This is a genomic window from Escherichia sp. E13S3, from assembly GCF_004212325.1.
Taxonomy (GTDB): domain Bacteria; phylum Pseudomonadota; class Gammaproteobacteria; order Enterobacterales; family Enterobacteriaceae; genus Escherichia.
The window spans coordinates 1-115,343 of sequence record NZ_RHJR01000004.1; the positions used below are offsets into that span (position 1 = coordinate 1).

The following is a 115,343-nucleotide window of genomic DNA, read 5'->3' on the forward strand; positions in this document are numbered from 1 at the left end:
TCTGTCTTGATCTGTCCGATGACCAGACTGTGCATTGTTGAGAACGCACTAATGACATGAATCGCTCCCTTGCGGCGACTCTTATCATAAGAATGCCGGAGCGTTTTTCCATCAATTGCAATGACGTCTTTATCATTTGATGAATGGCAGTCACGCATCCAGTTAATAAAGCACTCGTGAAATTTTGCAGGACTGATACAGGATACAACTCTGGCAATGGTATCGTGAACAGGAATACCATTTTCAAAATCACCATATTGCTTCAAAAAATCGAGGTGAGTCTCACCGAAATCCGCCATATCTTCCCATCCTTCAGCCACGGAAATGACGGCGAAAATAGTCAGCACCAGGATACCTGATAATTCATGTTCTACTTTACAGACTTGTCTATAATCAAGAATAATAGAAATATGTTCCATTTTATTCTCCTTATTTATATAAGGAGTACTTGATCATATATAAGCTGTGAAAAATAGTTTTTGCTACTGAGCAATATCACAACTACTGAACATAAAATGCTAATTGCCTAGTGCAAAAAAATTTACTTCTGATTATCTTCCCTGTATATAAATGCAGTTGGGATATGTATTTTGAAATGCATTTAAAAATTTAGATATTGCCTCCTGCTCATTATAACAAGGAATAATTACAATAATATTAAAAGAGTGATAAAAAATCCCCTTATATAAACTATTTAGCTCCAGAAGGGAGGTTGTTACTAATTTTGACATTTTCTATAGAAAATATCCATAAAACTACAACTCCTATAATAAAAATCCCCATGGGTGTAAAAAGAAATGGATTAGTTATAGAAACGGTAATACTGAAAAAAAGTATTAACGACATCATTAAGGATGTTTTTGTTGTATTTAAAAAATAACCTTTCACAAAGATAAGCAACATAGGAATTATTGATGTAAATACACCAATAACACCTGTTTTCTGAAGAATCTCAAGAGGTACTATTTCTATCCTTAATCGATCTAATATAAATGAACCGAATCCTCCTCCAAACAAGAACGTCGCTAAATCAACATTTTTATAATAAAAATATAAATCATTAAATCTAACAGAGTCAGAATCTTCACTGCGTGATCCGACCATGTAAAGCATTATTATAAATAGAACACAGCCCAATATTATTATAATCGTATTTAAATATAGTTTATGTAATTTAAAACTGGCCAATAGCAGTGATAATGTCGTAAAAAGTAATACACCTCTTGATTCCGTCAATAATATCGCCAGCACTATTATGAAACATTTTAAATATTTTTTGTCGACAAAACTGATAATCGCACCGACACCAAAAAAGTAGAAGGATTTGGAAAAAAAAGCCCCATCTGGACGAAAAAAGAACTCGCTAGTCAATGATAAGTGTTTATAAATTAAATTGAAATTTAACAAGCCCAAATTCAGCAAAATTATGTATGAAATGTATAACAGTGATCCATATAATGCAAATACATTAACTGTTTTAATGAAAGTTTTACATAAAAACACTTTTAAAGTATATCTTAGTGTAAATAAATATATAAGTGACAACATAAAAAGGTATGGTTGCACGTCAAACAGTATATCATTTACTTTATTACCAGTTAATAAGCCAACAAAGAAGCCATATAGTGGGAATAAAAGCAACCATATAAAAAGACTAACACATTTTTGGGAAATTGAAAAATTCAATGTAACTAAATTTAAAGTTAAGAGTATAAAACTACATACAAATAATAAATATCGCAAAGGGAATATCCCCAATGGATCCAGTAATCTTCCACCACCACCAACAATTAGTTCAATACATAAAAATGTTATAAAAATTTTATTTATATTATTCATATTCGCAAGGTGATATTATTTAAAAAATATTTAAAATCAACATTAATAAAATATAAATTTTATCAGCCTTTTTCCGCCTTAACTTCCAAAAACTTAAAGCCAAGATCAAATTGCCTATATAACCTTTATCCAATTGATTTTTCACAAAGCTATTATCAGCTAATATATTAGCTATTTTAGTTACTTCTTTTCGATACCACTTGTTTCTTACCAAACCAAGCCGCTTGTATTTTGCTTTAAAATTAGTATTTGCTCCAACTTGGTTGTTTTCATGCTGTCTGTATAACATTGTTGGTTTTCTATCAATATGCCACGAATAATTTCTCGTCCGCGCAAATGAATATAAAAACCAATCATGCAGACAGATATCTTGTGCAGCATTTTTATTATTTATGATGAACTTCTTAAATTCAATAAGCGTTTCTTTTTTTATAACATATGTACACCCTGGACCTGCTGCTTCAAAAAAATAATCGAATTGAGTTTGCGACTGAGCTTTATCAACTAAATTTTTTTTCCCTGATGGATAGTATGCAATTACATTGCTAGAATAACAATCCGCATTATTTAATGCCAAGCAGTCAATTGCATTTTTTATTTTGTCTTTATACCAAATATCATCCTGATCACTAAAACAGATATAATCATAATTTTCAAAATCGACATCTTTAATTAATCTATAAAAATTCTTACCTGCCCCCCCAAACTTATCGGCGCTAGGAAGTATATTTATAATTGACGGATATGATGCTTTAAATTCTTCACAAATGTTTAATGTATTATCAGTTGATAAATCATCTGATATAAATATTGAGAGGTCTACACCCTTTTGTCCTATAATACTTTTTAATTGTTCCTCAATCCAGCATTCGCCATTATACGTAGCCATGAGTACAGCAACTCTTTTTTGATCATAACTATGCATTGTAACGACCGCCCCCAGTAATTCCTTTTATTCCATCCAGCGTAGCCAGAATATGTTTTTTGAAATATTCAATTTTATTTTTTTGAGTTGCAATAATTAAAGTCGTATGAATTAAAGAAAAAACAACTTCCCTAATAGAGAGTAAAAGAGGCACATGATTTTTTCTAAGCAAAAGAAATGCATTTCTTACTCGATAATAACGACGTACTGGCGAGTGAATTGGTATGTTAATCCCACCGATTTTTACTGACTTATCCCCAATAGCATGAACCATTTCTATATCAGGAATGATATGAACTAATATGCCATAGTTTAAGCATCTAAGACACCATTCTGTATCGACATAATCAATAAAAAGTTCCTCATCCATCATTCCAACAATCTCAAAAACTTCTTTTGAAACCATGGTTCCGGATGAGATTGTTACTGAACTTTTAAACGGTGTCTGTCCTTCAGTGACATGAATTTTCTCTCGAAGACCATTTTTTTTGATATTACAAATAGGATAATAATGTGACTTATCTCTATCAATAAAAACTGGGCCAGCTATTTTTGCATTTTCATTATCCATATAGCAGGAAAGTTTTTTGATAAACTCATTGCGAATACGGCTATCTTGATCAAAAAAAATTATCTTCTCTGCCCCTTTTTCAAGAGAATGTCGAATCCCAATATTTTGTGCTTTTGCTATACCTTCATTCCTACCAAGACAAATTAAATGAACTTTTTCGATGTCTGCTAATTTATCTTTCAAGGTGAAATTAGTACTATTATCGACTACTACAACGTAACAATTTTGCTCCTTTAGCTCAGTGATCAATGCATTCAGATTTTTAAGTTCGGGATTATATGTCACAATGACAGCGTAAATATTACTATTCATTATCCAAGTGACTCAGTAATTGGTTAATTTTAGTCTTCATATACAGAACACATCCTAGTATAAAGCCATTGTAATAACAGAGCATCTAAAATTACACGTATGCTCCAAGATATTGCGGCACCCAGTAACCCATATTTTTCGACCATAAAATACAAAAGGACTAAATAAGGAACCAATTCAGCACAATGAATCAAAGCAGTAATTTTAGATTTTCCTAATGCCTGGATTGCAGAGAATGGTATCATTGCCAACGCATTGAAGAAAAAACCGATCAATAACACATTTAATATATTAAAGGAATTAATTTGGTAATTCTCACCAAACCATATTTTCAATATAAGCCCTGAATACAACAAGCCGATGATTATCACCGGCAAACAGATTAGAAACATTAACAGCAATGATTTATTTACATTACGTTTAAATTCTTTAAAGTCTTTGATGTTACTTAACCTTGGAAACACTGCTCTTCCGATTGCTGCAGGTATTATTCCTAATTTCAGAATAACCTCCGCTGGTGCAGAATAAAATGCAACTTTATCTGCCCCCATAATATTTGACACTATAAATCGGTCAAAATACACCATGACCGGACTTATGATATTACTTACTGTCATCCAACCGCCAAAGAAAAAAAGTCGTTTAAAGGTTTTATAACAAAAATGAACCCCCGAAATTTTAATGTCATTCCTGACATAATAGGCAGAGACTAAAATCGAAATAACTCTTGCAAATATTAAACCAGTAACCGCAGCTGACAATGTAGCACTATAAAAAACAAATATGGCCGGAATTCCCGCGATGCAGGAGCTTGATATAGATTTTTGAATATTTACAATGCCAAATTTTTCATCCCCCTCAAGAATGGCTGACCATAATTGATTTAGAATAAATAATGGAATGCAAATAGCCAACAGTTTAAATGCTAGTTGTATATCATTATGTTCAACACCAGAAATTTTTAGATAATTAACTATTCCATCAGAGAAAATCAATAATAAAAAAGCACCAAAGCACGAAAATAGCACCAAAAAAGATGTACTTGTTGAAATTACCTTGGTTCTTTCATGATGATTATCACGATGAATTGCAATTTCTCTAATAACAGAGCGGGTCAGGCCTACATCAAAAATTCCAGCATACCCAACAAGTGCAATTGCAATTGTATAAACACCGAAACCTTCAGGCCCCAAACCTCGAGCGAGAAACCCTAGCGAGGGGATAGCAATTAAAGTTGGTATTGCATAGCCAAAAAGGTTCCAGACACTATTTTTTATTATACTCATTATTACATTTCTTTATCATATAAAATAATCAGCATCTACAAATTTTTGACCATTAATATCTTTATCAGAAAGCAATGGATTTTGTACCGGCCATTCTATATTTATAGTTTTGTCGTTCCATATAATCCCACGTTCTTGCATTTTTGAATAGAAATTATTTGTTTTGTACACAAATTCTGCTTCATCACTAAGAACGCAAAACCCATGAGCAAATCCTTCCGGTATCCATAACTGGCGCTTATTCTCCGCCGACAAATTTACACCAACCCACTTGCCAAATGTTGGTGATGATTTCCGAATATCAACCGCAACATCAAAAACTTCACCGACAACACAGCGTACCAATTTTCCTTGTGCATAGGGTTCTAACTGGTAATGAAGCCCACGTAATACGCCTTTGCTGGATTTAGAATGGTTATCCTGAACAAACTCAACCTTACGTCCTACTGCTTCTTCAAATACTTTCTGGTTAAAGCTCTCAAAAAAGAAGCCACGTTCATCCCCAAAAACTTTTGGTTCAAAAATCAGCACATCAGGAATTTCAGTTTTAATTACGTTCATTTTATTAATAACCCTTAATCATTTTCAGCAGATACTGACCATAAGCATTTTTCTTCAGCGGTTCGGCTAATACTTTCACCTGCTCAGCATCAATAAATCCTTTACGATAAGCAATCTCTTCCGGGCAAGATACTTTTAATCCCTGACGCTCTTCAATTGTTGCAATGAAGTTACTTGCTTCAATAAGGCTTTGATGCGTCCCTGTATCCAGCCATGCATAGCCACGCCCCATCATAGCGACAGACAAACGTCCTTGTTCCATATAAATACGGTTAATATCGGTAATTTCCAGTTCGCCACGGGCAGAAGGCTTAAGGTTTTTCGCCATTTCCACGACGTCATTGTCATAGAAATAAAGCCCAGTAACCGCATAGTTACTTTTTGGTTCCAGCGGTTTTTCTTCCAGGCTAATTGCCGTACCGTTATTATCAAACTCCACGACACCATAGCGTTCAGGATCATTAACGTGATAAGCAAATACCGTTGCACCGCTTTCTTTGTTAACCGCAGCGTCCATTAATTTTGGTAAGTCGTGTCCATAGAAGATATTATCGCCAAGCACGAGTGCACAATCATCGCCACCAATAAAGTCTTCACCAATGATAAACGCTTGCGCCAGGCCATCCGGACTCGGTTGTACTTTATACTGTAGATTTAGCCCCCACTGGCTCCCGTCCCCCAACAATTGTTGGAAACGCGGTGTATCCTGTGGCGTACTGATAATAAGAATATCGCGAATACCCGCTAACATAAGCGTTGAAAGCGGATAATAAATCATCGGTTTATCATAAATCGGCAGCAGTTGTTTACTTACTGCCATCGTCACAGGATAAAGACGAGTGCCGGAACCACCAGCCAGAATAATACCTTTACGCGTTTTCATTTCACCATTCCTTTTAATTCATCCCGCTCTGGCATCATGAGCGAGATGCAAAAATTTGTTAAATTGCCGTAGTCGTAAATAATTCGTTGAGCATTCGTTTCACGCCCACCTGCCAGTCAGGCAAGACAAGCGCAAAGTTCTGCTGAAACTTTTCTGTATTGAGGCGAGAGTTATGGGGTCGACGGGCTGGTGTGGGATAGGCCGTTGTTGGCACGGCGTTAAGTTTGTTAAGAGCAAGGTTAATCCCTGCTTTGCGCGCTTCTTCAAATACCAGAGCGGCATAATCGTGCCAGGTTGTTGTGCCGCCAGCAACCAGATGGTACAAACCAGCAACTTCTGGTTTGTCTACTGCTACGCGAATGGCATGAGCGGTGCAATCAGCCAGCAATTCGGCACCTGTTGGTGCGCCAAACTGATCGTTTATCACAGCCAGTTCTTCGCGCTCTTTTGCCAGACGCAACATTGTTTTGGCGAAGTTATTTCCTTTACCTGCATATACCCAGCTGGTACGGAAAATAATATGCTTCGCGCAATATTTCTGTAACGCTTTTTCTCCGGCTAGTTTAGTTTCACCATAAACATTCAATGGTGCTGTTGCATCTGTCTCCTGCCACGGTATTTCACCGGTCCCCGGAAATACGTAGTCAGTAGAGTAGTGAATAACCCAGGCGCCGACTTCATTGGCTGCTTTTGCAATCGCTTCGACGCTTGTCGCGTTAAGTAATTGTGCAAATTCCGGTTCTGATTCCGCTTTGTCTACTGCGGTGTGAGCGGCTGCGTTGACTATAACATCAGGCCGAATGCTTCTTACGGTTTCAGCTACACCTTCGGGATTACTAAAATCACCACAATAATCAGTGGAGTGAACATCAAGAGCAATCAGATTACCCAGCGGTGCCAGAGCACGCTGTAGTTCCCAACCTACCTGCCCTGTTTTGCCAAATAGGAGGATATTCATTACTGGCGGCCCTCATAGTTCTGTTCAATCCACGATTGATAGGCGCCACTTTTCACATTATCAACCCATTTTGTATTGGACAGGTACCATTCCACTGTCTTCCGAATCCCGCTCTCAAACGTTTCTTGCGGTTTCCAGCCCAATTCACGGCTAATTTTATCGGCATCGATTGCATAACGGCGATCATGCCCTGGGCGATCAGCAACATAAGTAATTTGCTCACGATAAGATTTCTCTTTCGGGACTATCTCATCCAACAAATCACAAATAGTCAGCACAACATCGATGTTTTTCTTTTCGTTGTGTCCGCCAATGTTATAGGTTTCACCCGCTTGACCTTCAGTAACTACGGTATACAACGCTCGAGCATGATCCTCTACATACAACCAGTCGCGAATTTGATCCCCTTTGCCATAAATAGGTAATGCCTTACCTTCCAGTGCATTAAGAATAACCAATGGAATAAGCTTTTCCGGGAAATGATAAGGACCATAGTTGTTCGAGCAATTAGTCACAATTGTCGGTAAACCATAAGTACGTTTCCATGCGCGAACCAAATGATCGCTTGACGCTTTAGAAGCAGAATATGGGCTACTTGGCGCATATGCTGTCGTTTCCGTAAATAACGGCAACGTTTCATTGCTATTTACTTCATCCGGATGGGGTAAGTCACCATACACTTCATCAGTAGAAATATGATGAAAGCGGAATTTTTTTTTCTTTTCATCATCCAGGCCAGACCAATAATTGCGCGCTGCTTCTAAAAGTACGTAAGTACCGACAATATTAGTTTCAATGAATGCCGCCGGGCCAGTTATTGAGCGGTCAACGTGGCTCTCAGCCGCCAGGTGCATCACCGCATCTGGCTGGTGTTGTGAAAAAATACGAGCCATCGCTGCGGCATCACAGATATCTGCATGCTCAAATGAATAACGTTCAGAATCAGAAATTTCAGCGAGCGATTCCAGATTTCCGGCGTAGGTTAATTTATCGACATTAACAACACTATCTTGCGTATTATTTATTATGTGACGAACAACAGCAGAACCAATAAATCCTGCGCCACCAGTAACAAGTATCTTCACTTTTTTATTCCATATAGCCAGAGAGCATGCTGTGAAATAGACTGCTCCAGATTTGATTAATAGATGCATTAATGCACGCTACCGCCCCTGGCTTAACAGCTACCAGAGCACTGCGTACATTTCCACGATGTGACGAGCGTAACCCACTCGTGCCAAATCCGAAAAATTCAAACGCTAATTGTCTTACCAAACAGCTGTAGAAACAAGGAAAATCCTGGAAAAATTTGAACTATAATTGCAAGCTAACATGCTGTTTTTATTGTATTTATAAAAACGACAACGGCAGTGAGATTCAATGAGCAAAACTTATGCTACGAATCTTCACTGCCGTTTTTAATTTCTTACTGACCGACACTTCCAGCCAAGAATTTGTTACTCGCTTAACAACTTCTCAATGCCTTTGCGGAACTTAGCGCCTTCCTTCAGGTTACGCAGTCCATACTTCACAAACGCTTGCATATAACCCATTTTCTTACCACAGTCGTAACTGTCCCCAGTCATCAGCATTGCGTCAACTGCTTGTTTTTTTGCCAACTCAGCAATGGCATCAGTCAACTGAATACGTCCCCATGCTCCAGGTTGAGTACGCTCCAGTTCAGGCCAAATATCGGCAGAAAGCACATAACGCCCTACAGCCATGATGTCTGAGTCCAGGGTCTGCGGCTGATCCGGTTTTTCGATAAATTCAACAATGCGGCTGACTTTGCCTTCGCGATCAAGCGGATCTTTGGTCTGGATGACGGAGTATTCAGAGAGATCGCCCGGCATGCGTTTTGCCAGAACCTGGCTGCGGCCAGTTTCATTGAAGCGCGCAATCATTGCGGCCAGATTGTAACGCAGCGGATCGGCACTGGCGTCGTCGATAACAACATCCGGCAGCACCACGACAAACGGGTTATCGCCAATGGCTGGTCTGGCGCACAAAATGGAGTGGCCCAGACCTAAAGGTTCCCCCTGACGCACGTTCATAATGGTCACACCTGGCGGGCAGATAGATTGTACTTCCGCCAGAAGCTGGCGCTTCACGCGCAGTTCAAGGAGAGATTCTAATTCATAAGATGTATCGAAGTGATTTTCGACTGCGTTCTTGGACGCATGAGTTACCAGGAGGATTTCTTTGATCCCTGCAGCCACAATCTCGTCAACAATGTACTGAATCATTGGCTTGTCGACGATCGGTAGCATCTCTTTAGGAATCGCCTTAGTTGCAGGCAACATATGCATCCCAAGACCCGCTACAGGAATAACTGCTTTTAAATTCGTCATTATTTCATCCACCTGTAAAATGGTTGCTGAATTATAGCTTGTTCGATTTTTTTCGCCAGCATCAATTCCCCTGAATTGATTACTGATTTACTTCCGATGTTACGCCGCTTCGCTCAAGATTGCAGTAGCGTTATTCCTAAGTATGGCTCTATTTTTCCAGGAATGGTCGCAAATCTACCTGCCCCGTTCCGGCAGCTTAAAGTTAATATTTTCCACATTAACGACATGGTGATTAATCCTGTCGATATCGACTGAACTTTGTCCTTTTTCATTCACCGCATGAACATTTACCAGCGACAGTAGCGTCTCGTTCTTTGCCATAAAGACACCACGAACGTCCTTTCGCAGGTCGAAATTCATGGTCAATGCCGGCCCCTCAGTGGATTCTTGCATTACGTTGATATTACGCATAAAAATGTGTTGCGGCTTGTTGTGAAGCTCCAGCGAAGCACGCTTCATTTCAATGTTGGTCAACGCCACGAATGAGACGGCATTCCCTGCGGAAATTTGGATTCCGCGCAATTTCCAGGCAAGGTTAGTGTTATCAAGATGAATATTATTCAATCTGAAGTTTTGTGGTATTGAGAGATACTTACCTTTAATGACTCCGTAACCGATTAACATTCCGGCACTATTGGTCATTTTTATATTGTCAATAACAAAGTTATCACATCCATATATCGCTACCGTGGCGTTATCAATACCCGCTTTCTTGCTGAAAGCGGGCGTAATATTATGAGCCTTGATATTACGAATGATGAAGTGTTTGCCGTTCTCAACATGAATCAACTGCCGACAATCCGATCCCGTGATATTCGCCACGACAAAGTTTTTAACCGACTGGTCTTCCGGGTAGTTATTATCGTAAGTACTTCCTGCCAGTCCTATGCCAATACCCCAGTTGATTTTGCCATTAGTACAGTTGATGCGCTCGATGACATGGTCGGATATCAAAATATCACTGTCGTTAATCGCCACGTTCCATTCGATGGCGTCGCCCTGTAAGTCGCTGAACTTACAATTGGTGATGTTGGCACCGATAATCTGGTTATGAAATCCCTGGCGTAAGATGGCGTAATTAGCGTGGCTAACAGTCAGGTTATCGATAGTCAGGTTGCGCATGACACGTTTATTTTTGCCGCCGATATAAATCTGCGTTACCGGGCCATAGCCGCTCATCGCCAACCCTTTGATGATGCAGTCAGAACCGCGCACATCCAGGGTGATGTTATGCATACTGCCGCCCTTCTCCCCTGTCACCTGGCTGCCGTCCTGTAAGACAAATCGCCCTCTGCCGTTGCCGCGCAGGCTACCGAGGATGTGTAACGTTTTGCCGGGAGGGATGAAGATGCCGGTGTTGATATTTTCACACACCAATCCGGCAGTGACGACGACCGTTTGCCCTTCACTAAAAGCTTGTTTAAATGAGGCGATCCAGTCGTGCGGATTGTAATCGTTGATATTAACGCTTGGTCGGGCAGGAAGTGCGCGGGCGAAGGGGGTATGGAGGAAGGCAAGCGCCGAGCTTGCCGTCAGGAAGGTGCGTCGGGAGAGTTTTTTAAATGACATGCGTTCTCCTCTATAAAGCTTGCAACAAGCTGGCGAGTTCTCGGTTAATCACCTGCTGGTTAAAATCGTGTTCAACTTTTTCGCGCGCGCGTTTGACGACCGGAGCCAGTTCGTCGGTGTCCAGTTGGCTAAACGCCGCCAGACGTTGCGCCAGTGCACAGGCATCGTTCTCAGGCACCAGCCAGCCGGATTTATCGGCCTCTACCAGTTCCGGAATTCCGCTATGCAGAGTAGAAACCACCGGAATGCCGACCGCCATCGCCTCCATCAGCGCCACCGGAATGCCTTCCATATCGCCATCCGCACCCGTTACCGATGGCAACAGGAAGACATCCGCGTCGTCGAGCATCGCCTTCACTTCATGGCTCGGTTTAAAGCCCGGCATCTCTACCACATCTTCCAGTTGATATTGTTCGATGAGCGTGCGCAGGCGTCGTTCCCACGGGCCAATGCCGAGGATGCGATAGCGAAATGCCACACCCTGCTCTTTCAACTGACGGCAGGCTTCGATCGCCACATGCAGGCCTTTTTTCTCGGTTAAGCGTGCGACGGAAATGATTTCCAGCGGCGTTGCGGGCGCTTTCACCGGACGCGGGCTAAAACGCGTCATGTCCACGCCCATACGCGATACGGCAATTTTTTCCCTCGGGCAGCCCATTTTTTGCAGCCTTCCGGCCCACAGATTACTTATCGGTAACATCAGGTCGCCACGGCGAAACAGTTGCTGATATTCGGGAGTGTAATGGTTGAGCACTTCCCGACTGGAAATATCAATGCCGTGGAAAATAGTGGCAATTTTGCCGCGAATGACACCCAGTTCGCGTAGTTTTGCTGCGGTAACCCCCGCTGGGCCAAAATGAGCGATAAAGACATCGGCATGAAGCGGTGTTGCGACCTGGCCGCAAATGGCAGACAAAATCAGGTTCCGCGACTCGGCACCATAGCGTTTGAGGTTGAGCGCCTGCCAGGTATTTTTACGATGAATGCCGCGCAAGGTCTGACTGGCGCGGTGGCGCAGTTTCGCCACTTTGCCCGTAGGTTCGTCCTGTAACCAGCGGGTTCTGGCGGCAAGGTTATATTTCGTCCATGCCGAGTGGGTGTTCTGGGTGTCGCCTTTTTGCAGCGCGACAATCTCCACCTCAAATCCCATATCAATAAATGCAGTGATTTGGTTGAGAACGAAGGTTTCCGACGACAGCGGAAATTTCAGTAAAAAGAAGCCGACCTTCATTTCGCCTCCCCGATGCGCTCAAGCACAGATTGCACCATCTGCATTCCCGTCTGACGTTCGCGACTGACGGCTTCGTTAAGTCGCGCGTTCAGCGCCGGAAGCTGGCCTAAGGTATCCGCAACCATCGCTTGCAGGCTGTCGTCTAATAAATGACGGATATCAATTGCCATCTCTGGCAGCCCCAGCTGCTGCATAATCCCGGCGGATTTATGTTCGTAGTTGATGGCAATCGCCGGAGTGGCAAAGTTCATTGAGATAATGGCAGAGTGCAGGCGCGTACCGACGGTGAGTTCACAGGCACCAAGAATTTTGCCCATTTCCAGGTCGTTGAGTTCATCCATCACTACGTGATAACGGGCAGGATCGCTGATGTGCTGGCGCAGATTGAGCGCCACCATGCGGTCGTCTTTGTTATAGCTGTCGATACCCGTACAGGTGGAGAGCGCAATGACCTGATACCCTTCGTCGAGAATGCGATTGACCACCCCGGCAAAAGCTTTTTCATACGCTTGTTGAGTGGTGCCGAGACGTTTGTCGAACGGTGCCAGTTCGCGCAGGGTAATTGCCACTGTTTTCTGTTGTGCGGCAACGTCCAGCCAGTGTTGAACGGCATAGCTGGCGGTGAAATCTTCTGTGTGGTGATCAACCAGCCACGCAGTATCGACGCCATGTTCCACTTTTGCGGTAGTGATATTGCTGCGCTTCATTAAATCGAGGCTGACCGATTCGCGCAGGATCAGCGCGTCGCAGTGACCAAAAACGTAGTTCGCCAGTTGGTTAAATTGCTCATCCTGGAAGGGGCCGACGCTGTGACCAATCATAAACAGCGGCTTTTTCGCCATAAACGTGCAAAGCGCATGTTCAAACTGCGGCACGCCATAGAGATCGACAAAAAACGATCCGCCGACCTGAATAATGGCGTCGTAACCTGACAGCAAGCGCACGAAGTCGGTGAATCCCTGGGCGATGGCGATATTACGCAGCTTGCCAGTGTCGGTGACGCGTGAGAGCAGTACCTGGTGTTGGTAGCGGCGACGGAGGACTTTTTTAACGCGTCCAACAACGCCCGCCGCGCTGTTGTGTTGTTTCATTTGCAGGAACAGCGGATCGCCCATTACCGGGCGGTTGAGCAGCCAGGAAGAACTGACCGGATAGCGGCTCATCACGTCCACTTCGGCGTGTGGATTGAGGATGTTGATGGCATCAAGTAAGCCGCGCAAGATGGCGCTGTCGCCGCGATTGCCGCAAGTGTGGTTGCCCAGAATAAGTAATTTCATTTTTTCCTCATAAATTTGATGCCAGGTGAAGCTGTGTTTGTTGTGTCCGTTGCCGCTTTTTGCCTGATGCGACGCTGACGCGTCTTATCAGGCCTACAGGTCCCGAGTACAGAACCGTAGGACGGATAAGGCGTTCACGCCGCATCCGGCAACCGTTGTCGGAACCGAAAACAACAACTCACCCCGCCCGTAAAAGCATTTTCATTTTTTCGCTGCGACAAAACTGACGCTTCACTTCCACCACCAGCGGATGGCGCGACAGCACAATCATCACTACAAACGCCAGCACGCCCGCGGCTATTTGCACCGCCAGCAGCATTCCCAGCGCCAGTTGCCCTTTCAGCACAATGCCCAGCGCATAACTGACCACCAGCGTCGGCAGCGAGAGATAAAACGGCAGCCATAAACTCAGGATGTACTGGCGATAACTGGAACCGAGCACCGGTTTAATCATCACGAAGTAACTCAGAATGGTGTTGATAATCTGCACCAGCAGGAAGCCAAGCGTGACGCCAATCGCGCCCGCCATCTGCCCACCAATAACAATCGACGGAATAAACAGAAAGGTTTTGAATACGTTGAATTTAAAGCTGATATCGACCCGCGCTTTCGCCATCAGCAGCGAACCAATCGGGTTACCCACGGAGCGCAGAAGCCCCACGACACACAGCAATTGCAGCACCGGAATAATGCTGTTCCACTTTTCACCAAAGACCAGCGGTACAAAGTTATTCGACACCACCATCAGCCCGAGCAGCGCCGGAAAGTTGATAATTCCCACCACCGACAGCAGCTTATAGAAGTTAATGCGCAGCTTTTCGGTGTCATCCTGAATTTTGGCAAACGCCGGAAACAACACGCGGGTGATGATTGGGTTCAACTTCATCGGTGGCACAACGGCCACGTTGTACGCCAGGTTGTATCCCCCTGCCACGCCCGCACCGAGAATACGCGCCAGCACCAGCGTTGAAAGGTTGGTGTTGAGATAGTTGATGATGCTATCCGCCGTCAGCCAGGCACCAAAACGTAAGTTCGGTACCACCGACGCCAGCGAGAAATGCAGACCGGGGCGATAAATTTTGCGACCAAAGTAGCCAAACAGCAGCGTTCTCACCGCACTATTGACCAGATAACCAAGGATCGCGGTCATCGCCAGCGGCCAGAAATGGGCGCTAACCACCGTAAAAGTAAAGCCCGCCAGCACCGCGCTGGTTTCGATCATGCCGATTTTGTTGAACTCCAGTTCCTTTTGCATCAACGCGCGGAACTGTTGCCCGTGGGGGATCACCACAAACGCCAGCGACAATGTTTTAATCAACGGCGCCAGATCCGGGTTATTCAGCACATCGCCGATGACATCGCTCAACAGAAACACCGCCACGCACACCACGATCCCCAGCCCGACGTTCAGCCAGTACAGCGTGGTGAGTTCCAGGTGGCTGATTTCTTTTCGCTGAATAATGGAGTTAGCGATGCCGAAGTCAGAAAGCGTATCTGCCAGCGCGATAATCACCAGCGACACGGTAAGCAAACCGAACTGGTGGTTGTCGATAATCCGCGCCAGCACGGTCATCTGCACCAGCCCGAGGCCGATGATGATTACCGTGGCAATCGCCGACCACTTCGCGCCGCTGATGGTTTTTTCACGTAAGCTCATATCAATATGCCGCTTTGTTAACGAAGCCTTTGAACACCGTCAGGAAAACGATTTTGATATCGAACCAGACGCTCCATTCGCGGATGTACTCAAGGTCGAACTCGACGCGTTTTTCCATTTTCTCCAGCGTGTCGGTTTCGCCGCGCCAGCCGTTAATCTGCGCCCAGCCGGTAATGCCCGGTTTCACTTTATGGCGCAGCATGTAGCCTTCAATGAGCTGGCGATACTGTTCGTTATGCGCCACCGCGTGCGGACGTGGCCCCACAATCGACATCCCCCCGGTCAGTACATTGATAAATTGCGGCAATTCGTCCAGCGAGGTGCGGCGCAGAAAGTTCCCCACTTTAGTAACGCGCGGATCGTTCTGCGTCGCCTGAGTCACCACTTTGTCGTTCTCCATCACTTTCATGGAACGGAACTTCCACACTTTGATCGGTTTGCCATCCATGCCGTAGCGAGTCTGGCGGAAAATAACCGGCCCTGGTGAACTGAGTTTTACCGCCAGCGCAATGCAGCACAGCACCGGGGAGATCAGCAGCAAGATCAGCGTCGCCAGCACAATGTCTTCCGCACGTTTTAGCAGGCGGTTAACCCCGGAAAGCGGCGTATCGTACAGCGGCACCACCGGTACGCCGTTCATCTCTTCGATACGGGAATGAAGAATGTTGAAGGTAAAAACATCGGGGATGAGCAACACCGAACAGGTGGTATCCGCCAGTTGATGGACCAGTTTTTTCACTCGTGCGCCGTCGCACATTTGCATCGCGATATAAATGTTATGAATCTTGCCCGCTTTCGCATCCTCGACCAGCTGTTGCAGATTGCCCGCCCAGTCGTTAGAAACGCCACCCGGTTTTGGGTCGTGGTAAACGCCCACCACTTCAAACCCTAACCACGGCTGATTACGGAAGCTCTCCATCAGCATTTGTCCGGCGGCTAAATCCCCCGCCACCGCGACCATACGCTTGTTATAGCCATGATTACGCAGCCAGCCCGCTCCAATGCGAATACACGAACGGCAAACCACCAGCCCGATACTGGTCAGCGCATACCACGCCAGCCAGATTTTCAGTTGCGTGTCGAAATCATTATTGAACGCCACCAGTCCGGCGCTGAAAAACACGCTTAACGTCCAGTTTTGTAGCAACAAGGCAAATTCTGTCGCTGCCCGAACACCGCGCCATGAGCGATAAAAATCGGTGATGCCGCCCAGCATCTGGAACACCACCAGCGTAATCAGCGCCACCAACAGGTGCATGTAGAGGAATGACAGTCCGCTCACTTCGCAAACCAGCCATAGTCCGGCAAACATGATGGTGATATCTGAAAAGCGTTGCACCATAGAGATTAACGATGCATTGGTTTTCGCTCGCTCGCGCTTTTTTAGATTTGTCATCGTTGTTCCTGTTATTAGCCCCTTACCCGCAATGGGGTAAGGGAAGATCCGACATTACTCGTTCAGCAACGTCAGCAGAGTTCGCGTTCGCGCTTCCATCAGCGGCACATCACCGCGCGATTCCACATTCAGGCGCACCACCGGTTCGGTGTTGGAGGAGCGCAGGTTAAAGCGCCAGTCGGCAAAGGTCATGCTGATGCCATCGGTGCGATCCACCGCCAGCGCCTCGCGGCTAAAATGCTGTTCGACGCGGTTAATCGCCTCAACGGGTTGCGCCAGTTTGCTGTTGATCTCACCGCTTGCCGGAAACGCTGCCATGCGGTCGCGCACCAGTTCGCCCAGCGTTTTTCTTTTCTGGCACACCAGTTCGGCGACCAGCAGCCACGGGATCATGCCGCTGTCGCAGTAGGCGAAATCACGGAAATAGTGGTGGGCGCTCATTTCGCCACCGTAGATGGCGTCTTCCTTGCGCATACGTTCTTTAATAAAGGCGTGTCCGGTTTTCGACATCACCGGCGTGCCGCCTGCGGCAGTCACCACATCAACGGTGTTCCAGGAGAGACGCGGATCGTGGATGATCTTCGCGCCGGGATTTTTTTCGAGGAATGCTTCTGCCAGCAGGCCGACAATGTAGTAGCCCTCGATAAACTGCCCTTTTTCGTCAAACAGGAAGCAGCGGTCAAAATCGCCATCAAAAGCAATGCCCATATCTGCGCCGTGTTTAATGACCGCATTGCGGGTGTCATCGCGGCATTCCGGCAGCAGCGGGTTAGGAATACCGTTGGGGAAATTGCCGTCCGGCGTGTTGTGCACTTTGATTAATTCCACAGGCGCGCCGAGGGCTTTAAAGCGGGCTTCAATGGCGTCCACCACCGGACCCGCTGCGCCGTTACCGGAGTTAATCACCAGCTTGAGCGGCGTGAGGTTTTTGACGTTGATATAACCGAACAGGTGATCAACGTAAGTGTCACGCAGGTTGATTCGCTGATAGCGACCACGTTTGGTTTCATCGACGGGAGGAAAGGCGTTGGCTTCTGCCAGACGCTGGACATCGCGCAGTCCGGTATCGCCGCTGATCGGGCGAGCCCCTTCGCGCACCAGTTTCATGCCGTTGTAATCCATCGGATTATGGCTGGCGGTAACTTCGATGCCGCCATCAACGCCGAGATGGAAAGTGGCAAAATAGATCTCTTCGGTGCCGGACATACCGATATCCAGCACATCGACGCCCGCATCCTGTAAACCTTTTGCCAGCGCCAGTTTTAAGGTTTCGCTGGTGAGGCGGACATCACCGCCTAAAACAATGGTTTTCGGTTTAAGAAATTCGCCATAGGCGCGACCAATGCGCCAGGCAATATCTTCATTCAGTTCTTCGCCTAATTTTCCGCGAATATCATAGGCTTTAAAGCAGGTTAATTTTTTCATGTCGTTACCCTTTTTCAGGCAATAGTTGGCCCTGACCGAAACGGCCAATTTTGTTTTTGTCGTTATTTACATCGCGGCTTCGCATTCATTGCCTGATGCGACGCTGCCGCGTCTTATCAGGCCTACAAACCCGAACCGTAGGTCGGATAAGGCGTTCACGCCGCATCCGACAAACAGCGCCTGATGCGACGTTTACACCCGTCCGTAGCGATCCGCGAAGCGCACCACATCATCCTCTTCGAGATAAGAGCCGGAGCGCACTTCAATTAAATCGAGCGGAATTTTCCCCGGGTTTTCCAGGCAGTGCGTCGCCCCCAGCGGAATATAAATGGACTCGTTTTCACCAAGCAGTTTGATATCACCGTCAATGGTGACTTTTGCCGTTCCCGCGACAACCACCCAGTGTTCCGCGCGGTGATGGTGCATCTGTACTGACAAGCCTTCGCCCGGTTTCACGGTGATGCGTTTCACCTGATAGCGGTCGCCCGCGTCGATAGAGTCATATTTGCCCCACGGGCGATACACTTCGCGATGCACCCGATGCTCATGGCGACCATCGGCCTTGATCTGCTCGACTACTTTTTTCACATCCTGCACCGCGTTACGGTCGGCAATCAGCACCGCATCTTTGGTCTGCACCACCACCAGATCTTTCACCCCGACGGTGGTGACCAGGCCAGATTCGGCGTACACATAGCTGTTTTCAGTTTTGTGATTAATCACATCGCCATGGCAAACGTTGCCCTCGGCGGTGTGGGCGCTGATCTCCCATAATGAAGACCAGGAACCGACATCGCTCCAGCCCGCATCCATCGGCACCACAACAGCATCTGCCGTACGTTCCATGACCGCGTAATCCACCGATTCTTCCGGGCAGGCGAGAAACGCTTCTTCATCCACACGAATAAAATCGAGATCCGGATCGACGGCGCTCATCGCTTTTTCGCAGGCATCGAGAATATCCGGACGATATTTTTTCAGTTCTTCGAGATAGCGTCCGGCGCGGAACAGGAACATGCCGCTGTTCCAGTAATATTCGCCGCTTGCCACATAGGCCTGCGCGGTTTCCAGATTTGGTTTTTCGACAAACTGCGCCACTTCAAAGGCCACTGTATCCTGCTCGCCCGCAGATACTTCACCGCGACGAATATAGCCATAACCGGTTTCAGGTAGATCCGGCACAATGCCGAAGGTCACCAGCTTGCCCGCTTCGGCATACGGCATGGCATTACGCACGGCGGCGCGGAACGCGTCTTCATCGGCAATCACATGATCCGCCGCCAGCACCAGCATTAACGGGTCGCTCTCCGGGCTATGACGTGTTGCCGCCAGCGCCGCCAGCGCAATGGCCGGTGCCGTGTTTCGCCCTGCCGGTTCGAGAATAATGTTCTCGGTGAGTTTGTTCAGTTGGCGCAACTGTTCCGCGACAATAAAGCGGTGCTGCTCATTGCAAATCACCACCGGGCTTTCGCACTCCACGCCTTTCAGGCGGCAGATGGTGGTTTGCAGCATGGTGAGATCGCCTTTCAGGCATAAAAACTGCTTGGGGTAAAGTACGCGGGAAAGCGGCCATAAGCGGCTACCGGAGCCACCTGCCATCACAACTGGATAGAGTTTCGACTGCGCCATAATTATCCCCGAATATCATTTATAAATTGACGTAACACGTTCTCTTTATCGAGCGTGCGTTCGGCATATTCACGTGCCACCGTGTTGTGTTTGGGTAGCAGAAGCGCCTGACGGATCCCCGCCACCAGCGCCTCGACCGATTCCGGTTCTACGCAAACCGCAATGCCCGGAAAGGTTTCGCAAAGCTGCCCCAGTTCTGTGTGGGCTTCTGCGGTAATCACCGCGTTACCGCCTACCGCCAGAATATTGGTCAGTTTCGACGGCAATACGGCATCTGCCGCGCCACGTTTTTGCACCACCAGATGGCAATCGCCCATCTTCAGCAGTGCAGGTAAAGCGTCATACGATTGCAGCGGGAAAAATTGCATGTTGCGCAGTCCACGCTGCTGCGCCATTTTTTCCAGCCGCGCTTTGCCGCCGCCCTGCCCAACAATGGCAAAAATCAGCGGTTCATCACGCAGGCGATCGGCTGCTTCAATAACGTTTTCCAGCCCCTGCTTTTCACCAATATTGCCGGAGTAAAGAATGATTTTTTTGTTATCCGGCAGGCCAAGCTTGTTACGAAGGGTGTCAACATCGGCGTCTGCAACATGTTGAAAACGGGCAATTTCCGACCAGTTGGGGAAGAAAATGACATTTTCCGCCGCCACGCCTTTTTCGATGGCTTTATTCATCATCGAACGCGAAATCGTGGAGACGTTATCGACGTTATGCAGTCCGCTACGTTCGAACGCCGTTGCCAGCTGTGCCACTTTGCCGCCTTTGCATTTTCCGGCAAGGCCCAGCCCCAGCATGGCGTCCACTTCGTAATCCTGAATATGCAGCACGGTACGCGCACCAGAGAGCTTCGCCAGAAGGCGCATTCCCGGCGTGCAAAACAGCGTTGGCACTACGCCGATAATGCGATCCGGCTTCCAACGACGTTGCGCCATCAGCGGAAAGAAACTGCTGACGGCAAAACTGCCGAGATGCAACAGGCGTTTCAGGGTGCTCGGCTGTTTTGGCACGTACAGCGGGCAGCGCCACACCGTAGCAGCTCCCTCTTCTCGTTTGTACCGCCAGGCGGAATAGTTCTCGCCCACCTGCCACTGCGGGTAGTAAGGCGGTGCGGTAATGACCCGCACCTCATGACCTTGTGCTGCCAGCCATTCCACCATCTCGCCGGTGTATTTGCCGATGCCGGTTAACTCCGGCGAGTAGTTAATGCCGTAGACCAGTATTTTCATAATCCGGGTACTCCGGCACGCTTCTCAGCGAGAAAATAGGCGCGGCTGTTAGCGTGAACATTGTCACTGGCGAGCAACGCGTCCGGCGTCAGCCAGCGGTAATCGTCATGCTGCTCATCCGGCAGTAACAGCTCTTCTTCCGCTACTCTGATGCGAAAACCGAGCACCACATAGTGAGTGGTAAAATCCGAGCCGGAGAAGTTATCGTCATAAAAGTGCTGCCAGACACCGTAAAACTGGCCTACTGTTATCGGTAGACGCAGCCCCAGTTCCGCAAGCGTCAGCCGCTCAAATGCGGCTTCCAGCGTTTCGTCTTTCTGCACGCGCCCTCCCGGCACAAACCAGTAACCCTGCGCCGGGCGGTTGGTTCTTTTGCCAAGCAGAAACTCGCCGCGACTGTTCTCGACAATAAAGTCGAGAGAGACAAGCGGTGTGGAGCGCACTACCGTGGCAAAGTCTTCCTGACGTAAAAACATCGTTACCCCCGAAAGCGGTCTTGATTCTCAAGGAACCACTGGTAAGTGCTGGCAAGCCCCGCTTCCAGTGAGATTTCGTGATACCAGCCAAGCTGATGCAGGCGCGTCACATCCAGCAGTTTGCGCGGCGTGCCATCCGGTTTGCTGACATCAAAAACCACCCGACCTTTGTAATCCACCACTTTGGCGATGGTTTGCGCCAGCTCGCGGATAGTGCAGTCAACGCCCGTGCCGACGTTAATGTGCGACAGCATCGGCTGGGTGTTTTCCAGCCAGACTTCGTGCGCCAGCTCCATGACATGAATGCTCGCCGCCGCCATATCATCGACATGCAGAAATTCGCGCATCGGTGTACCGCTGCCCCATACCACCACGTCCGGCGCATTCTGTTGCGTCGCCTCGTGGAAGCGACGCAACAATGCAGGGATCACATGCGAGTTACTCGGATGGAAGTTGTCGTGTGGCCCGTACAGGTTGGTCGGCATAACTGAGCGGTAATCGCGTCCATACTGGCGGTTGTAAGATTCGCACAGTTTGATCCCGGCGATTTTGGCAATGGCGTAAGGCTCGTTGGTCGGCTCCAGCGTACCCTGCAATAACTCGCTTTCTGCCATCGGCTGTTTTGCCAGTTTCGGGTAGATGCAGGACGATCCAAGAAACAGCAGTTTGTTCACGTCGTTCTGATGCGCGGCGTGAATGATGTTGCTCTCAATCATCATGTTCTGGTAGATGAAATCCGCCGGATACGTGTTGTTGGCAACAATGCCGCCCACTTTCGCCGCCGCCAGATAGACCTGGTCAATGCTTTCGCTGGCAAAGAAATCATGCACCGCGCGGCTGTCCAGCAGATCCAGCTCGTCGCGGGTGCGTAATACCAGCTCCACATCACCGCGCTGTTCGAGCTGTCGCTTGATGGCGGAACCGACCATCCCGCGATGGCCAGCGATAAAAATGCGTTGTTTACTCATGCTTATGACTCCAGCGCGATCGCCACGTCGTAGCCGTGAGATTTCAGCAGAGAGTGTTTTTTCGCCGCTTCGAGGTCATTAGCCACCATTTCAGACACCATCTCTCTGAGGGTGATTTCCGGTTTCCAGCCCAGTTTTTCGTGCGCTTTGGTCGGGTCGCCGAGCAGCGTTTCAACTTCAGCCGGACGGAAGTAACGCGGGTCAACGGCGATAATCACATCGCCCGGTTTAACGCCCGGCGCGTCATGCCCGGTGACGGAAACCACAATGCCCTTCTCTTCAACGCCCGTGCCTTCAAAGCGCAGTTTGATGCCCAGCTGTACTGCCGCCATTTCCACGAACTGACGCACGGAGTACTGAACGCCGGTGGCAATAACGAAATCTTCCGGTTGTTCCTGTTGCAGCATCATCCACTGCATTTTTACGTAGTCTTTGGCATGGCCCCAGTCACGCAGGGAATCCATATTGCCGAGGTACAGGCACGACTCCAGCCCCTGGGCGATGTTGGCGATTGCGCGGGTGATTTTGCGGGTAACGAAGGTTTCGCCGCGGCGCGGGGATTCATGGTTGAAGAGAATACCGTTACAGGCGTACATGCCGTAGGATTCGCGGTAGTTAACGGTGATCCAGTAGGCATACAGTTTGGCGACCGCATACGGAGATCGCGGGTAGAACGGCGTGGTTTCTTTCTGCGGAATTTCCTGCACCAGACCGTACAGTTCAGAGGTGGAAGCCTGATAGAAACGGGTTTTCTTTTCCAGACCGAGGAAGCGGATCGCCTCGAGCAGGCGCAGCGTACCCATCGCATCAACGTCTGCGGTATATTCCGGTGACTCAAAAGAAACCGCAACGTGGCTCATTGCGCCCAGGTTGTACACTTCATCCGGCTGCACTTCACGCAAAATACGCGTCAGGTTGGAGGTATCACTCAGGTCGCCATAATGCAGATGGAATTTCGGGTTGCAGGTGTGCGGATCCTGATAAATGTGATCCACGCGCTCGGTGTTGAATGACGATGCACGACGCTTAATACCATGCACCTCGTAACCTTTGTCCAGCAGCAGTTCTGCCAGGTAAGAACCGTCTTGTCCGGTTACACCGGTGATGAGAGCGACTTTTGACATGTCTTATTCCTCTGTATTTTTTGAATTTATTCAGTTTCAACGCGTTCGCGTATCACCACTGCGGGATTCCCCCGGCAAACCACATTTGCCGGAAGCGATTTAAAAACACTGCTTCGCGCACCCACGACGGTGCCGTCGCCAATCGTGACGCCAGGGGCAACAAAAATATCTGTCGCCAGCCAGCATTTCTCGCCAATCACAATAGGCGTGGCGTTAATGGTGAAATGTTGACTTGCATGGTCGTGGCTCCCGGTGCATAAATAACTTTTTTGCGATATCACCGAATGTGCGCCAATAGTTATTTCACCGAGGGTATATAAATTGACCTCATCGCCGACCCACGCGTAATCACCTAAGGTTAATTTCCACGGATAGGTAATTTTTACTGACGGACGAATAACTACTTTTTTTCCTATTTTTGCCCCGAATAAACGTAATAAAAATGCCCGCCAGCGATACAATACTTGTGGCGACCAGGCAAATAATGTTGCCTGTACTGCCCACCACAATTGCACTTTAATAGCGTTGCCGCCCCGGAACCCTTTCGGCACCGAGAAACCACTTAAATCTTGCATCGTTTTCCCTTATATTCAGCTTTTGTTATATAAGGCTTTCGTCTTTGAGGTAGTACGTTGGCGTAAATGCCAGGATAATTCTGCCCAGAAGCCAGGCACATGTAATATCTGCCGTTGGACTTTTTTCGCGTCTGCACACAATTCCATATTATTGGTGGTTGATACTCCACCCATAGAAAATTCAGACACCAGGCCATTGAGTTTTTTAAATGCATAACCGGCTTTATACATTTTGGCCGCCAGCGCGTAATCGGAAGAAACTTTATATTCCAGATCATAACGCCATTTCTTCAAGCCGGACACCGGGAAAAATATCGCCTGATGACTGGCGGGCAGACTGTGGTAAATATACCAACCCGGTTTGGCGCTACGTTTAATTTTATGCCCGTCGCCAAAATCCAGCAGCGCATCGCCGGTGATCATCACGTTATCTTTTTGCATTTTTAACTTACGGACAAAATTTGCGGCATCCTGATGAAAAATATCGCCCGAATTGAGAAACAACGCGAACTTGCCTTGTGCCATCGCAATGCCTTTGTTCATGGCGTCGTAGATGCCGTTATCTGGCTCGCTGACAAAGCGTAGGTTATAGATACCATTGAGATTTTCCAGATACTCACGGGTGCCGTCGTTGGAACCGCCATCGACAACAATCCATTCGAAGCTGATATCTTCCGCCTGCGCCAGATGCGCCAGCGAGGCATGTGTTTTGACTATCCCTTCGAGGTTACGAAACGCGACAGTGATTATGCTAAGCAACATGTTCTTATTCTTACCTCGTAATATTTAACGCTTTTCGCAAAATAAACGGACAGACGATTAAAAATGCATATTCCGGGCTAAATATCGAACCGGTAAAAAACAGCGACACCGGAGTAAAAAGATATAATTGCACGCGAAAATTGCGGTTATCACCAAAAGCGTTGATCATCATTTTTATCACTTTCCCCATGTACCACAGCGATAAAAACACTGCGAACCAGGAAAAATAAATAATCAGCAGATACAAACCATTGTCTATGGTTTTTCCGACATCCGCACCGTTAAATATTCCGAATGATGCGACATATTCATAAAGTGAGCCAAATCTGACTACACCGTCAATATGGGTCAAAGAATAACCGACCATCACCAGCGGACCGACAATACGATAATATGATGACGATCCTTCTGTACCTAAATCGCCCAGACGGGTGGAAATATAAGGAAACGCGATTACCACACCAACCAGGAATACAGCCAGAGAAATCAATGCTAACGGTAACTTTTTCTTAATCGCCTCTTTATTCAGATATTGAAATGCCCACTCCAGCAAATAAAACAGGATAAAGGTCATAACCCCTGAAAACGATCCGGATAATATTATTCCTGCGAGAATCATAGCATCTGTTTTAGGCGTTTTGATACCAAACTGTTTGATGCTGAGCCAAATTGAGATTAATGCCAGAGCGAAAAATGCCGGTTCGAAATAAAGTGCTGTCGTGCGCTTGCCGCCGAATTTAATGAAATTCAGTACATAACTGTTGCTGTAAATCAGATACTTCGAAATCGACTCCATAATACTGCTGCCGCCGGTGAGGATAATTTGCGCCATCTCCACCGCCGCCAGCGCCACCACCAGCCCAACCACCAGATAAAAGAAACGTAATATCTTGCGATGGTTGTGTGGCGAAATTGTTTTAAAACGAATACTCCACACCATGCCAATAATGATCACGATATAGACAAACAGCATGGTTGAAGTGACGTATTTACTGGCATCCAACGACTGACCAAACAGGTAGTTAAACGCCGTGAGCCCCGCGCCAATCCCCAAGGCAATCATCAATTTTTTAACGCTGATGCGCTCTAAAAACAGCAGTAACAAGACAGGTAAAAAAGTGACGATGGTGATGGGGAAACTTTCGCCAAGCTGGGCGATTTTGACGTTAACCAGCAGGTAAATCAGCGGCAGCAGCAAGTAGCTACAGATTCTGATAGAAGTTGACATACTCCTCCAGCATCTGTTGTCCACTGTAGGCGGCGCGGCTGCGTTGGCTGAACTCAGCCAGCGTGGTACCAAATATCGCCTGCGCGATTTCCGGTTTGCTTAACTGCACCAGTTGCAGCACCTCTTCTTCACTGACGGTTTTACCGCCGGATTTTTGCAGCACTTCCCGCGCCGCATCGCTATGGGTTGCAATCACCGGCACGCCAATCGATAGCGCCTCACACAAAATCAGCGGGTAGTTATCGACGCGAGAACTGAACACCAGCGAATCCATCTGATTGAGCGCGCTCATTAACTTACGTTTGTCGGTTTCAAAGCCGTGATTAACCACGTTGCCAGCGGTGAACGGCGAGAACTTACCGAAGGTATGCAGTTCGATTTTGTCGCCCAGCGCCATCATCTCGCGCACCAGTTGCTGGTTAGTTTTGCCGTCGTAACGCAGGTCATGCGCCACCACCGCGATTTTCGGCTTGCCCTGAGTTTCGCGCACCGGAGGCAGCTCCGCCAGAATCGCTTCGGTTGCCATATCAATGCCATTATTGATAATCCGGCAACGCCCTGGACCGTACAGACTATTGAAAGCGTCAGCCACATGCTGGCTGGGGGAAATAAACTGACAGCCCAGCGCCAGCATCTCGCGGAATAACTGGCGTTTGCCCGCCACCAGTTGGTGTGCGCGATCAATCTTCACCGGCGGATAATTATTTAAGGTCGGGCATTTCTGGCAGCCCGTTTTCCAGCCTTCGCAACCGTCGGTAAAGGCGCAGCGTCCGGTAACGCTCCAGTGGTCGTGTAGCGTCCAGACCAGCGTGACGTCCGGTTTGTGGTTTTTCACCTTTTCGCAAAAGCGCACCACGCTGTTAAGATTCAACCAGTAGCTGTGCAGCACATGAAAATGCAACACCACCGGACCCGCTGTGCGAGTAATGGTGCGATATAACTCATTGAAATTGCCAAACAGATCGCGATTAAACAGACGAAACAGGGCAATGTTCGCCATAGCGGTCATCCGCGGCGTATGTTTGATGACCTGCGGATAGTTTTGATGGCTGACGCTCTCTTTGCCGCCTTTGCCGTAGCCGTAGACAAAATGTGACGCCAGCCCCTGTTGCAGCGCACGCTGGTGGAGATCTAACGCCACACCTGCCGCCCCGCCTTCCGCCAGTCGCACATTAAATTGCAGAATATTCATTTAATTACCTTCACTCGCGCTTTTTCTCCCACCACCAGCGCGTTATCCGGGACAGAGTCGAGCACCACGCTGCCCGCGCCCACGGTGACGTTGTTACCAAGCGTGATATCACCAAGAATTATGACGTTGGCACCGAGTTCGACGCCGTTGCCAATGTGTGGACATGCCATGTTATCGGCACCACGATTGCCGATAGTGACGCCGTGGCGAATGGTGAAATCATCCCCCGCTACCACGTTTTTATTGATCACTACGGCGTAACCGTGATGGATAGTGAAACGGCGACCAATGGTTGCGGCGGCCTGGATTTCATAACCGAAAAAGCATTCGGTGATAATGCGATACAGCACCAGCAGCGGGGCCGCCCACAGATTGTTGAGGACGTTCTTTTTGCGCCACACTGAACAAAAATGAGCGCCGCGATAGGCAAGAACCATGCAGCACGGGCGTAAACTCCAGCTGTTGGCGCGCAGATCTTCCAGCATCTTTAGCGCCCCCGAATACCATCAGCCAGACGTTTGCCGTTACGCACCGACAGCAGCGTCAACAAGGTGCGCCAGGTCATACGTTTATTGCGGATCTGGTAGAGGGTAAACAGCTGATATTTTTTGCTGGCACGGTCGAATTTGTCTTTGTGCTTGCGATAAAAGTGGAAGTATCCGGAGAATTTTTTCGGTGACGAGGTGATCTGCATTTCGCCGTGATTGATATGCAGGATCTGCGTCGCCTCTTCCACTTTCCACGGTTCGCCGTACTCCACTACCATTCGCAGGAAGATGTCGTAATCCTGTGCTGCTTTCAGTTCGGTATCGAACAAGCACTCTTTGAAACGCCATGCCCAGGTAAAGACCTGGTTGCCAATGATATTGCGTTTGTAGAACAGGCGGCGTGAATACGGCGATTTGGGATACAGCGGCAAACTTGCCGGTTGGGAATAGACTTCGCCCTGGCAAACGTAGTCGTTAGCGTACAAAAAGGCGTGAGTGACCAGTTGCTGTTTATGGGCGAGGAAGACGCTCAGACGGTTGGGTGTCCATTCATCATCATCATCGATCCCGGTGATGTATTCCCCTTGCGCCAGCATAATCGCCTGGTTACGTACCGCGCACGCCCCGCTGTTAATGTCGTTGTGAATGTAAGTGATACGCGGATCGTTGAGGGCGGTGACGTAATGTTGCAGTTGTTCCCAGGAGGTGGAGCAATCATCGACGATGATCATCTCCCAGTTGTTGAAGTCCTGGCGCAGGACCGATTTTATCGCCCGAATCGCCAGTTGTTGGCGGTTCCAGGTTGGCATATAGATTGAGATCAGCGGATTATCTTTCATAGGTTGTTCTCCCGGCTTATGAGCTGGTTTGCTTGCCGGATGCGGCGTGAACGCCTTATCCGGCCTACGGGGCGGTGCGAATACAAGCGTCGTTATTTCGCATCCGACTTATATTCGTATTCGTAATAGCCATAATCCTGATACGCGCTGGCGCGGCGGAAGATGGAGTTCAGAATCACCCCTTTCACCGGAATACCGTTTTGCTCAAAGCGGCTCAGACTGGTTTCCACTTCTTTCAATGTGTTGACCGCATAACGCGCCACCATTAACGTGGTTCCAGCGTGACGCCCGACAATTGCTGCATCGGTCACTGCCAGAATCGGCGGCGTATCAATCAACACCAGGTCGTAGTTTTTACTCGCCCAGCTCACCAGTTCAGCAAAGCGTTCGCTCATCAACAGTTCAGAAGGATTTGGCGGCACCTGACCGCGCGGGATCAGGTCAAATTTGGCAATCGAAGTGGGTTTAGCAGCGGTAGTAATATCGCCCTGACCAATCAGAATTTCCGACAGACCATTGACGTTATTGGTGCCCAACAGCTCGTGGGTGTAGCCTTTGCGCATATCACAGTCGATCAACAACACCCGTTTATTGGTCTGGCTGATCACCGCCGCCAGGTTGGCGCAGACAAAGGTTTTACCGATTGACGGGCTAACCCCGGTCATCATCAACACATTGTTCTGCGCCTGCATCATCGCGAAGTGCAGACTGGTACGCAGACTACGGATGGCTTCAATTGCCAGATCGGTTGGATTCCCCACCGCCAGTAGCTGACTCTGTTTATAGCGTTTAACCCCTTTGATGGTTTTGACACTATCGCGCGCTTTTTGCCATTCCGACAGCGGGATGCTGGCATAGACGCTAATACCGTGTTCTTCCAGCACCTGCGGGCTTTCGATGCCGCGATTAAACAACGAGCGCAGCAGTACACCCACGATAGAGAGCATCAGGCCCAGGATAATCGCGCCGAGGATAATCAGCCCTTTCTTCGGTTTAAGTACACCTGGCTGGGTGATTGCCGGGTCAACAATGCGCACATCGCCGACGGTGCTGGCCTCGGTGATTTTCAGCTCCTGCTCTTTATTCAGCAGTTGCATATAGACCTGCTGACCAGACTCGACATCGCGGGTCAGGCGCACAATCTCCTGCTGAGTTTTCGGCATCGCCGTTACGCGACCATTAAGTTTGGCTTTTTCGTCTTCCAGCGCCTGACGTTTCTCCAGCAGCGTGCGGTACGCCGGATGAACTTTGGTGAACAGCTTGGAGATTTCCGCCTCTTTAAACGTCAGTTCGTTCAGCTGCGCATCGATGTTCACCATCGAATCGAGTACCGCTTTTGCTTCCAGCGGCAGATCAACAGAATCTTTATCCTGACGGAAGGCATTCAGTTTGTTTTCGGCAACATCAAGGCGGCTACGTACTTCCGGTAACTGTTGCGCGAGGAAAGCGAGGCTTTTCGACGCTTCCGCCGATTTGCGCTCAATATTTTGTTCCTGATAGTTACGGGCGATGCTGTTAAGAATGTCGCGAATCTGTTCGCGATCTTCACCGGTATAAGTCAGGCTCAGTACGCCTGCGTCTTTGCCGTTCTCCGTTACCGTCAGGCTGTTTTGCAGTTGATTGATCATCCCCAGCGTGGAGTATTTGGTGACGGTAAACTCACTGCCCGGGCGGGCGTGAATGGCTTCAACCATCAGCGTGACGCCTTCTTTTTTCAGCATCTGGCCCGCTTGCCCACGGGCGCTAAAGCCGCCATCACTGCTCAGGGTGTAGTTTTTATCGTCCAGCACATTAAGCGTAAACACCTGATCCGCCATCTCTTTCGGGCGGTTAAAGGTGGTCACTTTCACCGTCTCGTTCTGACGCCCCATCAGGCGATCCCAGCCCGCACCGAAAATCGGGAACGTGTTTTTGCTCACTGCAATATCGAGGTCGAGATCGTCCACCGTTTTACCAAGCACCAGACGTGAACGAATCAACTGGATCTCGGCGTCCGATGCTGGCGGTTTATTGGCTAATGCCGAGCCGATATCCTGCACCAGCGAATTGCCGCTGCTTTGTTCGATTTGTACCAGTGCGTCGGCGCTGTATATCGGCGTAGCGAAGAAGGTGTAAACCACGGCACAGAGGGCAAATACGGCGGTGATGCCAATCACCCACCAGCGCGCTTCAATGACGGTGCCGACCAGGCGACCAATATCGATTTCATCACTGCCCGTTACCGGAGCGGCATGTTGTTTTACTTTTTCTGTCATTCTTATACCTGCTCTGCGTTCAATGCCTGCGCCCACTGGCGGGCAGACCGTTCAAGTAATGTGTACACCGCTGCAAACGTTTCCCGACTTTTGCGATACGGATCGGGGATTTCACATTCGTTATCCCAGTGACCAAACAGCATCACTTTGCCGCGCATCTCAGGTGCCATCTCGCATAAGCGTTCGATATGGCGCTTTTCCATGGTCAAAATCAGGTCATAGTTGCGACACAGGCGGCGGCTGATTTGCCGTGCACAGTGACCTTCCAGAGACAGTTGATGTTCTGCGGCGACGCTGATAGCGGTAGGATCTGCGCCCTTACCGACCAGCGCGCCGAGTCCAGCGGACTCCACTTTCAGCTCCGGGTGATAACGTTGCAGTAAGCGTTCCGCCGTCGGGGAACGGCAAATATTGCCGACACAGACAACTAAGATGTTGTTAAACATGACGATTACCAGTTATGAATGTCGCTGGCTGTATCCGTCATGTAACGGACACCGCTAATAGTTGGCAGCAACTGATTGATCAGACGGTTCCAGCGGGAAACCGGGGCGGTGGTAACATACACCACGTCATAAGGTTGCAGGCGGAATTCTGTCGCCATCACCAGCGACGTGGCATCGGACATATCCAGCTGGTAGATATTGGCAATCTTGCCGTTACGCCCGCCCTCGCCTTTCAGCGGACGAATGACAAAGATGCCGCTGGCGTTGGAGGTGGTCATGTCGATGCCTTCAGCATTGCCCAGGGCTTCAGTCAGGGTCATGCCGCTAAAGTCCATTTTCAGGGTGCTCTGTTTCTTCACTTCACCCATCACAAACACTTTCAGATCATCATTACGCGGCACGTAGAGAATATCGCCGGGGTAAAGCAGGCGATTCTGGTTGAGGTCGCCGTTTTGCATCAGCGCCTGTAAAGAAATGCGTTCTTCACGACCATTGTGTGTTAGCACCACGTTGCGCCAGTCAGCGGTGTCGGTCAGGCCACCTGCGGCGTTGATGGCGTCGAGAATGGTCAGAGGCACGTTGGTAATGGCCTGTTGACCGGATTTATTCACCTGACCGGAGATATAGGCTTTTTGCGAGCGGAAGGCGGCGATATTAACGTCCACCTGCGGGTCAGCGATGTACGTCGCTAAGCGCCCGGTAATATCACTGCGGATTTCAGCGAGCGTTTTTCCCACCACGTGAACCTTGCCGATATACGGGTAGAACATGGTGCCGTCAGGCTGTACCCAGTTGCCGGTGTCGCTGGAGCTGCGATACTGACCGGCTGGCGTAGTGAGTTCCGGGTGATCCCAGACAGTGACATTAAGAACGTCCCCCGGCCCGACGCGATACTGGTAATTCGCGATCTCACTTTCCAGCGTCATATTGGGGCGCGCTACATTCGGGCGTGGGCGTAATTGATCAATCAGACGCGGGGTCAGCGGATAAACATTCACCATTTTGTCGAGATCGAAATCAGCGTCCTGCTGTTTGATGACGTCTTTCCCCATCGTCGACATATTGCTGCCCGGAAGTACTGTGCAACCGCTTATCAAGGTTACTGACACCAATAATGGCATCAATTTCATTTTGGATTTCATCATTGTTTATTTATCACTTTGGCAGAGTAATTATCCTGTGCACTATTAATAGCAATGTCGCCATGCACATTTACCTTGCAGTTAATTGAATAAAAATTTAACTGGCATCAGTCCTAAAAAAATTGATTTCATCCGCAGGCTATTGACAGAATAATTCAGACTGGTCTTTCAGGCATCCAGACACGCTACCGCCCCTGGCTTTTTAGCTACCAATACACTGATTTAGTTTAGATTTTCTAACTCTTTCATCATGCAGCCGTTTATGAAAAAGCGTTATTACGTGAATTAATTTTCCAGATATAAGGCGGCATTATGGTATTTGAATATTGGCGTTCCAATAATGCAGGAGGAAGTGTTACAGCTAACGGAATAGCAGGCAAGGTAACAATTCGGCAATTAGCTATTTTTAAGAATTATATTAAGTGTCATTCAATATGGTTTTTAGGAGTTTCTTTATGTTGACAATAATTAATATGGCGTCTTCACATGCGATATTTCTTAAATAATATTTTATTATTACCACTTTTAATTCAGGGATAATGCGATGTTATAATCCTCAAATAATGTGAGATAAATAGTGCCGCAACATTGCATTTTTGCCCTGATTTATCCATGATCGAATTGTGACATTTGTCATACAACGAATAGGTTTTGTACTTACTATGGAATGGATTGCCGATCCGTCTATCTGGGCCGGGTTAATCACGCTGATTGTGATCGAACTGGTCCTCGGCATTGATAACCTGGTCTTTATTGCCATCCTCGCCGAAAAACTACCGCCGAAGCAGCGTGACCGCGCACGGGTTACCGGGCTGCTGCTGGCAATGTTAATGCGCCTGTTACTGCTGGCGTCTATCTCCTGGCTGGTCACCCTGACTCAACCGCTGTTCAGCTTCCGCTCGTTTACCTTTAGCGCCCGCGACTTAATCATGCTGTTTGGTGGTTTCTTCCTGTTGTTCAAAGCCACGATGGAGCTGAACGAACGGCTGGAAGGGAAAGACAGCAATAATCCCACACAACGCAAAGGTGCGAAGTTCTGGGGCGTAGTGACGCAAATTGTGGTGCTGGACGCCATCTTCTCACTCGACTCGGTGATTACCGCCGTCGGGATGGTCGACCATTTACTGGTCATGATGGCCGCCGTCGTTATCGCTATCAGCCTGATGCTGATGGCCAGCAAACCGTTAACCCAGTTCGTTAATAGCCATCCGACCATCGTCATACTCTGCTTAAGTTTCCTGTTGATGATTGGCTTTAGCCTGGTGGCGGAAGGTTTCGGATTCGCCATTCCGAAGGGCTATCTGTACGCTGCCATTGGTTTCTCGGTGATGATCGAGGCGCTCAATCAGTTGGCTATCTTTAACCGGCGACGTTTTCTCTCCGCTAACCAGACGCTGCGCCAGCGGACTACCGAAGCGGTAATGCGCCTGTTAAGCGGACAAAAAGAAGATGCGGAACTGGACGCCGAAACCGCGTCCATGCTGGTGGATCATGGTAACCAGCAGATCTTTAATCCGCAGGAACGGCGGATGATTGAGCGGGTACTTAATCTTAACCAGCGTACCGTCAGCAGCATTATGACGTCACGCCACGATATTGAGCATATCGATCTCAACGCGCCGGAAGACGAGATCCGCCAGTTGCTGGAGCGAAATCAGCATACGCGGCTGGTCGTTACCGACGGTGATGACGCAGAAGATTTGCTCGGTGTTGTTCACGTTATCGACCTGCTACAACAGTCACTGCGCGGCGAACCGCTCAACCTGCGGGTGTTGATTCGCCAGCCGCTGGTGTTCCCGGAAACCTTGCCGTTGTTACCTGCCCTGGAGCAGTTCCGTAATGCCCGCACACACTTTGCTTTTGTGGTGGATGAGTTTGGCTCGGTGGAAGGGATTGTGACATTAAGTGACGTCACTGAAACCATTGCCGGTAACTTACCGAACGAAGTGGAAGAGATCGACGCCCGCCATGATATTCAGAAAAATACGGACGGTTCCTGGACGGCGAATGGTCATATGCCGCTGGAAGATCTGGTGCAATATGTGCCGCTGCCGCTGGATGAAAAACGTGAATATCACACCATTGCCGGGCTATTGATGGAATATTTGCAGCGTATTCCAAAACCTGGCGAAGAAGTTCAGGTGGGGGATTATTTGCTTAAAACGTTGCAGGTGGAAAGCCATCGTGTGCAGAAGGTGCAGATTATTCCGCTGCGTAAGGATGGCGAGATGGAGTACGAGGTGTGATGGCATGTAGGCCTGATAAGACGCGTAAAGCGTCGCATCAGGCGTTTCGTTCAACCGGGAGAGTATGTGACATTGAAGGCTGTTCCGTTCACTTTATGTTCCTCGCTACTATGGAACGCTCAAGTCGGTGAACGTGCCAGGGTGGCTCAATCGCCACCACCCTGGCAACCCGGGCTCCCGGCGGTAAATCGCCGCTGGCGCGGTCCCCTCATCTTATTCCTTTCGGCTATCGGGTACGGGCGCGAGGTAACATCCCTGTAAAACGCGCCCTCAGCCCACATCCATGTGGGCTGCCCCGGCCTACAGGAAACGATTCGGCGATTTACAGCCGGACCAACCCCCTCGCGGAAATATCTTGCTTTTACTGATGATTCATCTTTGCTGAAAGTAATCTACGTGATTGCCTGATGCGACGCTTTACGCGTCTTATCAGGCCTACAGGACAGGTCACCTGGTAACTTACATCTTCTCCAGCAACTTCTTCACATCTTTGCCATTGCGGGAATCTTTATTCCGCTCGGCCCAGTCGTTAAGACGGCGTTTGGCTTCGTCCTGTAAGTGTTTACGCAGTAACTGATCCACTTGCAGGCTGTAATTGAGTTGCTGCCAGTTGCCATAAACCCGCAGAGGAACCGGCGTTTCTTTGAGGAAATCAATCAGTTTGCTTTCCCCGTTCCAACCGCCAATCACACGAATGTCAAACTGGGTGTCGCAGGTTTGATCTGCCAGATTCAACGTGCCAGCCCCTGAAAGCGCCAGCACTGGCGATTGACCTTGCATGTCGTTTAACGTCACGACACCATCCTTCAACGTCAGATCGGTGGTAAAGCTATCAAGCCGCGTCACGTTATCGAAGTTTTCAGCGGCCTTCACATCACCGCCATTACGTTCTACCGCTTGTTGGATCATCTGCTGGAAGTTCATGCCTTCCATGCGCGTATCGGCCATTTCGACATGCGCCGTCCCCAGCCAGGTGTGGCGGAATGCGTTGGCATCAATATCAGCACCAGAGAAATCCCCCGCCAGCGACATTTTCCCCGTTAGTGAGATGGGGTAGTTGAAGGCATTCAGGATGGTGCCAATCTCGACATTTTCCAGCCGGGGATGGAAAACTATACGCGGATGTGAGGCTGTTGCATCCAGCGTACCCGGTAACGACACGACACCGTCGTTAAGTTTGCCCTGCAACTGGATAATCTCCAGCAGCCCCGCCTTGTTGGTCATTTGCGCAGTAACATCGGCAAAATCCATTCCACGCCAACGCACGTTATTGGCCTGCAACAAAATATCTGCCGCAAAGCCTTTCAGCCCCTGATACGCAGGTTCATCAATGCGTGAGGAAATTACCGGACGTGGCAGCGTCGGTTGGCTTTGCCCCTGTTGAGCAACGCCATTTTGCTTAGTCATCACCTCATTCATCGGCAGCAAATTATCCAGATTTAACTGGGCAAATTGCAGTCTGAGCAGCCATTCTGGCTTCTCAAGCAGCGCTACCTGCGCCTGACCGGTCAGATTACTGTCGTTAGCGGTTAAATTGATTTGTTCAAAGGAGAGACGTTTTTGCGCTTCCTGCCACTGAGTCCTGAACTGACCATGGCCCTGAATCCCCTGCTTCGGAAGATCAGCGCCCTGCAGTTGCCAGTCAATCTGTTGAATATCTGCCGTTAAATCATGCGGGTAATCAGAAGCATCAACAGTCCCCTTGAGCGCTAACGTGAGATCGCGTTGGTCGCGATTTACCCGACCAGAGAATTCAAACGAACCGCGATGTTGTGGGTCCTGCTCCATTTGCAGGCGGATATCACGTACCGTAACCTGTTCGTCATTTTCATGCTGGAACACCAACACGCTGTCACTGACCCGCAGACTGGCGATATCGAACGACCAGCCACGATCTTCCGCATCATCAGGTAACGTATTGTCTTTCGGGGCTATTGGGGCGTCTTCACTGCGCACTGCTTCTGTTTCCGGCGTCAGTTGAATGACTGCCCCTTTGAGCATGACTTGCTTAACGCTGAGTTGATGACTCAATAAAGGCCACAAGGCCACATCAAGGCGCATATTATCGGCACGTACCAGCGGTTGGCTGGCCCCGTTGGCCGTTAATATCATGCGACCAGAGAGGATACTAAGCTGCGGCCAGACGTGCCAACGCAGTGGCCCGTCGAGCTGCAATTGATAACCGCTACGTGCAGCAACCTGCTTGACCATATAGTCACGGAAATCATTCGGATTCACCAGCAACACTAACGCAGATAACCCAGCCACCAGCACGACCAGGAGTATCATCAGCGTCGTCAGAAATCGTCTCATGGTATCCTCAATGGGCCTGAATTAGTCTTTATCGATACGGCTAGCGACTGCGCCCTGCTGGTTGCGATATTTCGCATCTTCACGGCGGTTATACGGACGCGCTGCCGGACCTGAAAGCGGCTCAAAGCTCAGCGCGCCAATCAGCATACCCGGACGCAGGGCCAGCGGCAGCTTACCGGAATTGTAGAACTCCAGCACAATACAGCCAGACCAGCCCGGATCGATACGGTGCGCAGTGACGTGCACCATCAGTCCCAGACGCGCCAGTGAGGAGCGCCCATCCAGCCAGCCCACCAGATCGGCTGGCAGCGTCACTGACTCCAGCGTTACCGCCAGTGCCAATTCTCCCGGATGAAGAAAGAAAGCTTCGCTTTCATCAAGCACAATTTCATCGCTCATCACCCGGTCAAGCGCGGCGCTCACTTCGTCTTTAGGACCGCTCAGATCGATAAACGCTGCCGTGTGGCCACGGAAGGTACGAAATTTATTGCCCAGGCGTACATCCACCGTCGCACCATTAATACGCTCCACGGGTGGACGTGGGTTGATCGACAAACGGCCTTCATCAAGCCAGGCTTCAATATCTCGGTCACACAGACGCATGGCATTTTCTCCTTTCGCGCATCACTCCCTTAACGCCAGTTACGTCAAGGGCATACCAGGTTATCACTGAACGGTACACAATTTACCAAGCTTATTCAAAGAACTGACTTATTTTCGCTTTCAATATATCGATCGCGATGCGGTTTTTACCGCCGCGCGGCACAATGATATCTGCATACTGTTTAGACGGTTCAATGAATTGCAGGAACATCGGGCGCACGGTTTTTTGATATTGCGCCATTACAGAATCCATCGAGCGACCACGCTCATTAACATCGCGCTTAATACGACGCATCAGGCAGATATCCAGTGGGGTATCCACAAAAATCGAGAAGTTCAGCTCGTCGCGCAGACGCGCATCCGTCAGCAGCAAAATGCCTTCGAGAATAATGACTTTCTTCGGTTCAACCTTCACCGTTTCTTTCATACGCGTATGTTCAACGTAGCTGTAAACCGGCAGGTCGATAGCCGAGCCGCGTTTCAGCGCCTGCAAATGTTGCAGCAGCAGGCTGTGATCCATCGCGCTGGGATGGTCATAATTAGTTTTAACCCGTTCTTCCATCGACAGATGGCTTTGATCTTTGTAGTAACAGTCTTCCGGAATAACGCCGATGTGTTCATCACCGACTTGTTCACGTAATTCACGATAAAGGGTACTGGCAATGAGACTCTTGCCGGAAGCCGATGCGCCTGCGATACCGATAATGACGCACTGATGAGACTGATCAGTCATAAATTTAGCGACCTGAATAACCTGGATGTTAGGAAGGGGGCGCCGAAGCGCCAAACGCGGCAATTATAGGGATTTCATCCGCGTGATACCAGTCGAATAGCGTTGCCTTGCTCTCAGAGTTAATTGTTGACGATCAATTCCCTGATGCAAATTTAATTGCTCAGTTATGACGCAAAGTGAAAAATGTTATGCATAGTTGCGCAAATTATCCGCCATTACGTCACTTTATGAGCAATTTGCATATAAAATGTAAAACTTTTGTACTAGCATAAACACAGATACCAATACTGACGGCCTGGCCATGCGGATAGAGCGGTAATGAGTAAACCATCACAGCGTGTTTTAATTACCTTACCTCATCCTCTGCTTCACCTCGTCAGTTTAGGTTTAGTCTCGTTTATCTTTACCCTTTTCTCGCTTGAGCTTTCGCAATTTGGCACTCAGCTTGCGCCGCTATGGTTCCCCACTTCCATTATGATGGTGGCGTTTTACCGCCATGCCGGACGCATGTGGCCTGGTATTGCGTTAGCCTGCTCACTGGGAAACATAGCCGCATCCGTGCTGCTCTTTTCCACCAGTTCGCTCAATATGACCTGGACGGCTATCAACATTATTGAAGCCGTCGTGGGAGCAATGCTGCTGCGAAAATTATTACCGTGGTATAACCCGCTACAAAATCTGGCTGACTGGCTTCGTCTTGCATTTGGCAGCGCCATCGTTCCACCTCTGTTGGGAGGGGGGCTGGTTGTCCTGCTGACGCCCGGAGACGATCCTCTCAGGGCTTTTTTGATATGGGTACTTTCAGAATCCATCGGCGCCCTGGCGCTGGTACCGCTGGGCCTGTTGTTTAAACCGCATTATCTATTACGCCATCGTAACCCACGACTGTTGTTTGAAACGCTGCTGACGTTAGCGATCACATTGACATTAAGCTGGCTTTCGATGCTGTACCTGCCGTGGCCTTTTACTTTCATTATTGTGCTGCTGATGTGGAGCGCCGTGCGCCTGCCACGAATGGAAGCCTTTTTGATCTTCCTCACGACAGTGATGATGGTTTCGTTAATGATGGCTGCCGACCCCACTCTGCTTGCCACGCCGCGAGCGTACCTGATGAGCCATATGCCGTGGCTGCCATTTTTGCTGATTCTGCTTCCCGCCAACATCATGACCATGGTGATGTACGCCTTCCGCGCGGAACGTAAGCATATTTCCGAAAGCGAAACACGCTTTCGGAACGCCATGGAATATTCTGCTATCGGCATGGCGTTGGTGGGTACTGAGGGACAATGGCTGCAAAGCAACAAAGCCCTGTGCCAGTTTCTCGGCTACAGCCAGGAAGAACTGCGTGCTCTCACCTTTCAACAGCTGACCTGGCCGGAAGACCTCAATAAAGATCTGCAACACGTTGAGAAGTTGATTAGCGGTGAAATCAATACCTATTCAATGGAAAAACGTTACTACAACCGCAATGGCGATGTTGTCTGGGCGCTGCTTGCCGTCTCACTGGTGCGCCACACCGATGGCACGCCACTCTACTTCATTGCGCAGATAGAAGACATTAACGAGTTAAAACGCACCGAGCAGGTGAATAAGCAACTGATGGAACGCATCACGCTGGCTAACGAAGCGGGCGGGATTGGTATCTGGGAATGGGAGTTGAAGCCGGATATTTTCAGTTGGGATAAGCGGATGTTTGAACTTTACGAAATTTCCCCGCATATCAAACCAAACTGGCAGGTTTGGTATGACTGCGTGCTGCCGGAAGATCGAGAACACACCGAGAAAGTCATCCGCGATTCGCTGCAGGCTCGTTTGCCTTTTAAACTGGAATTTCGCATTACGGTAAAAGACGGTATTCGTCATATCCGCGCACTCGCCAATCGGGTTCTGAATAAAGAAGGTGAAGTCGAACGCCTACTTGGTATCAATATGGATATGACAGAAGTAAAACAACTCAACGAGGCGTTGTTCCAGGAAAAAGAACGTCTGCATATCACCCTGGACTCTATCGGTGAAGCGGTGGTCTGTATTGATATGGCAATGAAAATCACCTTTATGAATCCAGTCGCTGAGAAAATGAGCGGCTGGAAGCAAGAAGAGGCGTTGGGCGTTCCGCTGCTGACGGTACTGCATCTTACAACTGGTGATACCGGGCCGTTAATTGAGAACATTTACAGTGCCGACACCTCACGTTCTGCTATTGAACAGGACGTGGTTCTCCACTGCCGTAGCGGTGGCAGCTATGACGTTCATTACAGTATTACGCCGTTAAGCACCCTGGATGGTAGTAGCATTGGTTCGGTGCTGGTGATTCAGGACGTCACCGAAGCACGCAAAATGCTACGTCAGCTTAGCTATAGCGCCTCCCACGATGCCCTGACGCATCTGGCGAACCGTGCAAGTTTTGAGAAACAACTGCGAATACTGCTGCAAACCGTTCACAGTACGCATCAGCAACATGCACTGGTATTTATCGATCTTGATCGCTTTAAAGCAGTAAATGACAGCGCCGGGCATGCGGCCGGCGATGCTTTGCTGCGCGAACTGTCTTCGTTGATGCTGAGTATGCTGCGCTCCAGCGATCTACTGGCACGACTCGGTGGTGATGAATTTGGTCTGTTACTGCCAGACTGTAATGTCGAAAGTGCCCGTTTTATCGCGACGCGCATTATCAATGCGATTAATGATTATCACTTTATGTGGGAAGGTCGGTTACATCGGGTAGGAGCAAGCGCCGGGATGACGTTAATAAACGACAGTAATCACCAGGCAGCAGAAGTTATGTCCCAGGCCGATATCGCCTGTTATGCTTCGAAAAATGGTGGTCGTGGTCAGGTCACAGTTTATGAACCACAGCAGGCAACTGCACATAATGAACGGACAGTGATGTCGCTCGATGAACAGTGGCGGATGACTAAAGAGAATCCGCTTATGATGATTGCCCACGGCATCGCTTCGCCGCGAATAACGGAAACGCGGAATTTGTGGTTGATTTCGCTTAAGCTCTGGAGCAGCAAAGGCGAGTTGATTGATGAACAGGCATTCCGCCGTAGCTTCAGTGATCCGGCACTCAGCCACGCGCTTGACCGCCGGGTATTACGTGAATTTTTCCAACAAACAGCAAAAGCGGTTGCCAATAAAGGTTTAAGCATCGCCCTCCCCCTTTCCGTTGCAGGGCTAGGCAGCGTCACTCTGGTAGACGAATTGCTTGAGCAACTGGAACAAAGTTCATTACCACCACGGTTGTTCCATTTGGTAATTCCGGCAGAAGCGATTTTCGACCACGGGCTGGCTGTACAAAAACTGCGGCTGGCCGGCTGCCGGATCGTACTCAGCCAGGTAGGACGCGACCTACAAATATTCAATATGCTCAAAGCAAATATGACGGATTATCTACTGCTTGACGCCGAGTTATGCGCCAGCGTACAGGGCAATTTAATGGATGAGATGCTGATTTCGATTATTCAGGGGCATGCCCAGCGGTTGGGTGTGAAAACCATCGCCGGGCCAGTAGCGTTGCCATTGGTATTGGATACGCTTTCTGACATTGGTGTTGATCTGATTTATGGCGATGTGATCACCGAGGGCCAGCCTCTGGATTTGCTGGTTAATAACAGTTATTTCGCGATTAATTGAGGGAGCGTTTCCCTATCGCCTGATGCGACGCTAACGCGTTTTATCAGGCCTACAATTCGTCCGTTCCGTAGGCCGCGCCGCATCCGGCGACCAGCGTCATACTTCGTCTGGTTGCCAGCCTTCCGTATACCAGATATGCAACAACGCATAAGAACGCCAGGGCTTCCAGCGCTCGGCATAACGGCGGATTTGTGCTGGCGTCATTCCTGGAAATCGCTGTTTAATCAAATAATCATCCGGCAGGAAAACATCTTTCGCTTGCCAGCCACGTAAGGCGAAATAATTCGCCGTCCAGCGCCCGATACCCGGAAAAGTTTGCAGCGTTTTCATCGCCTGCTCCACATCGCCCGGTATTGTCATTGGTAAGGTACTCTCCAGCGCCGCATTTGCCAGATGAATCAGCGCCTCTGCCCGTTTCAACGGCATGCCTAACGCTTTTAATGCCTGCGGGTCGGCGGCTGCCAGCCGCTGAGGCGTGGGGAAGCAGATATACTCCGGAAAATCATCCAGCCGTTCGCCATAAAGCTGTACCACTTTGGCAGTCAATTTTGCCGCCATCGCCACGCTCACCAGTTGGCCTAATATAGCGCGCACGCCCTGTTCAAAAGCATCTACGCTGCCAGGTAAACGCAATCCAGGCCGCGCCGCGCCTAACTCGCCCAACGCCTCGTTAACAACCTGCGGGTTACATTGCAGATCAAATAAGCGGCTCATTTTCGCCAGGCACTCAGCGGCAACGGGTTCTAAACCTGCACTTAAATTTATGTGCAGAGTATGGCGGGCGATATCCGGAATAGCAGTCACCACACCGCGATATTCGCCCACCGCCAGACTACGGGCATAATAATCGTCAGCGACAGTTTCCACACCGCTCACCGCACGGGCGGCGAGAAATCCCAACATCCACGACCAGTCATACGGCGGCTGCCAGTTCAGGGTATACATCGCATCTCCTTATTCATCCGCTTTCAGCATAAACGTTATTCAGACGTTACGCTTTGCTTTCATATTCCGGTTGTCGCGACGGCAACATTTCGCTAAAGTCACGCCCCTTCTTCACCGGCATGGGGATTATTTCGTGTTTATTGGTTTTGATTACGGTACAGCAAACTGTTCAGTGGCGGTCATGCGCGACGGTAAACCGCAATTACTGAAAATGGAAAACGACAGCACGTTGCTGCCTTCAATGCTTTGCGCGCCAACGCGTGAAGCGGTAAGCGAATGGCTGTACCGCCATCATGATGTTCCGGCAGACGACGATGAAACGCAGGCGCTGTTGCGTCGGGCGATTCGTTATAACCGCGAAGAAGATATCGATGTTACGGCGAAAAGCGTGCAGTTCGGTCTTTCCTCACTGGCACAGTACATTGATGATCCGGAAGAAGTGTGGTTTGTGAAATCACCAAAATCGTTCCTCGGTGCCAGCGGCTTAAAACCGCAGCAGGTAGCGCTGTTTGAGGATCTGGTCTGCGCAATGATGTTGCACATTCGCCAGCAGGCGCAGGCGCAGTTGCCAGAAGCGATTACCCAGGCGGTGATTGGTCGCCCGATCAACTTCCAGGGGCTGGGCGGCGATGAAGCAAACACCCAGGCGCAAGGGATTCTGGAACGCGCAGCGAAGCGTGCCGGGTTTAAGGATGTGGTATTCCAGTACGAGCCGGTAGCAGCTGGGCTGGATTACGAAGCCACCTTGCAGGAAGAAAAACGGGTGCTGGTGGTGGATATCGGCGGTGGTACGACTGACTGTTCATTGCTGCTGATGGGGCCGCAGTGGCGTTCGCGTCTCGATCGTGAAGCCAGCCTGCTGGGTCACAGTGGTTGCCGTATTGGCGGTAACGATCTGGATATCGCACTGGCGTTTAAAAACCTGATGCCGTTACTGGGCATGGGAGGCGAAACCGAAAAAGGCATCGCCCTGCCGATTCTGCCGTGGTGGAATGCGGTTGCCATCAACGACGTACCTGCGCAGAGTGATTTCTATAGTAGTGCCAACGGTCGCCTGCTTAACGATCTGGTACGCGATGCCCGTGAACCGGAAAAAGTGGCCCTGTTACAGAAAGTCTGGCGTCAGCGTTTAAGTTATCGGCTGGTGCGCAGCGCGGAAGAGAGCAAAATTGCGCTTTCCAGCGCAGCGGAAACCCTCGCATCGCTGCCGTTTATCAGCGACGAACTGGCTACGCTGATTAGCCAGCAGGGTCTGGAAAGCGCCCTCAGCCAACCGCTGGCGCGGATTCTGGAACAGGTGCAACTGGCGCTGGATAACGCCCAGGAAAAACCGGATGTCATCTATCTGACCGGCGGTAGCGCCCGTTCGCCGCTGATTAAAAAGGCTCTGGCAGAACAGTTGCCGGGCATTCCAATTGCAGGCGGCGATGACTTTGGCTCCGTCACCGCCGGGCTGGCACGCTGGGCGGAAGTGGTGTTTCGTTAATTGAAAACTGGCTCAGCAACGGCTTAAATCAGCCTGCGCCTGAGCCAATTTTTCTGCCGCCTGACGTAACGGTTCCATCAACGGCATGGTCCGTGCTGGAGCATGAAGGCGGAATCGCTGCAACTCTGTCGCTCCGACAGTCAACGCCGATTCCAGCCGATGTCGTTTGGCGGCCATTTTCGCCATTACCGCTTGTCTGTCTGCTGGCGTTACCGCTTCATTCGGCCTGAACACAAAACGGCGTTCGCAACTCGCTTTCCAGTCGATAACTGCCTGGGTCAGATGGTCGCCAAACCCTTTCACTTGCTTAACACCACGACGGGTAACATCTGCCGCTGTTTCAATACCAAAGGACCGTAACGCCGCTTTACGCGCAGGGCCAACGCCGGGAATAGAGGCAACATCAATAAAAAATCCCTCCAGAAACTTCTGCTTCTGCCGTTCCCTTGCGGTGTCGTGAAGTGCTGCCAGAGCGCGTGTTTCTTCTTCCGGTAACCCGAGAATTTCGTCCTTCATTTTTTCGAGCATCGCCCGTTTGGCGATAAAACCTTCCAGCCCGCCCAACTGTTGGATCTGGCTGACTAAATGGTCATAGTCCATTTTCGCGCGATTAAATGCCTCACGGCGTTGCTGGATTTCTGCTTTGTACGCTTTGCTTGTCAGACTGCCAATAATCCAGATAGCCGCCAACACTGGAACCAAAATAATATAACGCGGTTCTGCCTGAAGGCCGCAAAGCAACAGCGATAACGCTGACAGTGCGATCTCAATCAGAATGATGTATTCGCACCGTAACAGGCCTAAAGGAAGCGGCCTGCCAGTCGGTTGGAAATGATCGGGTAATGGCAGTTGCAATGCTGGCGGTGCTACTGACGACGTTACCATCGCCCAGACTTTCGCCAGCACAAAATCACCGCCGGTGGTAATGACCTCTTCGCCGAGATCAATAAAATAGATAACGCCTTGATTATCCAGCGTACACCACGGGCAGTCGGTCAAATGAGCGGGGTAAACATGCATTGCCGAAACGGGACATTTCTTTAACTGTTGGCGTAGAGAATCCAGTGCTGCTACCCACGCTTTAGCCGTCGGACGCCCGGTTGCCACGCCACTTTCCGTAAACGCCTGCTGAAACATGGCTTCAACATCACTCGGTAACATCGATAGCGGAATAGATCGTGGCGGCGGTTTTAAACCACGTCGCTGATTATCTGACGCGTAGGCATAACGGAAATGGGCAATATCCGTCTCCAGCGCATTACCCGCTTCAGAGATAAGCGGTACACCGGAATAAGGATGCCGCCCACCAAACAAGACGTGAAATATCAGCAACGCAAGGCCAAAATTATCGTGATTCGCGGTGCGTTCAAAGCCAATAAATGATGGCAAGGTTTGTAGCTCTGGCGGCGTAAAATGCGACACGCCGACTTCGCATAAATGCAGCGTGCCATTGGCGTTAATCTGAAAGGAGTCGCTATCGATCAACACCACTTTGCTGTCACGGCCTACCATAAAGCTGTTCTGGTTTACGTCACCCACGACGTGCCCGTGCTCGTGAACCGTAGCAAAAGATGAAGCAATATTGCGCGCAACATAGAGTAGAAAATCCCACGCACAATGAGGGTAACTCTGGCGGCGATGTGCCGGGCTATAGATCATATGAATCGGTTCTTTACCTGAAACTTTTGGCATCATAAAACCGATAACCTTCCCGCCTCGTCCGCCATGAAGCGTTGCTTGCGGCCAGGCGACATAATTCAGCAACTGTGCGTCAGCTGTCGCAGCCATAAAGGCAAGTTTGTCCTGTTTTAAGGCGGGTGGCGGCGTGTGATAAATTTTGGCGACGCTATCGACAAACTCCTCGATATCATAAACCGCGCCTTCGCCACCTTTGCCCAGTTCACGGCCAAGAGTGGTTAATTCACCTGTCGATGTAAATACTTTTATATTTGTTTTCATAATATTTCGCGGGCAGCCATATTATATTTCAATGAATAATAACAACTGACCATTAAAATTATTTCTATATGGGGAAACCCCACTCAATAATAAAAATGATAATGCAATTCTATCAGGATACAATTCAATTTCTGCCTGATAATGATTAACTTCCACAGGTTTTTGCTAACTTTTACTACACAGGGATTCTGGAGAAAAAATGAAAAAGATATTACTTATGTTGAGTCTGCTATTTTTTACTACCGCGGGCTATTGTGAGATTTCGGATACGTTAGTGACAGGAGGTTATGATAAACAAGCGATGTCTGACGCGATTAAACATGCGCGAAAAGAAACTGATAAATTCATCGAGGTTATGAATAAAAAAGATGCCGATACTTTCGCAGTCAAAGCCCCGATAACCGATCACGGAAGAACCGAGCATTTCTGGCTCACAGATGTCACTTATTCTAATGGCATGTTTATTGGCGTAATCAGCAATGACCCTGGTATTGTTACAAACGTAGAATATGGCCAGGAGTGGAAAATCAAGAAAGAAGATATTTCAGACTGGATGTATACGCGCGGAGATAAAATTTACGGTGGTTATACCATTGATCCTTTATTGGTCACCTATCCAAAAGAAGAAGCCGACGAGCTAAGAGCAAAATTAGTTCGCTAATCAGCCGTTATATTGATTGTTTAAACTGGCGGTTGAACTAATGTCTTCAACCGCCATATGAAGTTCACTCTGTCCACAGCGCCAGTGCCAGGGTTTTATCATCATCGGTACGCTCATTTACCGCCGGGCTGGACAAAAACTGCTTTAACAATTCAGGTAATAAATCGAGTTGTTCCCGCGTTGCTGATGCCAGTCCATTGAAAAACGGGGTAAAGAAAGGCACATGCGGAGAATTATCCAGCATATTTAACGCCAGCCGCTGGATACCATCCGTAAATGCTGCAAATTTATGCGTACGCTCAGTGCAGGTGAAAGTTTCCAGTCTGGAAACCGCATCTTCATCGGTAATGAAGTACGTCATATTGGCATATTCACCCACCATCGGCGTGAGAGGCAATTGCAGACCTTGACCAAAATCCACCACCACGCCGCCATCGCCAATCTGCATAATCAAGGTGCCATTAGCCGATGAAATCAATCCCAAAAACGTGCAGGCAAAATCGCGAACCGCTAATTCTTTAGCTTCCGCCTCGGCAAAAAGTCGCTGACGAATGGTCAGTACAATATCCGTGGCGAGAACATCATTGAGTCCAAATTCACCGTTCTGCACTTTTTGCGATATAAAGGCCATCGCTTCATTGACGGCGAGCATCGCGCCTTCGCCACCCTGCGAGACGCTGCCTGCGCCATCAGCGACAAATACCGACAGTAATGGCTGCTGGTCATTTAGCCAGGCAACCTGCATCTGACAGGCATCCTGACAAGGCAAGTCCGCACTAATGTGCGACGTTCCAACAGCGGATGCATAAACCAGACGCCAGGTCACACTGACGTCCAGCCTTTTGGTGCTTCCAGTACAACTTCCGTTCCCGGCGTGGAGCGGGAAACCGAACGTAAGGAACTGGATAACCAGCTAAACAGTTCACGGAATTGTAATCCTTGCAGAGACAAAGGCTGACGGACGCTGATTTGGGCCAGAGTCTTCATATCCGCCCCCTGAACACCGATGGAAAAGAAGGCAAACTTCTTATCTTCTTCCCCCTGAAACACTTTGTTGGCGGCAGCCTGCCACTCATCGGTTGGTGCACCATCAGTGATCAGGAAAATCCACGGACGATAATAGGAAATACCATTGGCGCGGTACTCACGTTTCCGCTCTTCAACCATATCCAGGGCTTTGGTAATGGCTGCGCCCATCGGCGTATCGCCCTGGGCAAACAGGATAGGTGGGAAAAAATTAGCGGCGCTGGTAAAGGGTTGTTCCACATGCACCGGGCCGAACGTCACAATGCCGAGTTCCACTCTTTTTAAAGCCAGCGGATCAGCAAGCAGTTCATCACGAAAGGTAACCAATCCGGCGTTAAGTTCATTAATGGGTCTACCGTTCATCGAACCAGAAACATCCAGCAGCAAAATGCAGGGGCAACGTGGTTCCGGGTTACTGGCAAAATCGCTGGTGGCAAACGTGATTTGTTCGCTCATAAGAGGTCCTTTCTTAGAGAGTTATTGAGGTCCGGTATCATACCGACTGCAATAATGAAATAAGAGCAAACGAAGACATTTTCAGAATTAGGCCCGGCGGCGTAGATAATTTTGCTATTCGCCTCGCAAGAACGTGGGCTTATAGATTGACAACAAGGGTTGAGTGACATAATTTCAGGAGTGAGGGTAGAGCGGGGTTTCCCCCGCCCTGGTAGTCTTAGTAAGCGGGGAAGCTTATGACTAAGAGCACCACGATGATGAGTAGCTTCATCATGACCCTTTCCTTATTTAAGGCCCCTTCCTCGGGAGGGGCTTTCCCGTTTCAGCGTCCCGCTGAAATCTTCGGGTTACCTCCTTATTGCCATGTACGCAGTCTATCGCTAACCTGCGAATAAAATAGTTTCCTGTGTCATTACTGGATGCATGCTCGCAAAGCGCACCGTCATTCAGACGATTCCCGAAACTGTTTCATAATTCCTCCATTTTTCGCCCTTATTGGCTGGCTACACTAGTATCATTCCGCGAAACGTTTCAGGAAGAGAAACTCTTAACGATGAAAGGCAGTTATAAATCCCGTTGGGTAATCGTAATCGTGGTGGTTATCGCCGCCATCGCCGCATTCTGGTTCTGGCAAGGCCGCAATGAATCCCAGAGCGCAGCCCCAGGTGCGACGAAACAAGCGCAACATCCACCTGCGAGTGGTCGCCGTGGTATGCGTTCCGGCCCATTAGCCCCGGTTCAGGCGGCGACCGCCGTAGAACAGGCAGTTCCGCGTTACCTCACCGGGCTTGGTACGATTACCGCTGCTAACACCGTTACGGTGCGCAGTCGCGTAGATGGTCAACTGATGGCGTTACATTTCCAGGAAGGCCAGCAGGTCAAAGCAGGCGATTTGCTGGCAGAAATTGACCCCAGCCAGTTCAAAGTTGCATTAGCACAAGCCCAGGGCCAACTGGCAAAAGATAAAGCCACGCTTGCCAACGCCCGCCGTGACCTGGCGCGTTATCAACAACTGGCAAAAACTAATCTCGTCTCCCGCCAGGAGCTGGATGCTCAACAGGCGCTGGTCAGTGAAACCGAAGGCACCATTAAAGCCGATGAAGCAAGCGTCGCCAGCGCACAGCTGCAACTCGACTGGAGCCGTATTACCGCACCAGTCGATGGCCGCGTTGGTCTCAAGCAGGTTGATGTTGGTAACCAAATCTCCAGTGGCGACACCACCGGGATTGTGGTGATCACCCAGACACATCCTATCGATTTAGTCTTTACCCTGCCGGAAAGCGATATCGCTACCGTTGTGCAGGCACAAAAAGCCGGAAAACCGCTGGTGGTTGAAGCCTGGGATCGCACCAACTCGAAGAAATTAAGTGAAGGCACGCTGTTAAGTCTCGATAACCAAATCGATGCCACTACCGGTACGATTAAAGTGAAAGCACGCTTTAATAATCAGGATGATGCGCTGTTTCCTAATCAGTTTGTTAACGCGCGCATGTTAGTCGACACCGAACAAAACGCCGTGGTGATCCCCACCGCCGCCCTGCAAATGGGCAACGAAGGCCATTTTGTCTGGGTACTGAATAGCGAAAACAAAGTCAGCAAACATCTGGTGACGCCGGGCATTCAGGACAGTCAGAAAGTGGTGATCCGCGCAGGTATTTCTGCAGGCGATCGCGTAGTGACGGATGGCATTGATCGCCTGACCGAAGGGGCGAAAGTGGAAGTCGTGGAAGCCCAGAGCGCCACTACTCCGGAAGAGAAAGCCACCAGCCGCGAATACGCGAAAAAAGGAGCACGCTCCTGATGCAGGTGTTACCCCCGAGCAGCACAGGCGGCCCGTCGCGCCTGTTTATTATGCGTCCTGTCGCCACCACGCTGCTGATGGTGGCGATCTTACTCGCCGGGATTATCGGTTATCGCGCCCTGCCCGTTTCGGCACTGCCGGAAGTGGATTATCCGACTATTCAGGTGGTTACACTCTACCCTGGCGCCAGCCCGGATGTGATGACCTCTGCCGTCACCGCGCCGCTCGAACGCCAGTTCGGGCAGATGTCCGGCCTGAAACAAATGTCATCGCAAAGTTCCGGCGGTGCGTCGGTTATCACTTTGCAGTTCCAGCTAACATTGCCGTTGGATGTCGCCGAGCAGGAAGTGCAGGCCGCGATTAACGCCGCCACTAACCTGTTGCCGAGCGATCTGCCTAACCCGCCGGTTTACAGCAAAGTGAACCCGGCAGATCCGCCGATCATGACGCTCGCCGTCACCTCAACCGCCATGCCGATGACCCAGGTGGAAGATATGGTGGAAACCCGCGTCGCGCAGAAAATCTCGCAGATTTCCGGCGTCGGCCTGGTGACACTTTCCGGCGGTCAGCGTCCGGCTGTTCGCGTCAAACTTAACGCCCAGGCGATTGCCGCACTCGGCCTGACCAGCGAAACCGTGCGAACCGCCATTACCGGCGCTAACGTTAACTCGGCAAAAGGTAGCCTCGACGGCCCTTCCCGTGCGGTCACGCTTTCCGCTAACGACCAGATGCAATCCGCCGAAGAGTATCGCCAGCTAATCATCGCCTACCAGAACGGCGCGCCGATTCGTCTGGGCGATGTCGCAACTGTAGAGCAAGGTGCAGAAAACAGCTGGCTCGGCGCGTGGGCGAACAAAGAACAGGCCATTGTGATGAATGTTCAGCGCCAGCCCGGTGCTAACATTATCTCCACCGCCGACAGCATCCGGCAGATGCTGCCACAGCTCACCGAGAGTCTGCCGAAATCGGTGAAGGTGACGGTACTTTCTGACCGTACCACCAATATCCGCGCATCGGTCAACGATACCCAGTTTGAGCTGATGATGGCTATCGCGCTGGTAGTAATGATTATCTACCTGTTTTTGCGCAATATTCCGGCGACCATCATTCCCGGCGTCGCGGTGCCGCTGTCGTTAATCGGCACCTTCGCGGTCATGGTGTTTCTCGATTTTTCAATCAATAACCTGACGCTGATGGCGTTAACTATCGCCACCGGATTCGTGGTCGATGACGCTATCGTGGTGATCGAAAATATTTCCCGCTATATCGAAAAAGGCGAAAAACCGTTGACGGCGGCGCTCAAGGGCGCGGGTGAAATCGGCTTTACCATTATCTCGCTGACCTTCTCACTGATTGCGGTGTTGATCCCCCTGCTGTTTATGGGCGATATCGTCGGGCGACTGTTCCGCGAATTTGCCATTACTCTGGCAGTCGCGATTTTGATCTCAGCCGTGGTGTCGCTGACCCTGACACCGATGATGTGCGCGCGGATGCTCAGCCAGGAGTCGTTGCGTAAACAGAACCGCTTCTCCCGTGCCTCGGAAAAAATGTTCGACGGGATAATCGCCGCCTATGGTCGTGGACTGGCGAAAGTGCTGAATCATCCGTGGCTGACCTTAAGCGTGGCGCTCAGCACGCTGCTGCTTAGCGTGCTGCTGTGGGTGTTCATTCCGAAAGGCTTCTTCCCGGTACAGGACAACGGCATTATTCAGGGCACTTTGCAGGCGCCGCAATCCAGCTCCTTTGCCAATATGGCCCAGCGGCAACGCCAGGTCGCGGATGTGATTTTGCAGGATCCGGCGGTGCAAAGCCTGACCTCGTTTGTTGGCGTTGATGGCACTAACCCGTCGCTGAACAGTGCGCGTTTACAGATCAACCTCAAACCGTTGGATGAACGTGATGATCGGGTGCAAAAAGTCATCGCCCGTCTGCAAACGGCGGTGGATAAAGTACCGGGCGTCGATCTCTTCCTGCAACCAACGCAGGACCTGACCATCGATACTCAGGTCAGCCGCACCCAGTACCAGTTTACCTTGCAGGCCACGTCACTGGATGCGCTCAGTACCTGGGTGCCACAGTTGATGGAAAAACTCCAGCAGCTGCCACAGCTTTCCGATGTCTCCAGCGACTGGCAGGACAAAGGGCTGGTGGCGTATGTCAATGTTGATCGCGACAGCGCCAGCCGTCTGGGGATCAGCATGGCGGATGTCGATAACGCCCTGTACAACGCGTTTGGTCAGCGACTGATTTCCACTATTTATACTCAGGCTAACCAGTATCGCGTAGTGCTGGAGCACAACACCGAAAATACTCCAGGGCTTGCGGCGCTGGATACCATTCGCCTGACCAGCAGCGACGGCGGCGTGGTGCCGCTAAGCTCAATTGCTAAAATTGAGCAGCGTTTTGCGCCGCTATCCATCAACCATCTGGATCAGTTCCCGGTAACGACCATCTCCTTTAACGTGCCGGATAACTATTCGCTGGGCGATGCGGTGCAGGCGATTATGGACACCGAAAAGACGCTGAATCTACCGGTGGATATCACCACGCAGTTCCAGGGCAGCACCCTCGCCTTCCAGTCGGCGCTGGGCAGCACTGTCTGGCTGATTGTCGCGGCGGTGGTGGCGATGTATATCGTGCTCGGCATTCTGTACGAGAGCTTTATTCACCCGATCACCATTCTCTCGACGCTACCCACCGCAGGGGTCGGCGCGCTGCTGGCATTAATGATTGCCGGTAGCGAACTGGATGTGATTGCGATTATCGGCATTATTTTGCTGATCGGTATTGTGAAGAAGAACGCCATCATGATGATCGACTTCGCGCTGGCTGCTGAGCGCGAGCAAGGCATGTCGCCGCGCGATGCTATTTACCAGGCTTGTCTGCTGCGTTTTCGTCCAATCCTGATGACCACTCTGGCGGCTCTGCTTGGCGCGCTGCCGCTGATGTTGAGTACCGGGGTCGGCGCGGAACTGCGTCGTCCGTTAGGTATCGGCATGGTCGGCGGTCTGGTTGTCAGCCAGGTGCTGACACTGTTTACCACGCCGGTGATTTATCTGCTGTTCGACCGCCTGGCATTGTGGACCAAAAGCCGCTTTGCTCGTCATGAAGAGGAGGCGTAAGTGAAGTTTTTTGCCCTCTTCATTTACCGCCCGGTGGCGACGATTTTACTGTCGGTTGCCATTACCCTGTGCGGCATACTGGGTTTCCGTATGCTGCCGGTCGCCCCGCTGCCGCAGGTCGATTTTCCGGTGATTATGGTCAGCGCCTCGCTGCCCGGTGCGTCACCAGAAACAATGGCGTCTTCCGTTGCCACACCGCTGGAGCGCTCACTTGGGCGCATTGCCGGGGTTAGTGAAATGACCTCCAGCAGTTCGCTCGGCAGCACGCGCATTATTTTGCAGTTTGATTTTGACCGGGATATCAACGGCGCGGCGCGCGATGTGCAAGCGGCGATCAACGCCGCGCAAAGTTTGCTGCCCAGCGGGATGCCAAGCCGTCCGACCTATCGCAAAGCGAACCCGTCGGATGCGCCAATTATGATCCTGACGCTGACATCCGATACTTATTCGCAGGGTGAACTGTACGATTTCGCCTCGACGCAGCTGGCTCCGACGATTGCGCAAATCGACGGTGTCGGTGATGTCGATGTCGGCGGCAGCTCACTGCCCGCCGTGCGCGTGGGGCTGAATCCGCAGGCGCTGTTTAATCAGGGAGTCTCGCTGGACGATGTTCGCACCGCCATCAGCAATGCCAACGTGCGTAAACCGCAGGGGGCGCTGGAAGATGATACCCATCGCTGGCAGATCCAGACTAACGATGAACTGAAAACCGCCGCCGAATATCAGCCGTTGATTATTCATTACAACAACGGCGGCGCGGTTCGTCTGGGCGATGTGGCGACGGTGACCGACTCAGTGCAGGATGTGCGCAACGCCGGGATGACCAACGCCAAACCGGCTATTTTGCTGATGATCCGCAAGCTGCCGGAAGCCAATATTATCCAGACGGTTGACAGCATCCGGGCAAAATTACCGGAGTTGCAGGAGACCATTCCGGCGGCAATTGATCTGCAAATTGCCCAGGATCGCTCCCCCTCCATTCGCGCCTCGCTGGAAGAAGTCGAGCAAACGCTGATTATCTCGGTGGCGCTGGTGATTCTGGTGGTCTTTTTATTCCTGCGCTCGGGTCGCGCCACTATTATTCCCGCCGTTGCCGTGCCGGTTTCGCTGATTGGTACGTTTGCGGCGATGTACCTGTGCGGATTCAGTCTCAATAACCTGTCGTTAATGGCGCTCACCATTGCTACTGGGTTCGTGGTGGATGACGCCATCGTGGTGCTGGAAAACATTGCCCGTCATCTGGAAGCGGGGATGAAACCGCTACAGGCCGCGCTACAAGGTACTCGCGAAGTCGGTTTTACGGTGCTGTCGATGAGTCTGTCACTGGTGGCGGTGTTCCTGCCGCTGCTGTTGATGGGCGGATTGCCGGGTCGCCTGTTACGCGAGTTTGCCGTGACGCTTTCTGTCGCCATTGGTATTTCGTTGCTGGTTTCTCTGACGCTAACGCCGATGATGTGCGGCTGGATGCTAAAAGCCAGCAAGCCGCGCGAGCAAAAGCGACTGCGTGGTTTTGGTCGCATGTTCGTTGCCCTGCAACAAGGCTACGGCAAGTCGCTGAAATGGGTGCTCAATCATACCCGTCTGGTGGGCGTGGTGCTGCTTGGTACTATCGCGCTCAATATCTGGCTGTATATCTCGATCCCGAAAACCTTCTTCCCTGAGCAGGACACCGGCGTGTTGATGGGCGGGATACAGGCGGATCAGAGTATTTCGTTTCAGGCGATGCGCGGTAAGTTGCAGGATTTCATGAAAATTATCCGTGACGATCCGGCAGTGGATAATGTCACCGGATTTACCGGCGGTTCGCGAGTGAACAGCGGGATGATGTTTATCACCCTCAAGCCACGCGATGAACGCAGCGAAACGGCGCAGCAAATTATCGACCGTTTGCGCGTGAAGCTGGCGAAAGAGCCAGGAGCGAATCTGTTCCTGATGGCGGTACAGGATATTCGCGTTGGCGGACGTCAGTCGAACGCCAGTTACCAGTACACGTTGTTATCCGACGACCTGGCGGCACTGCGCGAATGGGAGCCGAAAATCCGCAAAAAACTGGCGACGTTGCCTGAACTGGCGGACGTGAACTCCGATCAGCAGGACAACGGCGCGGAGATGAATCTGGTTTACGACCGCGACACCATGGCGCGGCTGGGAATCGACGTGCAGGCTGCCAACAGTCTGTTAAATAACGCCTTCGGTCAGCGGCAAATCTCGACCATTTACCAGCCGATGAACCAATACAAAGTGGTGATGGAAGTGGATCCGCGCTATACCCAGGACATCAGCGCGCTGGAAAAAATGTTCGTTATCAATAACGAAGGCAAAGCGATCCCGCTGTCGTATTTCGCTAAATGGCAACCGGCGAACGCTCCGCTGTCGGTGAATCATCAGGGATTATCGGCAGCTTCGACCATCTCGTTCAACCTGCCGACCGGAAAATCGCTCTCGGACGCCAGTGCGGCGATCGATCGCGCAATGACCCAGCTTGGTGTGCCTTCGACCGTGCGCGGCAGTTTTGCCGGAACAGCGCAGGTGTTCCAGGAGACGATGAACTCACAGGTGATCCTGATTATCGCCGCCATCGCCACGGTGTATATCGTGCTGGGAATGTTGTACGAGAGCTACGTGCACCCGCTGACGATTCTCTCCACCCTGCCCTCGGCGGGCGTTGGAGCGCTGCTGGCGCTGGAGCTGTTCAATGCCCCGTTCAGCCTAATCGCCCTGATAGGGATCATGCTATTAATCGGCATCGTGAAGAAAAACGCCATTATGATGGTCGATTTTGCGCTTGAAGCCCAACGGCACGGTAACCTGACGCCGCAGGAAGCTATTTTCCAGGCCTGTCTGCTGCGTTTTCGCCCGATTATGATGACTACCCTGGCGGCGCTGTTTGGCGCGCTGCCGCTGGTATTGTCGGGCGGTGACGGCTCGGAACTGCGGCAACCCCTGGGGATCACCATTGTCGGCGGTCTGGTAATGAGCCAGCTTCTGACGCTGTATACCACGCCGGTGGTGTATCTCTTTTTCGACCGTCTGCGGCTGCGTTTTTCGCGTAAACCTAAACAAACGGTAACCGAGTAAATGACAGATCTTCCCGACAGCACCCGCTGGCAATTGTGGATTGTGGCTTTCGGCTTCTTTATGCAGTCGCTGGACACCACCATCGTAAACACCGCCCTTCCCTCAATGGCGCAAAGCCTCGGGGAAAGTCCGCTACATATGCACATGGTCATTGTCTCTTATGTGCTGACCGTGGCGGTGATGTTGCCTGCCAGCGGCTGGCTGGCGGACAAAGTCGGCGTGCGCAATATTTTCTTTACCGCCATCGTGCTGTTTACTCTCGGTTCACTGTTTTGCGCGCTTTCCGGCACGCTGAACGAACTGTTGCTGGCACGCGCGTTACAGGGCGTTGGCGGTGCGATGATGGTGCCGGTCGGCAGATTGACGGTGATGAAAATCGTACCGCGCGAGCAATATATGGCGGCGATGACCTTTGTCACTCTGCCCGGTCAGGTCGGCCCACTATTGGGTCCGGCGCTCGGCGGCCTGCTGGTGGAGTACGCGTCGTGGCACTGGATCTTTTTGATCAACATTCCAGTGGGAATTATCGGTGCGATCGCCACACTGATGTTAATGCCGAACTACACCATGCAGACGCGGCGCTTCGATCTCTCCGGCTTTCTGTTGCTGGCGGTTGGCATGGCGGTATTAACGCTGGCGCTGGACGGCAGTAAAGGTACAGGACTGTCGCCGCTAACCATCGCCGTGCTGGTAGCGGTTGGCGTGGCGGCACTGGTGCTTTATCTGCTGCACGCCAGAAATAACCATCGCGCTCTTTTCAGTCTGAAACTGTTCCGCACTCGTACCTTTTCGCTGGGCCTGGCGGGGAGCTTTGCCGGACGTATCGGTAGCGGCATGTTGCCCTTTATGACGCCGGTTTTCCTGCAAATTGGCCTCGGTTTCTCGCCTTTTCATGCCGGACTGATGATGATCCCGATGGTGCTTGGCAGCATGGGAATGAAGCGAATTGTGGTACAGGTGGTGAATCGCTTTGGTTATCGTCGGGTACTGGTAGCGACCACACTGGGTCTGTCGCTGGTCACCCTGTTGTTTATGACTACCGCTCTGCTGGGCTGGTACTACGTTTTACCGTTCGTCCTGTTTTTACAAGGAATGGTCAACTCGACGCGTTTCTCCTCCATGAACACCCTGACGCTGAAAGATCTCCCGGACAATCTGGCGAGCAGCGGCAACAGTCTGCTGTCGATGATTATGCAATTGTCGATGAGTATCGGGGTCACCATCGCTGGGCTGTTGCTGGGGCTTTTTGGTTCACAGTATGTCAGCGTCGACAGCGGCACCACACAAACTGTCTTTATGTACACCTGGCTTAGTATGGCGTTTCTTATCGCCCTTCCGGTGTTCATCTTTGCCAGAGTGCCGAACGATACGCATCAAAATGTAGCTATTTCGCGGCGCAAAAGGAGCACTGAATGAAGTTCTGGCGGCCCGGTATTACCGGCAAACTTTTTCTGGCAATCTTCGCCACCTGCATCGTCTTGCTGATCACAATGCACTGGGCGGTACGTATTAGTTTTGAGCGTGGTTTTATTGATTACATCAAGCATGGTAATGAGCAACGGCTGCAAATGCTTGGCGACGCGCTTGGCGAGCAATACGCCCAGCACGGTAACTGGCGCTTTCTGCGTAATAACGATCGCTTCGTATTTCAGATCCTGCGTTCGCTTGAACACGATAGCAACGACGATAAGCCCGGCCCCGGTATGCCACCACACGGCTGGCGTACCCAGTTCTGGGTGGTCGATCAAAATAACAAAGTGCTGGTTGGCCCACGCGCCCCCATTCCACCGGACGGCACACGGCGGCCCATTCTGGTCAATGGTGTGGAAGTCGGCGCGGTGATCGCTTCCCCCGTTGAGCGCCTGACGCGCAATACCGATATCAATTTTGACAAGCAACAGCGGCAAACCAGCTGGCTGATTGTGGCGTTATCTACTTTATTAGCGGCGCTGGCGACATTTCCACTAGCACGCGGTTTGCTGGCACCGGTAAAACGGTTAGTTGACGGCACGCACAAACTGGCGGCGGGCGATTTCACCACTCGCGTGACGCCCACCAGCGAAGATGAACTGGGGAAACTGGCACAAGACTTCAACCAGCTCGCCAGCACGCTGGAGAAAAACCAGCAAATGCGCCGCGATTTTATGGCCGATATTTCTCACGAACTGCGTACGCCATTAGCGGTGCTGCGCGGTGAACTGGAAGCTATTCAGGATGGCGTGCGTAAATTCACGCCGGAGACGGTGGCGTCTTTACAGGCGGAGGTCGGCACACTGACCAAACTGGTTGACGATCTCCATCAGTTGTCGATGTCTGATGAAGGCGCTCTCGCCTATCAAAAAGCACCGGTAGATTTGATCCCACTGCTGGAAGTGGCGGGCGGCGCATTTCGCGAACGATTCGCCAGCCGTGGCCTGAAACTGCAATTTTCCCTGCCAGACAGCATTACCGTATTTGGCGATCGCGACCGTTTAATGCAGTTATTCAATAACTTACTTGAAAACAGCCTGCGCTACACCGACAGCGGCGGCAGCCTGAAAATCTCTGCCGAGCAGCACGACAAAACGGTGCGCCTGACCTTTGCCGACAGCGCGCCGGGCGTCAGTGATGATCAGCTGCAAAAACTGTTTGAGCGTTTTTATCGCACAGAAGGTTCCCGCAACCGTGCCAGCGGCGGTTCCGGGCTGGGGCTGGCGATTTGCGTTAACATCGTTGAAGCGCATAATGGCCGCATTCTTGCCGCCCATTCGCCTTTTGGCGGGCTAAGCATTACAGTAGAGTTACCGCTGGAACGAGATTTACAGGGAGAAGCATGACCGAGTTACCCATCGACGAAAACACGCCACGCATTTTAATCGTGGAAGATGAACCCAAGCTGGGGCAGTTGCTCATTGATTATCTGCGTGCCGCGAGCTACGCGCCAATACTTATCAGCCACGGCGATCAGGTACTGCCGTACGTGCGCCAGACGCCGCCGGATCTGATCCTGTTGGATCTGATGTTGCCAGGCACCGATGGTCTGACGCTGTGCCGGGAAATTCGTCGTTTTTCCGATGTCCCAATTGTGATGGTGACGGCGAAAATCGAAGAGATCGATCGCCTGCTGGGGCTGGAAATTGGTGCTGATGACTATATCTGCAAGCCGTACAGCCCGCGTGAAGTAGTGGCGCGCGTCAAAACCATTTTGCGCCGCTGCAAACCGCAGCGCGAGTTGCAGCAACAGGATGCCGAAAATCCGTTGATTATCGACGAAGGTCGTTTTCAGGCTTCATGGCGTGGCAAAATGCTTGACCTGACGCCTGCGGAATTTCGTCTGCTGAAAACGCTCTCCCATGAACCGGGTAAAGTATTCTCCCGCGAGCAATTGCTCAATCATCTTTACGACGACTACCGCGTGGTAACCGACCGAACTATCGACAGCCACATTAAAAACCTGCGTCGCAAGCTGGAATCTCTCGACGCCGAGCAGTCATTTATCCGTGCCGTTTACGGTGTCGGTTACCGTTGGGAAGCTGACGCCTGCCGTATTGTTTAGCCTGTTCCTTTTAATGGCAGTCTCAAACTACAACGCGAACCGTTCCGTCGCCCACTGAGTATTATTACCCTCTCTGAAAAAGAGAGGGATAAAGCCGTGCTCGTATTCAGATTTCAGCATATTTATCAGTAATCTCCCCCATGCATTAGAGGGTATTCCCCTGATTGGCAACCACCTGAATATCACCCATACTTAAATCGTTACATACTGTTTTCGATACGCAATTTCAAGCAAGGAGTCAATATGGCTGGTTGGTTTGAACTTAATAAGAGCAGTGATAATCAGTTCCGTTTTGTGTTAAAAGCGGGAAACGGAGAAATCATTCTCACAAGCGAATTGTATGCCTCAAAAGCCTCTGCGGAAAAGGGCATCGCCTCGGTACAAAGCAACAGTCCGCAGGATGAACGCTATGAGAAAAAGACGGCGAGCAACGGCAAGTTTTATTTCAATCTGAAAGCTGCCAATCATCAGATAATTGGCTCCAGCCAGATGTATGCTACCGCTCAATCACGCGAAGTCGGAATTGCCTCTGTAAAAACCAATGGCGTAAGCCAGACGGTGAAAGATAAGACTTAATCATTGTGCCGGGCGCGGATGACGCGCCTGGCTTTATTTCTAATAAACACTGGCTTATTGATGCTAAGGATCAATCCTCGCCATTAAAATAATGGGAGGATAAGTTTCATATTAGATGAAAGAATTTTTATTCTTCTTTTTGAACGCCACGTTATTTATTTCCTGCAAGTGCCGAAGAAATTATCGTTATTCGCATCCTTACCAAAACCAGAAGACGACCAGACATTTGCACTGGAGCCAACCCCACCGATTGCGCTACAATGCCCGCCCTTAAAGTGGGGACACTCCCCTAACCGCTTCATCAGGTGAAGCGGATCTGACCTGTCATCAGAACGAGAGAATTATGTTTAAACCGGAACTCCTTTCCCCGGCGGGAACGCTGAAAAATATGCGTTACGCTTTCGCTTATGGCGCAGATGCTGTTTATGCGGGCCAGCCGCGTTACTCCCTGCGTGTGCGCAACAACGAATTCAACCACGAAAATCTTCAGCTCGGCATCAATGAAGCCCATGCGCTGGGGAAAAAGTTTTATGTCGTGGTCAACATTGCGCCGCACAACGCTAAGCTGAAAACCTTTATCCGTGACCTGAAACCGGTAGTGGAAATGGGGCCGGATGCGCTGATTATGTCCGATCCTGGGCTGATTATGCTGGTGCGTGAGCACTTCCCTGAAATGCCGATCCACCTTTCCGTGCAGGCTAACGCCGTAAACTGGGCGACGGTAAAATTCTGGCAGCAAATGGGCCTGACCCGCGTGATCCTCTCCCGTGAACTATCACTGGAAGAGATTGAAGAGATCCGCAATCAGGTGCCAGATATGGAGCTCGAAATCTTCGTTCACGGCGCACTGTGCATGGCCTACTCCGGTCGCTGCCTGCTCTCTGGCTATATCAACAAACGCGACCCGAACCAGGGCACCTGCACCAACGCCTGCCGCTGGGAGTACAACGTCCAGGAAGGTAAAGAAGATGACGTCGGCAACATCGTACACAAATACGAGCCGATTCCGGTGCAAAACGTTGAACCGACGCTGGGTATCGGCGCGCCAACCGACAAAGTGTTTATGATCGAAGAGGCCCAGCGTCCGGGTGAGTATATGACCGCGTTTGAAGACGAACACGGCACTTACATCATGAACTCGAAAGATCTGCGCGCTATCGCACACGTTGAACGCCTGACCAAAATGGGCGTGCATTCGCTGAAAATCGAAGGCCGCACCAAATCTTTCTACTATTGTGCACGCACCGCGCAGGTTTATCGTAAAGCTATCGATGATGCCGCTGCGGGCAAACCGTTCGACACCAGCCTGCTGGAGACGCTGGAAGGTCTGGCGCATCGCGGCTATACCGAAGGTTTCCTGCGTCGCCATACGCATGATGATTATCAGAACTACGAATACGGTTATTCCGTTTCTGACCGCCAGCAGTTTGTTGGTGAGTTTACCGGTGAGCGTAAAGGCGACCTCGCGGCGGTAGCGGTTAAAAACAAATTCTCCGTTGGCGACAGCCTTGAGCTGATGACTCCACAGGGCAATATCAACTTTACCCTTGAGCATATGGAAAATGCCAAAGGCGAAGCGATGCCGGTTGCGCCGGGCGATGGTTATACTGTGTGGATCCCGGTCCCGCAGGATCTCGAACTGAACTACGCGCTGCTGATGCGTAATTTCTCTGGGGAAACCACGCGTAACCCGCACGGCAAGTGATTAATTTCAAGTATTTTTCCCAGATAGAAAATTCTTAGAAACCGATCACATACAGCTGCATTTATTAAGGTTATCATCCGTTTCGCTGAAAAACATAACCCATAAAATGCTAGCTGTACCAGGAACCACCTCCTTAGCCTGTGTAATCTCCCTTACGCAGGCTTATTTTTTTGCACCACGACTTTCATCCTGTTCTGACTCCACCTTCTCTTTTCTGCTCTACACTTTCTAAAGATCAATAATAAAGGCATACGACGATGGCCGATTTTCCCGCCAGTTTGCTGATTCTTAACGGCAAAAGTGCTGACAATGAAACATTGCGCGAGGCGATTATGCTGTTGCGTGAGGAAGGAATAACGATCCATGTACGGGTCACCTGGGAGAAAGGTGATGCCGCGCGTTTTGTGACTGAAGCGTGCCAACTTGGCGTCGCGACGGTGATAGCAGGCGGTGGCGATGGCACCATTAATGAAGTCTCCACGGCGTTGATTCAGTGTGAAGGCGATGACATTCCTGCTTTGGGGATTTTGCCGCTAGGTACAGCGAATGATTTCGCCACCAGCGTGGGGATCCCTGATGCGCTGGATAAGGCGTTGAAACTGGCGATTGCTGGTAACGCTATTGCAATTGATATGGCGCAGGTTAACAGGCACACCTGTTTTATCAATATGGCAACGGGCGGGTTTGGTACGCGCATCACCACCGAAACACCGGAAAAATTAAAAGCCGCGCTGGGGGGAGTCTCTTACATCATTCATGGCTTAATGCGCATGGATACATTGCAACCGGACCGTTGTGAAATCCGCGGTGAAAACTTTCACTGGCAAGGTGACGCCCTGGTCATTGGTATTGGCAACGGACGTCAGGCCGGTGGCGGTCAGCAGTTGTGCCCAAATGCGCTGATTAATGATGGCTTGTTGCAGTTGCGTATTTTCACCGGAGATGAAATTCTTCCGGCCCTCGTATCCACATTAAAATCTGACGAAGATAACCCGAATATTATCGAAGGCGCTTCGGCGTGGTTCGATATACAAGCACCACACGAAATCACTTTTAATCTTGATGGCGAACCGTTGAGTGGACAAAACTTTCATATTGAAATACTTCCGGCGGCGCTGCGTTGTCGTTTACCACCGGATTGTCCGTTATTGCGTTAATCAAATTATTCTCTCTTGAATCAGGGAAAATCAGTTATGCCGGATGCGGTGTAAACACCTTATCCGGCCTACAGAACAATACTACACCGTAATTAATTTCACCCGAGTCTTCTGCAATGCCAGTTTATCGACCTCTGATACGGCATCATCGGTAATAATAATATCGATTTTTTCGATTGGCAGTACCTGATTAAATCCACGACGGTTAAATTTTGTTGAGTCGAGAACTGCGATAACTTTATTCGCCGCTGTCACCATAGCACCGCTAACGGAATAACCTTCATTAAAGGTCGTAATACCATTAACCGCATCAATCCCATCAGCACCCACAAACATTAAATCGGCATTAATATCCTGCAGGGAACGTTCAGCAATAGATCCATGCATAGATCGCGTTTTATGGCGCACCGTACCACCACAAACCACCAAAGTGATGTCTTTATTTTCAGAAAGGGCAAATGCAGCAGGAAGGCTATTGGTGATCACCGTGATATTTTTAGCAGTCATTAACCCTTCAGCGATAAGCATTGTCGTACTTCCGCTATCGAGGATAACCGTCATGCCTTCGTGGATCATTTTTACTGCCGCCTGCGCAATTCTGTTTTTCGGTGCGCTGGCTAACTGAAATCGCTCTTTAAACCCGACTTCCTGCGCCTCGGTTTCACTATTACCGGACATTATTTTTGCCGCACCGCCATGAAAGCGCGTGACCACACCTTTTTGTTCGAGAAAGCGCAAATCGGCTCGAATTGTCGCTTCCGATGCAGCAAATATTCCCGCCAGATCCTGAACAAGCACGGTTCCCTGTTCATTCACTAATTGGATGATCTTATTCCTTCGCTCGAATGAATTCATCGTCATTTACCCATATTCAATTGTGACTAGTGTAAACGAAGGGGGACCATTGGTGAATGATCTGTTTTGCACAATACCGGGCCAGCATCACGCTGGCCCACGGTTTCAGGGAATGAGCAACACTTTACCCAGCATGGTATTGCGAGCAATGTCACGCACCGCCTGGGCGAAGCTTTCAAAGCTTCCACGGTGAGCGATTAATGGCTCCAGGCTTAACTTACGTTCTGTCAGCAACCGGCTCGCCGTTTCCCACTCCTGCCCAGGCCACGGGCTGGAGTAGTTCATCCAACTGCCGATAACCGTCAGCTCTTTACGCAATATTTTGCCAAATGTCGCTGATGTTAAATGCAGATCCTGATGTAACGTTCCCACCAGTGCCAGTTGTGCGTGAGGCCCGGCGATTTCCACCCCCAGTTCGACGGTTTGCGGTACGCCTGCTGTCTCGAGGATAAGCTGGTTGAAGCGCAGTTCGCGTAAAACGCTCTGCATTTGCGCCGCGCTCATTTCGCTACTGTTAAATGTTTGCATAGCGCCGAAGGATTTTGCCAGTGCCAGTTTTTCTGGGCTAATGTCGATAGCCGTCACACTCTTTGCCCCCAGCGCGACAGCGCACTGAATGGCCAGCAGGCCAATGGTTCCGGCACCAATAATAATAACGTTTTTATTCTCGCAACCTTGCGCTAAATGGAAAGCATGCAGACCAACGGTAATCGGTTCAATAAAAGCACCATCCTCAATAGGCATATCCGCGGGTAGTGGAAAAACATTTTTTCGCTTAACGACAATATATTCGGAAAATCCGCCATCACGTCGCGAACCAATAAAATCATATTTCGCACACTGGGAATAAAACCCTTTCAGACACTCCGGGCAATTAAAACAGGGTAATAACGGCACACAGGCAACTGCATCGCCAGGTTGTAAATCATCAACACCGGTTCCCACCGCATCAATATAGCCACTAAATTCATGGCCTAACGTTATTGGATAATAATGTGCACCATTTTTAAAAATTCTGGGCAAATCGGAACCACATACCCCCGAGCTGGCAATTTTTACCCGCACCTCATCCTGATGATTAATTTCAGGAATAAGTTTTTCTACAACGCGCACGATACCATCAGTATCATTCACCACTGATTTCATAAAAACTCCTGAGTTGTTAAGGGGGATATTCTCCCCCTCAGGTAAAAATTATTCTGCGATAGCGGCTTTCTCTTGTTTGGTAAAGCCGCGCGCTCTACGCCAGGTCATGAAAATACCGGTGAGATAAATGGCGCCGATAATAATGAAACCGGGAATATTTTGCGGGGAGAAAACCTGAATCAATAACCAGGTAATGGGAGAACCGCCCTGATCCATCGAAGCCACCATACCTCCGGCTTTTAATGCGCCCGCATTGGCAGCCAGTTGAGTGTGCAGACCAATAGTTTGCGTCGCAATCCACAGGGTGATGCTCATGATGATGACGCCCGAGATTAAGGTGCGGAACAGGTTTCCACGATGCACGGCGACTGCCATCGCCACAAAGAAGCCAATAGTTGCAAGATCGCCAAACGGCAGCACCTGATTACCTGGGACACAAACAGCAATCAAAATGGTGAGCGGGATAAAAATCAGGCTTGCCGATACTACCGCCGTATGCCCCAGCAGCAATGCCGGATCAAGGCCAATCAGGAACTCCTGACCGCCGAACTTCGCCTGCAAACGGCTGCGAGCCTGCTTCGCAATAGGTGTTAAGCCATCCATGATGGGTTTAATCACCCGTGGCATCAGCAGCATGACTGCCGCCGTTTTTACCGCCAGTTGCAATACACCTTTGACATCGTAACCCGCGAGTATGCCGATAATCAGCCCCATCACAAAACCCACGGTGACAGGTTCGCCAAAAGGACCAAATTTGCGCTGAATATCGTCGGCGCTAAATTTAATTCGGTTAACGCCAGGGATTTTCTCGATAATGGCATCCACCAGTACCGCGATGGGTCCCAGATACGCCGACGTACCGTGTGGAATAGCAATGCCTTCCAGCTCAAAGAAATCACGGGTATCGCGGGCAAACCAGTCGCCGAGCTTATAAACAAACGCCGCGTGAATTACCACACCCGCCATCCCTATCATCCATGAACCGGTTGCCAGATGCAGCAACGCGCCGGTGAAGGTCATATGCCAGATATTCCAGATATCAACATTCACCACCCGCGTCATACGGGTCAGTAGCATTGCCACGTTAACCAGAATCGCAATCGGAATCGCCACCAGCGCGATTTGCGACGCCCAGGTCATTGGAGATGATCCCGGCCAGCCGACATCGACCACATGCAGATTCAGGTCGAAATTTTCCGCCATCGCTTTCGCCGCCGGGCCAATGGAATCCAGCATTAAGCCAATCACCAGGCCAATGCCCACAAAGCCAATCCCGATATGCAGACCCGCTTTAAAGCAATCGCCTGCCTTCATGCCTAATATTTTAGAAAAAATAATGATGACAATCGGCAGCATCACCGTAGGGCCGAGGTCGAGAATATAACGCATGACTTCTGAAAACATAGGTCACCCCTGTAAGATAGTCAGAATTTTATTTTGTAATGCTTCGATACCGACACCAGAAATAAAAGGCATGCCGTGAACTAACGGAATATCGCCAAAACTACGATCCACTTTGGCAGTGGTGCATATCAAATGCACGCCATCCATATAAGTTTCTATTTCATTAACCCGACACTGGATTAATTCAACAGGAATATTATGACTCTGACACAACTCTTTAATTTCTTCCGCCGCCATCGTAGAGGTCGCAACCGCGCCTCCGCAAGCGACAATAATCTTGCGTTTCATAAATAGTCCTTTTTATTGTTACAGAGGGATTTATTCGTCTGAATCTAAAACATACTTTGTGAAGTATTCCTTTAACTGGGTTTCAGGAAGAGTGATTAGTGTCTCGACAATATCGGGCTGTTGTAACTTGCCAAATAAACAGCGTAAAAGTTTCAATTGCTGCTGCGGATTTTCCACAATCAACGCAATAACCAACGATACCGCCACGTCGTTATCATCATCCGCTTGCTGAAAATGAACTTTATTTGTTGGCCTTAACAGATAAATGGCTGACGACTTAGCATGAATCGCCTCACAATGCGGTATTGCAATGGCGTGCTGCTCAAGCATTATCCCGGTGGGAAATTCCGCCTCTCTGGCAATTAATGCCTGCGGCCAGGAGTCATGAACTACACCTTGCGCGACCATTTCATTGCCGATATGGGTCAGTGCCTCACTGCGATCGGCAAAAGAAATCCCGCTACGAACAAAGAGCTTTGTCATATGCCGTCCTTATTCCGCACAGCCGTAGCAATAGGCACGCAAAACATCATAAATTTTATCCATAATCAGCTGATGCGGTATTGCTGATAATTCCCCGGACTGAATGCGTTCAAATTGCTTAGGAAGATACTGACTAATCATGCCCAGTGGGATGTCCACACCTTCCAGATTCGCCATCATCGTTTCGACGCTATGTTTAATCCGGTTATGCGGCCAGTAATAACGAATACGATCCGAAAGACTATAACGAATATCCAATAATGAATCGTTAAAACCCGTACGATAATATTTCTTCCAGTACTGCGGTTCGTCGAACATCACTTCTTCAATTACCTCCAGGCAACCGCTGCGATTTTCGGGGGAGATAAGTTCCTTTTCAATTTGCGCCAGCGAAAATATCGCCTCGCGTAAAGCAAAGGTTAATGCCGGGCCGACTTTCAATATGGCAAAGTGATCGCGCACTAATTCCCGATAAGCCGTCCGGGTCTGATAATCGGTAGAATGTGCTTCATAAACCATTTTGGTGTTGATTATCCATTCAGCCAGCGCCTGCGCTTCTTGCGGCTGATAATGGATAATATTGCTGTGATCAAATTCCACGCCTGGCTGCACCACAATGGCAATCACGCGTGTTAACGCCTCAGCCAGACCACGGGCAATAAAGGCCTTTTGATGCGTACGTAAAGTATTGGCGGCATCTTCAACCTGGGTGATGTGTACTGACTGAATGGCGCTGGCCTCACCGCCCGGAACCGGAACTTCGGTACCAATGACATAGCTCAGTTGCTCACGCTGGCAATCTGTCGCCACACTTTCCGCAGCAAAGCAAAGCACAGCAGCTCGTTCCGCAACCGTTTCTGGCGCTAACGGTATGGGATCCCCCGCGCAGGACATTGACGCATCAAGGTGAATTTTACTGAATCCCGCACGAACATATGCCTTTACCAGCTCGACGGATTTTTCCATCGCCGCATCCGCATTTTCTTGCTGCCAGCAGTTCGGCCCCAGATGGTCGCCGCCGAGAATAATACGCTCACGTGCAAATCCGACTTTATCGGCAATCGCAAAAACAAATTCGCGAAAGTCCGCCGGTGTCATTCCGGTATAACCGCCAAATTGATTGACCTGGTTTGACGTTGCTTCAATCAGCACTTTGCGCGTGCTGTTGCGATCAAATGCCAGCGCCGCTTCGATAACCAACGGATGTGCAGAACAGACTGAACATATGCCGATATGTTCACCAGTTTTATGCCGGGCAATTAACGTTTTCATGTTTTTTCCTTGTTAAATGGCAGGTGCGTTATGCCCTGCCCTCGCAGCCACAATCGGCAATCACTTTGCTCACCACATCGCGCATTGCAGATTTAGCCGACTGCAAATAATCCCGGGGATCGGTCGCTTCGGGGTGCTCGGTCAGGTAATTTTTTAACGCCTGCGAGAAGGCATTTTTCAGCTCCGTTGCAACGTTGATTTTGCATATCCCCAGTTTGATGGTTTGCCGAATATCCTTAGTCGATAATCCTGACGCGCCATGCAGCACCAGCGGTAAGTTCACCCACTGGCGAATGTTCTCCAGTCGAGAAAAATCCAGCGCCGGTGCGCTGGCGTACATACCGTGAGCCGTGCCGATGGCAACCGCCAGGGAATCAATCCCGGTTACCTCGGCAAATTCCCGTGCCTGAACGGGGTTGGTGTACAACGCATCAGCTTCATTGACTTGCACATCATCTTCCTGGCCGCCCAGCTGCCCCAGCTCCGCTTCGACGCTGACATCAAAGCGATGGCAAAAATCCACCACTTCTTTGACCCGTGAAATATTTTGCGCATAAGGCAGATGCGAGGCGTCAATCATCACCGAGCGCACGCCGGAGCGGACTTTCTGAGCTATATCTTCAAAATTAGTGTGATGGTCGAGGTGAATCGCCAATGGATGGTGATATTGCTTCGCCATCGCGCTGACCAGCGCCAACAGATTTTCTGTACCGGCATGAGTAAATGTACCGGGCGTTCCAGCGATAATGACCGGTGCCTGCAGGTTGGCAGCGGTTTCCACCACTACTTGCATCGTTTCGAGATTGTGAATATTGAATGCAGGAACCGCGTAACCGCCGCGCTGCGCGTTGTTTAGCATCTGCTTTGTCGATACCACGTACATTTTCATATCCTATCGTTTATTTTCGATTTCAAAACATAATGAAATTATTTGTTTTTAAATGTCGAGATAACGATCACAAAAACGACAATATGAAAACCAATACAGGAATGAAGGCAAAAAAAACGGCCTCCCGGGGGGGAAGCCGTAACAAAGTGCGCGTGTTTTTATGCCGGATGCGGCGTAAACGCCTTATCCGGCCTACGGGGCAGTGCTGTGTGTAGGCATGATAAGACGCTTCAGCGTCGCATCAGGCACAGGTTGCCGGATGCGGCGTAAACGCCTTATCCGTCCTACGGGGCAGTGCTGTTCGTATGAAGCGTATCAGGCGATAGTAATTTTGCTATCGAGATAAACGTCCTGCACGGCGTTAATCAGTTTCACGCCGTCAGCCATTGATTTCTTAAACGCTTTACGGCCGAGAATCAGCCCCATTCCGCCAGCGCGTTTGTTGATGACCGCAGTACGCACCGCATCACTAAGGTCAGTTTCACCGCCCGCAGCGCCGCCGGAGTTAATCAACCCTGCGCGCCCCATATAGCAGTTAGCTAACTGATAACGCACCAGATCAATCGGGTTTTCGCTGGTCAGTTTGCTGTACACGCGATCGTCGGTGTAACCGTAATTAATCGCTTTATAGCCGCCGTTATTTTCCGCCATTTTTTGTTTGACGATATCTGCACCGATGGTCGCCGCCAGATGGTTCGCCTGGCCGGTCAGGTCGGCGGAAACATGGTAATCAACGCCATCTTTCTTAAAGGCAGAGTTACGCAAATAGGCCCACAGCACTGTCACCATGCCCAGCTCGTGCGCACGTTCAAAAGCCGCAGAAATTTCTTCAATCTGGCGACGTGACTCTTCCGAGCCAAAATAGATGGTCGCGCCAACCGCCACCGCGCCCATATTGAACGCCTGCTCTACGCTGGCATACAGCGTTTGATCGTAGGTGTTCGGGTAACTTAGCGTCTCGTTGTGATTAAGTTTGACGAGGAATGGAATGCGGTGCGCGTAACGCCGCGACACCGACGCCAGCACGCCGTAAGTTGACGCCACACAGTTGCAGCCCGCTTCGATCGCCAGTTCCACAATGTTCTTCGGGTCAAAGTAGAGCGGGTTAGCGGCAAATGAAGCTCCGGCAGAGTGCTCGACGCCCTGGTCAACCGGCAGAATAGAAAGATATCCTGTGCCAGCCAGACGCCCGGTGTTGTACAACGTCTGCATATTACGTAACACCGCTGGCGGACGATTATTGTCAATCATCACGCGGTCTACGTAATCATGTCCGGGGAGATAAAGCTGGTCAGAAGGAATAGTCATACAACGGTGCTGTAAAAGGTTGTCGGCGTCTTTGCCAAGCAACTGCGCAATATCTGTCATTACTATGCTCCCGTAAATTCCGATTGGATATCGGCTATGGATTGTCCTGGCCCACCTTTTGCGGGCAATCATAATCCTGGTCGTTACGGACGAGTTTTTCCATCTTTCGGCTGTTTTTTCAGCGTTTTCTGTTGGCACGATTCATCAGAAAAAGTGTTACAGCGGTCAAGTTTTCACCGCAAAGGTATTTAAAAGGTATTGTTAAGTGGTATTGTCAGCGCGTACCTTACATTACCTGTCATGAAGGAATTAAAAGATGAAAACAACAGCAAAGCTGTCGTTCATGATGTTTGTTGAATGGTTTATCTGGGGCGCGTGGTTTGTGCCATTGTGGCTGTGGCTAAGTAAAAGCGGTTTCAGTGCCGGAGAAATTGGCTGGTCCTATGCATGTACCGCCATTGCGGCGATACTGTCACCGATTCTGGTTGGCTCCATCACTGACCGCTTTTTCTCGGCGCAGAAAGTGCTGGCGGTATTGATGTTCGCCGGTGCGGTGCTGATGTATTTCGCCGCGCAACAGACCACCTTTGCCGGGTTCTTCCCGTTACTGCTGGCCTACTCACTGACCTATATGCCGACCATTGCGCTGACTAACAGCATCGCGTTTGCTAACGTGCCGGATGTGGAGCGTGATTTTCCGCGCATTCGCGTACTGGGGACTATAGGCTGGATTGCCTCTGGCCTGGTCTGCGGATTCCTGCCTCAGATGCTGGGATATGACGATATCTCACCGACCAATATTCCGCTGTTAATTACCGCAGGAAGCTCCGCATTGCTCGGTGCGTTTGCCTTATTCCTGCCAGACACTCCGCCAAAAAGCACCGGCAAAATGGACATTAAAGTCATGCTCGGCCTGGATGCGCTGATCCTGCTGCGCGATAAAAATTTCCTCGTCTTTTTCTTCTGTTCATTCCTGTTTGCGATGCCACTGGCGTTCTATTACATCTTTGCCAACGGTTATCTGACTGAAGTCGGCATGAAAAACGCCACCGGCTGGATGACGCTCGGCCAGTTCTCTGAAATCTTCTTTATGCTGGCATTGCCGTTTTTCACCAAACGCTTTGGTATCAAAAAGGTATTATTGCTTGGTCTGGTCACCGCTGCGATCCGTTATGGCTTCTTTATTTACGGTAGTGCGGATGAATATTTTACCTACGCGTTACTGTTCCTCGGCATTTTGCTGCACGGCGTAAGTTACGATTTTTACTACGTTACCGCCTACATCTATGTCGATAAAAAAGCCCCCGTGCATATGCGTACCGCCGCGCAGGGGCTGATCACGCTCTGCTGCCAGGGCTTCGGCAGTTTGCTCGGTTATCGTCTTGGCGGCGTGATGATGGAGAAGATGTTTGCTTATCAGGAACCGGTAAACGGGCTGACCTTCAACTGGGCCGGGATGTGGACTTTTGGCGCGGTGATGATTGCCATTATCGCCGTGCTGTTCATGATTTTTTTCCGCGAATCCGACAGCGAAATTACGGCTATCAAGGTCGATGATCGCGATATTGCGTTGACACAAGGGGAAGTTAAATGAAAACAGAACGTATTCTCGGTGCTCTTTACGGGCAGGCGTTAGGGGATGCGATGGGGATGCCCTCCGAGCTTTGGCCACGCAGCCGCGTTAAAGCACACTTTGGCTGGATTGACCGTTTTCTGCCTGGACCAAAGGAGAATAACGCGGCCTGTTATTTTAACCGCGCCGAATTCACCGACGATACCTCAATGGCGCTGTGTCTGGCGGATGCGTTGCTGGAACGTGAAGGCAAGATCGATCCGAATCTGATTGGGCGTAATATTCTCGACTGGGCGCTGCGTTTCGACGCCTTCAACAAAAACGTGCTAGGTCCGACCTCGAAGATTGCGCTTAACGCCATTCGCGACGGTAAACCCGTGGCTGAACTGGAAAACAACGGCGTGACTAACGGTGCGGCGATGCGCGTCTCACCATTGGGGTGTTTACTTCCGGCGCGTGATGTTGATTCCTTTATTGATGATGTGGCGCTGGCGTCCAGCCCGACCCATAAATCCGATCTGGCGGTTGCAGGTGCGGTAGTCATCGCGTGGGCAATTTCTCGTGCCATTGACGGAGAAAGCTGGTCAACGATTGTTGATTCCCTGCCTTCAATTGCGCGACATGCACAGCAAAAACGCATCACCACGTTCAGCGCCTCACTGGCGGCGCGGCTGGAGATTGCACTGAAAATTGTGCGCAATGCAGACGGCACCGAATCCGCCAGCGAACAGCTTTATCAGGTCGTTGGCGCAGGCACCAGCACCATTGAGTCCGTGCCGTGCGCCATTGCGCTGGTTGAGCTGGCACAAACCGATCCGAACCGTTGCGCCGTCCTGTGTGCCAATCTTGGCGGCGACACAGACACCATCGGCGCCATGGCAACGGCAATTTGCGGCGCGTTGCATGGCGTTAACGCTATCGATCCTGCGTTAAAGGCGGAACTGGATGCGGTAAATCAGCTTGATTTCAACCGCTATGCCACAGCGCTGGCGAAATATCGCCAACAACGGGAGGCGGTATGAGCGGCGCTCGATTACACACGCTGCTGCCTGAATTAACCACGCGTCAGCCGGTGATGGTCGTCGGCGCGGCGGTCATTGATGTGATCGCCGACGCTTACGCTCTGCCCTGGCGTGGGTGCGATATCGAACTGAAACAGCAGAGCGTTAACGTTGGCGGCTGCGCACTGAATATTGCCGTGGCGTTAAAGCGCCTCGGCATCGAAGCGGGTAATGCCCTGCCGCTCGGTCAGGGCGTGTGGGCGGAGATTATTCGCAACCGGATGGCGAAAGAGGGGTTAATCAGCCTGATCGATAACGCCGAAGGCGATAACGGATGGTGTCTGGCGCTGGTTGAGCCGGATGGTGAACGCACGTTTATGTCGTTCAGTGGTGTGGAAAATCAGTGGAATCGCCAATGGCTGGCGCGATTAACCGTTGCGCCTGGCAGCCTGCTCTATTTTTCCGGTTATCAACTGGCCTCGCCCTGCGGCGAATTGTTAGTGGAATGGCTGGAAGGGCTGAAAAACGTGACGCCGTTTATCGATTTTGGCCCACGTATTGGCGATATCCCGGATGCATTACTTGCGCGGATCATGGCCTGTCGACCTGTCGTGTCACTCAATCGTCAAGAGGCTGAGATTGCCGCCGAACGTTTTGCTTTATCCGCAGAGATAACAACGCTTGGCAAGCAATGGCAGGAGAAATTTGCCGCGTCGTTGATCGTTCGTCTCGATAAAGAAGGTGCCTGGTATTTCAGCGACAACACGTCAGGCTGCGCTCCCGCATTTCCAACGCAAGTTGTAGACACCATTGGTGCGGGCGACAGTCATGCAGGTGGCGTACTTGCCGGGCTGGCCTCTGGTCTGCCACTGGCGGATGCCGTATTACTGGGCAATGCAGTGGCATCGTGGGTTGTCGGGCATCGCGGCGGTGATTGTGCGCCAACGCGCGAGGAACTACTCCTCGCACACAAAAACGTATAGATCGCTGCGACAGTGGCTGATGCTGTACTCAATAGGCCGTTGCTGTTGGTCAAGCGCCACTTGCTTGATCACCAGCACCGGTATTTTGCTATCTAACTGAATATGTGACTGAAACTCAGCATCCGGCATTCGGGCGCTAACGCGGGAACGCGTACGTTGTGGGTAAATGTGCTGGCTGCGGAAATAGTCATAAAGAGAAATTCCGATGGCATCAACATCATGAATTAAATGCGCCGGAACCCACGATTCCTCAATGGATACCGCGTCTTCATCGACATAGCGAATACGCTTAAGCAAAAAGACATCACTGCCCGCTTCGACCGCCAGTTGCTGCGCCACCTCTTCAGGGCATTTAACCACTCGCTTGTTAACCCACAGCGTATCGGGCTTTTTCCCGCGCAACACCACCTGTTGAGAAAATCCTCGCGCTTCTTTCAACGAGTATTCAAAGATGTTGTTGATCTGCGTGCCGTAGCCACGCGAACGTGTCACCACGCCCTCTTCTTCCAGCGCCTGCATCGCCTTGCGCACCGTAATACGCGAAACGCCGGTTAACTGACTTAAATCACGCTCGCCGGGTAAAATATTGCCATGTTCCAGCACCCCGCTGCGCACGGCATTTTTTACCGTTTCGGCAAACTTAATATAAAGCGGCGTGTTGTCCGCCGCTAAAATACGCTCATTCAGTTGAGCGATAAGCTGGGTATGCGCTTGTTCCATTTGTCTTTTTCCTGCCGGGGAGTCTGGTAGGAGTATATCACTGCTGGTTATTTAAGGCGTTTCTTTAATGCCATCAACGAAAGCCTGCAACTCCTCCGCCTTGCCATTAAACACATTAAAATCCACCGGACCATTAATGCCATCTACCTGTCCACGGTCGGAATGCTGCCAGAAGCGCCAGGCCATGCCGTCATTGTCCGGACGACGTTGATAATAGTGCGCCACCCACCACGGATACTCATTGAAATACCCCGCCAGATTCGTGTGATAAAACACGGCTCCGGAGTAAATAATCGGCTTTTTTCCCGTGCTTTTTTCGACCATTTTTAGCCACTGACTTACCCGTTTGCGTAATTCTTTTGCCGATAATTTTCCTCGCTCTTCTACGTCCAGCACGGCAGGGAAATCGCCGTGGGCAAAATCCACTGTTTGCAGAAATAATCTGGCCTGAACTGAAGCGGATACCGACGGAGAAAAATAGTGATACGCCCCGCGCAGCAGGCCATTTTCGCGGCTTAGTTGCCAGTTACGCGAAAAATACGGGTCCACCAGCTTTTCGCCTTCCGTCGCCTTGATAAAGGCAAATTGCAAGCGAATACCGTTGTCGCGCATTTTTGCTACACGCTGCCAGTCGATCCGCTCCTGCCAGCGTGAAACATCAATACCATGAATGGTGTAATTGGCAGGGATACGAATAGCAAAAGATTTGACCGGGCGATAACCATAAAAGTGGATGTAGTCTTTAATCTGAATTGCTGTCGAATAGAAAAAATTCACCGTCTGACGGGGATGAATCGCAACGATGGAAATTAGCCCCAGAGCGCATATCAAAGCGGTGAAATTTTTTCGACTGCCGATTCTTAGCTGCATTGGTTTCATCCCTGAATGTCAGCGCCAAAGACTGACAATAACCAAAGCAGCTATACTACGGTGCTCACCACCAGGCGTGAAAGTGGTGAACCGGACCAATCCCGTGGCCAACTTCCAGCGTGTCTGTCTGCGCTAACGCCGCAGAAAGCCAGCTTTTTGCCTCCTGTACGGTGTCAGCCCAGTTTGTATGGCGCGGGCGTAGTGCAGCCAGCGCCGCTGAGAGCGTACAACCAGTGCCGTGGGTGTTTTTGGTCATAATGCGCGGTGCAGTAAATCGTTGTTCTCCCTCACGAGTAAACAGCCAGTCCGGGCTTTGCTCATCATCCAGATGACCGCCTTTCATCAGCACTGCGCCACAGCCCATCGCCAATAATTCACGTCCCTGTTCCAGCATTTCCTGTTCGTTACGCGCGTGTGGCGCGTCGAGCAAGGCAGCAGCTTCGGGCAAGTTTGGCGTTATTAATGAAACCTGTGGCAATAATCGACCGCGCAGCGTGGCAACCGCCGAAGGTGAAAGCAGTGGATCGCCACTTTTTGCCAGCATAACGGTGTCGAGTACCACGTTTTGGATCTGATAACGTTGCAACCGTTCTGCCACCGCTTCAACAATATCGGTTTCCGCCAACATACCGATTTTAGTGGTGTCGATTCGCACATCGCTGAACACCGAATCGAGCTGGGCGGCGACAAAATCAGGCTCAATGCGATACACCGACTGTACGCCACGGGTGTTTTGCGCCACCAGTGCAGTAATAACTGAGCAACCATAAGCGCCAAGTGCCGAGAAGGTTTTAAGATCGGCCTGAATCCCCGCACCACCACTCGGATCAGTACCGGCAATCGTCAGAGCGTTAATTCGTTTCATGCCTGCACCTCCTGCGTCAGCTGCCAGAGCGCATCAAGGAAATGTGGAACAAAACTGCCTGGCCCCTCGCTTCTGGCGACGGCGCGTTCTCCGGCTTGTTTCATCCAGTGACAGGCAGATGCGGCATTTCCCAGCGTATCGCCTGGTAACGCACTACAGGCAGCGACAACCGCCGATAATGCACAGCCAGTTCCTACCACTTTGGTCATTAACGGATCGCCGCCGTGAATGCCAACGGTGCGACGACCATCGGTAACATAATCTACCTCGCCAGTGACCACGACGACTGCGCCAGTTTCCCGTGCCAGTATTTGTGCAGCAGGTATCGCGTTAGCTGCGGCGTCAGTGGTATCCACACCACGTCCACCATTAGCAATGCCAGCTAATGCCATGATTTCCGAAGCATTACCACGTATCGCTGTCGGTTTAAAAGATAAAAGTTCCAGACAAAAACGGCGGCGATAATCGAGTGCACCAACCGCAACCGGATCAAGCGTCCAGGGCGTTTGTGATCGTGTTGCCTGCTCAACGGCAGCACGCATCGCCTGCGCACGTGGCTGCGTCAGTGTGCCTACGTTAATCAACAAGGCACTGGCGATAGCCGCAAACTGACTGGCCTCTTCGGCTTCGATAACCATCGCTGGCGATGCACCGAGCGCCAGTAAGGTATTGGCAGTAAAGGTTTGCACCACATCATTGGTCATGCAGTGCACAAGGGGAGAGTGTTGGTGAAAGAGGTGTAACGCGTGCGCAGATTGCGCCGGACTCAGCAGGTCGACTTGCATAGTTTGCTCCTGCCATAACGTGAAGAAGCAATGACCTGATGGTCTGTGACTTCCCTACGCTGGCATTATCCAGATCAGGTGATACGGGTATTTCTCAGCCTTCACGCAGAAGGGCACCCCGAGTCGTTTGGTTGCGATGATAAATCGCAGAGGAGGATGGTAATGTCCAGCGCACGCGTTGTAAACGAGGAAAAACCGCAGTTTTACAATCGCGTTAATAAATTATTTGATATAAGAATCCAGCACTTTCAGAACGACATCCAGATCTTCTTCACGCTTTAATTCATCGCCCTGATGAACAATGTGTTCCGTCAGATGGCCTTTAATCACTTCTCGCATCAAGCCGTTTACCGCACCACGGATAGCGGCAATCTGTTGTAGAACAGCAGCACATTCGTGCGGCTCGTCGAGCATTTTCTTGAGCGCAACAACCTGTCCCTGAATCTTACTGGCACGCGCTTTCAGTTTCTGTTTATCACGGATGGTATGAGACATGGCAACACCTGGTTAACAAGATCATGGAAAATCATAGCACTATTAATCTACTGGGGGGTAGTATCATGTACTGGGGGGGAGTAGAATCAGGCCGCCGACTTAATACTAAGAATTATTATCATGACCGAATTTACAACTCTTCTTCAGCAAGGAAACGCCTGGTTTTTCATCCCCAGCGCCATCTTACTTGGTGCACTACATGGTCTGGAGCCAGGACACTCAAAAACGATGATGGCGGCGTTTATCATCGCCATTAAAGGCACCATTAAACAGGCGGTGATGCTTGGACTGGCGGCAACCATTTCGCATACGGCAGTAGTCTGGTTGATTGCTTTTGGTGGGATGGTGATCAGCAAACGCTTTACTGCACAGTCAGCGGAGCCGTGGCTTCAGTTGATTTCCGCGGTGATCATTATTGGCACCGCGTTCTGGATGTTCTGGCGCACCTGGCGAGGTGAACAAAACTGGCTGGAGAATATGCATGAGCACCACCATCATGACCATCATCACGACCACAACCACGAGCATGATCATCATCACGAACATGACCAGAGCGACGAGTATCAGGATGCTCATGCGCTGGCCCATGCCAGTGACATTAAACGACGCTTTGATGGTAGAGAGGTCACCAACTGGCAAATTTTGCTGTTTGGCTTAACCGGCGGGCTTATCCCCTGCCCTGCGGCAATAACAGTGTTGTTGATTTGCATTCAGTTGAAAGCCCTCACATTGGGTGCAACTCTGGTCGTCAGTTTCAGCATCGGCCTGGCATTAACGCTGGTCACCGTAGGCGTTGGCGCAGCAATCAGCGTTCAGCAGGTTGCAAAACGCTGGAGCGGATTTAACACTCTCGCTAAACGCGCCCCCTATTTTTCCAGTCTGTTAATTGGCTTAGTCGGGTTGTATATGGGAGTGCATGGCTTTATGGGTATTATGAGATAAAACAATCATCTGGGCTTCGTTATCCCTTTAGCCCAGGATGATTCTTAAATCAGCTTATTCCGCTCACTTCTCGCTCAATGAGGATGCTTTTGCTGCATCCTTTCATTTACACTTTTTACGAAATCATGGGATCACTAACAAAATATCGCTTGTCGGTTATATTGTATGGCAGGAAAGATATGCGACTGATTTTACTGATCCCCAAAGTGGAGAGTATATGACCATAAAAAATAAGATGTTGCTGGGTGCGCTTTTGCTGGTAACCAGCGCAGCATGGGCCGCACCAGCCACCGCGGGTTCGACCAATGCCTCGGGAATTTCGAAGTATGAGTTAAGCAGTTTCATTGCTGACTTCAAGCATTTCAAACCAGGTGACACCGTACCAGAAATGTACCGTACCGATGAATACAACATTAAGCAGTGGCAGTTGCGTAACTTGCCCGCACCTGACGCCGGAACCCACTGGACCTATATGGGCGGTGCATATGTGCTGATCAATGATACCGACGGAAAAATCATTAAAGCCTACGACGGTGAGATTTTTTATCATCGCTAAAAAAAGCCCCCTCGGAGAGAGGGGGAAATGCAGACACCTTATTATTTTTTATTATTAGCCACTTGCTCGTCTTACTTGTTATTAGTCGTATTTCACGTTGATTAATGCGGTTGCCTGTAGTGCGCCAGATTTTACTTTATTTTTATCATAAACATAGTAACTGGCCAGGACAGGTATATTAATAATATTACTATTTAAAGAAGCCCCGGGTTTATCTGTTTTCCATAATGATGTCGCCGCGCCCTGATCGCCGCTAGCAGAAATTTTGATGGCTGCTTCAGTCCCTTTGGGTGGTTCTTTTAGATCCAACACAAATCCTACACCATTATCTATGTTGCCGCGCAAAATTGTATTGCTTCCTGTAACTAAGTCACTACTGGAAAGATATACGACCATATTCCGCGATGCTTGTTTTGTGTCGCCGAAAAGATTATCACATTTCAACGTAATTATTCCTTCCTTACTATTCGCCGTAATCTTTCCCTGACTTCTGAGTTGGGACAAGGCAATATCATCTACTTTTATTATTGTGTTTTCAGGCTTACAGGTCGTATTTTTAGGATAATAGGAAATACTTAATCCAAGCGTAAATGTATCCCCCGCCAGTTTACTGGTGAGATAACTTACACACCAGTTAATCTTCAATGTCTTACAAATGCTCAACCAAAAGTCAATGGATGAAGATGACTCACCGCCAATATTTGCAATCACAGTATCTGAAAGAAACCAGGTAGGTTTTCTTTCTCCAGTAAAATCAGGTGTGCCTTTAGATATTTTAACCACATAGGGTAATACTGCCTGTGCATTGCTGGATTTCCCAATCGTGTCACTGGTTTTACCTAAAGACTCTATTTTAACCTTTAACTTTTCGCCATTACCAAAAGGCCCGACTTCAACCCAATCACTTTGGATATTTTTATAGACTATTTTATCCGTGCTCGTATCACAAGATATCCCAGTAAACACAACACTTTTACTAAAGGAAACCTCATTCGCTAAAATCTCCCCCACATTAATACTATCAGTAATATTTAATGATGCAGTGGTACGACATCCAGCCCAGGTAAAATTAGCCCATAAAATAAAAATTAGTAACATTCCATTTCTGAAAATCATATTCCACCTCTCACCGACAGATATAATTTTTACTTTCATCAATCTCTTTATCGAAGGTGATTGTGCATGAAAGCCCTTGTTGCTTATCAATTGCCACATTAACCGCTGGCGGTACTTCATTGGTGCGAATAAATAACTGGCTTCCCTGGCCGACAACGCCAATATTATGACCATGGATATCATTGACTTCATAACCAAACGTTAATGGTTGCCCATCCGCTCTTGACGCTTTTATAAACCAGGGCTTGCGCTGATCGGTATCAAAATCAACCAGTACAACCGCGCCGCGATAAGGTGCGGCAATTTTCCGGTTACCGCGCAATTCTGCTTCGCTATCGCTTTGCGACACATCCAGCATCAGGTGATTTTCCCGATAAGGTGTCATTCCGTCGTATACCACCACTCCATTACGGTTTGTTGTGCGATATTTTTGCCCATTGACATAAGCATCTTTAATTCCTGGCGCATTCATCACAGCAAACGTTTCGGAAAGACGGTTCGCCAGATTAACGCCACCCGACCAGGCGACGATGCCCCCTGAAACACTGGCTCCAGCCTGTCGATAAGTACTCGACTGACTATAGCTGCCATTCACTGTTGCCACCGGCGCGTTCCAGGTTAAATTCGTTCCAGCTGTCGTTTCATTTCCCTGATGTTGATGACTCAGGTTGACACCATAATTGAACTGATCCCGACTCCCTACTGTTCCTGATAATCCCGTATTATTTGAGGCAAAACCCTGATCATCAAACGTCGTTGAGTTAGACATATATATTTGCCGACGAGGCGTCGTAACGTCATCACCCCAATCAAAGGGAATTGATATAAAAATATTAAAACGTTTCTCTTCATGATGATTCTCGTCATACGCCTGACTTGCCGCGAGGGTATAGCTTATCCGTTGCCAGTTATTGGAATAACTCAGTTGATAATCTTTACTACTGCCACTGCGCCCCCAGTAATCACGCCATAAAGTACTTAATGACACAGATCCCCAGCCTTCTGGCAATGACTGACTCATATTGGCGGAAAAGCTATTTTTGCGACCAAAATCATTCTGGTAATAATCGGCAATGTCATAGACATCGTTTTTATCACGACGATAATTATCTTTATTATTTGCCCACACATAATCGTTAAACGTGCGGTAATCACGCGACGAATAACGCCAGGCCGCCAGACCAAAACGTGTCGATGTTTGGCTCAAAAATTTGTTATAAGCAATTTGATAACTTTGCCCGTCAAACACATCACCATTGTCTTGCTTACTGTGCGATTTAGTTGCATCGACTGAAATTGCGCCAATGCGCGTGTTCCAACCTGTTCCGAGGGTAAACGCGTAGTAATTATTAGCAACCATCGTGCCGCCATACAGCGTCAATAAGTTATTAAAACCATACTGATAACCTGCCTGGACAAAATCACTTTGCTTGCTCGCACCTTCAATATGACTACGGCCCGCTGCAAAATCATATTTTGATACGCCAGGTTGCAACATATTAGGTACTGCCGCATAAGGCACCAGATATGTAGTAACTGATCCATCGGCTTCCTTAACACTCACATCAAGATCCGCACCTCCTCCCGCTAACTGCAAATCACTAATCGAAAACGGGCCTGGTGGAACCTCTTTCTGATAAACGACAAAACCGTTCTGTTCAATAGTTACCAACGCGTTACTCTGAGCAATCCCCTGTACCCGTGGGGTAAAATTTTGCTTCGAGTTTGGCAACATCTGCATATCACGAAATAACCGAACCCCGCTGAAGCGAACGGAATCAAATATATCGGCTGACGTGTACATATCACCAATACGCAGCGTACCGAGAATTTGAGAAAATCCACGCTCCAGATACAGTGTGTTGCTTTTCCACTCCCCTGGATTATTATCCGTTTTGCTAAAACTGGCGTCAGAATGCAGCTGCCATCCCAGCAAATTTAGCCCACTGTTAAAACGCACATAGGTACTCTTACTATTACCCGAGGCTTTATAGTCACTGTAATACTGACTTACATAATAAGACGTATAAAACGCATTAATTCCCCGTTCCCAGTTTTCTGGCGGAACGTAACCATTTTCCAGTTCTTCGACCCAGGCCTGTGGGACAGCAAGATCCAAACGAAAAATTCCAATATCCCAGGCGTAGCTTCCACCCTGTACAAGTTGCTCAAATGTTAAGCATTGTTTGTCGCGTGCCAAATTATCGCTATTTATACCTAACCGCTTTACAATTTCACGCGTCAGGCAAGTTTCATCTGGGTTATCTTTGACGATAATCTCATATTTTCCACGCCATTGCTTATTGACATAAATATCAATGTCGTACTGGCCGGGTAAAGGCTGATTATCATCAAGACGCAAATTTGTTACTTGCTCACCTTTCATTCCGCCCATCATAAAATGGGTGTCAAATGTTTCTTCTGTTGCATGTGCTTCAATGCCGAGCAATAACGCAACTATTGCTGATGCAAGCGGGGTCATTCTCAACATAGGAAGCTCCTGCAATTAAATTTTGTCACTAATATAGTTGCCGTGATCATCGATAATGGTCAGTTGCCAGCCATCCGTATTATTATTTTTTACACTGACATTCTGACTTTCTAGTGGTGCAATCATGATAGTTTCATAATTCACTTTGACGTTATTAGCCTTAACGTCAGAAATCGTTACCCAATTTGGCGAGTCATTTTTTATGACTACGTTATTACCGCTACGACTCACCCGCAATTTTTTAAAGGTCGTTTTATTTACTGGGGCAACACCTGCAGGTCGGTAAAACAACTTGATTCTGTTTTGCATGGCAAATTTTAACGCATTCTTTCCTTCATCTTCTGGGCTATTCGGTGGAATATCCAGAACGTTTAGATAGAAAATACTCTCCTTATTAACAGGTAATTTATTAGGCATGATTTTAATTTTTATTTGTTGCCCAGAATTGGCCGCTACTTTCACTACTGGTGGCGTTAACATGAAAGGAACCTGAATCTTTTCTGGCGGCAGAGACGTGTCACCATCATCAATCCATACCTGCACCAGCGAAGAGCGGTTTCCCTGATTCATCAGTTGTACCATGACTTCTTTCTGCTCTGCCGGGTAAATGATACGTGTCCCGAAAATAACCATTCCGGCATGCACAGGAAATATCATAGAAGAGATGAGTAAAGATAATAATCCTTTCATCTTAATGCCTCTTATATTTATGCTGACCGCCATGAATATGGCGGCCATTTTAAGTTGCTGAAAAAACAAGGTGATTATTTTAAATGTTTAATCCTGGGCAACACGCATAACCAATGAAGAGTTAACAGTACCAGATGCAACACCACTGTCAGTCAACTTCAGATATTTTGCCTTAAACGGTATGGCATATTGTCCGTCAGCAGTTTTATAACTTTCAATATTAAACGGTGCGGAAATATCCAGTACGTCACTGCTATCCCCTAAATAGAGATAGTATCCAACTGTGTCATTACTACTGGATATTGCCTTATCATTACCAAGAATTTTCTCGTTGGTGATCAATGAAAGTTTTACGCCATCAATAGTCTTCGGACAAGTAATTTTCAGCATACTGCTGGTTACACCAACCGCATCATCATAAGTTGAATATTTCGCTTTACCATCAAATACAGTGGTTGGTACAGTCGGCATATTAATACTGACTGAATCACCACCAGCAACAAATGTACATGGAGATTCAGCAATATTTCCTTTAATGGTTAAAGTTCCGGTGTCGACGTCTTCAGCAAATACACCAGCACTCATAAATACAGAGGACAAGACAGCGGCAGCAATAATTGAACGTTTCATAATGTGTTCCTTAATAGGTTTATTTTGTTTTGTTAAGAGTCTGTATCTCTTGGAAACAAATTTCTCACACCAAAAAGGTTGCTTCAATGTAAACATATTGTTTTATTGATTTAAAACAAATTAACTAATACAATATAATCACAACAAATAACTCCATATAACAAACATATTTGAAACTGATTGATTACCGAAAATAACATTTATTAAATAAATAAAAAAGCCAAAATCATTCACGAGAATGATTTTGGCTTTCTAAATATGCTTAAAACGGTGTTGCCAAATTAATCGTAACGATTTAACACGATTTTACGTTTGTCATTATTACCCACAGCAACCACTTCTGTCGTAACGCCTTTTGCAGTAGAAGAAGCGCGATAGTTGGTTTCAACTCGTTGTAACAACCGCCCACAACGTTGCTGAAGATGATTATTAACAACATCCATACTGCATGTAGGGGAACTAATCCTGCCATTGATGGTTAATGTTGCAGTATCAGAAGAGAACGCGGGTGATGCTAGTCCATAAGCAAGAAAAAAAACTCCTGACAACCAATACTTATTCATTGAACGTTATCCCTGTAGTAAAGGTTATGCCGGGTAGATTGAGTGCATAACAAACTATAGCTGTACATCCGCTACACAGCCACGAGGGATGATAAAGAGACAGTGTTTGCACAATCAATCGCCTTTGTACAGTTTCGGACTAAGATCCACTGAATATTCGCAGCATTAAAAAAGGGGTTATTAAGGCTGCAAAAAAATTCACCGCATCAATTTAACATTGATGCGGTGAATGAAGAATAACCAGAAAGGTTAATACGCGTTATACGGCGCGAAAGGCAATCTCGCCAGGGATGACTTCGCCCTGCCAGTAGAGTTGGGCTGCAACACGGTCTGCCAGTTGGCGGTAGATAGCGGTAAATTCGCTCTCCGGACGGCTGATAACCGTTGGCGTGCCTTTATCGAGATCTTCACGTAAGGAGATGTGTAACGGCATCTGTCCCAGCAGTTGCGTGTGGTATTTCTCTGCCAGTTTCTCTGCGCCGCCAGTGCCGAAAATCGGCTCATGGTGACCACAGTTACTGCAAATATGCACACTCATATTCTCGACAATACCGAGCACCGGAACTTCGACCTTTTCAAACATCACGATGCCTTTTTTCGCATCGATCAGCGCGATGTCCTGCGGCGTTGTTACCACTACTGCACCGGTCACCGGAATGTTCTGCGCCAGCGTCAGCTGAATGTCACCAGTTCCTGGCGGCATGTCGAGCACCAGATAGTCGAGGTCTGGCCACAAGGTTTCTTGCAACATCTGCATTAGCGCCTTGCTGGCCATTGGACCACGCCATACCATCGCATTGTCGTCAGTGACCAGATAACCAATTGAATTGGTTGCCAGGCCATGAGACATAATCGGTGCCATATGGGTGCCGTCTGGTGACGTCGGACGCTGGTTTTCTGCGCCCAGCATGGTTGGGATTGATGGGCCGTAGATATCGGCATCCAGAATACCCACTTTCGCCCCTTCCGCCGCCAGTGCCAGCGCCAGGTTTACCGCCGTGGAGGATTTACCCACGCCGCCTTTGCCGGAACTGACCGCAATGATGTTCTTCACGCCGTTAATACCCGGCTGATTCTTCACGCGTTTCAGAGTGGCAATGTTATGCGACAGTTTCCAGTCGATAGCTTTCGCCCCAGTGATACGCAGCAATTCGGCGCTACATTGCTCTTTTAAATCTTCGAACGCACTATGCCAGACAAACGGCATAACCAGTTCCACATGCAACGTGTCGTCCATCCAGGCAACATGGTGCAACGCTTTTAGCGTAGTGAGGTTATGCTTGAGGGTTGGGTGCTGAAAATTGGCCAGTGTCCCGGCGACCATTGCGCGCAGGGCTTCTGGTGATTTGGCCTGGGATTGTTCGTTCATCCCGACTCCTTATTTATAAAGATAACTTATCGCTATTAGTTTACCTGAAGTTAACAGCTAAGTACTTACCTAATAATGCATCATAAGATGCTTGCACAGGACTTACGTAACCATGCCCCATTTGGTACTATCTAAGCCCTTTTCACTACAAAGAAGTAATGCCTACTATGACTCAAGTCGCGAAGAAAATTCTGGTAACGTGCGCACTGCCGTACGCCAACGGCTCAATCCACCTCGGCCATATGCTGGAGCACATCCAGGCTGATGTCTGGGTCCGTTACCAGCGAATGCGCGGCCACGAGGTCAACTTCATCTGCGCCGACGATGCCCACGGTACGCCAATCATGCTGAAAGCCCAGCAACTTGGTATCACACCGGAGCAGATGATTGGCGAAATGAGTCAGGAGCATCAGACTGATTTCGCAGGCTTTAACATTAGCTACGACAATTACCACTCTACGCACAGCGAAGAGAACCGTCAGCTGTCGGAGCTTATATACAGCCGCCTGAAAGAGAACGGTTTTATTAAAAACCGCACCATCTCTCAGTTGTACGATCCGGAAAAAGGCATGTTCCTGCCGGACCGTTTTGTGAAAGGCACCTGCCCGAAATGTAAAGCACCTGATCAATACGGCGATAACTGCGAAGTCTGCGGCGCAACATATAGCCCGACTGAATTGATCGAACCGAAATCGGTGGTTTCTGGCGCTACGCCGGTAATGCGTGATTCCGAACACTTCTTCTTTGATCTGCCTTCTTTCAGCGAAATGTTGCAGGCATGGACCCGCAGCGGCGCGTTGCAGGAGCAAGTGGCAAATAAAATGCAGGAGTGGTTTGAATCCGGCCTGCAACAGTGGGATATCTCCCGCGACGCGCCGTACTTCGGTTTTGAAATTCCGAACGCGCCGGGCAAATATTTCTACGTCTGGCTGGACGCGCCGATTGGCTATATGGGTTCATTCAAGAATCTGTGCGACAAGCGCGGCGACAGCGTAAGCTTCGACGAATACTGGAAGAAAGATTCCACCGCCGAGCTGTATCACTTCATCGGTAAAGATATTGTTTACTTCCACAGCCTGTTCTGGCCTGCCATGCTGGAAGGTAGCAACTTCCGCAAGCCGACCAACCTGTTTGTTCACGGCTATGTGACGGTGAACGGCGCGAAAATGTCCAAGTCTCGCGGCACCTTTATTAAAGCCAGCACCTGGCTGAATCATTTTGACGCCGACAGCCTGCGTTACTACTACACTGCAAAACTGTCTTCGCGCATTGATGATATCGATCTCAACCTGGAAGATTTCGTTCAGCGCGTGAATGCCGATATCGTTAACAAAGTGGTTAACCTGGCCTCCCGTAATGCGGGCTTTATCAACAAGCGTTTTGACGGTGTGCTGGCAAGCGAGCTGGCTGACCCTGAGCTGTACAAAACCTTTACCGATGCCGCTGAAGTGATTGGTGAAGCGTGGGAAAGCCGTGAATTTGGTAAAGCAGTGCGCGAAATCATGGCACTGGCTGACCTGGCTAACCGCTATGTCGATGAACAGGCTCCGTGGGTAGTCGCAAAACAGGAAGGTCGCGATGCTGACCTGCAGGCGATTTGCTCAATGGGCATCAACCTGTTCCGCGTGCTGATGACTTACCTGAAGCCGGTACTGCCGAAACTGACCGAGCGTGCAGAAGCATTCCTGAATACGGAACTGACCTGGGATGGTATCCAGCTACCGCTGCTTGGCCATAAAGTGAATCCGTTCAAGGCGCTGTATAACCGCATCGACATGAAACAGGTTGAAGCACTGGTGGAAGCATCCAAAGAGGAAGTAAAAGCCACTGCTGCACCAGTTACTGGCCCGCTGGCAGATGATCCGATTCAGGAAACCATCACCTTTGACGACTTCGCCAAAGTTGACCTGCGCGTGGCACTGATTGAAAACGCAGAGTTTGTTGAAGGTTCTGACAAACTGCTGCGCCTGACGCTGGATCTCGGCGGCGAAAAACGTAATGTCTTCTCCGGCATTCGTTCTGCTTACCCGGATCCGCAGGCACTGATTGGTCGTCACACCATTATGGTGGCCAACCTGGCACCACGTAAAATGCGCTTTGGTATCTCTGAAGGCATGGTGATGGCTGCCGGTCCTGGCGGGAAAGATATCTTCCTGCTAAGCCCGGATGCTGGTGCTAAACCAGGCCATCAGGTGAAATAATCCCCCTTCAAGGCGCTGCATCGACAGCGCCTTTTCTTTATAAATTCCTAAAGTTGTTTTCTTGCGATTTTGTCTCTCTCTAACCCGCATAAATACTGGTAGCATCTGCATTCAACTGGATAAAATTACAGGGATGCAGAATGAGACACTTTATCTATCAGGACGAAAAATCACATAAATTTTGGGCGGTGGAGCAGCAAGGCAACGAGTTGCATATCAGTTGGGGCAAAGTCGGCACCAACGGGCAAAGCCAGGTAAAAAGTTTTGCTGATGCTGCTGCGGCGGCAAAAGCGGAACAGAAGCTGATCGCAGAGAAAACGAAAAAAGGCTATGTGGAAGGCGATTCGGCAAACGTATATATCCCTCCAGTCACCAAAGCCACTCCTGAAGTTAAAACTCCCCCTGTGAGTCAAAATAAACGCCCATGGCTGGCTGATGATGCAGTCATTCTGGTAACTGACGATATTAATCGATTTGCTTTTCCACATCGCTCTCGCCCCAAGGAGATCAATTATCTGCGCAAAGACGGTGAGATATGGAAGCGCATCGCGAATAACACCAGGGCATATGATCCCGACAACAATTACCGCTCTTATCCTGAAAACTGGCAGCTGGCGTTTGCCGAGTTACAAAGGCGAATTCTGAATAATCAACAAACAGGAAGTATAAAATCTGATGCGGCATTGCTCTGGAGTTTATGGAACTCTTACTCTACAGATGAACTGGTCGATGACTTAGTCATTCGCTGTGGTCTGGAAAGTGCCGTTGAAATCGCCCTTCTCGCTCTTCAACTCAAATATAAACCAGTAAAAGCCGACGTCACCACCATCATTCCCCCTGATTTCAAAGCAGAATCGCTACCGAACTGGCATCAACGTCTATGTCATCATCTTTCACTCGCTTCAGAAGATGAGTGGCAACGCTGTGTAGATAAAGTACTCGCGGCTATTCCCTCGCTCTCCCCCGCACGGCAACCTTTTGCGGCGTTATTGATCCCTGAACGCCCGGATATCGCCAATGCTATGGCGCTACGTTATGCAGACCAAAACGTTCCGGCGATGACCTGGTTAAGTATGATGGTAAGCGATGATGTTGCCCTGGCCACCCTGGAAAAATATGGTTTCCCTCCGCTATATAATGATTTCCGCAAATATCTGGCTACGTTGCTGGCAAATAATGGAATGCGTGGTGTAAGCCGGATACTTCTCAAGCTACCTGTCGACTATCCCGTAAAATACACGGACCTTTTCACTCACATACACGCCAATGCTGAAGATCTTGTCAAATGGTTATGGAAAACGAATCACCCGGATGCGATTCAAATTCTGATCCTCGGTGTAATTGGCAAGAAAAAGCACCTGGAATACTTAAGCAAAGCCTGTCAAAAACATCCCGCTGCGGCTATTGCCGCTTATGCAACTTTGCTGGCAATACATGAAGATGCACAGTGGCGTAACGCACTTGTCAAACTGATTACCGCCACGCCAGAGTTAGTATGCGACGTCATTCCCTGGGTGAATGCCAAAGCCGCTGGCATCTTATCTGAATGTCGTCCGCAGCCAGTAGCTGAAGAATGTGAATATGCCACTGTGGATATGTTGCCGGAGCTGTTTGTCGCTCCACCGTGGGTAATAAATAAAAAGAAAAATGTAATACCCGTATTTGATTTACCTGTGCTTCCTGTTCCTGCCGTCACGGATATCACACCTGGAATTACAGAGTTAATCAGTCATACTGACATATCCAGATTCAGTGAAATCGCGCAATATCAGGCATCCCAGCAAACCTTATTTACCGACCTGCCACTAATTGAAAAAGAAAGTTGGGAGACATCTTTCATTCCTTTTACACCAGAACAACAAATCCTTTGGCAATTAGGTTTTAATGAATGGCGGCATTGCGAGGATGACTTGCATGAAAAAAAATATATACCGCAAAGCGCCGTTGATGCCTTGTTGCGCTTTGATTTTCCAACACTAAAAGCTGAGTTTGCGAAATATCACAACAATGCAAACAAAAGCTGGAATCTATCTGCGCTTTGTTACTTACCGGGACAACAGGCGATTTCATTTCTCAACCAAATAATCATTGAGGAGCGATATTCAGGTGAGAAAGAGATTCTGGCGATTTTTGGTAGTACTGCCATTCCTGCGTTCATGACTTGCTTGCAAAGAGATCATCAACGACTGTGGATATTCACCCTTTTTATTGGGGCCAGTGAACTAGCCTTACCAATGGCGCAGCGGTTACAGAAAAAAATGGCTTACAAGGATGCCGCTAATTGGCTGGCAAATAACCCGCGCCATGCCGCCGCCGGGCTACTGCCTTTGGCGCTAGGCAAATCCTGTCAAAATCGGGAATATGCCCGCCAGGCACTCCGCCTGCTAGTGAAATTAAACCAGCGAGAAACTATTGAGGAAATCGCGCAAGGATATAATCAACCTGATGTTTTAGCTGCGCTGGCAACATTATTTGATAGCGACCCACTGGAAGAATATCCTGCAAAAATCGCCCCACTGCCCGGTTTTTATCAGTTCACCTTATGGCGCAGACCACGGCTTAAAAGTAACAACCAGCCTCTGCCAGATGACGCTATGCGCCACCTGGGCACTATGTTGAGCTTTCCACGCGACATTACCCCCTACGCAGGGCTTGCGATCATCAAAGAAACCTTCACCCGCGAATCACTGGCTGAATTTGGCTGGGATCTGTATACCGCCTGGACAGAAGCTGGCGCACCCGCAAAAGAAAACTGGGCATTTACCTCGCTTGGGATTTTAGGCAATGACGACACCGCGCGTAAATTAACACCGCTCATCCGCACCTGGCCGGGTGAATCCCAGCATAAACGCGCGGTTTACGGGCTGGATGTGTTAGCCAGTATCGGTAGTGATATTGCGCTGATGCTGCTTAATGGCATTGCGCAAAAAATTAAATTCGCCGCATTGCAGGAACATGCGAGCGACAAAATCAACATGGTCGCTGAAAACCGTGGGCTGACTATGGCTGAACTGGAAGACCGCCTGGCACCGGATTTAGGACTTGATAGCAGTGGCTCGCTGACACTGGATTTCGGCTCACGTCAATTTACCGTTGGTTTTGACGAAACCTTGAAACCCGTGGTTCGCGACGCAAACGGCAAAGTTCTGAAAGATTTACCCAAACCAAATCAGAGCGATGATAAAACACTGGCAACTGACGCGGTTAATCTCTTCAAACAGTTGAAAAAAGATGTACGCGCCATAGCCAGCCAGCAGATTGATCGTCTGGAGCAGGCTATGTGCCAGCGCAGACGCTGGACGGCAGAGCAGTTCCGCCTGTTCCTGGTGGAGCATCCGCTGGTACGTCACTTAACCCGACGGCTGTTATGGGGAGTATATACTGAGGAAAACACGCTGATTGCCTGCTTCCGGGTCGCAGAAGACAGCACTTACAGCGATGCGCAGGAAGAGCTATTCACGTTACCAGCAGGAAACATCGGTATACCGCATGTGCTGGAAATCTCCCCTGAATCCGCCGCTGCATTTGGGCAAATTTATGCTGATTACGAACTACTTCCTCCGTTCCGCCAACTCGATCGTGGTTATTACCACCTTGCTGATAATGAACGTGATACCCATGAGTTGATACGCTGGGACGGACGTCTCTGCCAGGCCGGACGCATTGTCGGGCTGGAACGCAGAGGCTGGCAACGTCTGGAAGAAAGCGGCAGCATCTATGCGATGCGCAAATCTACCCCTTATGGCGCTCTCGAACTTGAAACAGAACATTTTTCATTAATTTATGGTGAAACGGGGTATAGCGACCTGCTGCCTGTCGAAAGCGTAAAAATCACTGCCTCTTATGATCGCAACGGTAAACAATCCTCACTCACTTTCTCCGCGCTCGACGACATCACCGCCAGCGAGCTGATTAACGATATTGAATCACTGTTTGATTAAAAGGATTTAACAATGAAAACCTATATTTATCAGGACGAAAAATCACATAAATTCTGGGCGGTTGAGCAGCAGGGAAACGAGCTGCATATTAACTGGGGTAAGGTCGGCACCAACGGGCAAAGCCAGATAAAAAGCTTTGCAGATGCTGCGGCGGCGGAAAAAGCGGAACTGAAGCTGATTACGGAGAAGGTGAAGAAGGGGTATGTGGAGCAAGTAGACGCTAACGCTCACTCACATGATGCCTCAGCAAAGAAAGTCCTGGTCACAGAGGAAAAAGCCTCAATAAATCACCAGGCAGCAACTAATGGTTTACCCTGGCTGGCAGACAACGATCCCATTATTCTTCCCCCGAATATTGCCCGCCATGCCCTCAGCCACCGCCTTTGGCCGGGAGAGCCAGTAAAAAAACCGACCAAACCCGAGAAACAAAATTTAATTTCCCGGCTAGCAAATCGTACTTATCACTATTATAAAAATCTGACTTTCGATTACAGCTCATGCTCTGATGAATGGGCTGATGCGATTAACCAGGCAATTAGCTTAATTAATGCTCAAAAGCTGGAGGTACCTGCACGTACTATGGCGGTGCTGACCTTACTGGAAATTTGTTTTTGTCAGGGCTGGAATGATGAAACCTCATCCGAGTTGCTGGATGAAATTGTAAGCACCTTCGGTATCGAATACGCAACTGAAACTGTCATCTTCTGGTGGCAAATTGATTTCGATTTTGACTATAAAGATGAACATTTGACTTTCTTTATTAATTATGCAGATAGCAGCAAGGACAGTTATAGAAGGAATAACGACAAATTTAGTTTACGTCTGCGTAAACATTTATCACTAGCAGAAGAAGAAGTATGGCAAAATTGCATTGCAAAATTACTCGTTGCGTTACCAGATATATCACTCTATCGCCAACCGTTAATTGCCATTTTAATGCCAGAAATACCCGAAGTGGCCCATGAGATCGTACATCGTTTACACCAGGTCGCAGATGTTCCACAACTTGAAATGTTGAAACTGGTAGCGACAGATCCATTCACGCTCGAAATACTGGAGAACTATCAATACATTGATGTATTTAACACCTATGGTGCCAGTTGGTCAGCTACGGTATTACGGGAGCAAGGTATAGCGGCACTGGCTCGCCTGGCTCCCTATGCTGAAGAAGATAATTGCGGTGACGTACTGAAATGTATTAATCATCCGTTGGCCATTACGGCACTCATCGAAGCCGCCGATACTAATAAACGCTGTTATGAACGACTAATAAAAAGTGCCGAAAATTTTCCTTCTGCCACGATAGCGGCATTAGCCGAAGCATTGGTAAAAAAAGATGATAAACGCAAACATACGTTGCTGGTTTCATTACTTAATGCAAATCCTTTATTGGTCGAAAAATTAGTCATCGGATTATCGTCGCAAGCGGCAAATTTATTGCAACAATGTCAGCAATTGCTGAATAGTCGCAATGAAGATTTTGCAAACTCAGAAATTCTACCAATGGTACTAGTCTCACCGCCCTGGGCAATTCAAAATAAAAATAACGACAACAGTCCTGTGGGTAAATACCCGGCGAAAATCCCCCCTTTACCGTTGTTTTATCAACCTCCATTATGGACTCGCCCGAAACTCAAAAATAGCAGCAAGGTACTGCCAGATAGCGCCCTCCTCCACCTCGGCGAAATGCTCCGCTTCCCTCAGGAAGAGGCTCTGTATCCGGGATTATTGCAGGTGAAAGATGCCTGTACCGCCGACTCTCTGGCTGAATTTGCCTGGGATCTGTTTACCGCCTGGCTGACTGCGGGAGCTCCGTCGAAAGAGAGCTGGGCGTTCAGTGCGTTAGGTGTTCTCGGCAACGATGACACCGCCCGCAAACTGACGCCATTAATCCGCGCCTGGCCTGGTGAATCCCAGCATAAACGCGCCACCGTTGGGTTGGATATTCTCGCTGCTATCGGCAGCGATATCGCCCTGATGCAGCTTAACGGCATCGCCCAGAAACTGAAATTCAAAGCATTACAGGAGCGGGCAAAAGAAAAAATTGCCAACATTGCCGAGAGCCGCGAACTCACGGTGGCGGAGCTTGAAGATCGGTTAGCACCGGATCTCGGTCTGGATGATAACGGTTCGTTGCTGCTGGATTTCGGCCCACGCCAGTTCACCGTCAGCTTTGATGAAACCTTAAAACCGTTTGTGCGTGACGCTTCCGGCAGTCGTCTGAAAGACCTGCCCAAACCAAACAAAAGCGATGATGAATCACAGGCGAACGATGCTGTTAACCGCTACAAATTGCTGAAAAAAGATGCGCGTACCGTTGCTGCCCAGCAGGTAGCAAGGCTGGAATCCGCCATGTGCCTTCGTCGCCGCTGGTCGGCTGAAAACTTTCAGCTCTTCCTGGTTGAGCATCCGCTGGTCCGCCACTTAACCCGCCGTCTGATTTGGGGCGTTTATAGCACCGAAAACCAGCTACTGGCGTGCTTCCGCGTGGCGGAAGATAACAGCTACAGCACCGCTGACGATGACCTCTTCACCTTACCGGAAGGCGATATCTCTATTGGTATTCCTCACGTTCTGGAGATATCACCGACGGATGCCGCCGCCTTTGGGCAGCTTTTTGCCGACTATGAACTGTTACCGCCGTTCCGCCAGCTCGACCGTAACAGTTACGCCCTGACAGAAACCGAGCGCAATGCCAGCGAATTGACCCGCTGGGCAGGCAGAAAATGCCCGAGCGGTCGGGTCATGGGACTGGCGAATAAAGGTTGGGTGCGTGGTGAACCGCAGGATGGTGGCTGGATCGGCTGGATGATCAAACCTCTGGGCCGCTGGTCGTTAATCATGGAAATCGATGAAGGCTTTGCAGTTGGTATGTCGCCAGCCGAACTTAGCGCCGAGCAACTCTTAAGCAAGCTGTGGCTATGGGAAGGCAAAGCAGAAAGCTATGGCTGGGGAAGTCATTCAACACAGGAAGCACAGTTCTTCGTGCTCGATGCCATCACCGCCAGCGAGTTGATTAACGATATTGAAGCTCTGTTTGAATAAGGAAAGAGCATGGACAAGGAATTACCGTGGCTGGCGGATAACGCCCAAGTGGAACTGAAATATAAAAAAGGCAAAACACCACTCAGCCATCGCAATTGGCCGGGCGAACCGGTGCCTGTTATCACTGAAAGCATCATCCAGACACTGGGTGATGAATTGCTACAAAAAGCTGAGAAGAAAAAAAACATTATCTGGCGTTATGAAAATTTTTCACTGGAGTGGCAGTCCGCCATTACGCAGGCCATCAACTTGATCGGCGAACACAAACCCTCAATCCCGGCCCGGACAATGGCGACGCTAGCCTGTATTGCGCAAAAGGACAGCCAACAGTTGCTCGACGAAATCGTCCAACAAGAGGGGCTGGAATATGCAACTGAGGTGGTGATTGCACGCCAGTTTATTGTACGGTGTTATGAGAGTGATCCTCTGGTAGTCACATTGCAGTATCAGAACGAGGATTATGGCTATGGTTACCGCTCAGAAACCTATAACGAATTCGATCTCCGACTGCGTAAGCATCTCTCTCTGGCAGAGGAAAGCTGCTGGCAGCGATGCGCCGACAAACTCATTGCCGCACTGCCAGGAATAACCAAAGTTCGCCGCCCTTTTATTGCGCTGATCCTCCCGGAAAAACCAGAAATCGCCAATGAGTTGGTAGGCCTTGAATGCCCGCGAACTCATTTTCATTCTAAGGAGTGGTTAAAAGTTGTTGCTAATGACCCCACAGCGGTGAGAAAACTCGAACACTACTGGAGCCAGGATATATTTAGCGATCGAGAAGCCAGCTACATGTCGCATGAAAACCACTTCGGCTACGCGGCCTGCGCCGCCCTTTTGCGCGAACAAGGAATTGCAGCCGTTCCGCGCCTCGCGATGTATGCCCATAAAGAAGATTGCGGCAGTCTGCTGGTACAAATTAACCATCCGCAAGTCATCCGCACCTTGCTGTTAGTTGCCGATAAAAACAAACCCAGCCTGCAACGTGTGGCTAAATACAGTAAAAACTTCCCCCATGCGACGCTCGCCGCACTGGCAGAACTGCTGGCGTTAAAAGAACCACCAGCCCGCCCAGGTTATCCAATCATCGAAGATAAAAAGCTGCCTGCACAGCAAAAAGCTCGAGATGAATACTGGCGTACGCTGTTACAAACGCTGATTGCATCGCAGCCACAACTGGCAGCAGAAGTGATGCCGTGGTTAAGTACTCAAGCCAGGGCAGTGCTGAAGAGTTATTTATCGGCACCGCCCAAACCGATTATTGATAGTACCGATAACAGCAATCTGCCTGAAATCCTCGTTTCACCACCGTGGCGTTGTAAGAAAAAAATGACAGCTCCACGTCTTGATTTGGCACCGCTCGAATTAACTCCGCAAGTTTACTGGCAACCAGGCGAACAAGAGAGGCTTGCCGCCACTGAGTCTGCCCGTTATTTCAGCACGGAATCTCTTGCGCAACGCATGGAACAAAAAAGTGGACGAGTTGTATTACAGGAACTGGGTTTTGGGGATGATGTATGGCTGTTTCTGAATTATATACTCCCCGGAAAACTGGATGCTGCACGCAATTCACTCATTGTTCAGTGGCATTACTACCAGGGGCGGGTTGAAGAGATCCTGAATGGCTGGAACTCCCCGGAAGCACAATTAGCAGAACAGGCGCTCCGCAGCGGTCACATAGAAGCGTTAATTAACATATGGGAAAATGACAACTGCTCACGTTATCGTCCGGAAAAGAGTGTCTGGAACCTGTATTTATTGGCACAGTTGCCGCGTGAGATGGCTTTGACCTTCTGGCTGCGTATCAATGAGAAAAAGCATCTGTTCGCGGGTGAGGACTATTTTCTCAGTATCCTCGGATTGGATGCGCTACCAGGTCTGCTGTTGGCTTTTTCACATCGTCCAAAAGAAACATTTCCGTTAATTTTAAATTTTGGCGCAACAGAACTGGCGCTGCCTGTTGCCCGCATCTGGCACCGTTTTGCGGGCCAGCGTAATCTGGCTCGCCAGTGGATTTTACAATGGCCGGAACATACGGCTACTGCACTTATCCCTCTTGTCTTTACCAAACCCAGCGATAATAGTGAAGCCGCATTACTTGCCCTGCGTTTACTGTACGAACAGGGACATGGCGAATTGCTGCAAACTGTGGCAAACCGCTGGCAACGCGCTGATGTATGGCCTGCCCTGGAGCAATTACTTAAACAGAGTCCAATAGAGATTTACCCAGCACGCATTCCAAAAGCTCCTGATTTCTGGCATCCGACAATGTGGTCCAGGCCGCGCCTTATCACTAATAATCAGCCTGTTACCGATGACGCTCTGGAAATTATCGGCGAAATGCTGCGCTTTACCCAGGGTGGACGTTTTTATAGCGGGCTGGAACAACTGAAAACGTTCTGCCAGCCGCAAACGCTGGCCGCTTTTGCCTGGGATCTCTTCACCGCATGGCAACAAGCGGGCGCCCCCGCAAAAGACAACTGGGCATTTCTGGCGTTAAGTTTCTTTGGCGACGAAAGCACGGCACGGGATCTGACGACACAAATCCTCGCCTGGCCACAAGAAGGCAAATCTGCCCGTGCTGTCAGTGGTCTGAATATACTCACCCTGATGAATAATGATATGGCGCTGATACAGCTGCATCATATATCGCAACGGGCGAAATCCCGCCCCTTACGTGATAACGCGGCGGAATTACTTCAGGTGGTCGCAGAAAATCGCGGGCTAAGCCAGGAAGAGTTAGCGGACAGAGTAGTCCCATCACTGGGCCTTGATGACCCGCAGGCGTTGATTTTTGATTTTGGTCCCCGGCAGTTTACCGTTCGCTTCGATGAAAACCTCAACCCGGTTATCTACGATCAGCAAAACGTTCGCCAGAAAAGTGTTCCCCGGTTGCGAGCCGATGACGATCAACTGAAAGCGCCCGAGGCACTGGCCCGATTAAAAGGGCTAAAAAAAGATGCCACTCAGGTGAGCAAAAACCTGCTCCCGCGTCTTGAAACTGCCCTGCGCACCACCCGACGCTGGTCGCTGGCAGATTTTCATTCTCTCTTTGTTAATCATCCATTTACTCGCCTGGTTACCCAGCGACTGATATGGGGCGTTTATCTGGCAAATGAACCGCGACGTTTACTCAACGCCTTTCGTGTGGCTGCAGAGGGGGAATTCTGCAATGCACAAGATGAGCCAATTGACCTGCCTGCGGACGCTCTGATTGGCATTGCCCACCCGTTAGAAATGACAGCAGAAATGCGCAGTGAATTTGCACTGCTTTTTGCCGATTACGAAATTATGCCGCCTTTTCGCCAGTTGTCGCGCCGCACGGTGCTGCTCACACCTGACGAGTCAACCAGTAACAGCCTGACTCGCTGGGAAGGTAAATCCGCTACCGTTGGGCAACTTATAGGAATGCGATACAAAGGCTGGGAGTCAGGCTATGAGGACGCATTTGTCTATGACTTGGGCGAGTACCGGCTGGTCCTTAAGTTTTCACCCGGTTTTAACCACTACAATGTTGATAGCAAAGCGCTAATGAGCTTCCGTTCTCTTCGGGTTTACCGTGACAATAAATCCGTCACTTTTGCCGAACTTGATGTGTTTGATTTGAGTGAAGCGTTAAGCGCACCCGACGTCATTTTCCATTAAAACACAGCGGGCAGTGATGCGACTGCCCGTTATCAACCCGACTTACCACCGGGAAAAGCGATGATCGTGCAAAAAGAGCTGGTTGCTATTTACGATTATGAGGTCCCTGTACCTGAAGATCCGTTTTCCTTCAGACTTGAGATCCATAAATGCTCTGAATTATTTACAGGTTCCGTCTATCGACTGGAACGATTCCGGCTACGTCCAACATTTCATCAACGTGATCGAGAAGATGCCGACCCGCTAATAAATGATGCGTTGATTTATATAAGAGATGAGTGTATTGATGAGCGAAAATTACGAGGTGAATCACCTGAAACTGTAATAGCAATTTTTAATCGCGAACTACAGAATATATTCAACTAGGAAATAGAATAATAGTTTATTAAAGGGGGAAGCGGTTTCCCCCTTAGATGCGTTTCAATTTGCCCGTTACTTCAACAAATCAATCAACCGTAACAGAGCCACTAATAACTCCAGTACGGCAATGAGCACGGTTAACTTTTGTGTCAGCGTGTCCATCCGCTCTCCTTATTAAGGAGCGCAACACCAGCACCTTACCCTTACACTGCCTGTCGATACTGGTTTACGTATGTTGGTACGAAACGTTGCTCTCCGGATCAGGGCACCGCCTGCGGCACCACCCGTCCGGCAGCCAGGACTTAAAATTGGTCCGATCCGGCACAACCTCCCAACGGGCCGGATTATAAATCTCACTCACTGAATTGCAATGGAGTGTGGATATGGTTATAATTTATTCGTTGGTACGAAATGTTGCACAATCAGCAAGTTAGCGTCATTGTAGTAAATAAAAGAACCTGCCTCACCAGCAGGTTTTTTATTTACTGTGATCTGCTTTCCAGATATTTTCCGCCCAAACAACTAATGCGCCAAACATTTATTGCGCGTAAAATATCGTTTATTTCATTAATACATTTCAGGGATGAATATATGTCACCGCAGAATAATCATCTGCAGCGTCCGCCTGCTGCTGTGTTATACGCCGATGAACTGGCAAAATTAAAACAAAATGATAACGCCCCATGTCCGCCCGGTTGGCAGTTAAGTTTGCCTGCGGCCCGTGCTTTTATCCTTGGCGATAGCGCGCAAAATATTAGCCGTAAAGTCGTGATTAGTCCCTCCGCTGTCGAACGTATGTTAGTCACTCTTGCCACCGGACGCGGTTTGATGTTGGTGGGGGAACCAGGCACCGCAAAATCTCTCCTGTCTGAATTACTGGCAACCGCTATTAGCGGCGATGCCGGGTTAACCATTCAGGGCGGCGCATCTACCACCGAAGATCAAATCAAGTACGGCTGGAACTACGCCCTGCTTATCAACCATGGTCCGTCAACGGAAGCGCTGGTCCCAGCCCCGCTTTACCAGGGAATGCGCGACGGCAAAATTGTCCGTTTTGAAGAGATAACGCGTACACCGCTGGAAGTACAAGACTGTCTGTTAGGTATGCTTTCTGACCGGGTTATGACGGTGCCGGAACTCACTGGTGAAGCCAGTCAGCTCTATGCGCGAGAAGGCTTTAATATTATTGCCACTGCCAATACCCGCGATCGCGGCGTCAATGAAATGAGTGCCGCGCTAAAGCGTCGCTTCGATTTTGAAACGGTTTTTCCGATTATGGATTTCGCCCAGGAGCTGGAGCTGGTCGCCAGTGCTTCGGCGCGTTTGCTGGCCCATAGCGGTATTCCGCATAAAGTGCCTGACGCGGTACTGGAGTTACTGGTCCGCACCTTCCGCGATCTGCGTGCCAACGGCGAAAAGAAAACGTCAATGGATACACTAACAGCGATTATGTCCACCGCTGAAGCCGTGAACGTGGCCCATGCAGTGGGCGTCCGCGCCTGGTTTTTAGCGAATCGCGCGGGGGAGCCTGCCGACCTGGTGGACTGTATTGCCGGAACCATCGTCAAAGATAACGAAGAAGATCGCGCTCGTCTGCGCCGTTACTTCGAACAGCGTGTCGCCACACATAAAGAAGCTCACTGGCAGGCTTATTATCAAGCCCGCCACCGCCTGCCGTGAGGAAAGAGCATGAGCGAGCCGTTAATTGTCGGCATCCGGCATCATAGTCCGGCCTGCGCCCGGCTGGTGAAATCGTTAATCGAAAGCCAGCGGCCACGATACGTGTTGATTGAAGGCCCGGCTGATTTTAATGACCGGGTAGACGAACTGTTGTTAGCCCACCAGCTTCCGGTAGCTATTTACAGTTATTGCCAGTATCAGGACGGTGCGGCCCCCGGGCGTGGTGCCTGGACGCCATTTGCTGAATTTTCGCCGGAGTGGCAGGCGCTACAAGCCGCTAGTCGTATTCAGGCACAAACTTACTTCATCGATTTGCCTTGCTGGGCGCAGAGTGAAGAAGAGGACGATTCGCCTGATACGCAAGAGGAAAGCCAGGCCTTGCTGCTGCGTGCCACCCGCATGGATAACAGCGATACCCTGTGGGATCACTTGTTCGAAGATGAAAGCCAGCAAACTGCATTACCCTCTGCGCTGGCGCACTATTTTGCCCAACTGCGGGGCGACTCCCCCGGCGATGCTCTCAATCGTCAGCGCGAAGCCTTTATGGCTCGCTGGATTGCATGGGCGATGCAGCAAAACAATGGCGACGTGTTAGTCGTCTGCGGTGGCTGGCACGCCCCTGCACTGGCAAAAATGTGGCGCGAATGTCCGCAGGAAATTAACAAGCCAGAATTGCCCGCACAAGATGGGGCCGTTACAGGTTGCTATCTCACGCCATACAGCGAAAAGCGCCTTGATGTGCTGGCTGGATACCTTTCCGGTATGCCTGCCCCGGTCTGGCAAAACTGGTGCTGGCAGTGGGGCTTGCGGCAGGCGGGAGAACAACTGCTAAAAACGGTTCTTACCCGTTTGCGCCAGCATCACTTGCCTGCTTCAACCGCGGATATGGCTGCCGCTCATCTGCATGCGATGGCACTGGCACAGTTGCGCGGTCATACACTACCGTTACGCACTGACTGGCTGGATGCCATAGCAGGCTCGCTGATTAAAGAAGCCTTGAACGCGCCGTTGCCGTGGAGCTATCGCGGCGTTATTCATCCCGATACCGATCCGATTCTGCTAACGTTGATAGACACATTAGCGGGTGACGGATTCGGTAAACTTGCCCCCTCCACGCCACAACCGCCTCTGCCAAAAGATGTCACCTGCGAACTGGAACGTAGCAAAATCACTCTTCCATCCGACCTGACGTTGAATCGCTTTACCCCCGATGGATTAGCGCAAAGTCAGGTGTTACATCGGCTGGCAATACTGGAGATCCCAGGGATTGTGCGCCAGCAGGGAAGTACACTGACACTTGCAGGCAACGGTGAAGAACACTGGAAATTAACCCGCCCGCTTAGCCAACATGCGGCATTGATTGAGGCCGCCTGTTTTGGTGCCACACTCCAGGATGCCGCACGCAATAAATTAGAAGCCGATATGCTGGACGCGGGCGGAATCGGCAGTATCACCACATGTCTTAGCCAGGCGGCGTTAGCGGGTCTGGCGTCCTTCAGTCAACAATTACTGGAACAACTCACATTATTAATCGCCCAGGAAAATCAATTTGCCGAAATGGGCCAGGCGCTGGAAGTGCTATATGCCTTATGGCGGCTGGATGAAATTAGCGGTATGCAAGGCGCGCAGATATTACAAACGACGTTATGCGCGGCTATCGATCGCACGCTGTGGCTGTGTGAATCTAACGGAAGACCGGATGAAAAGGAGTTTCACGCTCACCTGCATAGCTGGCAAGCGTTGTGTCATATCCTGCGCGATCTGCATAGCGGTGTGCAGCTCCCCGGCGTTTCTCTTTCTGCGGCGGTGGCCTTACTGGAGCGCCGCAGTCAGGCGGTTCATGCCCCGGCACTGGATCGCGGCGCGGCTCTTGGCGCACTGATGCGTCTGGAACATCCCAACGCCAGTGCCGAAGCGGCGCTGGCGATGCTGACGCAGTTATCCCCGGCACAATCCGGCGAGGCGCTGCACGGTTTGCTGGCGCTGGCCCGCCATCAACTGGCCTGTCAGCCTGCATTTATCGCCGGTTTCAGCAGTCATTTAAATCAACTAAGTGACGCCGATTTTATCAACGCCCTGCCCGATTTACGCGCGGCGATGGCCTGGCTACCGCCACGAGAACGTGGGACGCTGGCGCATCAGGTGCTTGAGCATTATCAACTGGCGCAACTTCCCGTTTCGGCGCTGCAAATGCCGTTGCATTGCCCACCGCAAGCCATTGCACATCATCAACAACTCGAACAGCAGGCACTGGCATCGCTGCAACACTGGGGAGTTTTCCATGTCTGAACTGAACGATCTTCTGACCACCCGTGAGCTACAACGCTGGCGATTGATTCTTGGCGAAGCGGCAGAAACGACGCTTTGTGGACTGGATGACAACGCCCGACAAATAGACCACGCGCTGGAGTGGCTGTACGGGCGCGATCCTGAACGGATCCAGCGTGGTGAACGTTCCGGTGGATTGGGTAGCTCAAATCTCACCACGCCTGAGTGGATCAACAGTATTCACACGCTGTTTCCGCAACGGGTGATTGAGCGGCTGGAAAGCGATGCCGTGCTGCGCTACGGCATTGAAGATGTGGTGACGAATCTCGACGTGCTGGAACGTATGCAGCCTTCTGAAAGCCTGCTACGCGCCGTTTTGCACACCAAACATCTGATGAATCCTGAAGTGCTGGTTGCCGCCCGCCGGATAGTGCGCCAGGTAGTGGAAGAAATTATGGCGCGACTGGCAAAGGAAGTTCGCCAGGCTTTTTCTGGTGTCCGCGATCGCCGCCGTCGCTCATTTATTCCACTGGCGCGTAATTTCGATTTCAAAAGTACTCTGCGCGCCAACCTGCAACACTGGCACCCGCAACATGGCAAGTTGTATATCGAATCCCCCCGCTTTAACAGCCGTATTAAGCGCCACAGTGAACAATGGCAATTGGTCTTACTGGTTGATCAAAGCGGATCGATGGTCGATTCGGTGATCCACTCTGCGGTGATGGCGGCCTGTTTATGGCAGTTACCCGGCATTCGTACCCATCTGGTGGCGTTTGACACCAGCGTAGTTGATCTCACGGCAGACGTTGCCGATCCGGTAGAGTTATTAATGAAAGTACAGTTGGGCGGCGGGACCAATATCGCCAGTGCCGTAGAGTATGGTCGGCAACTTATTGAACAACCAGCAAAAAGCGTCATTATCCTCGTGAGCGATTTTTATGAAGGGGGTTCATCATCATTGCTGACGCATCAGGTGAAAAAGTGTGTCCAGAGCGGTATCAAAGTGCTGGGACTGGCAGCGCTCGATAGCACAGCAACGCCATGCTATGACCACGATACGGCCCAGGCGCTGGTTAATGTCGGCGCACAAATAGCCGCGATGACGCCGGGCGAGCTGGCATCATGGCTGGCGGAGAATCTTCAGTCATGAATTCACTACGTCCGGAATTATTAGAACTGACACCGCAGGCGCTGACGGCGTTAAGCAATGCCGGTTTTGTGAAGCGCAGTCTTAAGGAACTGGAAAATGGCAACATTCCGGAAATCAGCCATGAAAACGGTGTTTTACTCGCCACGTTCAGTGACGGTGTCCGTACCCAGCTGGCGAACGGTCAGGCACTGAAAGAGGCTCAGTGCACCTGCGGGGCCAGCGGCATGTGCCGTCATCGCGTGATGCTGGTGTTAAGTTATCAACGACTTTGCGCTACCGCCCAGCCCACGGAAAAAGAAGAAGAGTGGGATCCAGCAATCTGGCTGGAAGAGCTGGCTACCCTACCCGATGTCACCCGTAAACGTGCACAAGCCCTTGTCGCTAAAGGCATCACCATTGAGTTGTTCTGTGTGCCGGGCGAAATTCCCTCTGCCCGATTGCCGATGAGTGACGTACGTTTTTATTCCCGCAGCAGCATTCACTTCGCCCGCTGTGATTGTATTGCCGGAACGCTTTGCGAACACGTGGCGCTGGCGGTACAAGCATTCGCCGAGGCCAAAGCGCAGCAAGCTGAGTTTACTCATTTAATCTGGCAGATGCGCAGCGAACACGCCGCATCTAACGACGATCCATTTGCCAGCCAAGAAGGCAAAACGTGTCGTCAATATGTTCAGCAATTAAGTCAGGCATTATGGCTGGGCGGCATCAGCCAGCCGCTCATCCATTACGAGGCCGCATTCAGCCGTGCATTGCAGGCGGCAGAGACCTGCAACTGGCGATGGGTGAGTGAATCGCTACGGCAACTGCGCGCCAGCGTTGATGCCTTCCACGCCCGCGCCAGCCACTACCATGCCGGAGAATGCTTACGTCAGCTTGCGGCATTAAACAGTCGCTTGAACAGTGCACAAGAAATGGCACGCCGCGACAGTGTTGGTGAAATTCCTCCCATGCCGTGGCGCACGGTGGTTGGCGCAGGCATTGCCGGAGAAGCAAAGCTTGATCATCTGCGGCTGGTGTCTTTAGGTATGCGTTGCTGGCAGGATAATGAGCAGTATGGTTTACGCATCTGGTTCACCGATCCCGACACCGGCAGTATTTTGCACCTTTCGCGCAGTTGGCCGAGAAGCGAACAGGAAAACTCACCGGCAGCCACACGTCGGCTGTTTAGTTTTCAGGCTGGCGCACTGGCAGGTGGGCAAATTGTTTCACAAGCCGCGCGTCGCAGTGCCGAAGGTGAGCTGCTGTTAGCTACTCGCAACCGCTTAAGTAGCGTTGTCCCACTGTCGCCCGATGCCTGGCAAATGCTGAGTGCACCGTTGCGCCAGCCCGGCATTGTGGCTTTGCGGGAATACTTACGCCAGCGTCCGCCAGTCTGCGTCCGGCCGCTTAATCAGGTGGATAATTTATTTATTCTGCCGGTGGCGGAGTGTATTTCGCTGGGATGGGACAGCAGCCGCCAGACGCTGGATGCGCAGGTGATTAGCGGCGAAGGTGAAAATAATGTGCTGACGTTATCGCTGCCAGCCTCTGCCTGCGCGCCCTTTGCCACTGAACGCATGGCGGCACTTTTACAACAGCAGGATGATCCTGTGTGTCTGGTTTCTGGATTCGTCAGTTTTGTTGAAGGACAGTTAAGGCTGGAACCTCGAGTCATGATGACGCAAACCAGAGCCTGGGCGCTGGATGCTGAAACTGCGCCTGTTGCAGCACTACCTTCAGCGTGCGTACTTCCTGCGCCATCCACCGCTCATCAGTTGCTGATGCGCTGTCAGGCGTTGCTCATTCAATTGCTACACAACGGCTGGCGCTATCAGGAACAGAGCATCATTAGCCAGGCTGAGTTGCTGGCAATAGATTTAACCGCGACGGGGTTTTATCGGCTGGCGCATGTGTTGAATCAATGGCGCCATACGGAAGGTGAGACACTAATAGAAACATTGAATAGTTGCGTTTTACTTTGCGAACAATTATTACCGATGCTTGAGCACCAGGGAGGAGAAAATGCTTTTTATTAAGAGTTCTACTCCATTTCCGGACTGCTCAAAACAAGGTATAAAGCATATTCTATAGCGCCCTGGTGAGAGTCACCAGTTTCCTGATTTTGATAAAATGGAGTTTTACATGAAGGCTTTCAACAAGCTGTTTTCCCTCGTAGTTGCATCTGTTCTGGTTTTCTCTCTCGCAGGCTGCGGTGACAAAGAAGAATCTAAGAAATTTAGCGCTAATCTGAACGGTACTGAAATTGCCATTACTTATGTCTACAAAGGCGACAAAGTGATTAAGCAATCTTCAGAAACCAAAATTCAGTTTGCAACCATTGGTGCAACCACCAAAGAAGATGCAGCTAAGAAACTTGAGCCATTAAGCGCCAAATACAAAAACATTCCGGGCGTTGAGGAAAAATTAACCTATACCGATACTTACGCGCAGGAAAATGTAAATATCGATATGGAAAAAGTTGATCTGAAAGCCCTGCAGGGCATTTCCGGTATCAAGATGGGTGATGAAGATACCAGCAAAGGTGTCAGCATGAAGCAGATTGAACTGGTCATGGCTGCTGCTGGTTTTAAAGAAGTGAAATAATCTGTCGGCGGCCATGTTCTTGCATGGCCGCCATGCCCGTCTTAGCTTTTCTTCACATGCTGGCGCGCTGCCAGTCCACGCAGAAAATAACGCAAGAATTGATCGCCGCATTCACGGAAGTTTTTATGATCCGGTGCACGCATCATCGCAGTAATTTCCGGCATCGAAACACGGAACTGTTGTTCGGTGAGGATCGCCAGAATGTCATCGGTTTTCAGTGAAAACGCGATGCGTAATTTTTTCAGCACGATGTTGTTATTAATGCGACGTTCCGGCTCCAGTGCCGGAGCAGACTCATCCCTGCCGCGTTTTTCGTAAATCAAACCATTCAGGAATGAAGACAAAACAATGTCCGGACAACGCTGAAAACCCTCTTCGTCTTCTTTACGTAGCCAGACGGCGATCTGTTCCGCGGTGGCTTCAACATTAGCCAGCGCCAGGATACGCACCAGGTCATTATTGTTGGCTTTCAAAATGTAGCGCACGCTGCGCAGAATATCGTTACTTAGCATGAGGCCTTCGGGTGTTAATGAGGCAAAAAGCCATTTTAGCAGTCTTTTACAGGCCAATCGCCTCTTTTAAACTTTTCAGATAACGGCGGCTGACAGGGACGGTTAATCCATTACGCAAAATCAACTCAGCCTGACCGTTATCTTCCAGGCGAATCTCCTGTAAATGCGCGAGGTTAACCAGATACTGTCGATGGCAGCGCAGTAGCGGGGTGCGGCTCTCCAGCGTGCGCAAAGTTAATTCTGTGAAGCCCTCTTTCCCTTCCTGGCTGATAACGTAAACACCGCTCATTCGACTACTAACAAACGCCACATCTTTCATTTGCAGCAAATAAATACGACTATGACCGGTACAAGGGATAAATTTCAGCGCCTGCTGATTTTCCGGTAACAGCGAAACATCCTGCTTGCTGCGCTCCTGTCGCAAACGCACCAGTGTTTTCTCCAGCCGCGCTTCATCAATCGGCTTCAATAGATAATCAAAGGCATGTTCTTCAAAGGCTTTTATAGCGTATTCGTCAAATGCGGTGAGAAAAACAATATACGGGCGATGTTCCGGGTCAAGCATGCCAACCATTTCCAGACCGCTGATACGCGGCATCTGGATATCGAGAAACAGCACATCCGGGCGCAGTTTATGCACCGCGCCGATCCCTTCTACGGCGTTTGAACATTCGCCGACAATTTCAATATCACTCTGCTCCTGCAGAAACACACGCAGGTTTTCCCGTGCTAACGGTTCATCATCAACAATTAAGACTTTAATCATGCCTCATCCCTCCATGGTAGTCGTAACGTTATTCGGGTGTAACTATCAGGCTCACAGGCGACGCTTATCCCATAGTCATCGCCAAACCGTTCACGTAAACGCTTATCCACCAGATTCATCCCCAGCCCGCTGGCATTGGTTGCCGGTTGATACAAACCAGCATTGTCTTCGATCTCCAGCATTAAATGTTGCCCATCACGTCGGGCGCTAATTGCCACTCGTCCTGTTTCCAGCAGTTGTGATGTCCCATGTTTGATGGCGTTTTCCACTATTGGTTGCAGGGTAAATGCGGGTAACTGCTGCTGAGACAACGCCTCCGGAATAGAAATGTTGACCTGCAACCGCGACTGGAAACGCGCCTTTTCAATTTGCAGATAAGCATTCACATGTTCAATTTCGTCAGCGAGAGTAACAAACTCCGAAGGCCGCTTTAAGTTTTTGCGGAAAAAAGTGGAAAGATACTGCACCAGCTGACTGGCCTGTTCGCTGTCACGGCGGATCACGGCTTTGATGGTGTTAAGTGCATTAAACAAAAAATGGGGATTGACCTGGGCGTGAAGCAGTTTGATCTCTGACTGGGTGAGCATCGCTTTTTGCCGCTCATACTGCCCGGCGAGGATCTGCGCCGAAAGCAGTTGTGCAATCCCCTCACCCAACGTGCGGTTGATCGAGCTGAACAGCCGATTTTTAGCTTCATACAATTTGATGGTACCCATCACCCGCTGATTTTCACCACGCAGAGGGATCACCAGCGTTGAGCCTAACTTGCACTGCGGATGCAAAGAGCAACGATAAGGCACTTCGTTGCCATCGGCGTAGACCACTTCTCCGGTTTCAATGGCTTTTAAGGTATAAGCCGAAGAAATCGGTTTACCTGGTAAATGATGGTCGTCACCAATACCAGTAAAAGCCAACAGTTTCTCGCGATCGGTAATCGCTACCGCGCCAATATCCAGCTCCTGATACAGCACCTGAGCCACTTTCATGCTGTTCACTTCGTTAAACCCCTGGCGCAAAATGCCTTCCGTCGAGGCCGCAACTTTCAGCGCGGTAGCGGAAAAAGCTGAGGTGTATTTTTCAAACATCGCGCGCTTATCAAGCAAAATGCGCATAAACAGCGCCGCGCCCACGGTGTTGGTTACCATCATCGGCGCAGCGATATTACTCACCAGACGCACCGCATCTTCATAAGGTCGGGCAATCGCCAGGATGATCAGCATTTGCACCATTTCCGCGACGAACGTGACGGCACCAGCGGTAATGGGGTTAAAGACTTTATCGGTACGCCCGCGGCGGATCAGGATGCTATGTACCAGCCCGCCGAGCAATCCTTCGACGATCGTCGAGATCATGCAACTCAGCGCGGTCATGCCCCCCATTGAGTATCGATGTAGACCGCCGGTCAGACCAACCAGTCCGCCCACTACCGGACCACCGAGTAAGCCGCCCATTACCGCACCTATGGCCCGGGTATTGGCAATAGAGTCGTCAATGTGCAGCCCGAACCAGGTGCCCATGATGCAGAAGATGGAAAAGACGATATAGCAGAGAAATTTGTGCGGCAGACGAACTGTGACCTGCATTAATGGTATGAATAATGGCGTTTTACTCATCAACCACGCAATGACCAGAAAAACGCACATCTGCTGAAGCAGCAGCAACACCAGATTAAAATCGTACATACCCGCAAACCACACGTCCCTTTAAAACGCGTAACATACATTGCTCGCGTTCAACTTTCTTTGAACTGTTGCAGAAAAATGAAAAATCGTGAGTACGATCACTCAAAACAACCTGGCAAAAACAAAATCATCCTAATCGAGATCAAAAAACTGCCAAAACTACCTGGTTCATAAAAGAACGTCTACAGTTATGCTGGGACCTCGCAAGCAAGGGTGGGACGATGGCGCTTTACACGATTGGTGAAGTGGCGTTGCTTTGTGATATCAACCCTGTCACGTTACGCGCGTGGCAGAGGCGTTATGGGCTGTTAAAACCGCAGCGCACAGACGGCGGTCATCGCCTGTTCAACGATGCCGATATCGACCGGATCCGGGAGATCAAACGCTGGATCGACAACGGTGTGCAGGTCAGCAAAGTTAAAATGCTACTCAGTAATGAGAATGTTGATGTGCAGAACGGCTGGCGCGATCAGCAAGAAACTCTGCTTAGTTACCTGCAAAGTGGCAACCTGCAAAGTCTGCGAATGTGGATCAAAGAGCGTGGTCAGGATTATCCCGCCCAGACGCTCACCACACATCTGTTCATTCCTCTGCGCCGACGGCTTCAGTGCCAACAACCGACTCTCCAGGCACTGCTGGCGATTCTGGACGGCGTACTGATCAACTACATCGCCATTTGCCTGGCTTCGGCACGTAAAAAACAGGGCAAAGATGCGCTGGTGGTTGGCTGGAATATTCAGGATACCACCCGTCTGTGGCTGGAGGGCTGGATTGCCAGTCAACAAGGGTGGCGCATTGATGTCCTCGCCCACTCGCTCAACCAACTCCGCCCGGAACTGTTTGAAGGCCGTACGCTATTGGTGTGGTGCGGTGAAAATCAGACTCCCGCCCAACAGCAGCAACTCACCAGTTGGCAGGAACAAGGGCATGATATTTTCCCGCTTGGCATTTAATGATTCGTTAACAAATGCGCTTTACTGTACAATCCTTTCGTTAACATAAGGAGTGCATTATGCGCGTAGCTAAAATTGGGGTCATCGCCCTGTTCCTGTTTATGGCGTTAGGCGGAATTGGTGGCGTCATGCTCGCAGGTTATATCTTTATTTTGCGTGCTGGCTAAGCGCCTGCACCAGCCGTTCAAACAGGCGGTCTACGATGATCGCCGCCAGTGCCACCAGTAACGCTCCCTGAATCACATAAGCGGTATTAAATCCGCTAAGCCCGATGATGATCGGCGTACCCAGCGTGCTGGCTCCTACCGTTGAGGCGATCGTCGCCGTGCCAATGTTGATAATCACCGAAGTCCGCACGCCCGCCAGAATCACCGGCGCTGCCAGCGGTAACTCGACTTTGCGCAGTCGCTGACTACGGCTCATTCCCATGCCTTTGGCAACTTCGGTCACGCTGGCATCAATCGCTCCCAGCCCGGCAAGTGTCGCCTGCAAGATGGGGAGCACGCCGTAAAGGATCAGCGCGATAATCGCCGGTTGCTGACCAAACCCAATTACCGGAACGGCAATCGCCAGCACCGCGACGGGCGGAAAAGTCTGCCCAACGGCGGCAATAGTTTCCACCATCGGGCGAAATTCCGCGCCCCACGGGCGAGTGACAGCAATTCCGGCACCAGTGCCAATGATCACCGCAAACAAACTCGAAATTCCCACCAGCCAGAAATGGGCCAGCGCCAGGGCTGCAAAACTTTCTTGCTGATAAACGGGCCGCGGCAGCTGTGGGAACAAGGCAGCAAACAGCGGCTGGCTGTAAGGTAGCCAGAAGATCAGTGCCACAAACAGAGCAATGAGCCAGAACAGCGGATCGCGCAACATCTTCATACGCTTACGCCTCCACCAGCAGATCCTGAAAATGCAGCGTGCCGCAAGGCTGGCCCTGCGTGTTCACCACCGGCAGCACCTCGCATCCCCGCGCGACAAACAGGGAGAGCGCATCGCGTAGCGTCATCTCTTCTGCCAGCGCCTCACCTTCTGCCCGTTCTTCGCGACGCACATAATCCGCCACACTACGTAACGAAAGCAGGCGCACACCCAGTTCGCTGCGCCCAAAAAACTGGCGGACAAAATCGTTTGCCGGACGAGTAAGCATCGTCAGCGGATTGCCCTGCTGCACCACTTCACCGTGATCCATTAACACCAGATGTTCTGCCAGCCGTAGCGCCTCGTCGATATCATGGGTCACCAGCACAATAGTGCGCCCCAGCAAACGGTGAATGCGCGTCATCTCTTGTTGCAACGCGCCGCGCGTTACCGGGTCCAGCGCGCCAAAGGGTTCATCCATCAGTAAAACTTGCGGATCGGCAGCCAGTGCACGCGCCACTCCCACACGTTGCTGCTGACCACCGGAAAGCTGATGCGGATAACGCTCACGCAAATTTGACTCCAGCCCCAGTAGCGCCATTAATTCGTCGATACGATCGTCAATCCGCGCCCGCGACCATTTTTGTAATTGCGGCACGGTAGCGATGTTTTGCGCCACGCTCCAGTGGGGGAACAGGCCAATAGATTGAATGGCATAGCCCATCCGGCGGCGCAGCTCCAGCACTGGCAGCGAGCGAATTTCTTCTCCGGCAAAGCGGATCACTCCACTGTCATGCTCCACCAGGCGGTTAATCATTTTCAGGGTGGTGGATTTGCCGGAGCCAGAGGTGCCAATCAGCACCGAAAAACTCCCTTCCTGAAAATTGAGATTGAGATCGTTAACGGCTTTTTGTGCGCCGAACAGTTTGCTGACATGGCTAAATTCAATCATTATGTTTCACCTTCAGCAGTGCGATAAGCAAATCGAACAGCGCGTCGGTAAGCACCGCCAGAACAATTACCGGGATCACCCCCAACAACACTAAATCAATGGCACTGCTTAACAGCCCCTGGAAGACCAGCGCCCCAAAACCACCCGCACCAATTAACGCCGCAATCACCGCCATACCGACGGTCTGCACCATCACCACCCGCAGGCTGCGCAGAAATACTGGCAGCGCCAGCGGTAACTGGACATGCAGGAAACGCTGCGCCCCGCTCATCCCCATCGCTCTGGCGCTCTCCAGCACATCACGCGGGATCTGGTTCAAACCGACTACCACGCCGCGCACCAGCGGCAGCAAGGCATAGAGCACCAGCGCAATCAGTGCGGGTGTCATTCCGGTTCCTGCTATGCCGAGCTTCCCCAGCCACGGAAAGGCAGTAACCAGCGCGGCAAGCGGCGCAATCAACAGGCCAAAGAGCGCCACCGAAGGCACGGTCTGAATGACATTGAGCATAGAAAAAATCGCCCCCTGACGCGCAGTGGAAAAGTAGCACCAGACGCCCAGCGGCACACCAATCACCAGCGCAGGCAGCACCGCACCAAACAGCAACGTCAAATGCTGTGCCAGCGCGTCATCAAACACATCCTGACGGTTGGCGTATTCTTTCATTAACGAGAGATCGTTAAGCGTGCCGGAGTACAGCAACCACAGCGGAATAATGGCAATCTGCATATGCAACAACCAGCGCCACAGCGGATGCGTGGTGATCCGGCGGATGGCATCGCTACAGGCCAGCAATGCCAGCGCCACAGCCAGCCAGAAACCACTGCCGAGGCTGGTACGCGCCAGCGCACTGCCGTTTTGCGCCAGCTGCGTCGCTGCTTTTCCTGCGCCCCATACCAGTAACACGAAGACGAGTTGCGCCAGAATGAGTGCAAAAATGCTGCCTTTTTTAGCGGGAATAAAACAGGCGGTCAGCCAGGCGCAACCAACGCCCACCAACATCCAGATTGTTTGCGGCCACAGCTGCCAGAGATGACGCCCTTCACCCGAGACTAAACGATTAGGCGCGTAAGTGATAAACGGCAGCGCCGCTGCGATTGCCGTCAGCAACAGCAGCAGCGCCAGAACAGGATTAATACGTAGATAAGTCACGGGAAATTACTTCGTCCACCCTTTTTGTTTCAGGTAGTCGGCAGCCACTTTTTTGGCATCCAGTCCTTCCACTGCAATGCTGGCATTCAGTTGCTGCAATGTTTTTTCATCGAGGCTGGCGAAGACTGGCTGTAGCCACTGTGCCATGTGCGGATACTCTTTCAGCACCGACTCACGCACCACTGGTGCAGGCGCGTAGATAGGTTGCACGCCTTGCGGATCGCTTAAGGTTTGCAGCCCCAGCGCCGCTACCGGGCCGTCAGTTCCGTAAGCCATTGCGGCATTAACGCCAGAGGTTTGCTGGGCAGCGGCTTTAATCGTCACCGCCGTGTCGCCACCGGCCAGTGACAGCAACTGATCCTGACCGAGCTTAAAGCCATAGGCTTTTTCAAAAGCGGGTAACGCATCGGCGCGTTCGATAAACTCTGCTGAGGCCGCCAGTTTGAAGGTGCCGCCCTCTTTCAGATAACGGCTCAGGTCGGCAAGCGAAGTGAGTTTGTTTTTCTCTGCAACATCCTGGCGCACGGCGATGGTCCAGGTGTTATTCGCAGGTGCGGGCGTCAGCCAGATTAACTTGTTTTGCTCTGCATCGAGTTTTTTGACTTTCTCGTAGCCTTGCCCGGCATTTTTCCACGCTGCATCGTTTTCATCTTTAAAGAAGAAAGCGCCATTGCCAG

93 protein-coding genes, 2 pseudogenes and 1 riboswitch (1 of these 96 running past the window's edge) are annotated in these 115,343 nt (G+C 50.1%); of the genes and pseudogenes, 31 read left to right on the forward strand and 64 right to left on the reverse strand.

The features are described from left to right. From D9597_RS05390 to wza, 30 genes are all read right to left on the reverse strand, one after another. Window positions 1-419, reverse strand: a 419-nt coding sequence (locus D9597_RS05390) for an ISAs1 family transposase (protein ID WP_130221808.1), incomplete at its 3' end; no start/stop codon positions are given. A gap of 271 nt (window positions 420-690) precedes the next feature. Then, window positions 691-1,839 (reverse strand): oligosaccharide repeat unit polymerase, encoded by a 1,149-nt coding sequence (locus D9597_RS05400; protein WP_130221809.1) that lies wholly within the window; start codon window positions 1,837-1,839, stop codon window positions 691-693. A gap of 19 nt (window positions 1,840-1,858) precedes the next feature. Next, on the reverse strand, window positions 1,859-2,764 hold the full coding sequence (gene rfbG / locus D9597_RS05405; protein ID WP_205712904.1) for a dTDP-rhamnosyl transferase RfbG: 906 nt from the start codon (window positions 2,762-2,764) through the stop codon (window positions 1,859-1,861). After that, window positions 2,757-3,647, reverse strand: coding sequence for a rhamnosyltransferase (locus tag D9597_RS05410; protein ID WP_130219615.1), 891 nt, complete (start codon window positions 3,645-3,647; stop codon window positions 2,757-2,759). Before D9597_RS05410 ends, rfbG begins: the two co-directional genes overlap by 8 nt. A gap of 29 nt (window positions 3,648-3,676) precedes the next feature. Then, window positions 3,677-4,933, reverse strand: a complete 1,257-nt coding sequence (gene wzx / locus D9597_RS05415; protein ID WP_130221811.1) for an O13/O129/O135 family O-antigen flippase — start codon at window positions 4,931-4,933, stop codon at window positions 3,677-3,679. Window positions 4,934-4,948: 15 nt separating this feature from the next. Beyond that, entirely contained in the window at window positions 4,949-5,494 is a 546-nt protein-coding gene (gene rfbC / locus D9597_RS05420; RefSeq protein ID WP_130221812.1) for a dTDP-4-dehydrorhamnose 3,5-epimerase, read from the reverse strand. A gap of 4 nt (window positions 5,495-5,498) precedes the next feature. After that, window positions 5,499-6,377, reverse strand: coding sequence for a glucose-1-phosphate thymidylyltransferase RfbA (gene rfbA / locus D9597_RS05425; protein WP_105280193.1), 879 nt, complete (start codon window positions 6,375-6,377; stop codon window positions 5,499-5,501). 58 nt (window positions 6,378-6,435) lie between these two features. Then, window positions 6,436-7,335: a dTDP-4-dehydrorhamnose reductase gene (gene rfbD / locus D9597_RS05430; RefSeq protein ID WP_130221813.1), complete on the reverse strand. Its 900-nt coding sequence runs from the start codon at window positions 7,333-7,335 to the stop codon at window positions 6,436-6,438. Beyond that, window positions 7,335-8,420, reverse strand: a complete 1,086-nt coding sequence (rfbB, locus tag D9597_RS05435) for a dTDP-glucose 4,6-dehydratase (RefSeq protein ID WP_130221814.1) — start codon at window positions 8,418-8,420, stop codon at window positions 7,335-7,337. Before rfbB ends, rfbD begins: the two co-directional genes overlap by 1 nt. Before the next feature lie 372 nt (window positions 8,421-8,792). After that, window positions 8,793-9,686 carry a UTP--glucose-1-phosphate uridylyltransferase GalF gene (gene galF / locus D9597_RS05440; protein ID WP_000183029.1) on the reverse strand — a complete coding sequence of 298 codons (894 nt, stop codon included), beginning with the start codon at window positions 9,684-9,686 and terminating at the stop codon, window positions 8,793-8,795. Between the two features lie 174 nt (window positions 9,687-9,860). Beyond that, the gene (wcaM, locus tag D9597_RS05445) at window positions 9,861-11,255 is read right to left on the reverse strand and encodes a colanic acid biosynthesis protein WcaM (protein ID WP_130221815.1); all 1,395 of its coding nucleotides are present in this window, start codon (window positions 11,253-11,255) and stop codon (window positions 9,861-9,863) included. A gap of 10 nt (window positions 11,256-11,265) precedes the next feature. Then, window positions 11,266-12,486, reverse strand: coding sequence for a colanic acid biosynthesis glycosyltransferase WcaL (gene wcaL / locus D9597_RS05450; protein WP_130221816.1), 1,221 nt, complete (start codon window positions 12,484-12,486; stop codon window positions 11,266-11,268). Then, window positions 12,483-13,763, reverse strand: coding sequence for a colanic acid biosynthesis pyruvyl transferase WcaK (wcaK, locus tag D9597_RS05455; protein WP_130221817.1), 1,281 nt, complete (start codon window positions 13,761-13,763; stop codon window positions 12,483-12,485). Before wcaK ends, wcaL begins: the two co-directional genes overlap by 4 nt. Before the next feature lie 178 nt (window positions 13,764-13,941). Next, window positions 13,942-15,420, reverse strand: coding sequence for a colanic acid undecaprenyl disphosphate flippase WzxC (wzxC, locus tag D9597_RS05460; protein ID WP_130221818.1), 1,479 nt, complete (start codon window positions 15,418-15,420; stop codon window positions 13,942-13,944). A gap of 1 nt (window position 15,421) precedes the next feature. Next, window positions 15,422-16,816, reverse strand: coding sequence for an undecaprenyl-phosphate glucose phosphotransferase (wcaJ, locus tag D9597_RS05465; RefSeq protein WP_130221819.1), 1,395 nt, complete (start codon window positions 16,814-16,816; stop codon window positions 15,422-15,424). 54 nt (window positions 16,817-16,870) lie between these two features. Next, a complete protein-coding gene (gene cpsG / locus D9597_RS05470) occupies window positions 16,871-18,241 on the reverse strand; it encodes a colanic acid biosynthesis phosphomannomutase CpsG (protein ID WP_130221820.1) in 1,371 nt (456 codons plus the stop codon). Window positions 18,242-18,433: 192 nt separating this feature from the next. Continuing rightward, window positions 18,434-19,870: a mannose-1-phosphate guanyltransferase gene (cpsB, locus tag D9597_RS05475; RefSeq protein ID WP_000079246.1), complete on the reverse strand. Its 1,437-nt coding sequence runs from the start codon at window positions 19,868-19,870 to the stop codon at window positions 18,434-18,436. A 2-nt stretch (window positions 19,871-19,872) separates the two neighbouring features. After that, complete coding sequence (gene wcaI / locus D9597_RS05480) at window positions 19,873-21,096, reverse strand: colanic acid biosynthesis fucosyltransferase WcaI (protein WP_130221821.1); 1,224 nt, start codon at window positions 21,094-21,096, stop codon at window positions 19,873-19,875. Further along, window positions 21,093-21,572: a GDP-mannose mannosyl hydrolase gene (gene gmm / locus D9597_RS05485; protein ID WP_130221822.1), complete on the reverse strand. Its 480-nt coding sequence runs from the start codon at window positions 21,570-21,572 to the stop codon at window positions 21,093-21,095. Before gmm ends, wcaI begins: the two co-directional genes overlap by 4 nt. 2 nt (window positions 21,573-21,574) lie before the next feature. Then, window positions 21,575-22,540, reverse strand: coding sequence for a GDP-L-fucose synthase (gene fcl, locus D9597_RS05490; protein WP_130221823.1), 966 nt, complete (start codon window positions 22,538-22,540; stop codon window positions 21,575-21,577). A 2-nt stretch (window positions 22,541-22,542) separates the two neighbouring features. Beyond that, window positions 22,543-23,664, reverse strand: coding sequence for a GDP-mannose 4,6-dehydratase (gene gmd, locus D9597_RS05495; protein ID WP_130221824.1), 1,122 nt, complete (start codon window positions 23,662-23,664; stop codon window positions 22,543-22,545). Between the two features lie 26 nt (window positions 23,665-23,690). Beyond that, complete coding sequence (wcaF, locus tag D9597_RS05500) at window positions 23,691-24,239, reverse strand: colanic acid biosynthesis acetyltransferase WcaF (protein WP_130221825.1); 549 nt, start codon at window positions 24,237-24,239, stop codon at window positions 23,691-23,693. 15 nt (window positions 24,240-24,254) lie between these two features. After that, window positions 24,255-25,001 (reverse strand): colanic acid biosynthesis glycosyltransferase WcaE, encoded by a 747-nt coding sequence (wcaE, locus tag D9597_RS05505; protein ID WP_073528404.1) that lies wholly within the window; start codon window positions 24,999-25,001, stop codon window positions 24,255-24,257. Window positions 25,002-25,011: 10 nt separating this feature from the next. Then, entirely contained in the window at window positions 25,012-26,229 is a 1,218-nt protein-coding gene (gene wcaD, locus D9597_RS05510; protein ID WP_000107816.1) for a colanic acid polymerase WcaD, read from the reverse strand. Next, window positions 26,204-27,421 carry a colanic acid biosynthesis glycosyltransferase WcaC gene (gene wcaC, locus D9597_RS05515; protein WP_130221826.1) on the reverse strand — a complete coding sequence of 406 codons (1,218 nt, stop codon included), beginning with the start codon at window positions 27,419-27,421 and terminating at the stop codon, window positions 26,204-26,206. Before wcaC ends, wcaD begins: the two co-directional genes overlap by 26 nt. Further along, window positions 27,418-27,906 (reverse strand): colanic acid biosynthesis acetyltransferase WcaB, encoded by a 489-nt coding sequence (gene wcaB / locus D9597_RS05520; RefSeq protein ID WP_130221827.1) that lies wholly within the window; start codon window positions 27,904-27,906, stop codon window positions 27,418-27,420. Before wcaB ends, wcaC begins: the two co-directional genes overlap by 4 nt. Before the next feature lie 2 nt (window positions 27,907-27,908). After that, window positions 27,909-28,748, reverse strand: coding sequence for a colanic acid biosynthesis glycosyltransferase WcaA (gene wcaA / locus D9597_RS05525; RefSeq protein WP_130221828.1), 840 nt, complete (start codon window positions 28,746-28,748; stop codon window positions 27,909-27,911). Between the two features lie 92 nt (window positions 28,749-28,840). Then, window positions 28,841-31,003 (reverse strand): tyrosine-protein kinase Wzc, encoded by a 2,163-nt coding sequence (gene wzc, locus D9597_RS05530; RefSeq protein ID WP_130221829.1) that lies wholly within the window; start codon window positions 31,001-31,003, stop codon window positions 28,841-28,843. Window positions 31,004-31,005: 2 nt separating this feature from the next. Further along, complete coding sequence (gene wzb, locus D9597_RS05535) at window positions 31,006-31,449, reverse strand: low molecular weight protein-tyrosine-phosphatase Wzb (protein ID WP_000482901.1); 444 nt, start codon at window positions 31,447-31,449, stop codon at window positions 31,006-31,008. A 5-nt stretch (window positions 31,450-31,454) separates the two neighbouring features. Further along, window positions 31,455-32,594, reverse strand: a complete 1,140-nt coding sequence (gene wza, locus D9597_RS05540) for a polysaccharide export protein Wza (RefSeq protein ID WP_000978094.1) — start codon at window positions 32,592-32,594, stop codon at window positions 31,455-31,457. 659 nt (window positions 32,595-33,253) lie between these two features. On the opposite strand from wza, the gene D9597_RS05545 reads away from it, so the two are divergent. Then, window positions 33,254-34,837, forward strand: coding sequence for a TerC family protein (locus D9597_RS05545; protein WP_130222025.1), 1,584 nt, complete (start codon window positions 33,254-33,256; stop codon window positions 34,835-34,837). 459 nt (window positions 34,838-35,296) lie between these two features. Here the strand turns inward: D9597_RS05545 and asmA are convergent, their stop codons facing one another. The 3 genes from asmA to udk form a co-directional block, all read right to left on the reverse strand. Then, complete coding sequence (gene asmA, locus D9597_RS05550; RefSeq protein WP_130221830.1) at window positions 35,297-37,150, reverse strand: outer membrane assembly protein AsmA; 1,854 nt, start codon at window positions 37,148-37,150, stop codon at window positions 35,297-35,299. Window positions 37,151-37,171: 21 nt separating this feature from the next. Then, on the reverse strand, window positions 37,172-37,753 hold the full coding sequence (gene dcd, locus D9597_RS05555; protein WP_130219374.1) for a dCTP deaminase: 582 nt from the start codon (window positions 37,751-37,753) through the stop codon (window positions 37,172-37,174). Window positions 37,754-37,844: 91 nt separating this feature from the next. Next, the gene (gene udk / locus D9597_RS05560) at window positions 37,845-38,486 is read right to left on the reverse strand and encodes a uridine kinase (protein ID WP_064529458.1); all 642 of its coding nucleotides are present in this window, start codon (window positions 38,484-38,486) and stop codon (window positions 37,845-37,847) included. Window positions 38,487-38,804: 318 nt separating this feature from the next. Between udk and D9597_RS05565 the strand changes: the two genes are divergently transcribed. After that, window positions 38,805-42,122 (forward strand): diguanylate cyclase, encoded by a 3,318-nt coding sequence (locus D9597_RS05565; RefSeq protein WP_130221831.1) that lies wholly within the window; start codon window positions 38,805-38,807, stop codon window positions 42,120-42,122. 96 nt (window positions 42,123-42,218) lie between these two features. Here the strand turns inward: D9597_RS05565 and alkA are convergent, their stop codons facing one another. Then, window positions 42,219-43,067: a DNA-3-methyladenine glycosylase 2 gene (gene alkA, locus D9597_RS05570; protein ID WP_130221832.1), complete on the reverse strand. Its 849-nt coding sequence runs from the start codon at window positions 43,065-43,067 to the stop codon at window positions 42,219-42,221. A gap of 133 nt (window positions 43,068-43,200) precedes the next feature. On the opposite strand from alkA, the gene yegD reads away from it, so the two are divergent. After that, entirely contained in the window at window positions 43,201-44,553 is a 1,353-nt protein-coding gene (yegD, locus tag D9597_RS05575) for a molecular chaperone (protein ID WP_130221833.1), read from the forward strand. A 12-nt stretch (window positions 44,554-44,565) separates the two neighbouring features. Here the strand turns inward: yegD and yegI are convergent, their stop codons facing one another. Then, window positions 44,566-46,512 (reverse strand): protein kinase YegI, encoded by a 1,947-nt coding sequence (yegI, locus tag D9597_RS05580; protein WP_130221834.1) that lies wholly within the window; start codon window positions 46,510-46,512, stop codon window positions 44,566-44,568. Window positions 46,513-46,711: 199 nt separating this feature from the next. Here yegI and D9597_RS05585 point away from each other — a divergent pair, with 199 nt between their 5' ends. Then, window positions 46,712-47,173, forward strand: a complete 462-nt coding sequence (locus D9597_RS05585) for a DUF2314 domain-containing protein (RefSeq protein ID WP_130221835.1) — start codon at window positions 46,712-46,714, stop codon at window positions 47,171-47,173. A 64-nt stretch (window positions 47,174-47,237) separates the two neighbouring features. On the opposite strand, the gene D9597_RS05590 is transcribed toward D9597_RS05585, so the two are convergent. The 3 genes from D9597_RS05590 to D9597_RS05600 form a co-directional block, all read right to left on the reverse strand. Further along, complete coding sequence (locus D9597_RS05590) at window positions 47,238-47,999, reverse strand: PP2C family serine/threonine-protein phosphatase (protein WP_130221836.1); 762 nt, start codon at window positions 47,997-47,999, stop codon at window positions 47,238-47,240. Further along, complete coding sequence (locus tag D9597_RS05595; protein WP_000003153.1) at window positions 47,996-48,655, reverse strand: VWA domain-containing protein; 660 nt, start codon at window positions 48,653-48,655, stop codon at window positions 47,996-47,998. The genes D9597_RS05590 and D9597_RS05595 overlap by 4 nt, the downstream gene beginning before the upstream one ends. A 217-nt stretch (window positions 48,656-48,872) precedes the next feature. Continuing rightward, on the reverse strand, window positions 48,873-48,929 hold the full coding sequence (locus tag D9597_RS05600; protein WP_001386899.1) for a type I toxin-antitoxin system Ibs family toxin: 57 nt from the start codon (window positions 48,927-48,929) through the stop codon (window positions 48,873-48,875). Window positions 48,930-49,208: 279 nt separating this feature from the next. Here D9597_RS05600 and mdtA point away from each other — a divergent pair, with 279 nt between their 5' ends. From mdtA to yegS, 9 genes are all read left to right on the forward strand, one after another. Continuing rightward, window positions 49,209-50,456 (forward strand): multidrug efflux RND transporter subunit MdtA, encoded by a 1,248-nt coding sequence (gene mdtA, locus D9597_RS05605; RefSeq protein ID WP_130221837.1) that lies wholly within the window; start codon window positions 49,209-49,211, stop codon window positions 50,454-50,456. Beyond that, entirely contained in the window at window positions 50,456-53,578 is a 3,123-nt protein-coding gene (gene mdtB, locus D9597_RS05610; RefSeq protein ID WP_130221838.1) for a multidrug efflux RND transporter permease subunit MdtB, read from the forward strand. Before mdtA ends, mdtB begins: the two co-directional genes overlap by 1 nt. Further along, window positions 53,579-56,656, forward strand: a complete 3,078-nt coding sequence (gene mdtC, locus D9597_RS05615) for a multidrug efflux RND transporter permease subunit MdtC (RefSeq protein WP_130221839.1) — start codon at window positions 53,579-53,581, stop codon at window positions 56,654-56,656. Then, entirely contained in the window at window positions 56,657-58,072 is a 1,416-nt protein-coding gene (locus D9597_RS05620) for an MFS transporter (protein WP_130221840.1), read from the forward strand. Then, window positions 58,069-59,472, forward strand: coding sequence for a two-component system sensor histidine kinase BaeS (baeS, locus tag D9597_RS05625; RefSeq protein WP_130219356.1), 1,404 nt, complete (start codon window positions 58,069-58,071; stop codon window positions 59,470-59,472). Before D9597_RS05620 ends, baeS begins: the two co-directional genes overlap by 4 nt. After that, window positions 59,469-60,191 carry a two-component system response regulator BaeR gene (gene baeR / locus D9597_RS05630; RefSeq protein ID WP_130206968.1) on the forward strand — a complete coding sequence of 241 codons (723 nt, stop codon included), beginning with the start codon at window positions 59,469-59,471 and terminating at the stop codon, window positions 60,189-60,191. Before baeS ends, baeR begins: the two co-directional genes overlap by 4 nt. Window positions 60,192-60,434: 243 nt before the next feature. Next, entirely contained in the window at window positions 60,435-60,767 is a 333-nt protein-coding gene (locus D9597_RS05635; protein WP_130206970.1) for a YegP family protein, read from the forward strand. A 343-nt stretch (window positions 60,768-61,110) separates the two neighbouring features. Beyond that, window positions 61,111-62,472, forward strand: coding sequence for a tRNA 5-hydroxyuridine modification protein YegQ (gene yegQ / locus D9597_RS05640; RefSeq protein WP_000476028.1), 1,362 nt, complete (start codon window positions 61,111-61,113; stop codon window positions 62,470-62,472). Between the two features lie 257 nt (window positions 62,473-62,729). Further along, window positions 62,730-63,629, forward strand: coding sequence for a lipid kinase YegS (gene yegS, locus D9597_RS05645; protein WP_130221841.1), 900 nt, complete (start codon window positions 62,730-62,732; stop codon window positions 63,627-63,629). An 81-nt stretch (window positions 63,630-63,710) separates the two neighbouring features. On the opposite strand, the gene D9597_RS05650 is transcribed toward yegS, so the two are convergent. The 8 genes from D9597_RS05650 to fbaB form a co-directional block, all read right to left on the reverse strand. Then, window positions 63,711-64,484, reverse strand: a complete 774-nt coding sequence (locus tag D9597_RS05650; protein WP_205712905.1) for a DeoR/GlpR family DNA-binding transcription regulator — start codon at window positions 64,482-64,484, stop codon at window positions 63,711-63,713. 105 nt (window positions 64,485-64,589) lie between these two features. Further along, on the reverse strand, window positions 64,590-65,630 hold the full coding sequence (gene gatD / locus D9597_RS05655) for a galactitol-1-phosphate 5-dehydrogenase (protein ID WP_130221843.1): 1,041 nt from the start codon (window positions 65,628-65,630) through the stop codon (window positions 64,590-64,592). A gap of 48 nt (window positions 65,631-65,678) precedes the next feature. Continuing rightward, entirely contained in the window at window positions 65,679-67,034 is a 1,356-nt protein-coding gene (locus D9597_RS05660; protein WP_130219344.1) for a PTS galactitol transporter subunit IIC, read from the reverse strand. A 3-nt stretch (window positions 67,035-67,037) separates the two neighbouring features. Continuing rightward, complete coding sequence (gene gatB, locus D9597_RS05665) at window positions 67,038-67,322, reverse strand: PTS galactitol transporter subunit IIB (protein ID WP_033805236.1); 285 nt, start codon at window positions 67,320-67,322, stop codon at window positions 67,038-67,040. Window positions 67,323-67,352: 30 nt separating this feature from the next. Further along, window positions 67,353-67,805, reverse strand: coding sequence for a PTS galactitol transporter subunit IIA (gatA, locus tag D9597_RS05670; protein WP_130221844.1), 453 nt, complete (start codon window positions 67,803-67,805; stop codon window positions 67,353-67,355). A 9-nt stretch (window positions 67,806-67,814) separates the two neighbouring features. Then, window positions 67,815-69,077: a tagatose-bisphosphate aldolase subunit GatZ gene (gene gatZ / locus D9597_RS05675; protein ID WP_130221845.1), complete on the reverse strand. Its 1,263-nt coding sequence runs from the start codon at window positions 69,075-69,077 to the stop codon at window positions 67,815-67,817. A gap of 28 nt (window positions 69,078-69,105) precedes the next feature. Beyond that, entirely contained in the window at window positions 69,106-69,960 is an 855-nt protein-coding gene (gene gatY / locus D9597_RS05680) for a tagatose-bisphosphate aldolase subunit GatY (protein WP_130222026.1), read from the reverse strand. 321 nt (window positions 69,961-70,281) lie between these two features. Then, the gene (fbaB, locus tag D9597_RS05685) at window positions 70,282-71,334 is read right to left on the reverse strand and encodes a class I fructose-bisphosphate aldolase (protein WP_000129551.1); all 1,053 of its coding nucleotides are present in this window, start codon (window positions 71,332-71,334) and stop codon (window positions 70,282-70,284) included. Window positions 71,335-71,590: 256 nt separating this feature from the next. On the opposite strand from fbaB, the gene D9597_RS05690 reads away from it, so the two are divergent. The 3 genes from D9597_RS05690 to D9597_RS05700 are packed head-to-tail and all read left to right on the forward strand — an operon-like array spanning window position 71,591 to window position 74,831. Continuing rightward, a complete protein-coding gene (locus D9597_RS05690; RefSeq protein ID WP_130206976.1) occupies window positions 71,591-72,868 on the forward strand; it encodes a nucleoside permease in 1,278 nt (425 codons plus the stop codon). Continuing rightward, the gene (locus D9597_RS05695) at window positions 72,865-73,869 is read left to right on the forward strand and encodes an ADP-ribosylglycohydrolase family protein (protein WP_130221846.1); all 1,005 of its coding nucleotides are present in this window, start codon (window positions 72,865-72,867) and stop codon (window positions 73,867-73,869) included. The genes D9597_RS05690 and D9597_RS05695 overlap by 4 nt, the downstream gene beginning before the upstream one ends. Beyond that, on the forward strand, window positions 73,866-74,831 hold the full coding sequence (locus D9597_RS05700) for a carbohydrate kinase family protein (protein ID WP_130221847.1): 966 nt from the start codon (window positions 73,866-73,868) through the stop codon (window positions 74,829-74,831). The genes D9597_RS05695 and D9597_RS05700 overlap by 4 nt, the downstream gene beginning before the upstream one ends. Here D9597_RS05700 and D9597_RS05705 read toward each other — a convergent pair. The 5 genes from D9597_RS05705 to rcnR form a co-directional block, all read right to left on the reverse strand. Then, window positions 74,805-75,551 carry a GntR family transcriptional regulator gene (locus D9597_RS05705; RefSeq protein ID WP_000434032.1) on the reverse strand — a complete coding sequence of 249 codons (747 nt, stop codon included), beginning with the start codon at window positions 75,549-75,551 and terminating at the stop codon, window positions 74,805-74,807. The genes D9597_RS05700 and D9597_RS05705 overlap by 27 nt on opposite strands. A 51-nt stretch (window positions 75,552-75,602) precedes the next feature. Then, window positions 75,603-76,421, reverse strand: coding sequence for a glycoside hydrolase family 25 protein (locus D9597_RS05710; protein WP_130221848.1), 819 nt, complete (start codon window positions 76,419-76,421; stop codon window positions 75,603-75,605). Window positions 76,422-76,485: 64 nt separating this feature from the next. Then, window positions 76,486-77,286 (reverse strand): bifunctional hydroxymethylpyrimidine kinase/phosphomethylpyrimidine kinase, encoded by an 801-nt coding sequence (gene thiD, locus D9597_RS05715; RefSeq protein WP_130221849.1) that lies wholly within the window; start codon window positions 77,284-77,286, stop codon window positions 76,486-76,488. After that, entirely contained in the window at window positions 77,283-78,071 is a 789-nt protein-coding gene (thiM, locus tag D9597_RS05720) for a hydroxyethylthiazole kinase (protein WP_130221850.1), read from the reverse strand. The genes thiD and thiM overlap by 4 nt, the downstream gene beginning before the upstream one ends. 34 nt (window positions 78,072-78,105) lie before the next feature. After that, a riboswitch (TPP riboswitch) is annotated at window positions 78,106-78,202 on the reverse strand. A 91-nt stretch (window positions 78,203-78,293) separates the two neighbouring features. Then, window positions 78,294-78,566, reverse strand: coding sequence for a Ni(II)/Co(II)-binding transcriptional repressor RcnR (rcnR, locus tag D9597_RS05725; protein WP_000019944.1), 273 nt, complete (start codon window positions 78,564-78,566; stop codon window positions 78,294-78,296). A 120-nt stretch (window positions 78,567-78,686) separates the two neighbouring features. On the opposite strand from rcnR, the gene D9597_RS05730 reads away from it, so the two are divergent. Beyond that, window positions 78,687-79,508 carry a nickel/cobalt efflux protein RcnA gene (locus D9597_RS05730; protein ID WP_130221851.1) on the forward strand — a complete coding sequence of 274 codons (822 nt, stop codon included), beginning with the start codon at window positions 78,687-78,689 and terminating at the stop codon, window positions 79,506-79,508. Window positions 79,509-79,725: 217 nt separating this feature from the next. Further along, window positions 79,726-80,064, forward strand: coding sequence for a Ni(II)/Co(II) efflux transporter accessory subunit RcnB (gene rcnB, locus D9597_RS05735; RefSeq protein WP_000153060.1), 339 nt, complete (start codon window positions 79,726-79,728; stop codon window positions 80,062-80,064). A gap of 81 nt (window positions 80,065-80,145) precedes the next feature. Here rcnB and D9597_RS05740 read toward each other — a convergent pair whose 3' ends face one another. From D9597_RS05740 to apbC, 6 genes are all read right to left on the reverse strand, one after another. Then, window positions 80,146-81,180, reverse strand: a complete 1,035-nt coding sequence (locus D9597_RS05740) for a fimbrial protein (protein ID WP_130222027.1) — start codon at window positions 81,178-81,180, stop codon at window positions 80,146-80,148. Between the two features lie 10 nt (window positions 81,181-81,190). Continuing rightward, window positions 81,191-83,671: a fimbrial biogenesis outer membrane usher protein gene (locus tag D9597_RS05745; RefSeq protein WP_130221852.1), complete on the reverse strand. Its 2,481-nt coding sequence runs from the start codon at window positions 83,669-83,671 to the stop codon at window positions 81,191-81,193. A gap of 15 nt (window positions 83,672-83,686) precedes the next feature. After that, window positions 83,687-84,361 (reverse strand): fimbria/pilus periplasmic chaperone, encoded by a 675-nt coding sequence (locus D9597_RS05750; protein WP_130217188.1) that lies wholly within the window; start codon window positions 84,359-84,361, stop codon window positions 83,687-83,689. Window positions 84,362-84,448: 87 nt separating this feature from the next. Then, window positions 84,449-84,991 (reverse strand): fimbrial protein, encoded by a 543-nt coding sequence (locus D9597_RS05755; protein ID WP_130217186.1) that lies wholly within the window; start codon window positions 84,989-84,991, stop codon window positions 84,449-84,451. Window positions 84,992-85,272: 281 nt separating this feature from the next. Further along, a complete protein-coding gene (locus tag D9597_RS05760; RefSeq protein WP_130217184.1) occupies window positions 85,273-85,554 on the reverse strand; it encodes a DUF2574 family protein in 282 nt (93 codons plus the stop codon). A gap of 259 nt (window positions 85,555-85,813) precedes the next feature. Then, window positions 85,814-86,923, reverse strand: a complete 1,110-nt coding sequence (gene apbC, locus D9597_RS05765; protein ID WP_130217182.1) for an iron-sulfur cluster carrier protein ApbC — start codon at window positions 86,921-86,923, stop codon at window positions 85,814-85,816. Window positions 86,924-87,090: 167 nt separating this feature from the next. On the opposite strand from apbC, the gene metG reads away from it, so the two are divergent. The 11 genes and pseudogenes from metG to D9597_RS05815 all read left to right on the forward strand — a co-directional run bounded on the left by metG (window position 87,091) and on the right by D9597_RS05815 (window position 107,793). Continuing rightward, window positions 87,091-89,124: a methionine--tRNA ligase gene (metG, locus tag D9597_RS05770; protein WP_130221853.1), complete on the forward strand. Its 2,034-nt coding sequence runs from the start codon at window positions 87,091-87,093 to the stop codon at window positions 89,122-89,124. A gap of 140 nt (window positions 89,125-89,264) precedes the next feature. Beyond that, window positions 89,265-89,408: pseudogene (locus D9597_RS23565) on the forward strand (WGR domain-containing protein); the annotation flags it as partial. Window positions 89,409-91,988: 2,580 nt separating this feature from the next. Further along, window positions 91,989-93,065, forward strand: a pseudogene (locus tag D9597_RS23570) (DUF4132 domain-containing protein); the annotation flags it as partial. A 12-nt stretch (window positions 93,066-93,077) separates the two neighbouring features. Further along, window positions 93,078-96,110, forward strand: a complete 3,033-nt coding sequence (locus D9597_RS05780) for a WGR and DUF4132 domain-containing protein (RefSeq protein ID WP_130221855.1) — start codon at window positions 93,078-93,080, stop codon at window positions 96,108-96,110. A gap of 9 nt (window positions 96,111-96,119) precedes the next feature. Beyond that, window positions 96,120-99,752, forward strand: coding sequence for a DUF4132 domain-containing protein YehI (yehI, locus tag D9597_RS05785; protein ID WP_130221856.1), 3,633 nt, complete (start codon window positions 96,120-96,122; stop codon window positions 99,750-99,752). 60 nt (window positions 99,753-99,812) lie between these two features. Then, window positions 99,813-100,118, forward strand: coding sequence for a protein YehK (yehK, locus tag D9597_RS05790; protein ID WP_096171457.1), 306 nt, complete (start codon window positions 99,813-99,815; stop codon window positions 100,116-100,118). Window positions 100,119-100,703: 585 nt separating this feature from the next. Then, complete coding sequence (locus tag D9597_RS05795) at window positions 100,704-101,792, forward strand: MoxR family ATPase (protein WP_000074859.1); 1,089 nt, start codon at window positions 100,704-100,706, stop codon at window positions 101,790-101,792. Between the two features lie 9 nt (window positions 101,793-101,801). Next, window positions 101,802-104,081: a DUF5682 family protein gene (locus D9597_RS05800; RefSeq protein ID WP_130221857.1), complete on the forward strand. Its 2,280-nt coding sequence runs from the start codon at window positions 101,802-101,804 to the stop codon at window positions 104,079-104,081. Then, window positions 104,074-105,210 (forward strand): VWA domain-containing protein, encoded by a 1,137-nt coding sequence (locus D9597_RS05805; protein ID WP_130221858.1) that lies wholly within the window; start codon window positions 104,074-104,076, stop codon window positions 105,208-105,210. Before D9597_RS05800 ends, D9597_RS05805 begins: the two co-directional genes overlap by 8 nt. Then, the gene (locus tag D9597_RS05810) at window positions 105,207-107,225 is read left to right on the forward strand and encodes an SWIM zinc finger family protein (protein ID WP_130221859.1); all 2,019 of its coding nucleotides are present in this window, start codon (window positions 105,207-105,209) and stop codon (window positions 107,223-107,225) included. The genes D9597_RS05805 and D9597_RS05810 overlap by 4 nt, the downstream gene beginning before the upstream one ends. A 106-nt stretch (window positions 107,226-107,331) precedes the next feature. Beyond that, entirely contained in the window at window positions 107,332-107,793 is a 462-nt protein-coding gene (locus D9597_RS05815) for a YehR family lipoprotein (RefSeq protein ID WP_130207020.1), read from the forward strand. A gap of 41 nt (window positions 107,794-107,834) precedes the next feature. Here the strand turns inward: D9597_RS05815 and D9597_RS05820 are convergent, their stop codons facing one another. Genes D9597_RS05820 through btsS form a run of 3 tightly spaced genes read right to left on the reverse strand, consistent with a single transcriptional unit; the run spans window position 107,835 to window position 110,753 of the window. Continuing rightward, window positions 107,835-108,305, reverse strand: coding sequence for a DUF1456 family protein (locus tag D9597_RS05820; RefSeq protein ID WP_130207022.1), 471 nt, complete (start codon window positions 108,303-108,305; stop codon window positions 107,835-107,837). A gap of 46 nt (window positions 108,306-108,351) precedes the next feature. Next, on the reverse strand, window positions 108,352-109,071 hold the full coding sequence (gene btsR / locus D9597_RS05825) for a two-component system response regulator BtsR (protein ID WP_130207024.1): 720 nt from the start codon (window positions 109,069-109,071) through the stop codon (window positions 108,352-108,354). Further along, window positions 109,068-110,753 (reverse strand): two-component regulatory system sensor histidine kinase BtsS, encoded by a 1,686-nt coding sequence (gene btsS, locus D9597_RS05830; RefSeq protein WP_130217160.1) that lies wholly within the window; start codon window positions 110,751-110,753, stop codon window positions 109,068-109,070. The genes btsR and btsS overlap by 4 nt, the downstream gene beginning before the upstream one ends. 221 nt (window positions 110,754-110,974) lie before the next feature. On the opposite strand from btsS, the gene mlrA reads away from it, so the two are divergent. Further along, window positions 110,975-111,706 (forward strand): HTH-type transcriptional regulator MlrA, encoded by a 732-nt coding sequence (mlrA, locus tag D9597_RS05835; RefSeq protein ID WP_130221860.1) that lies wholly within the window; start codon window positions 110,975-110,977, stop codon window positions 111,704-111,706. Between the two features lie 59 nt (window positions 111,707-111,765). Then, complete coding sequence (locus tag D9597_RS05840) at window positions 111,766-111,873, forward strand: protein YohO (RefSeq protein WP_130221861.1); 108 nt, start codon at window positions 111,766-111,768, stop codon at window positions 111,871-111,873. On the opposite strand, the gene yehW is transcribed toward D9597_RS05840, so the two are convergent. The 4 genes in view from yehW to osmF are tightly spaced (at most 6 nt apart) and all read right to left on the reverse strand, a layout consistent with a single transcriptional unit that may run on beyond the window. Continuing rightward, window positions 111,854-112,585: a glycine betaine ABC transporter permease YehW gene (gene yehW / locus D9597_RS05845; RefSeq protein ID WP_130221862.1), complete on the reverse strand. Its 732-nt coding sequence runs from the start codon at window positions 112,583-112,585 to the stop codon at window positions 111,854-111,856. The two genes, D9597_RS05840 and yehW, sit on opposite strands and share 20 nt — an antisense overlap. Window positions 112,586-112,589: 4 nt before the next feature. Then, complete coding sequence (yehX, locus tag D9597_RS05850) at window positions 112,590-113,516, reverse strand: glycine betaine ABC transporter ATP binding protein YehX (protein ID WP_000569362.1); 927 nt, start codon at window positions 113,514-113,516, stop codon at window positions 112,590-112,592. Next, a complete protein-coding gene (gene yehY / locus D9597_RS05855; protein WP_130221863.1) occupies window positions 113,509-114,666 on the reverse strand; it encodes a glycine betaine ABC transporter permease YehY in 1,158 nt (385 codons plus the stop codon). The genes yehX and yehY overlap by 8 nt, the downstream gene beginning before the upstream one ends. 6 nt (window positions 114,667-114,672) lie before the next feature. Beyond that, window positions 114,673-115,343, reverse strand: partial view of a glycine betaine ABC transporter substrate-binding protein OsmF gene (gene osmF / locus D9597_RS05860; RefSeq protein ID WP_130221864.1) — the 3' portion only. It continues 247 nt past the right edge of the window; the window shows 671 of its 918 coding nt (coding positions 248-918); the start codon falls outside the window, past its right edge — the gene reads right to left on this strand; the stop codon is at window positions 114,673-114,675.

Coding starts and splice junctions, on each gene's coding strand:
- D9597_RS05400 (WP_130221809.1), bottom strand. CDS start 1,839: ATGAATAATATAAATAAAATTTTTATAACATTTTTATGTATTGAACTA.
- rfbG (WP_205712904.1), bottom strand. CDS start 2,764: ATGCATAGTTATGATCAAAAAAGAGTTGCTGTACTCATGGCTACGTAT.
- D9597_RS05410 (WP_130219615.1), bottom strand. CDS start 3,647: ATGAATAGTAATATTTACGCTGTCATTGTGACATATAATCCCGAACTT.
- wzx (WP_130221811.1), bottom strand. CDS start 4,933: ATGAGTATAATAAAAAATAGTGTCTGGAACCTTTTTGGCTATGCAATA.
- rfbC (WP_130221812.1), bottom strand. CDS start 5,494: ATGAACGTAATTAAAACTGAAATTCCTGATGTGCTGATTTTTGAACCA.
- rfbA (WP_105280193.1), bottom strand. CDS start 6,377: ATGAAAACGCGTAAAGGTATTATTCTGGCTGGTGGTTCCGGCACTCGT.
- rfbD (WP_130221813.1), bottom strand. CDS start 7,335: ATGAATATCCTCCTATTTGGCAAAACAGGGCAGGTAGGTTGGGAACTA.
- galF (WP_000183029.1), bottom strand. CDS start 9,686: ATGACGAATTTAAAAGCAGTTATTCCTGTAGCGGGTCTTGGGATGCAT.
- wcaM (WP_130221815.1), bottom strand. CDS start 11,255: ATGTCATTTAAAAAACTCTCCCGACGCACCTTCCTGACGGCAAGCTCG.
- wcaL (WP_130221816.1), bottom strand. CDS start 12,486: ATGAAGGTCGGCTTCTTTTTACTGAAATTTCCGCTGTCGTCGGAAACC.
- wcaK (WP_130221817.1), bottom strand. CDS start 13,763: ATGAAATTACTTATTCTGGGCAACCACACTTGCGGCAATCGCGGCGAC.
- wzxC (WP_130221818.1), bottom strand. CDS start 15,420: ATGAGCTTACGTGAAAAAACCATCAGCGGCGCGAAGTGGTCGGCGATT.
- wcaJ (WP_130221819.1), bottom strand. CDS start 16,816: ATGACAAATCTAAAAAAGCGCGAGCGAGCGAAAACCAATGCATCGTTA.
- cpsG (WP_130221820.1), bottom strand. CDS start 18,241: ATGAAAAAATTAACCTGCTTTAAAGCCTATGATATTCGCGGAAAATTA.
- cpsB (WP_000079246.1), bottom strand. CDS start 19,870: ATGGCGCAGTCGAAACTCTATCCAGTTGTGATGGCAGGTGGCTCCGGT.
- wcaI (WP_130221821.1), bottom strand. CDS start 21,096: ATGAAAATACTGGTCTACGGCATTAACTACTCGCCGGAGTTAACCGGC.
- gmm (WP_130221822.1), bottom strand. CDS start 21,572: ATGTTTTTACGTCAGGAAGACTTTGCCACGGTAGTGCGCTCCACACCG.
- fcl (WP_130221823.1), bottom strand. CDS start 22,540: ATGAGTAAACAACGCATTTTTATCGCTGGCCATCGCGGGATGGTCGGT.
- gmd (WP_130221824.1), bottom strand. CDS start 23,664: ATGTCAAAAGTCGCTCTCATCACCGGTGTAACCGGACAAGACGGTTCT.
- wcaF (WP_130221825.1), bottom strand. CDS start 24,239: ATGCAAGATTTAAGTGGTTTCTCGGTGCCGAAAGGGTTCCGGGGCGGC.
- wcaE (WP_073528404.1), bottom strand. CDS start 25,001: ATGTTGCTTAGCATAATCACTGTCGCGTTTCGTAACCTCGAAGGGATA.
- wcaD (WP_000107816.1), bottom strand. CDS start 26,229: ATGTCAACTTCTATCAGAATCTGTAGCTACTTGCTGCTGCCGCTGATT.
- wcaC (WP_130221826.1), bottom strand. CDS start 27,421: ATGAATATTCTGCAATTTAATGTGCGACTGGCGGAAGGCGGGGCGGCA.
- wcaB (WP_130221827.1), bottom strand. CDS start 27,906: ATGCTGGAAGATCTGCGCGCCAACAGCTGGAGTTTACGCCCGTGCTGC.
- wcaA (WP_130221828.1), bottom strand. CDS start 28,748: ATGAAAGATAATCCGCTGATCTCAATCTATATGCCAACCTGGAACCGC.
- wzc (WP_130221829.1), bottom strand. CDS start 31,003: ATGACAGAAAAAGTAAAACAACATGCCGCTCCGGTAACGGGCAGTGAT.
- wzb (WP_000482901.1), bottom strand. CDS start 31,449: ATGTTTAACAACATCTTAGTTGTCTGTGTCGGCAATATTTGCCGTTCC.
- wza (WP_000978094.1), bottom strand. CDS start 32,594: ATGATGAAATCCAAAATGAAATTGATGCCATTATTGGTGTCAGTAACC.
- D9597_RS05545 (WP_130222025.1), top strand. CDS start 33,254: ATGGAATGGATTGCCGATCCGTCTATCTGGGCCGGGTTAATCACGCTG.
- asmA (WP_130221830.1), bottom strand. CDS start 37,150: ATGAGACGATTTCTGACGACGCTGATGATACTCCTGGTCGTGCTGGTG.
- dcd (WP_130219374.1), bottom strand. CDS start 37,753: ATGCGTCTGTGTGACCGAGATATTGAAGCCTGGCTTGATGAAGGCCGT.
- udk (WP_064529458.1), bottom strand. CDS start 38,486: ATGACTGATCAGTCTCATCAGTGCGTCATTATCGGTATCGCAGGCGCA.
- D9597_RS05565 (WP_130221831.1), top strand. CDS start 38,805: ATGAGTAAACCATCACAGCGTGTTTTAATTACCTTACCTCATCCTCTG.
- alkA (WP_130221832.1), bottom strand. CDS start 43,067: ATGTATACCCTGAACTGGCAGCCGCCGTATGACTGGTCGTGGATGTTG.
- yegI (WP_130221834.1), bottom strand. CDS start 46,512: ATGAAAACAAATATAAAAGTATTTACATCGACAGGTGAATTAACCACT.
- D9597_RS05585 (WP_130221835.1), top strand. CDS start 46,712: ATGAAAAAGATATTACTTATGTTGAGTCTGCTATTTTTTACTACCGCG.
- D9597_RS05595 (WP_000003153.1), bottom strand. CDS start 48,655: ATGAGCGAACAAATCACGTTTGCCACCAGCGATTTTGCCAGTAACCCG.
- mdtA (WP_130221837.1), top strand. CDS start 49,209: ATGAAAGGCAGTTATAAATCCCGTTGGGTAATCGTAATCGTGGTGGTT.
- mdtB (WP_130221838.1), top strand. CDS start 50,456: ATGCAGGTGTTACCCCCGAGCAGCACAGGCGGCCCGTCGCGCCTGTTT.
- D9597_RS05620 (WP_130221840.1), top strand. CDS start 56,657: ATGACAGATCTTCCCGACAGCACCCGCTGGCAATTGTGGATTGTGGCT.
- baeS (WP_130219356.1), top strand. CDS start 58,069: ATGAAGTTCTGGCGGCCCGGTATTACCGGCAAACTTTTTCTGGCAATC.
- baeR (WP_130206968.1), top strand. CDS start 59,469: ATGACCGAGTTACCCATCGACGAAAACACGCCACGCATTTTAATCGTG.
- D9597_RS05635 (WP_130206970.1), top strand. CDS start 60,435: ATGGCTGGTTGGTTTGAACTTAATAAGAGCAGTGATAATCAGTTCCGT.
- yegQ (WP_000476028.1), top strand. CDS start 61,111: ATGTTTAAACCGGAACTCCTTTCCCCGGCGGGAACGCTGAAAAATATG.
- yegS (WP_130221841.1), top strand. CDS start 62,730: ATGGCCGATTTTCCCGCCAGTTTGCTGATTCTTAACGGCAAAAGTGCT.
- D9597_RS05650 (WP_205712905.1), bottom strand. CDS start 64,484: ATGAATTCATTCGAGCGAAGGAATAAGATCATCCAATTAGTGAATGAA.
- gatD (WP_130221843.1), bottom strand. CDS start 65,630: ATGAAATCAGTGGTGAATGATACTGATGGTATCGTGCGCGTTGTAGAA.
- D9597_RS05660 (WP_130219344.1), bottom strand. CDS start 67,034: ATGTTTTCAGAAGTCATGCGTTATATTCTCGACCTCGGCCCTACGGTG.
- gatB (WP_033805236.1), bottom strand. CDS start 67,322: ATGAAACGCAAGATTATTGTCGCTTGCGGAGGCGCGGTTGCGACCTCT.
- gatA (WP_130221844.1), bottom strand. CDS start 67,805: ATGACAAAGCTCTTTGTTCGTAGCGGGATTTCTTTTGCCGATCGCAGT.
- gatZ (WP_130221845.1), bottom strand. CDS start 69,077: ATGAAAACGTTAATTGCCCGGCATAAAACTGGTGAACATATCGGCATA.
- gatY (WP_130222026.1), bottom strand. CDS start 69,960: ATGTACGTGGTATCGACAAAGCAGATGCTAAACAACGCGCAGCGCGGC.
- fbaB (WP_000129551.1), bottom strand. CDS start 71,334: ATGACAGATATTGCGCAGTTGCTTGGCAAAGACGCCGACAACCTTTTA.
- D9597_RS05690 (WP_130206976.1), top strand. CDS start 71,591: ATGAAAACAACAGCAAAGCTGTCGTTCATGATGTTTGTTGAATGGTTT.
- D9597_RS05695 (WP_130221846.1), top strand. CDS start 72,865: ATGAAAACAGAACGTATTCTCGGTGCTCTTTACGGGCAGGCGTTAGGG.
- D9597_RS05700 (WP_130221847.1), top strand. CDS start 73,866: ATGAGCGGCGCTCGATTACACACGCTGCTGCCTGAATTAACCACGCGT.
- D9597_RS05705 (WP_000434032.1), bottom strand. CDS start 75,551: ATGGAACAAGCGCATACCCAGCTTATCGCTCAACTGAATGAGCGTATT.
- D9597_RS05710 (WP_130221848.1), bottom strand. CDS start 76,421: ATGCAGCTAAGAATCGGCAGTCGAAAAAATTTCACCGCTTTGATATGC.
- thiD (WP_130221849.1), bottom strand. CDS start 77,286: ATGAAACGAATTAACGCTCTGACGATTGCCGGTACTGATCCGAGTGGT.
- thiM (WP_130221850.1), bottom strand. CDS start 78,071: ATGCAAGTCGACCTGCTGAGTCCGGCGCAATCTGCGCACGCGTTACAC.
- rcnR (WP_000019944.1), bottom strand. CDS start 78,566: ATGTCTCATACCATCCGTGATAAACAGAAACTGAAAGCGCGTGCCAGT.
- D9597_RS05730 (WP_130221851.1), top strand. CDS start 78,687: ATGACCGAATTTACAACTCTTCTTCAGCAAGGAAACGCCTGGTTTTTC.
- rcnB (WP_000153060.1), top strand. CDS start 79,726: ATGACCATAAAAAATAAGATGTTGCTGGGTGCGCTTTTGCTGGTAACC.
- D9597_RS05740 (WP_130222027.1), bottom strand. CDS start 81,180: ATGATTTTCAGAAATGGAATGTTACTAATTTTTATTTTATGGGCTAAT.
- D9597_RS05745 (WP_130221852.1), bottom strand. CDS start 83,671: ATGTTGAGAATGACCCCGCTTGCATCAGCAATAGTTGCGTTATTGCTC.
- D9597_RS05750 (WP_130217188.1), bottom strand. CDS start 84,361: ATGAAAGGATTATTATCTTTACTCATCTCTTCTATGATATTTCCTGTG.
- D9597_RS05755 (WP_130217186.1), bottom strand. CDS start 84,991: ATGAAACGTTCAATTATTGCTGCCGCTGTCTTGTCCTCTGTATTTATG.
- D9597_RS05760 (WP_130217184.1), bottom strand. CDS start 85,554: ATGAATAAGTATTGGTTGTCAGGAGTTTTTTTTCTTGCTTATGGACTA.
- apbC (WP_130217182.1), bottom strand. CDS start 86,923: ATGAACGAACAATCCCAGGCCAAATCACCAGAAGCCCTGCGCGCAATG.
- metG (WP_130221853.1), top strand. CDS start 87,091: ATGACTCAAGTCGCGAAGAAAATTCTGGTAACGTGCGCACTGCCGTAC.
- D9597_RS05780 (WP_130221855.1), top strand. CDS start 93,078: ATGAAAACCTATATTTATCAGGACGAAAAATCACATAAATTCTGGGCG.
- yehI (WP_130221856.1), top strand. CDS start 96,120: ATGGACAAGGAATTACCGTGGCTGGCGGATAACGCCCAAGTGGAACTG.
- yehK (WP_096171457.1), top strand. CDS start 99,813: ATGATCGTGCAAAAAGAGCTGGTTGCTATTTACGATTATGAGGTCCCT.
- D9597_RS05795 (WP_000074859.1), top strand. CDS start 100,704: ATGTCACCGCAGAATAATCATCTGCAGCGTCCGCCTGCTGCTGTGTTA.
- D9597_RS05800 (WP_130221857.1), top strand. CDS start 101,802: ATGAGCGAGCCGTTAATTGTCGGCATCCGGCATCATAGTCCGGCCTGC.
- D9597_RS05805 (WP_130221858.1), top strand. CDS start 104,074: ATGTCTGAACTGAACGATCTTCTGACCACCCGTGAGCTACAACGCTGG.
- D9597_RS05810 (WP_130221859.1), top strand. CDS start 105,207: ATGAATTCACTACGTCCGGAATTATTAGAACTGACACCGCAGGCGCTG.
- D9597_RS05815 (WP_130207020.1), top strand. CDS start 107,332: ATGAAGGCTTTCAACAAGCTGTTTTCCCTCGTAGTTGCATCTGTTCTG.
- D9597_RS05820 (WP_130207022.1), bottom strand. CDS start 108,305: ATGCTAAGTAACGATATTCTGCGCAGCGTGCGCTACATTTTGAAAGCC.
- btsR (WP_130207024.1), bottom strand. CDS start 109,071: ATGATTAAAGTCTTAATTGTTGATGATGAACCGTTAGCACGGGAAAAC.
- btsS (WP_130217160.1), bottom strand. CDS start 110,753: ATGTACGATTTTAATCTGGTGTTGCTGCTGCTTCAGCAGATGTGCGTT.
- mlrA (WP_130221860.1), top strand. CDS start 110,975: ATGGCGCTTTACACGATTGGTGAAGTGGCGTTGCTTTGTGATATCAAC.
- D9597_RS05840 (WP_130221861.1), top strand. CDS start 111,766: ATGCGCGTAGCTAAAATTGGGGTCATCGCCCTGTTCCTGTTTATGGCG.
- yehW (WP_130221862.1), bottom strand. CDS start 112,585: ATGAAGATGTTGCGCGATCCGCTGTTCTGGCTCATTGCTCTGTTTGTG.
- yehX (WP_000569362.1), bottom strand. CDS start 113,516: ATGATTGAATTTAGCCATGTCAGCAAACTGTTCGGCGCACAAAAAGCC.